85 protein-coding genes, 5 pseudogenes and 1 riboswitch are annotated in these 115343 nt (G+C 58.0%); of the genes and pseudogenes, 44 read left to right on the top strand and 46 right to left on the bottom strand.

All coding sequences use genetic code 11. From position 1 onward, the window contains the following. Positions 1-577 precede the first annotated feature (577 nt). From WN72_RS10755 to WN72_RS10735, 5 genes are all read left to right on the top strand, one after another. Positions 578-943, top strand: a complete 366-nt coding sequence (locus tag WN72_RS10755; RefSeq protein WP_244553996.1) for a hypothetical protein — start codon at positions 578-580, stop codon at positions 941-943. A 385-nt stretch (positions 944-1328) separates the two neighbouring features. Next, entirely contained in the window at positions 1329-2207 is an 879-nt protein-coding gene (locus WN72_RS10750) for a hypothetical protein (protein ID WP_092220226.1), read from the top strand. Positions 2208-2279: 72 nt separating this feature from the next. Further along, positions 2280-2777: a hypothetical protein gene (locus WN72_RS10745; RefSeq protein WP_143130833.1), complete on the top strand. Its 498-nt coding sequence runs from the start codon at positions 2280-2282 to the stop codon at positions 2775-2777. Between the two features lie 49 nt (positions 2778-2826). Beyond that, entirely contained in the window at positions 2827-3216 is a 390-nt protein-coding gene (locus WN72_RS10740) for a hypothetical protein (RefSeq protein ID WP_092220195.1), read from the top strand. A gap of 59 nt (positions 3217-3275) precedes the next feature. Next, the gene (locus WN72_RS10735) at positions 3276-4301 is read left to right on the top strand and encodes a hypothetical protein (RefSeq protein ID WP_092220193.1); all 1026 of its coding nucleotides are present in this window, start codon (positions 3276-3278) and stop codon (positions 4299-4301) included. Positions 4302-4508: 207 nt separating this feature from the next. Here WN72_RS10735 and WN72_RS10730 read toward each other — a convergent pair whose 3' ends face one another. The 3 genes from WN72_RS10730 to WN72_RS10720 all read right to left on the bottom strand — a co-directional run bounded on the left by WN72_RS10730 (position 4509) and on the right by WN72_RS10720 (position 5676). Next, positions 4509-4952: a DUF2513 domain-containing protein gene (locus tag WN72_RS10730; RefSeq protein WP_092220191.1), complete on the bottom strand. Its 444-nt coding sequence runs from the start codon at positions 4950-4952 to the stop codon at positions 4509-4511. Continuing rightward, complete coding sequence (locus tag WN72_RS10725; RefSeq protein WP_143130832.1) at positions 4949-5248, bottom strand: hypothetical protein; 300 nt, start codon at positions 5246-5248, stop codon at positions 4949-4951. The genes WN72_RS10730 and WN72_RS10725 overlap by 4 nt, the downstream gene beginning before the upstream one ends. Positions 5249-5328: 80 nt before the next feature. Beyond that, the gene (locus WN72_RS10720; RefSeq protein WP_092220187.1) at positions 5329-5676 is read right to left on the bottom strand and encodes a trehalose-6-phosphate synthase; all 348 of its coding nucleotides are present in this window, start codon (positions 5674-5676) and stop codon (positions 5329-5331) included. A gap of 1429 nt (positions 5677-7105) precedes the next feature. Here WN72_RS10720 and WN72_RS10715 point away from each other — a divergent pair. Then, positions 7106-8431: a DUF3422 family protein gene (locus tag WN72_RS10715; RefSeq protein WP_092220185.1), complete on the top strand. Its 1326-nt coding sequence runs from the start codon at positions 7106-7108 to the stop codon at positions 8429-8431. 191 nt (positions 8432-8622) lie between these two features. Next, a pseudogene (locus WN72_RS10710) lies at positions 8623-8778 on the top strand (DUF736 family protein); the annotation flags it as partial. Positions 8779-9430: 652 nt separating this feature from the next. Here WN72_RS10710 and WN72_RS46860 read toward each other — a convergent pair. The 6 genes from WN72_RS46860 to WN72_RS10675 form a co-directional block, all read right to left on the bottom strand. After that, complete coding sequence (locus WN72_RS46860) at positions 9431-9703, bottom strand: hypothetical protein (RefSeq protein WP_244553995.1); 273 nt, start codon at positions 9701-9703, stop codon at positions 9431-9433. Positions 9704-10839: 1136 nt separating this feature from the next. After that, on the bottom strand, positions 10840-14604 hold the full coding sequence (locus WN72_RS10695; RefSeq protein ID WP_092220184.1) for an SAV_2336 N-terminal domain-related protein: 3765 nt from the start codon (positions 14602-14604) through the stop codon (positions 10840-10842). Positions 14605-14712: 108 nt separating this feature from the next. After that, a complete protein-coding gene (locus WN72_RS10690; protein ID WP_092220182.1) occupies positions 14713-15603 on the bottom strand; it encodes an AAA family ATPase in 891 nt (296 codons plus the stop codon). Next, positions 15600-17474: a VMAP-C domain-containing protein gene (locus WN72_RS10685; RefSeq protein ID WP_092220180.1), complete on the bottom strand. Its 1875-nt coding sequence runs from the start codon at positions 17472-17474 to the stop codon at positions 15600-15602. Before WN72_RS10685 ends, WN72_RS10690 begins: the two co-directional genes overlap by 4 nt. After that, positions 17474-18643: a lipase family protein gene (locus tag WN72_RS10680; protein ID WP_092220178.1), complete on the bottom strand. Its 1170-nt coding sequence runs from the start codon at positions 18641-18643 to the stop codon at positions 17474-17476. The genes WN72_RS10685 and WN72_RS10680 overlap by 1 nt, the downstream gene beginning before the upstream one ends. Before the next feature lie 318 nt (positions 18644-18961). After that, on the bottom strand, positions 18962-19219 hold the full coding sequence (locus WN72_RS10675; RefSeq protein ID WP_167336577.1) for a hypothetical protein: 258 nt from the start codon (positions 19217-19219) through the stop codon (positions 18962-18964). 369 nt (positions 19220-19588) lie between these two features. Here WN72_RS10675 and WN72_RS10670 point away from each other — a divergent pair, with 369 nt between their 5' ends. Continuing rightward, a complete protein-coding gene (locus tag WN72_RS10670) occupies positions 19589-19792 on the top strand; it encodes a hypothetical protein (RefSeq protein WP_092220176.1) in 204 nt (67 codons plus the stop codon). Between the two features lie 147 nt (positions 19793-19939). Here the strand turns inward: WN72_RS10670 and WN72_RS10665 are convergent, their stop codons facing one another. Next, the gene (locus tag WN72_RS10665; protein ID WP_167381163.1) at positions 19940-20140 is read right to left on the bottom strand and encodes a hypothetical protein; all 201 of its coding nucleotides are present in this window, start codon (positions 20138-20140) and stop codon (positions 19940-19942) included. 1126 nt (positions 20141-21266) lie between these two features. Between WN72_RS10665 and WN72_RS10660 the strand changes: the two genes are divergently transcribed. Continuing rightward, on the top strand, positions 21267-21470 hold the full coding sequence (locus WN72_RS10660) for a hypothetical protein (protein ID WP_092220172.1): 204 nt from the start codon (positions 21267-21269) through the stop codon (positions 21468-21470). A 256-nt stretch (positions 21471-21726) separates the two neighbouring features. Here the strand turns inward: WN72_RS10660 and WN72_RS10655 are convergent, their stop codons facing one another. From WN72_RS10655 to bioB, 8 genes are all read right to left on the bottom strand, one after another. Beyond that, a complete protein-coding gene (locus WN72_RS10655; protein ID WP_080137402.1) occupies positions 21727-22836 on the bottom strand; it encodes an IS630 family transposase in 1110 nt (369 codons plus the stop codon). A gap of 63 nt (positions 22837-22899) precedes the next feature. After that, positions 22900-23739 (bottom strand): pantoate--beta-alanine ligase, encoded by an 840-nt coding sequence (panC, locus tag WN72_RS10650; RefSeq protein ID WP_092220761.1) that lies wholly within the window; start codon positions 23737-23739, stop codon positions 22900-22902. 13 nt (positions 23740-23752) lie between these two features. Continuing rightward, positions 23753-24625 carry a 3-methyl-2-oxobutanoate hydroxymethyltransferase gene (panB, locus tag WN72_RS10645; RefSeq protein ID WP_167381196.1) on the bottom strand — a complete coding sequence of 291 codons (873 nt, stop codon included), beginning with the start codon at positions 24623-24625 and terminating at the stop codon, positions 23753-23755. 1224 nt (positions 24626-25849) lie between these two features. Then, a complete protein-coding gene (locus WN72_RS10640; RefSeq protein ID WP_092220768.1) occupies positions 25850-27115 on the bottom strand; it encodes an adenosylmethionine--8-amino-7-oxononanoate transaminase in 1266 nt (421 codons plus the stop codon). Beyond that, a complete protein-coding gene (bioD, locus tag WN72_RS10635; protein WP_027562310.1) occupies positions 27112-27747 on the bottom strand; it encodes a dethiobiotin synthase in 636 nt (211 codons plus the stop codon). The genes WN72_RS10640 and bioD overlap by 4 nt, the downstream gene beginning before the upstream one ends. After that, entirely contained in the window at positions 27747-28898 is a 1152-nt protein-coding gene (locus WN72_RS10630; protein WP_092220770.1) for an 8-amino-7-oxononanoate synthase, read from the bottom strand. Before WN72_RS10630 ends, bioD begins: the two co-directional genes overlap by 1 nt. A 76-nt stretch (positions 28899-28974) precedes the next feature. Next, positions 28975-29328, bottom strand: a complete 354-nt coding sequence (panD, locus tag WN72_RS10625) for an aspartate 1-decarboxylase (RefSeq protein ID WP_092220772.1) — start codon at positions 29326-29328, stop codon at positions 28975-28977. After that, positions 29319-30374 carry a biotin synthase BioB gene (gene bioB, locus WN72_RS10620; protein WP_092220774.1) on the bottom strand — a complete coding sequence of 352 codons (1056 nt, stop codon included), beginning with the start codon at positions 30372-30374 and terminating at the stop codon, positions 29319-29321. Before bioB ends, panD begins: the two co-directional genes overlap by 10 nt. A 114-nt stretch (positions 30375-30488) precedes the next feature. Between bioB and WN72_RS10615 the strand changes: the two genes are divergently transcribed. The 4 genes from WN72_RS10615 to WN72_RS10600 all read left to right on the top strand — a co-directional run bounded on the left by WN72_RS10615 (position 30489) and on the right by WN72_RS10600 (position 33715). Then, positions 30489-31124, top strand: coding sequence for a GntR family transcriptional regulator (locus WN72_RS10615; protein ID WP_092220776.1), 636 nt, complete (start codon positions 30489-30491; stop codon positions 31122-31124). A gap of 132 nt (positions 31125-31256) precedes the next feature. After that, entirely contained in the window at positions 31257-31574 is a 318-nt protein-coding gene (locus tag WN72_RS10610) for a Dabb family protein (protein ID WP_092220779.1), read from the top strand. A gap of 153 nt (positions 31575-31727) precedes the next feature. Further along, the gene (gene pabB, locus WN72_RS10605) at positions 31728-33122 is read left to right on the top strand and encodes an aminodeoxychorismate synthase component I (protein ID WP_167381197.1); all 1395 of its coding nucleotides are present in this window, start codon (positions 31728-31730) and stop codon (positions 33120-33122) included. After that, entirely contained in the window at positions 33119-33715 is a 597-nt protein-coding gene (locus tag WN72_RS10600; RefSeq protein WP_092220783.1) for an anthranilate synthase component II, read from the top strand. The genes pabB and WN72_RS10600 overlap by 4 nt, the downstream gene beginning before the upstream one ends. 85 nt (positions 33716-33800) lie before the next feature. Here WN72_RS10600 and WN72_RS10595 read toward each other — a convergent pair whose 3' ends face one another. Then, positions 33801-34322, bottom strand: a complete 522-nt coding sequence (locus WN72_RS10595) for a hypothetical protein (RefSeq protein ID WP_092220784.1) — start codon at positions 34320-34322, stop codon at positions 33801-33803. Between the two features lie 1429 nt (positions 34323-35751). Here WN72_RS10595 and WN72_RS10590 point away from each other — a divergent pair. Next, the gene (locus tag WN72_RS10590; RefSeq protein ID WP_143130864.1) at positions 35752-35973 is read left to right on the top strand and encodes a phospholipase C/P1 nuclease family protein; all 222 of its coding nucleotides are present in this window, start codon (positions 35752-35754) and stop codon (positions 35971-35973) included. 873 nt (positions 35974-36846) lie between these two features. Here WN72_RS10590 and WN72_RS10580 read toward each other — a convergent pair. After that, positions 36847-37320: a MarR family winged helix-turn-helix transcriptional regulator gene (locus WN72_RS10580; protein ID WP_092220786.1), complete on the bottom strand. Its 474-nt coding sequence runs from the start codon at positions 37318-37320 to the stop codon at positions 36847-36849. Between the two features lie 97 nt (positions 37321-37417). Between WN72_RS10580 and WN72_RS10575 the strand changes: the two genes are divergently transcribed. The 4 genes from WN72_RS10575 to WN72_RS10560 all read left to right on the top strand — a co-directional run bounded on the left by WN72_RS10575 (position 37418) and on the right by WN72_RS10560 (position 41738). Beyond that, a complete protein-coding gene (locus WN72_RS10575) occupies positions 37418-37786 on the top strand; it encodes an antibiotic biosynthesis monooxygenase family protein (RefSeq protein ID WP_231164280.1) in 369 nt (122 codons plus the stop codon). A 30-nt stretch (positions 37787-37816) separates the two neighbouring features. After that, positions 37817-38263: a hypothetical protein gene (locus tag WN72_RS10570; RefSeq protein ID WP_092220788.1), complete on the top strand. Its 447-nt coding sequence runs from the start codon at positions 37817-37819 to the stop codon at positions 38261-38263. Positions 38264-38382: 119 nt separating this feature from the next. After that, positions 38383-41058, top strand: a complete 2676-nt coding sequence (locus WN72_RS10565; RefSeq protein WP_194483016.1) for a PAS domain S-box protein — start codon at positions 38383-38385, stop codon at positions 41056-41058. Then, positions 41055-41738: a response regulator transcription factor gene (locus WN72_RS10560; protein WP_194483015.1), complete on the top strand. Its 684-nt coding sequence runs from the start codon at positions 41055-41057 to the stop codon at positions 41736-41738. Before WN72_RS10565 ends, WN72_RS10560 begins: the two co-directional genes overlap by 4 nt. 165 nt (positions 41739-41903) lie before the next feature. Here the strand turns inward: WN72_RS10560 and WN72_RS10555 are convergent, their stop codons facing one another. Further along, entirely contained in the window at positions 41904-42152 is a 249-nt protein-coding gene (locus WN72_RS10555; RefSeq protein WP_167381114.1) for a transposase, read from the bottom strand. A 153-nt stretch (positions 42153-42305) separates the two neighbouring features. Here WN72_RS10555 and WN72_RS10550 point away from each other — a divergent pair. Further along, positions 42306-43480: pseudogene (locus WN72_RS10550) on the top strand (IS5 family transposase); the annotation flags it as partial. A 124-nt stretch (positions 43481-43604) separates the two neighbouring features. On the opposite strand, the gene WN72_RS10545 reads toward WN72_RS10550, so the two are convergent. The 11 genes from WN72_RS10545 to noeE all read right to left on the bottom strand — a co-directional run bounded on the left by WN72_RS10545 (position 43605) and on the right by noeE (position 61981). After that, a complete protein-coding gene (locus tag WN72_RS10545) occupies positions 43605-45860 on the bottom strand; it encodes a hypothetical protein (protein WP_092219414.1) in 2256 nt (751 codons plus the stop codon). A gap of 1965 nt (positions 45861-47825) precedes the next feature. Continuing rightward, a complete protein-coding gene (locus tag WN72_RS10535; RefSeq protein ID WP_244553955.1) occupies positions 47826-49115 on the bottom strand; it encodes a glutamine synthetase in 1290 nt (429 codons plus the stop codon). A 47-nt stretch (positions 49116-49162) separates the two neighbouring features. Further along, positions 49163-50449: an ATP-grasp domain-containing protein gene (locus tag WN72_RS10530; protein ID WP_092219410.1), complete on the bottom strand. Its 1287-nt coding sequence runs from the start codon at positions 50447-50449 to the stop codon at positions 49163-49165. Further along, a complete protein-coding gene (locus WN72_RS10525; protein WP_167381113.1) occupies positions 50446-51348 on the bottom strand; it encodes a DMT family transporter in 903 nt (300 codons plus the stop codon). The genes WN72_RS10530 and WN72_RS10525 overlap by 4 nt, the downstream gene beginning before the upstream one ends. 129 nt (positions 51349-51477) lie before the next feature. Then, the gene (locus WN72_RS10520) at positions 51478-52263 is read right to left on the bottom strand and encodes a gamma-glutamyl-gamma-aminobutyrate hydrolase family protein (protein ID WP_244553950.1); all 786 of its coding nucleotides are present in this window, start codon (positions 52261-52263) and stop codon (positions 51478-51480) included. Between the two features lie 29 nt (positions 52264-52292). Beyond that, positions 52293-53351, bottom strand: a complete 1059-nt coding sequence (gene rtxC, locus WN72_RS10515; RefSeq protein WP_092219404.1) for a dhydrorhizobitoxine desaturase — start codon at positions 53349-53351, stop codon at positions 52293-52295. A gap of 31 nt (positions 53352-53382) precedes the next feature. Further along, positions 53383-55860, bottom strand: a complete 2478-nt coding sequence (locus WN72_RS47610; RefSeq protein ID WP_167381112.1) for a 2-aminoethylphosphonate--pyruvate transaminase — start codon at positions 55858-55860, stop codon at positions 53383-53385. Between the two features lie 1047 nt (positions 55861-56907). Beyond that, entirely contained in the window at positions 56908-57180 is a 273-nt protein-coding gene (locus WN72_RS10505; RefSeq protein WP_143130801.1) for a hypothetical protein, read from the bottom strand. Positions 57181-57824: 644 nt separating this feature from the next. Beyond that, positions 57825-59708, bottom strand: coding sequence for a sulfate adenylyltransferase subunit CysN (cysN, locus tag WN72_RS10500; protein WP_092219398.1), 1884 nt, complete (start codon positions 59706-59708; stop codon positions 57825-57827). Next, positions 59708-60607: a sulfate adenylyltransferase subunit CysD gene (gene cysD, locus WN72_RS10495; protein WP_092219396.1), complete on the bottom strand. Its 900-nt coding sequence runs from the start codon at positions 60605-60607 to the stop codon at positions 59708-59710. The genes cysN and cysD overlap by 1 nt, the downstream gene beginning before the upstream one ends. Positions 60608-60880: 273 nt before the next feature. Beyond that, on the bottom strand, positions 60881-61981 hold the full coding sequence (gene noeE, locus WN72_RS10490; RefSeq protein ID WP_092219394.1) for a nodulation protein NoeE: 1101 nt from the start codon (positions 61979-61981) through the stop codon (positions 60881-60883). A 3290-nt stretch (positions 61982-65271) separates the two neighbouring features. Between noeE and WN72_RS10485 the strand changes: the two genes are divergently transcribed. Further along, positions 65272-67719: an NEL-type E3 ubiquitin ligase domain-containing protein gene (locus WN72_RS10485; RefSeq protein ID WP_244553949.1), complete on the top strand. Its 2448-nt coding sequence runs from the start codon at positions 65272-65274 to the stop codon at positions 67717-67719. Between the two features lie 157 nt (positions 67720-67876). After that, complete coding sequence (locus tag WN72_RS10480; protein ID WP_167381108.1) at positions 67877-68089, top strand: hypothetical protein; 213 nt, start codon at positions 67877-67879, stop codon at positions 68087-68089. On the opposite strand, the gene WN72_RS10475 is transcribed toward WN72_RS10480, so the two are convergent. Further along, positions 68086-68376, bottom strand: coding sequence for a hypothetical protein (locus WN72_RS10475; protein WP_244553948.1), 291 nt, complete (start codon positions 68374-68376; stop codon positions 68086-68088). The genes WN72_RS10480 and WN72_RS10475 overlap by 4 nt on opposite strands. Before the next feature lie 356 nt (positions 68377-68732). Between WN72_RS10475 and WN72_RS10470 the strand changes: the two genes are divergently transcribed. Continuing rightward, positions 68733-69029 carry a chorismate mutase gene (locus WN72_RS10470; RefSeq protein ID WP_092219386.1) on the top strand — a complete coding sequence of 99 codons (297 nt, stop codon included), beginning with the start codon at positions 68733-68735 and terminating at the stop codon, positions 69027-69029. Between the two features lie 880 nt (positions 69030-69909). On the opposite strand, the gene WN72_RS10465 is transcribed toward WN72_RS10470, so the two are convergent. Together WN72_RS10465 and WN72_RS10460 are read right to left on the bottom strand one after the other, a co-directional pair. After that, a complete protein-coding gene (locus WN72_RS10465) occupies positions 69910-70095 on the bottom strand; it encodes a hypothetical protein (RefSeq protein ID WP_181411730.1) in 186 nt (61 codons plus the stop codon). A 663-nt stretch (positions 70096-70758) separates the two neighbouring features. Continuing rightward, on the bottom strand, positions 70759-71070 hold the full coding sequence (locus tag WN72_RS10460) for a hypothetical protein (RefSeq protein WP_194483014.1): 312 nt from the start codon (positions 71068-71070) through the stop codon (positions 70759-70761). 63 nt (positions 71071-71133) lie between these two features. Between WN72_RS10460 and WN72_RS47500 the strand changes: the two genes are divergently transcribed. Then, entirely contained in the window at positions 71134-71256 is a 123-nt protein-coding gene (locus WN72_RS47500; protein ID WP_271611083.1) for a hypothetical protein, read from the top strand. A gap of 1171 nt (positions 71257-72427) precedes the next feature. On the opposite strand, the gene WN72_RS10455 is transcribed toward WN72_RS47500, so the two are convergent. Next, entirely contained in the window at positions 72428-72655 is a 228-nt protein-coding gene (locus tag WN72_RS10455) for a hypothetical protein (RefSeq protein WP_092219380.1), read from the bottom strand. A 1302-nt stretch (positions 72656-73957) separates the two neighbouring features. Here WN72_RS10455 and WN72_RS10450 point away from each other — a divergent pair. Then, entirely contained in the window at positions 73958-74278 is a 321-nt protein-coding gene (locus WN72_RS10450) for a hypothetical protein (RefSeq protein WP_143130799.1), read from the top strand. A gap of 22 nt (positions 74279-74300) precedes the next feature. Here WN72_RS10450 and WN72_RS47605 read toward each other — a convergent pair whose 3' ends face one another. Continuing rightward, on the bottom strand, positions 74301-74507 hold the full coding sequence (locus tag WN72_RS47605) for a hypothetical protein (RefSeq protein WP_167381111.1): 207 nt from the start codon (positions 74505-74507) through the stop codon (positions 74301-74303). A gap of 213 nt (positions 74508-74720) precedes the next feature. Between WN72_RS47605 and WN72_RS10440 the strand changes: the two genes are divergently transcribed. The 3 genes from WN72_RS10440 to WN72_RS10430 all read left to right on the top strand — a co-directional run bounded on the left by WN72_RS10440 (position 74721) and on the right by WN72_RS10430 (position 77125). Then, the gene (locus WN72_RS10440) at positions 74721-75026 is read left to right on the top strand and encodes an ATP-binding protein (protein WP_244553947.1); all 306 of its coding nucleotides are present in this window, start codon (positions 74721-74723) and stop codon (positions 75024-75026) included. Then, positions 75023-75628: a response regulator FixJ gene (gene fixJ / locus WN72_RS10435; protein ID WP_092219371.1), complete on the top strand. Its 606-nt coding sequence runs from the start codon at positions 75023-75025 to the stop codon at positions 75626-75628. Before WN72_RS10440 ends, fixJ begins: the two co-directional genes overlap by 4 nt. Before the next feature lie 897 nt (positions 75629-76525). Further along, positions 76526-77125: a hemerythrin domain-containing protein gene (locus tag WN72_RS10430; protein ID WP_092219369.1), complete on the top strand. Its 600-nt coding sequence runs from the start codon at positions 76526-76528 to the stop codon at positions 77123-77125. Positions 77126-78314: 1189 nt separating this feature from the next. Here the strand turns inward: WN72_RS10430 and metE are convergent. Further along, entirely contained in the window at positions 78315-80660 is a 2346-nt protein-coding gene (metE, locus tag WN72_RS10425; RefSeq protein ID WP_092219367.1) for a 5-methyltetrahydropteroyltriglutamate--homocysteine S-methyltransferase, read from the bottom strand. 102 nt (positions 80661-80762) lie between these two features. After that, positions 80763-80964, bottom strand: a riboswitch (cobalamin riboswitch). 930 nt (positions 80965-81894) lie between these two features. On the opposite strand from metE, the gene WN72_RS10420 reads away from it, so the two are divergent. The 3 genes from WN72_RS10420 to WN72_RS10410 all read left to right on the top strand — a co-directional run bounded on the left by WN72_RS10420 (position 81895) and on the right by WN72_RS10410 (position 85930). Continuing rightward, on the top strand, positions 81895-82677 hold the full coding sequence (locus tag WN72_RS10420; protein ID WP_244553946.1) for a nodulate formation efficiency C protein: 783 nt from the start codon (positions 81895-81897) through the stop codon (positions 82675-82677). Positions 82678-84441: 1764 nt separating this feature from the next. Beyond that, positions 84442-85182, top strand: a complete 741-nt coding sequence (locus WN72_RS10415) for a thermonuclease family protein (protein WP_143130802.1) — start codon at positions 84442-84444, stop codon at positions 85180-85182. A gap of 10 nt (positions 85183-85192) precedes the next feature. After that, positions 85193-85930: a carbonic anhydrase gene (locus WN72_RS10410; protein ID WP_092219362.1), complete on the top strand. Its 738-nt coding sequence runs from the start codon at positions 85193-85195 to the stop codon at positions 85928-85930. Between the two features lie 1009 nt (positions 85931-86939). Here WN72_RS10410 and WN72_RS47495 read toward each other — a convergent pair. After that, positions 86940-87065: a hypothetical protein gene (locus tag WN72_RS47495; RefSeq protein WP_283807164.1), complete on the bottom strand. Its 126-nt coding sequence runs from the start codon at positions 87063-87065 to the stop codon at positions 86940-86942. A gap of 199 nt (positions 87066-87264) precedes the next feature. Between WN72_RS47495 and WN72_RS10405 the strand changes: the two genes are divergently transcribed. Next, the gene (locus tag WN72_RS10405) at positions 87265-88431 is read left to right on the top strand and encodes an acyl-CoA dehydrogenase family protein (protein WP_092219359.1); all 1167 of its coding nucleotides are present in this window, start codon (positions 87265-87267) and stop codon (positions 88429-88431) included. A 1767-nt stretch (positions 88432-90198) separates the two neighbouring features. Here the strand turns inward: WN72_RS10405 and WN72_RS10400 are convergent. Next, positions 90199-90339: a hypothetical protein gene (locus tag WN72_RS10400; RefSeq protein WP_167381110.1), complete on the bottom strand. Its 141-nt coding sequence runs from the start codon at positions 90337-90339 to the stop codon at positions 90199-90201. 691 nt (positions 90340-91030) lie between these two features. Between WN72_RS10400 and WN72_RS10395 the strand changes: the two genes are divergently transcribed. Then, positions 91031-91429 carry a hypothetical protein gene (locus WN72_RS10395; protein ID WP_092219357.1) on the top strand — a complete coding sequence of 133 codons (399 nt, stop codon included), beginning with the start codon at positions 91031-91033 and terminating at the stop codon, positions 91427-91429. A gap of 171 nt (positions 91430-91600) precedes the next feature. Next, entirely contained in the window at positions 91601-91942 is a 342-nt protein-coding gene (locus WN72_RS10390; protein ID WP_143130798.1) for a hypothetical protein, read from the top strand. Positions 91943-92120: 178 nt separating this feature from the next. Here WN72_RS10390 and WN72_RS10385 read toward each other — a convergent pair whose 3' ends face one another. Then, complete coding sequence (locus WN72_RS10385; RefSeq protein WP_092219427.1) at positions 92121-92768, bottom strand: FkbM family methyltransferase; 648 nt, start codon at positions 92766-92768, stop codon at positions 92121-92123. Positions 92769-93929: 1161 nt separating this feature from the next. Beyond that, a pseudogene (locus tag WN72_RS46830) lies at positions 93930-94206 on the bottom strand (peptidase C39); the annotation flags it as partial. Between the two features lie 501 nt (positions 94207-94707). On the opposite strand from WN72_RS46830, the gene WN72_RS47810 reads away from it, so the two are divergent. The 3 genes from WN72_RS47810 to groL all read left to right on the top strand — a co-directional run bounded on the left by WN72_RS47810 (position 94708) and on the right by groL (position 96956). Beyond that, entirely contained in the window at positions 94708-94878 is a 171-nt protein-coding gene (locus WN72_RS47810) for a hypothetical protein (protein ID WP_092219353.1), read from the top strand. Between the two features lie 37 nt (positions 94879-94915). Continuing rightward, positions 94916-95230: a co-chaperone GroES gene (locus WN72_RS10375; RefSeq protein ID WP_027562730.1), complete on the top strand. Its 315-nt coding sequence runs from the start codon at positions 94916-94918 to the stop codon at positions 95228-95230. An 85-nt stretch (positions 95231-95315) separates the two neighbouring features. Continuing rightward, positions 95316-96956: a chaperonin GroEL gene (gene groL, locus WN72_RS10370; protein ID WP_092219351.1), complete on the top strand. Its 1641-nt coding sequence runs from the start codon at positions 95316-95318 to the stop codon at positions 96954-96956. Positions 96957-97211: 255 nt separating this feature from the next. On the opposite strand, the gene WN72_RS10365 is transcribed toward groL, so the two are convergent. Continuing rightward, entirely contained in the window at positions 97212-97790 is a 579-nt protein-coding gene (locus WN72_RS10365) for a hypothetical protein (RefSeq protein WP_167381107.1), read from the bottom strand. Positions 97791-98115: 325 nt separating this feature from the next. On the opposite strand from WN72_RS10365, the gene WN72_RS46820 reads away from it, so the two are divergent. The 4 genes and pseudogenes from WN72_RS46820 to WN72_RS46815 all read left to right on the top strand — a co-directional run. Next, positions 98116-98340 (top strand): alpha-L-arabinofuranosidase C-terminal domain-containing protein, encoded by a 225-nt coding sequence (locus WN72_RS46820; RefSeq protein WP_244553944.1) that lies wholly within the window; start codon positions 98116-98118, stop codon positions 98338-98340. Positions 98341-98661: 321 nt separating this feature from the next. Then, positions 98662-99156, top strand: a complete 495-nt coding sequence (locus WN72_RS10355; protein ID WP_092219349.1) for an acyl-CoA dehydrogenase family protein — start codon at positions 98662-98664, stop codon at positions 99154-99156. A 237-nt stretch (positions 99157-99393) separates the two neighbouring features. Next, a complete protein-coding gene (locus WN72_RS10350; protein WP_092219346.1) occupies positions 99394-100182 on the top strand; it encodes an acyl-CoA dehydrogenase family protein in 789 nt (262 codons plus the stop codon). Between the two features lie 151 nt (positions 100183-100333). Then, a pseudogene (locus tag WN72_RS46815) lies at positions 100334-100620 on the top strand (IS66 family transposase); the annotation flags it as partial. Here the strand turns inward: WN72_RS46815 and WN72_RS10345 are convergent. The 3 genes and pseudogenes from WN72_RS10345 to WN72_RS47805 all read right to left on the bottom strand — a co-directional run bounded on the left by WN72_RS10345 (position 100621) and on the right by WN72_RS47805 (position 105864). Beyond that, a pseudogene (locus WN72_RS10345) lies at positions 100621-101772 on the bottom strand (IS110 family RNA-guided transposase). 2373 nt (positions 101773-104145) lie between these two features. Beyond that, positions 104146-104682 carry a YopT-type cysteine protease domain-containing protein gene (locus WN72_RS46810; RefSeq protein ID WP_244553943.1) on the bottom strand — a complete coding sequence of 179 codons (537 nt, stop codon included), beginning with the start codon at positions 104680-104682 and terminating at the stop codon, positions 104146-104148. 963 nt (positions 104683-105645) lie between these two features. After that, the gene (locus tag WN72_RS47805; protein ID WP_430644635.1) at positions 105646-105864 is read right to left on the bottom strand and encodes a DUF7694 domain-containing protein; all 219 of its coding nucleotides are present in this window, start codon (positions 105862-105864) and stop codon (positions 105646-105648) included. 3850 nt (positions 105865-109714) lie between these two features. Here WN72_RS47805 and WN72_RS10335 point away from each other — a divergent pair. From WN72_RS10335 to WN72_RS10320, 4 genes are all read left to right on the top strand, one after another. After that, positions 109715-110008: a hypothetical protein gene (locus WN72_RS10335; protein ID WP_143130796.1), complete on the top strand. Its 294-nt coding sequence runs from the start codon at positions 109715-109717 to the stop codon at positions 110006-110008. Between the two features lie 542 nt (positions 110009-110550). Continuing rightward, the gene (gene trpD / locus WN72_RS10330) at positions 110551-111564 is read left to right on the top strand and encodes an anthranilate phosphoribosyltransferase (protein ID WP_092219339.1); all 1014 of its coding nucleotides are present in this window, start codon (positions 110551-110553) and stop codon (positions 111562-111564) included. 880 nt (positions 111565-112444) lie between these two features. Further along, positions 112445-112963: a flavin reductase family protein gene (locus WN72_RS10325; protein ID WP_244553942.1), complete on the top strand. Its 519-nt coding sequence runs from the start codon at positions 112445-112447 to the stop codon at positions 112961-112963. Between the two features lie 424 nt (positions 112964-113387). Beyond that, the gene (locus WN72_RS10320) at positions 113388-114545 is read left to right on the top strand and encodes a M20 family metallopeptidase (RefSeq protein ID WP_167381109.1); all 1158 of its coding nucleotides are present in this window, start codon (positions 113388-113390) and stop codon (positions 114543-114545) included. Positions 114546-115343: the final 798 nt, after the last annotated feature.

Here is a 115343-nt window from a genome sequence, read left to right as displayed (position 1 = left end):
AATGCCTCCACGGGGCGCTTCGGCGCGCGCCCTCTTTTTTCCGAGGATTTTTCCTCCTACGCGAGCTTTGCTGGCTCTACACTGCCCGCAGAACGGAGAATGGCCCGTGAACCGGCTGGCACTGCCACACTGGCTCATCATAGCGGGCGCATTGCTGGTGCTTGCCGGCCTAGTTGGGCTTGTGATCCGCCGCAAGCAACCCGCGGAAGTCCAGGACGATCCGGCTGGGACGCCTAGACCCGAGCCGCGTTCCCAACTGCCACCGCTGCCGGATAGCTCTGGGCCACGGAGGAACCAGCGTTCGATGTTAATCGATGACGAACCCCCACCAGGTGCCCCACCGACATCCGACCACTGATTTCATCCCTGTTCAGGGGCGCTTCGGCGCGCGCCGTGCACAGGATGCATATTTTTCCCAAGTTACGACCATTTACGCGCGCAACCTATTGATTTCGCGCGCCGGTTGCGTTTGGATTGGCGCGCAAATTTGGCCGGGGGCCTATTCAATGAAGAAGACTTTAGCTGCGTCGCCCTGGGCGGCTGCGGACTTGCCGCGCGGCAAGAGCGCGAGCAGCAAATGGCTGCCGCAACAGCCGCGATGCAGCGGAGCTTCGAAGACTGCAAAGCGCAGTTTCCCGAAGGCACCAAAAACATGATCGAGAAGAACAAGTGCAACGCCACGGCTGCACTGGCGATCAGGCCGTTTACGACCTACCCCGACCTTTTCGATAAATATTGGGCAACGCGAGCTGTCATAGCAGAGCGCGTGCAGGCAGGTAAAATGACCATTGCGGAAGCCAACCAAGAGGCGACGCAAACTCAGTCCGACATCGCAGCGGAAGAACAACGTCGCAATCTTGCAAATCGATCGGTTGGCGCGCAGGAATCGGCGGCGGCCGCAGCGTGGCTCGCCTCTCCATCGGTGGTGGTCGTTCGGCGGTAAAGGATATCGACTGGCAGTCATGGTCGGGGGGCTTCAGTGAAGTAGATTTTAACTGCGACGGCGGCTTGCGCCGCTCTCGCGACGTCGGCCTATGGCTTGGCGCCGGCACCGACCGCGCCCAAGCCTGCCGCCGAGCCTTCGGGCTATTGTCGGTCAGCAGCGCAGATTCTTCTCCAGGGCGATGGTGATGCAGAGATTGCTGCCGTGGCCCGCAGTTGCCGCCGCGGCGACATCATCGCCATCAACACCGGGCGCAGGGCTCGGTTTTCCAAGTAGGGCGCCTGTGCGATTTCACTAAGTCGGTAGTCGTCATGGGCGCGCAGACGCTTTGCGTCTTGCGAGCTGACCGTGGTGGTCGATGAGAGAGGGGAGTCGAGCGAGAAAAATGACTGAGTCGACGGAGAATACAGCCGATCAAACTGAAGCCCCCTTAAAGTTGTCAGAGTTTCTGGAAAGCGTTCCGCCGAATACTCCAACCAAGATACCCGATCTCTTCGCTATCGTTCAGCGCCAAGGCAGCCTCAGTTTTATCTATAATTTTGAGCTGCCAGATATCCTAATTCACTGCCCTAATGAGATCTGCAACGGCCCCAGGATTTTTCGATGCAATGAGGACAGCAAGGTCACCCTCGCGGGTGCACTGCACTACCGCTTTTTCAACTATCTGTGCTCGAATTGTCGCAGCTCGCGAAAGACCTTCGCCGTTCGGCTCTTTGTAATTCAGCATACCAAGGCCGGCTCCCTGACAAAGCTCGGCGAATCTCCGCCTTACGGGCCGACTACGCCCACGCGGTTGCTGAAATTGCTCGGTGATGAGCGCGACACATTTTTGCAGGGAAGGCGGTGCGAGAACCAGGGCCTGGGAATTGGGGCGTTCAGCTATTATCGGAGGGTGGTTGAGAACCAGAAAGCCCGCATCATAGATGAGATCATCAAGGCCTCAGCAATCCTCGGTGCGAAGCAAGAAACGATTGATGCTCTGGAAGCTGCCAAAACCGAAACTCAATTCAGCAAGTCTCTTGCGCTGGTTAAGGATGCCATCCCACAGGCCCTCCTGATTAAGGGCCACAATCCCCTCACGCTCCTGCACTCCGCGCTCAGCGATGGATTGCACGGCCGCTCGGATGAGGAGTGTCTTGAGATCGCGCATGACGTGCGGGTGGTGCTCGCAGAACTATCGGAGCGGCTTAGCCAGGTACTCAAGGACGAGGCGGAGCTCAGCACTGCGGTTTCCAGGCTTCTCAAGCAGAACAATTCAAAATGACCGGGGCAGCTTGCGCTTCCCCACTGGTTGTGACGAAAATAGCATCCTAATCAACCTTTGGAGCTACGTGCCGTGACGTTGGACCAATTCTTTAAAGTCATCGAAGAAAGTGAAGCCTCTGACTGGACCTCCATTGGTCGCCCGGTCTTCGCGCAGGACATGCAGCAGGTATCCGGCGGAGGCCAAACCGTTCCGTGGGTCGAGATCGATGAGCACCATTCGTTGATGAGCTTCAGGAAGGACTTGAGCATTTCAATCGCCACCGGGTTAACCCATCGCGAGGAGTTTTTTGAAGACTGGGCACAAGCGTTTCCAGACAAACACGCATCGTCGGACTGGGTCGACTTTCGCTATAACGGAGTCCCGGTTTTTCGTGCGTTACGAGTACTTGTTGACGGCGGCCGTGCCGGCCTTCCTTGCCCGCCTCCGGGTTCAGTGGAGGTGCCGCAGCGGCAATATCAAATCTATCGGCTGATCGATGAAGTGATCGGCTCAGGGCGGATGTTCGACTATTTCAATCGTGCTGGCCTTCAGACTGTCGCGCTGCATTGGCCAACTTCGCAGGACTGAGTGCGAGCAAGCCGCCACAGACACCCCCATTTTGCTTCGGAGCTTTCAGATGACGCGCATGATCATAGTTGTTCGGGAGGTGGGCAAGCTGAACCCGGAGTACTCTTTGGAATTTGACCTTCCGGAAGTTCCGAGAGTTGGCTCGTACATTTCCATCAACCGGCCCGATAATCCCGAGCCTTACAGCGAGGACATGATCGTTGAAAAGGTTTGGTGGCGCCTCCACCATCCAGAGACGCGGGCAGGTGTTTCAGGCAGCGACCCAGCAAAAATCGGCAAGCTCACCGAAATATTTGTCGAATGCATCCAGGCTACAGGGCCATGGTCCAGCGATCGATGGAGAGACATGCTGGACGCTAGGCGAGAACGAGGCGCCGAAATCCCGCAATTCGACGTGGCCCGAGTCCAGGTTCGACAGGACGCGTTTAAGAGCAAATAGTGGTGCCTCCCGGCCATAGCGTCCCGCTCATCGACCGCGTGCCAGTTGATAACGACGCTATGGCCACGGCAATTACTAAAGTTGCAGCAATGAAGCGCCCGATCGATCATCTTCGCGACTCTGCGATGTCCATGGAGGTGGGACCGCCCGGAGGGCGCATTACGGAAATGGTAAAGATTGGCGAGCGCCTTCACACTGTGAAGACCGATTCGATTTACCGGATCATGCTGGCTGACGAAATTGATCCAGGTCGCACTAATATCAATGTGCCAAACTCGCAGCAGAAGGTTTTAGATTACGGTTCCGACTCGCCGCTGGTAGCCAAAACGCTGCTGACCGCCAAACAGCTTTTTGAGAAGGGTTTCCTCGATCCCGACTTCGAGTCCACGAAGGCAATCGAGCTAAGCTTCGAATGCTTGAAGAATTTGGCCGCGATGTTCGACCTTGCAGCGGAGTTCAGCAGGCAGGATGATGACGTAGAGAGTCGGCTTGCAGAGTTGCAGATCAAGGGCTGTTCTCTAGCGCTCCCATCGGCACCCAACGTAGAACCGCGCTGCAAAGAGTTCATTCAACGAGCAGATCACGCGCTCCAAGCACTCTTTGCAATTGCTTCCATGTTCTACGGAAGCAAGTTTAAGGGATGGTTTGAGGGCCTTGCGGAAGAAATATCGCGGAAACACAAGGGCGATACCCAATACGTTGGGCTGACGGCAGACGTAGCGAATTTCTGCAAATCAATCAGGACCACTCGCAACTGCGTCGAGCACAGGAAGCCAAATGAACACGTCGAGGTTTCTGATTTTTCTCTAACGCCAAATAACGAGGTCGTTCCTCCCACAATTGCCGTGCACCACCCCAAGTTTACTCAACCAAGAATGCCAATTTCAGCATATACGTCTCAGGTCACTGAGCATATTGCCGATACATTCGAGATTCTTATTGCATTCATGTGTTCGAGAAACATTGATGCGTCGGTGAAGATTCCTGTCCAAGTGGTAGAACTGCCGGAAAACCAACGCAGCCATAAGCTTGTTAAGTACTCTTACGGGATGGACGGTGGGAAGCAGATTATCCCCGTGTCGTGACGTGCTTACCGATACCGTGCCCCTCCACTTGGCCCATGAGACGATGATTGGCCCTTACCATAAAGATGGACCTCTGAAAGTTCGTGCCCAGAAGAACACCTGAGAAATAGCTGTCGGACGACTCGATGATGCAGACGATCTACAACTTGCCCCCACAATGGATTCGAGAGTTGACCGATGAGGTCGCCTTTCTTCGCGGCCGATACCCTATAGCCCTATCTGCGATTTGATGATGCCGGCCCCGATGTTCACAAGAGCGGGCAACGTCATAGCGCCAATGGCCTTACCTTTCTTCTTGACCTTCCGCCAAATCGTGTCGTCGCGGACCGTTTCCACAAACTCGTGCCCCTTATACGTGAGCCGTCGCACGCTATAGATTACGTGGACAAGGTCTGGGTTTTCATTATCAGGAACACTACTAATACTGGCTTCAATAAAGCCCGCGTCCTTAAGCTGAACAACATGGTAGCCAATCTGATCCTCTGTCCAGCCATCGATCTTAATGCTGTCTAGATCAGAGATAGGCCGCGTCGCATGCTCCTCGATATGCAGCAGCAATTGCCGCACCAGATCAACTTCCAACTTCATGTCAGCCCACCGAATCCCGCGATGAATGCTGACAGTATGACTCGGTTTAGCTGCAGTCGTCATGCACTAAACGCTCCGCACGCCGCCACCCGCCTTGCCCAATCCATCGGCTTCGGCCTCACCGGCTTGCCAGCCTTGTCCTCCGGCCAGCTGTGCACCGCGCGTTGCGTGACGCCATCGCGCGTGACCGTCGTGAGGGTGGGATACACTCGAAGCTTCGCCATCATCCAGCGGCAGATGCGGTCGGGCTGCGACATTGAAAATGCGATCGAAATCTTGGCCGCTATGTCTTCGATGTTGTTGGAATGGATGAGCAGCGCCGCGTCGAGTTCCTTAGCCCCGCCGATAACTTTCGACAAAGTCAGTACGCCGGCATCGCTGCCATCCTGCGCTGCAACCTATTCTTTCGCTACGAGATTCATACCGTCACGGAATGATGTTACCAACGTGACACGTGCGGCGCGGTAGAGGGCGGCGAGCACAGCCTGAATCTGAGGCTTCGTTCGTGGCGGATCGGCCTCCAGCCGTCCGCGCCATGCCGAGCGTTGATGTCCTCGACAAGAGCCGCGACATCGCTCTGATAGTCATCGTAGCTCTTGATGCCGGATCGTGAGGTGGTCGCGATCTGCAAAAACGAAATGCTGCGCGATTCCTCGTTCAGAAGGTGATCGATTGCCCGAACGCGATGGTCGAGACCCTTGGTGTAGTCAAGCCGGTCGACGTCGACGGCAAGTTTCTCACGATTGAGACCTTGCAATAGCAACAAGGCATCGGCATTCGACAGCATATTGTGCAAATCTATCTGTATCTATGCCGATCGGAAATACTTGCGATCTTGTCACCCGGCTATTGCGGGAAATTACCACACCATTTTCATCAGGCGTGAGCTCGAAATCGGCACGGAATTCTGTCGGTTCTCGTCGCCTGAAAGCCCATTAAATCATAAGCGAGCATCGCCTAGGCCCCACCCAAATTGCCCCACAGTAGCAGGGACCGCCTCAAGTCCGCCTGTTTTTGGTTGATTGACGTCGCCACCGGCAACCCGGTTCGATACGATGACGAGATTCACAAGTTATCCTTCCCGTCTGATCTGCCGTTTTGCCGGCCATCGATCAATTTGCAAAGGTTGGCGACCGAAGATTTCCGGCCGGACCGCCGATCGGGCTCGGTGCTTTCGTGTGCACTCGGCTGGGATTAGATGTAGCGAGCCGCCTCGAGGGCGCCCCACGCACGCCCTGCTCAGTCGCTAGACGAATGCGTCTAGCCCGCGTCCACCGCATCAACGGCTTCGTCTAACGAAGCAACTTACCCGCGGCCACGAAGTATCGATTCTACACAGACAAACGGTTTTAATTCTTCGGTGAGCGGCAGCCTGGTCCGATATCGGGTCGATCGATCGGCTTTGGGAGCCGATGGTTCTGCTGGTGCAAATTGCGCTTGCTTCGAATATCAACCTTCGCCGCGGGAACGACAGTTTACGCAACGCGGAGCTAAAACGGCTACCTACCAAATTTGGTATGGGACATAAAGACGCGTTTGCATCGTGCGACCGAAAGTCTGTCACGCCAGAGAGATATTGGTGGGGACGAAAAACGTCTTGGCAGGTTTCATGCCCGTTCTTGTAAAACCCCGCGCACTAGGTCTGTTGACCAAATGCGAGCGTCGTCCTCCTGGGGCGAACCTCATAAATTCGGTCTTCGCGATGTTCGACCTCGCCAACCCGCGCGCAGATCGTTTGCTGGGCGAGCAGGACCTTTGCTCATGGCCGCGAAGGAGATTCCGCCCGCCCCCCTCTCGACATCGGCATAATCAAGCCACAAGCCGAGGTGTTCATCGGCGGACGCGGCGGCACTTGAGGGACGGCCAGACAACCACGTCCACGTAAATCTAGGCATTCGTCGAACCGTGCCGCGCGCCACCGCCAAGTTCGCGCACGCAACGCTACAGCTATTGAGCCGCAATGCCGACACTTCGCCGTGAACACCGGACCATACGTTGATGCCGTCATTCGAAAGCTGGATGGGGCGGCTCACTCAATCTGTCTGGCCCGCCGCTCCTCCCGCAAGACCTCTTTCCCGAGTTCAAGGCGGCCTCGGTAGTGACCGTCGACATGACTTTCATCAGCAACCTAGCCGCGCAACCGTTTCTCAGCACCGCCATTGCATCCCGCGTCAAGGCTGCCGGTTGCCTGCTCACCTGAAGCGAGGCGTCAATACATGGTCGATGAACTGGATCTGCGAACCTTCACGCCACATCCGCAGCGCGACGCTGTGCTCCGCGAAGTGCACGCGCGCCCCTTCACGCGCCTTGTTTCGCCGTTCAGCGTGATCCACTTCGCTTTTCTTGCACAGGGCGAGGCGGCCACAAGCGACCGCTGCCGTTTTATCGATTTTTGCCTCGAGCGCAATCTTACGCCGCCTGAGCAATCGGCGAAACTTCATCAGATTGTCATCGGTCCCGCTACGTTACGCTGGGAGCAGCATTCGGAATTTACAACCTTTACCTGGATCTGGACTAACGCAAATTGTTCTGCCGCAGACCAATTTGACAAAGTTGATGGGACCGTCCGATCGCTGATCCGCGCGCTGCGTCAGACCGGACAGTTGCTGGTCGCGATCAGGCTAGAAGTGGAGCGGGACAGCTCGCCGACCAGGCGGGCCGAACAGATTTTTGACAAGAATAGCCTGGCCATGGTTGTCACAAAGAGCGGCACAGGCGTTGCCGCTTCAGACTTCCGCGTAGACGAAAAAGGCTTCACGAAAATACTCGTCTGCGACCTCGGGTTGACATCGCACGATCTCGGAGCGCTGGTGCAGCGGCTTTTGGAAATCGAGACCTACCGTCCATTGGCGCTGCTTGGCCTATCGGCGGCCCTTGAGCTTGCACCATCTGTTGATCGCATCGACCGCCGTCTTGTTGAGGCGCTCGAGAAAATGCAAAGCGGTGAGGGGCTGCAGTTCAACAACCATCTGCTTGCCGAGCTGACGGCGCTGGCCGCATCCTTCGAAAGAGGCGCGACCGGCAGCCTGTTTCGCTTCGGCGCCAGCAGGGCCTATTACGAGCTGGTCCAATCGCGACTATCCATCATTGAAGGCAACGATGTCTCGGGCTATCCAACCTGGTCGTCGTTTCTGGCACGCCGCATGGCGCCGGCGATGCGAACCTGCGCCACTGTGGAGGATCGTCAGGCCACTCTGTCGGTCAAGCTCGCGCGGGCCGCCGACCTGTTGCGAACCCGGGTCGACGTCGAAATCGAACGACAGAATCGTGACCTGTTGCAGGCTATCAACGAGCGCGCGAGACAGCAACTTCGGCTGCAGTGCACGGTCGAAGGATTGTCGGTCGGGGCGATAGGATATTATGTGGTCAGCCTGTTTAGTTATCTTGCCAAGGGCGCGCATGATGTCGGACTGCGAGTAGAGCCCTCGTTCCTGACCGCAGCCTTCGTGCCGATCGCGGTCGGCGTGATCTGGCTGGTGAGTTACAATGTCCGAAAGCGACACCTCAAGCACAACGACGAGCCCTCGGTTACTTGCGACTAAAGCTCCTTGAGGGAATCGGTGCCTCCGTCCTGCGAAGCTCGCATGGTCGGGGTGCGACGCTGCCGCAAGATCGCGGCCGGCTCCTGCGCAAGGTAATGCAGCCGGCGAGGCATTGTGGATCGGGTCAGTCGCCGTTGCGACGGCTGAGACGGGGCCAGATCAGGCTGAAGCCCTCACCTTCCTCATCCAGTGTGGAGATCGGGGCCGCCTGGTCGAAGCACTCCAACGAGGGCCGCGATTATCTAGGTCTGAAGCTCGACGATCCGAGCTTCACCGCTCCGATCTTCGCCAACCCCTCGATGGTGATCGACAGGCCGGAGGCGATCGACGGCGAACAAGGGGCCTGACAGCAAAGCAGCAACTTTCTTGGCTAGGGCCAAGAATGATGGCCCAGTCGGCGGGGAAGAAAGTTGTGACGCCGCTGTTGCGCCTTATGCGGTTGAGGCGTCAGCCGTCCTTCGGGCTAGATCAATCTATCGAAGAGGCCGTTGGTGCGCTCGGCCTGCAGAACTGACAAGGAGAACGCGGCAAGTTCGACCGCACCGCGAGGCCGGCAACTGAGTTCGATGGTGACAGGCGCTTTGTCCCTTCAGCAACGGACGGATTTGGGACCGTGATTACACATCGGCCGCGCCGCTCGTTCACATTTATTGTCGCCGTATCCATTGAGATGCGACCGCTTGGTCCATGCCTCTATGATCACCGTGACGAATCCGGGGCGCAAGCTTGTTGATCGGAGCTTCAACGGCCAGCCCGCTCTCGTTCGAATTCCGACGGTGAGGACCGCGAGCATTGCGGATATCTGGTGCGGTCCCGCCCGTCGACGCGACGCCTTCAGTGGCGCAATCATTGCCGGGCAGGTCCAGCTACGGCCATTCCAGTGAAGCGGATCAACGCTGTGATGCTGAGGGCAATGGCGCCCACGACGGCAAATATCGTCCGCCAGATTGGTGAAGGCACCGTCATCAGAGGCGATTCCATATGTGGCGCCATAGCCCGCTACGGTAGCGGCGCGACGTAGAGAAGGATGGTCAGGAGCCGAACCCAAGCCCATGGCGCGAGAGCGAGCGCAAGCCGGGCGACACCAAAGCTCACACCGTCCGCCACAAGGCCCGTTACGATGCCTCCGTTCAAGCCGGCACGGGTATGGAAGCCGAACATGGCAATCATCATGCCAACGAAGACCGGGAGCGCAGAGGCAGCAAGCATGAACACCAGCCAACAGATCAAGCCGATAACAAGGATAATGAGTGGTGGTCCGAGGATGAACATGGCGGGTGGGTTCCGTCAGATAGAGGTCTGACGGCTGCGCCTTCCACCACCACCACGGCGCGCGCGATACTATAGCAGGACACTCAGCGATCCGATCGTCACAAATCCAGTTGCGGGATTTTTGTCATTAGCGCCGAGCTTGCGCTCAAAGGGCTCGTGCAATCGGCATTTGATCCTTTGATCTTAAAGTGGGCGCCTGCCTTTTGAAATCACCTAGCGCAATCAGTTTCAGAAAAGTCCCGTGTTCTTCTCCATTTCGGCTGCCACTCCGTCGTGTGTTGCTTTTGCGCATCCGGGGTCACAATCGCCATCACTCCCAAGCCTTGGCTGTCTTCCGTTTGGCGGCGCTTTGGCACGCAACTATTTCCACGCAAACATAAACGTTGCGCATTGGATCTGCCCTCGCAAATGTCGGGTGTGGAGAGACTGTCGAAAGCTCAGATTGTCAAATTTGACAACGTCGGCAAGTTGACGCGACAAACACTTCCGAAGACCCCGCAAAGCCTACGAGTTCATTCGGCACGCGGCTTGCCTATTCGGGAAATCATCACCAATCGTAGTGCGGTGATCTTGGGGACGGGCCCGGCGCGCCCGCGTGTCTGGTCTGCTCCGACGATTGTCGTGCGGCGATACTTGAGGAGGCGGGTCGTGAACTGGCAAGTTCCGGGGCAAACTTTGATGCGATGTAACATTTTTTTGTGGTGCGACAACAATTGCGCTCCTCGCAAGCAGCGCAGCGAAGCCGGCGGATCTTGAGCAACTTAAACCGCCACAAGCGGTGTGGAACTGGTCTGGAGGCTATATTGGCGGGCATGCCGGCGGGGGGTAGGAGAGCAAATGTCATGCCGCGATAGCAGAACGATGAAGGATAAAAGTTGTGACTGTCTCAGCTGGCTAGCGATTAGAACGATTTGGCTGGGCGTGTAGCCAATCTAACAAACTGGCGAGATATTGGCCGAATACAAACAGGTCCTCGAGCGAGAACCGGTCGAGCAGAGCGGAGCGCCAAGACCCCCAAACCGCTTCAATCCGCGCTTTTAGAAGTTGCAAACTACTCCTGGCGTCACGCTAGGAAAACTCGTTGTGAACGGCGGAAATGTTGGCACAAGCCGCGCCGCCCTGTGGCTGCCCTTGAGCTATTTCTTTTTTTTCGCAATCTTGCGCTTCGGCTTCCGAGCTCTGGTCGCAGATTTAGCAGACTTTGACTCGGAGGGGGCCTTCTTCGCTCGTGGCGATCTTGGGCCGGTCTTCTTAGTCACAGGACCATCTTGAAAAGCGCTCTGCACTCGTCCGGCCAACACCTCGACGCGGTGTTGTAGGCTCGCTGCTTCATTTGTGCGACCAGCGGCGCGGAAATAGTTTGCGGCCCGTCGGAAACACGCCTCTGCGGCTTTGCGATCAGTCACGCTCTCAGTAAGCTCACTTCTGAGCAAGAGAGTGTCACCGAGGTGGCTCTCCACGCGCGCAATTTCAAGCGGGTCCCGCTCGACTTTGGGATAATATTCCAGAAGGCGCCGGTAGTGCTGTATCGCCGCCGAGAGGTTTTTTGCTTGGTTTATCCGGGAGGAGACTTCGACATAGGCAGCGGCGAGCCGTGCTTCTAAATGCATCCATGGGATGTCTCGTTTGCCATCTCTCGACAACAACTTTGCGACGTGTCCAAGTTCGCTCTCCGATTCGGCTGGAGACTGCGGCAAAGCGGCCAGGGCCGCGGTGAGGCGGCGTTCGAGCTGTTGTCGAACATCGAGGGCAACTGACGATCGGCCTTGCTCCTGTTCCGGCGGCTCCAGCAGAGACTGAACAAGTGCGCGCACGAACAACGACGCAAGCTGTCTATTGACCGTTAGATCCTGTCGCGGCGCATCGCTCAACACGCATACTGCTAGAAGATGCGCCTGCGGAAACTCCTCCTGCAGCTCGGCGATTTCGTCCATGCCGGACGAAAAGCCGGCGGCGGACAAAGCCGACCGGCCCCTTTCCATTCGCATATCGGCGAGAGTCCCGAAGGCTACATGCGGCGCCCCAGTGTTTGGAATGGAGATATACCGAGACCAGTCGTCGCCGTAGGACACTCTGTGCGCAGCATTGAGAAGTCTCATTGAAGGAGCCAGCGTTTCGCGCTCCTCCCGGGCGAACTCGGTCGCGACCAATAGTCGACTTCGGTCGGACTCGTTTGCTCGATAAGCGGTCCCGACCACGATGATTGCCTGAGGAGGATCGGCACGCGGCATGCGAAATTTGCTTGGAAACAGTGACAAGCTCATCCCGCCATCAGGTCCTTTGAGTTCAAACGAATCGAGCTCGTCCCGCGAGCTCCCAGTCCGACGAAATTCGCGGGCAAGCAGTTCCTTCACTTCGCCGATACTGGTGACAATCCACGTAGATCGGATTGGGCCTTGGGTCGGAATCATTGCGGCTAAAGGTCCGCAAATCGTGAAATCATTCCCGGATAGGCGAATCGAGACCTCGCTACTCAGACGCTTATGCAACCTTTGGGTCAGGGATCGCGTCGTCACGTAGCCGTTCACGGTCGCCGTACGCAAGGCGTCCAGTATCTCCGCCGTAAAGGACCGTGGTGCAACAGCCCGCCGCCCAAATCCCTGGGCAACAATTGTCAGGATGTTTGGGAGCACGGGATGAGGTATCCGCTGCACGAAAGACAGCGGCATGATGGTCTCGCTCCCCAATAGGGGCGCGCCTTCTCCATCGATTATGCACACGATATCGTCAAACGAGCCGTGATTTGCTGACTGAGATACAATCTCCGAGAGCGCAGTATCTTCCGGTTCTGACGAGCCCATCCTCAGAAAGAGCTGCTGCTGGCCGTCGACAACCGTATGTCCAGCAAAATAGATGAAAACTCGGCGATGGTCGCCAGCGCCTTTGGCGTGCTTGGCTAAGCTTTCGACCGCATCCAGCAGTTGAATTCGGTCGGGCTGTTCCAAATAGAGAACCTGCTCGCGCGCGATGCCTATTTCGCCGAGCCACCTCACAAAACTTTGCGCGTCGGCGTGAGCGTCGGCAATCAGCGGCATCCCCGGCACGCCGGGAGCGCCAATGACCAGGGCGAACTGGCTAACGGTGTTGAGGGGTGCAGTTGGAGCTTGCTCACCTTCATCGTCGGCCAGCGGCTCGCCCGCGATTTCCTCCCACACTCCGACCCTCAGCCGCCATTCGCCGCTCGAGTTCTGCCGTACGAGGCCGGTTTCAAGCAGCGCTTTCCAAGCGTCATCCTCTGTGTTTTCTGGGTCAAGTGGTAGATGGCGCCCGTATCGGAGCTTATCCAGAACGTCAGCAAGCCGGCGCTCGGAAAACCTGTTTCTAAATTGGTGAGCCTTCGTCTTCAAATCAGCGGCCGTTGCTGGATCGCCAAGCAGAGCCCGGCTCACTCGGGCGAATGCTGATGCGAAATCGGGAATTGAATGTTCACCGCGTTCGTCGAGGTATCTCACGGCGTATCTGCCCACGCGATCCTGGATATTTTCCAGATGCATCGAGACGCGCGCCTCCAACTCGGACGCAGCAGCTTCGGCTTCAGACTTGCGCAGAGACCGCATTAAGATTCTTCGAGCGAACGCACGGACCTCAAAATAGGTGCGCTCCGGATCGCTGTTCGCCGCCGCTTCCGCGGTGCCGACGATCCCACTCAGCATAACCTGCGCAAGCACATAGGGAGAGGTATCTCGTCCGAGAACTGCTTCTTGGATCAGCCGCGCGACGGGAAGCGTGAAGGGGGTCGTGCACAATAGACGTGCAAGCCTGAGCGCGTCGGGTGACTGCACCGCGAGAGCTGAGATGATCTGCTCGAAATCGGACTCGGAACGGTTGGCCCGGTTCGGCAGCAATGACGTGATGCGCGAGGAATCCAGGAAGATCACCGGATTGCTTCCGCCGAGCCCCATCTGCATCTTGGCAAATCGGTGTACGCTCGCGGGATCCAGGTCTAGCACCGGCACGAAGGGACTGGTCGTTTCGTCAGAGATCGTCCACCAATAACGGCGTACGTCGAGCTGCGCTACCGGAAGCCCCGGCTTCACAGCCGAACAGAGGCCTTGAGGCTCTCCCAAGGGGGAGCGCTTGCGATCACCCTCTGGCAGTAAATAGATGAGAGCGACCGACGATGTGTCCAGCCAATCGCGCAGAAGCCGATCATAACTGCCATTCGTCCAATTCGGCGAAGAACCGTGCGTGGCGAGAAGGACGAGCCTTGCAACTCCGCTGCCGGCGACGAACTTCGTTGAGACGCGGGCGCCAGCCTGTGACACGAGCACGAAACCAGAACCCTCCGCATCCGTCGCGCGCGACCGCTTCTCAAGGTGCCAGAAACGCACATCGTCGAAAGCGCCGCTTTCATGCAGGATCTTGAAAAATTCGCGAAGTGTTTGTCGCCAGATTGGGATCGCCGGATCGTCCTCGAGCACGAGATCGACGGTAAACCAGCGCTGCTCCGACGGCTTGAGGATCGGAAAGGGAAAACCGATGGTCGCGGATGCGTCGACTGTTTGCTCCTCGTCCATTTCTGACCGCTCGGCAGATTTTCTACGGAGCGTGAACGGCCGCAAAGCGCGCGAGAAGTCTAGGCGGTTTGGTAAGGCACGCGCTGAAGGAACGGAGCCGAGCGAGGCCCTGCGCGTCCCCACCCCGCTCGGCGCGTCGGCCCAGACTTGGGCGGGCGCGGCGCTTCGTGGACCGGCGGCGGCTTCGCTGGTCCGCTCGATGACGGCAGCACCACCGAGCGCCGGCTGCGTTTGGACGGCCGGCGTGCGTTGCTGCACGTCTTCCACGTCGTCGAATAACTTGCCACTGACGTGGTGGGCCAGCCAAAAGCAGTCGAGCATATGCTCAGCGGCTAGATCTACACCGCCCGAGCGCAGCCCCCTCAAAAGGTCGGAAAGCTGCATATCAGCTCGCGGTGAGTGAGCGGAGAAGGTTTTGCTTCAGTTGTTCGAGTTCCTCCTTGTCGAAGGATCTTGTACCATCGGCTAGCGAGACCGTCAGGAACATGGCGTTCAACAGCTGGTCCGTTGCGAGATCCTCATTTTTAGCCAGCCGTTCCGCGAATTCCTGGATGAGGTGACGTCTCTTATTCGTGCGATCCTCATCCTCGTACTTGCCCAGCTGTGATTCGACGATGTCAGCCTGATGCAGCGGCGCAGAAAAGGAGCAGGAAAATCGCGCTCAGCATTCGAAGTGATGACCACAAAGGGAAATTCGCCGCACACGATCCTTCCGTCGGCGATCGTGACCAGATCTCCAAAGTAGTCTCGCACCCGGACTTCATGCGCATTCGTGCCCCGCTTCCGGGATCGGGCTGTCGTCGGCTTCGGCTTCAGGCGCACGAGCTCGGGGATTTCATAGGTACCCTCTTCAATAACGTTCAGCAAATCGTTGGCGAAATCCAGATCGGACTTGTCGATCTCATCGATGAGGAGAGGCCGCGGCCAGGTCTGGCCCATCAGCGCTGTACCCAAGGGGCCAAGGCGGAGGAAGTCCTCCACAGGCGGATCCTTTGTCTTGCTCGCTTGGAGGCGGCCAACCGCATCATACTCGTAGATCCCGCCCTTCACTGTAGGTTTGGAGGAGATCGGCCAACGGATGACAGATCCAAGGCGGAGTTCGTAAGCAACTTTCGAAATGAGGGTCGATTTGCCAGTTCCTGGCCTGCCGGTAAGGAGCAGCGGGCGCCTAAGATAGAGGGCAGCATTGACAGCCATCCTCATCGGTTCAGTGGGAATAAAGGGGTCGGCCCTCTTCTTCTCGGAGGCCAAGTCCAGCCCCGCGGGACGCGATAATTGGCTGTTGCGGCCAGCGAACCGCCATGGCGGCGCCGGCGGAAGATCGTAGAGCCTGTCGGTCTGTTCTGCGTCTTTGCCGGTAAATATCTTCCAGTCTTGTGTCATGTGCTCGTTCGCGAAGGAGATGAGAGTTTCAAAAATGGCTTGAAATCAGGATCGTCCCATAGCAAGGCCCCGTGCACCGCCAACTCGTTGCATTCCTGCCGTCCGTTACGAATCCAGCTTGGAAGGTCTTTGAGCTGACCCACACCGGCTAGGGCGTCTAGAAGATATTTCTTCAGTGCGATCGTCCAGTCTCCGCCGCAGGCCGGCTCCTTCTGAAGCCAATAGGCGTAACCAACTCCGCGCAGCACCACGCGTCTTAGAATATCGCGGCGCCCTGTTTCCGCGTGAGGATCGGGCCCGCAAATGATGCCGGCATAGCAGAAGCCTTGATCACCAGAAAACATCTGCGGCAGCTTGGTTGCTTCGCTCGGAATCTGTACGAGCTTGATCTTGTCCGGAGAGCATTTCGCCATTGCCTGCTTGTAAGCCAGAACGGCTTGTGGCGGCGGATCTTGATAGGCTCGGTACTTGTCGCGCAGCACCACGACGTAGTGCTCACCTAGTTCGCCCTCGTTGGGCCGCGGTATTTTGTGGAATTCGTGATGAAAGAGGAAAGGCCGCACCACGAATTGGATCTCGCTGATCTGGACTCCTTTCTGAACCATGGAGTCGAGCGCGCTGTTCACGGCAGCGCTCAGCTCATCCCAATCCGCTAGCTGCCGTTGGAAAGGCGGAACATTCAGCCACTTCCCCGCCCGCGTGCATGCAAATGCGGAAAGAAGCGAAGGGTCTGCGCGTTCATTGCCGTCAATTTCAACGATAAGCAGCTTCTCGTCTGCTTCGGCGGCTAATCTTTCCCTGACCGAGTTTCGCCGGTACGCGAGCGGTGCTGGCAACTCCTCGAGCCACCGTTTCAGAGGCGCGCCCTCGGGATCGAAACTGAGCCTCGTCACGAATTGCAGGAAGGCGTCCGATATGTCCGTAAGGTCCTCGGCATCGAACATTTCCGCGAGCTCGGCGAGCATCTGGACCAGGTCGGGATCACCTTCCACTGGCAGTCTCAAATCTGCAAGGGTCGCCTCATAGGAGTTGCGGATTGCTCGCGAACTCAGATTTGCGCTGGCAAGCAACGCCTGCACCTCCAATACATGGGGCGGATATGACCGTGCGGAGGCTCCGCCGAACCGTCGGCCTGCGATCGTCGTCGCCTCGTCATCGGCATCAAGCGTGAACGGCTTCAGCTTGGCTTTATCCAGCTCAGGTAGGAGTGTCTTGAGCACAATACCCGTGTCAGGCCAGGTTTTCTGCCGACCAAGCCAATCCAGCGCGACGTCAGAAAATCCGCCTCTGGAGTACCCGCCTTCCCGTGTGGCGAAAGCTGCGACCTGTCTTGCGTGCCGTTGCCCGCTGACCGAAAGCTGGTCCGGATCAATCACGTCGCTGTACCTTGCGCAGACGTCGACCAGAAAGATCTGCTCGGTGAAACAAGTGTACTCCGGATGGGAGCCGAGCCGGCGGAATCTCCGTGTGGCATTGAAAGTGCGGTCATCGCATCTCGCGGCATCGTAGTCGCTGCAGAGAAGGATCCGATCTCCTGCGCCGGCATATCCATGTCCGCACCAGTATAAGAACAGCCGCGAGTCCGGCGGTATCCCAGCTGGAACGGAGGCCAGTTCATTGAGAATAGCCGCCTTCGTCGGTTCCTCCAAGACTGTTACGCCCTCGGCCCGAAGTCTCTCGATGTCCACTTCGCCCCTATACCCGTCCGACGATGAGGTCCGATTGACGAGAAGGTGAATGTTCTTTGCCTTGGCGCCCATCCCCAAGAGGTGACGAGCAGCAGTCATCGCATTAGCAAACGGCGAGGAGATATCGATTCCGCTACGGGAATATTTCTCAATTCCAACGATTACGGCGACAATCTCTCTCATTATTCCCGCCCGGTGATGAAACTTCTGATCCTGGTCCAGACGACTTCGTTGCCAAAGTAGGCGCTGTGAGATTCAGGGAAGGGCTGCCCTGAGGCGACCTCGAAATCGATCGCATTGGGAAAAATTCTCGAGGCGAAGAAACTCAGAAAATCATTTCTGTCGAAGACATTCAGCCATCTCGGAAAGCCTTCGCGCAGCTTCTCTCCAGGTTTCAATGAGGAAAGCGAACCTATTTCGTGCATGAACGACGATTGGGAGCCGAGGGTCACGAGACCATCGACCTGCGGAATGTCGCCTAAAGCCAGCAGATCCACACAGGCCATGCCGCCGAGGCTATGTGCGACGATGGTCACTGGCGCAGGACAGGACTCAATCTTGCTCTTAATGAACGAGCGGATCTTGGCTCCGTTGGTCTGATAAAGCAGGACGTCTCCGAGAGGGAGAGCCGCGACCGCATTGAGCGCGTTGCGACGATCTCTGACGTATCTCGTCCCGGCGCGCGCCACAAATTTGAGAAATCGGTCGCTTATCCCGAACACCTGTTGCTTCCAGTCAATCAAGAGCCGCTGCACCAGCTTCTCGCGGTGAACGGCGGACAGAGCGGGGCGCGAGCGAGAGATGGCTTCCACATGCAGCTGCGCCACCAAAGCTCGGGCGAGCGCGCGGAACGCTTCTTGAGGTTCATGCTCGGACGCCTCAAATGCGCGCTCGGTGACCTTATCGGATAAAATCCGGGTTCGGGCGGGCTCCCAAACATCCTCAAGGCCACCGCGAGCGAGCAATTGCCGGAACTCCAGGCTGGGAGCGTACGCCCTCACCTGTTCGAGATTTTGCTCGGCCGGCGTTGGTCCTTCCGGATTCAGAACGCCTGCATTTGCAGCACTTCCATCGGGAATTCCGAGCAAGGAAAGTTCGACAAGCGGATCATCTAGGATCCAGATCCACTGAGCGAGATCCTCTTCCGCCTTGAGCTCGACTTCCGCGGTCGGAACATCCGGAAGAGAAAGCCCTTCGAATTCAACCCCGAGGGAATCTCCCCAAGCACAGGGGAACAAATTCCGTCCCAAGCTGCACTCGCTGGCCGTTTTCTCGGCGACCTCTAAGCTCTTCTCGTACTTGCCAAGCCGAACACCAGTGCCGTGCACGAGAAGAATAGATCCTTGCGGCATGATAGGACTCCGCTGATCACCACCTGCACGAGCCTACCGCGCCCCCTGCACGTCTTCAATCGGTGGCGTGCTGTTTGAACGCGGACGGAACGCGCACGCTCAACCTACTGAGCCAGGCTATTCCCTTGCCAGCCCACTCGTCCCGACGACAGGGACAAACGGCCGCTCGCTCGCGCGGCCATTTTGCTTCGATGAGTCGCGTGCGCGTCCCAGAAACACTCTAGCTAACATATTGATCTTTAATTCGATTTCGTCGGAAAAACTGGGGCATCCCTGAGTAGAATTAGGGTGCCACCGCGCCCCACGCAGGTCAGCAGATCAGACCGCCGGGGTTCCGGACGCGCACGTCGTTCGCGGCTCCGCGCCTAGCTCGCCGGCTCGTCCGCCCCCTTTCCGAAGGCCAAACGCGAGCGGGAAGGTTTCGGCCGAAAGAGACTCGAGCGCGATCTGCTCTTCGGTGAGGCGTTTTTCGATGAACTGACGCTCCACATCCGACAGGTTCGACTTCAGCAGGCGACGATAGCGGTGGATGTTGTTGCGGTAAGCACGAATGCGGGCGAAGTATTCATCGAGCATCCTGGACGCTCCTGACGTCGTCGCAATGTCTACGAAGAGATATTCAGGCGAGCATGTCGCTGGTTAACGCGCTGCCTGTCGTCGCATCGCGGAAACCGTTCGGCATGGCAGCTCGTAATATCATTCCTAGCATTTCCATTTCGACGATCCGCAGCGTTTTTCGCTCGCCATGCGCCGATTTTCTGCTCCGCTAGTCCCTCAAACAGAGCTGGACGCTTGTAAGACGCAAGGAACGGTTGGCAGGCCGCGGGTGGCGGAGGCTTATCGCCAACAAGCTCGTCCGTCGGTATTCTCTCCCGGCGAGCTGAACATCATCTGCCGATGTGCTATACGGAGCTTCGGTGAGAACAGGTTTGTTTGAGAGTTTCGATGTCTCTTTCGATTGGATTGATTGTGGACGGTTATGTGAAACTAAACAACCGCAGCGCGCTGGAGAACCTTCTGACGCATCGGCGGGAGCTACTGCTGAAGTTGAACCGTGTAACCGGAATTGATCCGACGGAAGCGATCGCTCAGGTCAGTCAAGAAATCACAATGATCGAAAAGGCACTTGCGGCGCTCGCACGGGAGTAAAACCTCTGCGCGGACGGATACACCTCTGCGAGCTAGCCGGGTCGCCATGCCGCAGGCGACGCGACCGCGACCGAACCTAGAGAACAGGCCAGGATCTTCAGCACTGCGACTTGTAAATTCACCTCAATGACAAGCGAGGTCCTAGATCTATCGCCACATCGTTGGCGCTTTGGAAAGAGCTTCCTGACCTATCTGTCTAAGCAGATCGGGCCGCGTCTCACCTCTGGTGGCGGCCTCCAGGATTTTGGAAGCAACGTAGGCGCGGACACCGGCGTCATACGGTGAGACGTTCTCGCAAACCTCCTCCAGGATCGTGCGCAGGAGCGCGGTCGTGACACCGTCCAGCATTGGGAGATCTCCCTCATCCCATCGAGGAAGATAATGGACATTTGCTGGGCCGCAACGCAAGCACATCAGATCGCGTGAGGCTTTGTGACTGCAGGTGAGCCGATTTTCACGGGGGTGCAAATTGCGGCAGCTCGCTTAATCGGCCTGCTTTTGCTTTTCTCGTCGCCCCTCTCTGGCTTAACTGACAAGCTTGGCGAAGCCCAGAGCCCAATGCGACGCCCTGCGATTACGCAAGGCATGCTGGGACTTCTATTGCGCGCCGGACTGGCTGACCGGCTGCGGCTGGCCAATGTGTTCGGACGGCGCCACTTCGGTTGCCGATCTCATCAGGTTCAATTGCGGTCAGAGGATTTGCCGCTTATCGCGCCTGCCGCGTCCAACCAAGCCCGAGCGCTTCGCATCTTGCACTGCAGAGGGACGTCGCGATCAATTGTTGGGATGAAGTATATCTTCGCGTCAAAAACCAGCGTCAGCCCTGTGTTTGGCGCCGAAATCGCGCCAAGATCTGACGCCACGATCAGTGACCCGTGACTTGCCCCCTAGCCGGTCGGCTCGCGATCGTGAAGCGATTTCATGGTTACGGACGTGTGGCGAATAATTCATCGCACGTATTGGCAGCACACGATTTTGAGCGATCCTCCTTTGGCAATGCCCGCTTACAGGCGGATGATCTCAGTAGCGACTTGCGCTTTGGACATATAAGCCTGTCGTAGCCGAAGGCCCAAGCACGGGCACGCGAACGTCGTGTGAAAATTCATCGGGGGCGCTGCCGTAATACAGGATTTGAGCGCGGGAGCGGGGCTCGTCGCATTAATCGATATTGCCATTTTGTTACAGTCTCCGCCCAGAGCGATCACATGCAGCCGGAGCGCGGCATATTCCGCGGCCACATTGTAAGCCATTACTGCAACTGAGCATGAGCCATGAGCCAGATGGCGTCGCCGAACGTGCGGTCGCATCAGCGAGCTGGGCGCGAACCCTTTGGAGGGAGTGAGCTAGCAAACCAGCCCGCCGCGGCCTGCATGTGAAAACTCCAATCTGACGGCGAGGCGCCTCATTCAGCGAAGAGAAGCGACTGGGCTGTTCAGACTTTCTGCTGTGTTTGTCGAATCGGAAAGGGAGCCACATGAATCATCTCGGCAGCAGCCAACGTCGCACAACATCTGTGATGACGGCCGAACAGTACGAGCTGGAGCGCTGCAGGCAGGAAATTGCGCGCCTCAAACAGCTGGTTGTACGACTTTCTGAAATTGCTTTGCGCCACGTCGTAGAAAGCGTGCAAAGCAGTCAGAATGGCCCGGAACGTCTGAGCGAGCCGCCAAAGTCATAATACGAAAAGCGAACCCGCGCTTGGCTGCTCTCTGCAGAGTGGAGCGGCTCCGTCTCGCTCCACTTGAGCGGCAGAGCCGATCAACCGACATCAAGTGCTCGAGTGTGGGGCAGTTATTTAGGACGTAAAGGAGCAGTTTCGGATCGCGTTCGAGAGCTCTTTCAGGATGTTTGAGGATTTCAGCGCCAACTGATCGGATTCGACTGCTTCTGAGCGCAGTCGCTTGCGGATCTGGCTACGGGCTAGTCACGTGAATCTAAAGTTCGCCACATAAAGTCTGCTGGGCTTTGTGGCAGAAGCGTTTGACGGAAGCCAAAATCTGGTCTGCGGACTTGGTCCATTTGAAGGGCTTGGGATTTTTGTTGTGCAGGTCGATGAAGGTACGGATGTCGGCCTCGAGCTGCCTGACGGAGGTGTGAACACCTCGCTGGATCTGCTTTCGGGTGAGCTCAGCGAACCAGCGTTCGACCTGATTGATCCATGACGCGGAAGTCGGCGTGAAGTGGACATGATAATGCGGCCGACGGGCGAGCCACGCTTTGATCTTGGGTGTTTTGTGAGTGGCGTAGTTGTCCATGACGATATGGACATCGATCCCTTCAGGGACTTGAGCGTCGATCTCTTTGAGGAACTTCAAGAACTCGACTGCCCGGTGGCGCTTGTAGCATTTGCCGATGACGAATCCAGAGGCGACATCGAGCGCGGCAAACAGCGAGGTCGTACCATGCCGCACATAGCTGTGCGTGCGCCGTTCCGGTACGCCCGGCATCATCGGCAGGACCGGCTGCTCGCGATCCAGGGCCTGGATCTGGCTTTTCTCATCGACACTGAGGACAAGGGCTCGGTTCGGTGGGGAAAGGTAAAGGCCGACGATATCGCGGACCTTGTCGACGAACAGCGGGTCGCTCGACAGCTTGAATGTCTGGCTGCGGTGCGGCTGCAGGCCGAACGCCGTCCACATTCGGCGGATCGTGGTGTGGGAAAAGCCAGTTTCCGCAGCCATTGAGCGGATCGACCAGTGCGTCGCGTCGGGTGGCGTTGTACGCAATGTCCGCTCAATTACCTCAGCAACCTGATCGTCGTTGATGGTTCGAGGGCGGCCCGGGCGGGCCTCGTCAAGCAGGCCATCACAGCGATCCTTCAAAAATCGGCGGCGCCACTTGCCGACGGTGTGTTCGTGGAGGCCGAGTTCGACAGCCACAGACTTGCTTGGCAAGCCATCCGCACACCGCAGGATCGCGCGGCAGCGCTCAGATAGCGATCGGGCAACGCGATGACGACGAACTTGTCTCTCCAAGTACGCCCGCTCCGGCGGACTAAGCACCAACGGCGCGATCGGCCGGCCTCGCTCACCTGCATTCGCCACAAGCTCTCTCCTCTGTAGAGATTCGAGCTATCAACTAATGTGACGAACTTGCGTTCCAGATGACTAGCTCAGAACTACATTGTCGATCAACCGAGTCGAGCCGACGTACGCTGCGACACAGAGCACCGCCGGATAGCGCAGCGGGCTCTCGGCAATCCTGAGAGTCCCAGCGTCGACAAGCTCAAGGTACTGCAATCGATCGATCAATTCCAAATGCTTTGTTGCAAGCGCAATCAGCGTTGCCGAGTCGCGCTCCCCTGAGGCAAACTCTTGCGCTGCGGCGAACAAGCCACGGCTGATCGCAAGGCTCCGACCGCGTTCTTCCGGGCTGAGATAACGGTTTCGACTGCTCATTGCCAGCCCGTCCGGCTCCCGCACAGTTGGCACGGTGACAATCTCGATCGGAAGGTTCAGATCAACCGTCATGCGGCGTATCACAGCGCATTGCTGAAAATCCTTCTGTCCAAAGTACGCGAGGTCCGGCTGCACCATGTTCAATAGTTTGCAGACGACAGTCGCTACACCACGAAAATGTCCGGGCCTGAAACCTCCGCAGAGCGGTTTTGCGAGTTCGCCCGGCTCGACAAAGGTCTCGAACTGAGCCGGATAGATCTCCTCTGCACCTGGCGCGAAGATGATGGAGGCACCGGCATTACGGCACAAGGCTTCATCGCGCGCGAAGTCGCGAGGGTACCTGCTGAGATCCTCATTTGGGCCGAACTGAGTGGGGTTGACGAAGATGCTAACGACAGTGACGTCGCAGTGTCCACGGCTGGCCGAGATCAGGGACTGGTGACCATCGTGCAGGTATCCCATTGTCGGAACGAACCCAATGCGCTTACCGGCGTCGCGGACGTCTGCAAGGGCCCGACGCAGCTCAGCGAGCTTCGTAATTACTTGCATTTCTTACCTTGCTTCAGATTGAATTGGAGGGCACCCAATTGGCGATGGAATCGCGAAGCTGATCAGGAAGCCGATAGCACTCCTCTGAGCCCGGGAATGCACCTTTGCGAATATCGGCAGCCCAGCGCGACAGCGCTTCCTGGAACAGCTGGAATCCATTTGTATAGGCACGAACGAATTTGGGGCGGTGGCCTTCGGTTAGACCCAAAACATCATGGAACACGAGCACTTGGCCCGAGCAATCGGGTCCTGCTCCGATTCCGATGGTGGGTATCGTGAGAAATTCGGTCGCTCGCGCCGCGAGCTCGGCAGGGATCCCCTCCAGGACCAAAGCGAAACAGCCGGCTTCCTGCAGACGGTGCGCGTCGTCGAGCAGCCGCAAGGCGGTATCCGTTGTCCTTCCCTGCACCCTGAAGCCACCCATGACGTTGACGCTCTGCGGGGTCAGACCGAGATGTCCCATCACAGGAATTTCGCAATCGACCAAGGCGCGTACCATCTCGACGCGTTTGGCACCACCCTCGAGTTTCACAGCATCGGCGCCACGCTGCAGAAAACCTCCTGCGTTGTGAATCGTATCCTCAGAACCGACATGAAAGCTCAGAAACGGCATGTCGGCCACAAGCAGCGCATGAGGCCTCGTGCGCGCAACAGCCTCCAGGTGATGATTCATCATGGCCACGCTGACGGGCAGCGTGTTGTCGAATCCCAGACAGACGTTTCCAACGCTATCGCCGACCAGGATGATATCGACAATGGGATCCGCGATGCGCGCCGCAACCGCATCGTAGGCGGTGGTCATCACGACACGACGTCCTTCATCCTTCCACTGCTGCAGTGCCGGAATCGTGACACGTTCTAGAGGCTGCCCTGAACTGTGGCTCATATCGAATCCGCTCCCCACACACCGTCGGCGCTTCCTAGAGAAGGCGGGAGAAACCTGTCAATGGCATGGAGGATGGAGATCCCGGTTCTCTAAAACTGGAGAACAGCGCAAAAACAGTCCAATGGTCGCGCAACCATGAGCCAAGACCTTCCTCATCACGATTTCACCACCCGATGGCTCGTCTTCCCCTACAGTTTCAGCGACTATGCCGGCCGGAGCCTCTATCGAGGAGCGGCGCTCGCGACGAGCCACCATCTGCTCGACCGGACCCGGCTGGAGATGCGCGCAGTGGGGACTCCGTTTTTGGGAGCCCACCTCCGTGCCTGCCCTAGGGGTACTCGTGAGGCTCCTGCTTCGGCGCCAGCGCGCCGAGCAAAACGAACGGATGGCAGGCCAGGAACGTAAAAAGCTGACAGGCCGCTGTGAACGCAGCGAGAGTCGCAGTCGAGTAGACGTCGTCGCGAAGGCGCTCAGACCGAGCCAACCTGCCGGCCCTGTAGGCCCTGAAGTCGATTATTTTTGCCGATGCTTCTGTCACTTGATTTCCACGCGCTCTATAGGGCCACTCGAAACGCAACAAGTCCGACCAGGGCGGTACCGGCTCAGCGCTCGCAACCATCGAAGCCATTTCTGATCGGCCTCCCGTCGCGCCTTGAAGCGGTTGACGCATTTCTTGGAGCAGAGGGCCGTTCGCCACCAATAATGGCGGATCAGCCCAAACTTTCCGCCGCATATCGCGCAGCATACGGCTGAATAGTCGAGGGAATTACGGGAGCCAACGTGCATTTCTCGCCTCCTGTCGACATTTACTTGGGAAGCCCCGCTGCCCCTCACGGCAGCACCACGCACGCACCAACGGTGCGGCCGCCCGGCGGTCCGTCTTCCTGGTCTTGCAGCCATCAAAGAGCCTTGACTCTGATGTGCGGCTGCCTTGCGAAGCAGTACTTTCCACAGAATGCCTCGCCGAGAATTTCCTCAAAGATAGTGGATTTCTCTATCGTGATTGAGACAATTCGCCCGGCATTTCAGCTAAATGCTGCGCGTTCATAGCCAGTCCGCAGGATTGCTGCGCCAGTTGGGTCAGGAGCGATTAAAGCAAGTGCTCAAAGCACGATTAGCCTGCTAGCCGTGGGCACAGCATCCTCCTTGCAATTCAAACGGCAGCAATACGGACACGCCGTGCAAGATCCTGTCACTGCAGACGATTGCAAACTTTATGGCACCTCACATCAGCAAGTCCGCAGCGTCCCGGATCGCAGCATAGATTTCATCAAGATCGGCCGCCGTAACGCAGTAAGGAGGCATCACGTAGATCGTGTTACCGAGTGGGCGTAACAGCAGATTCCGCGCTTGGAAGAAAGCCAAAAGCTTCGGCCCGATGTCCGCCAGATAGCCGGCATCGCTCGTGTTGAGTTCGAGCGCTGTGACTGTTCCTGTGCGTCGGACGTTTGCGAACCGTGAATCGGCGCAAAATGGCGCGAGTGCCTGTTCTTGCATCCTGGCCAAGGATGCCACCCGCCTGCGATATTCCTGTTGCTGCCACAGGTCCAGATTGGCCTTGGCAGCGGCGCAGGCCACTGGATTGGCCGTATATGAGCTCGAATGGAAAAACGTACGCGTGCGATCTTCAGAATAATGCGCATCGAAAATATCGGCACGACAGAGTGTGACGGCGAGCGGCAGCGCCCCAGCCGTGAGGCCTTTCGAATAGCAGGCAATATCGGGCGTGACATCGGCCTGCTCACACGCAAACAAGGTACCCGTCCGCCCCCAGCCGGTCATGACCTCGTCCGCAATGAACAGGACATCGAAGGCTTCGCAGATTCGCTTCATCTCTCTTAGCACCGAGGGAGAATACATCAGCATTCCACCGGCACCCAATATCAGGGGCTCCACGATAAAGGCTGCCGGATGTGCGTTTCGACACGCGTTTTCAAGCGCATCGAGCGCTATTTGCTCACGATCTCTTGCCGGGAACGGAATCGAGGTCACCTCGAACATCAGCGCCCCGTAAGCCGCATTGAAGACGCCTCGGCTACCCACCGACATCGCCCCGATCGTGTCGCCATGGTACGAGTGCTGCATCACCACAATTTGGGTTCGCTGTCTTCCGGTATTGTGCCAGTAGCCGAGCGCCATTTTCAGCGCGACTTCGACGCCGGTTGATCCGCTATCGGAGAAGAACACATGCTCGAGCGCCGGGGGGGTGACCTTCAATAGTTCCCTCGCAACTTGCTCAGCCGGGTCGTGAGTGTATCCGGCGAAGATGACCTGGTTGAGCTTGCCTGCCTGTTCTCGGATCGCGTTCACGATGCATGGATGGCAATGGCCGTGGGTCACGACCCACCAGGAGGAGATTGCATCGATAAGGCGTCGGCCATCTTCGGTGTAGAGATAGGCCCCCTCTCCCCGCAGCACCTTCGTCATGTCCCGCTGTAGAGCATGCTGCGTGAACGGGTGCCAGACCGGCGACCTCTTGGCTATCGTCATAGGTTCAGGAAATCACTGCCAAGAAAGGAGTCTTTGAAAGCGGCCTGCAGCCTTTCGTCCGTGAGGGGAACAAGCCACGGGAGCCGTCCCAACCAACGCACTCTCCCGATCTCGCAAATCGCGCTTTCAGTTTCGGCGTTTCTTTCGCCAATGAACGCAATTCCAAGGATTCGAATCTGACGCTTCCGCAGAGCCTCTATGGAGAGCAGGGAGTGATTGATTGTGCCCAGTCCCGTCCTGGCGCAAAGCACGACGGGAAGCTGCCAGCGTTCGAAGATGTCAATGTAAAGAGTGCGCGCTGTCAGCGGCACCATGAGTCCGCCGGCACCCTCAATCACGAGCTGCCGCTCGCCGCTGTCCGGCAGTCCAAGCGTCTCTGTGTCTATGCGAACGCCATCGATCTCCGCGGCGTAATGGGGCGAGGCAGGCGTCCGAAGTCGATAGAGCTCCGGGACAATGCGATCGGACGAGAGGCAGCCGAGGCGGCGGACGCACTCGGAGTCGGTCTCTTGTTCGAGCCCGGCCTGGACCGGCTTCCAGTAATTCGCGCCTAGAAGGCCGGCGAGCCCTGCGGAAAATACCGTTTTGCCGACTCCGGTGTCCGTACCAGCCACGACGATCCGCTTATTCATCAAAACGAACCCCTCGTCACCTCAACAAGCGCATCGAGCATTGCGCGCACGTCCGCCTCCCCAACATTGAGTGTCAACGAAATCCGCAAACGGGCGGTGCCTGGTGGGACGGTTGGCGGCCGAATTCCGCGGATGTCGAAGCCGCGCCCCTGCAGAGCAGAGGCTAGTCGCATTACACGAGCATTGTCACCCACTATGTACGGCACGATCTGAGAGGTCGACGGCGTGTGCAAACCAAGGGAGGTGATCTGCCGATGCGCGAATGAAACAAGTTCGGCCAGCCGTTGCTGCCGCTCCGGCTCCTCCCGCAGGATGAGGAGTGCCTCTCGAACGGCAACGGCCAGCAATGGTGATGGGGCCGTGGCAAAGATAAACGGACGGCAGCGATTGACCATGAAATCGCGCAGGATGCCGGAGGCTGTAACAAGTGCACCCGCCGCACCGAGCGCTTTGCCGCAAGTATGAACGACGATGAGATTGTCGCGCCTCTCATAAGGGGCCGTGAGCCCTCGTCCCTGAAGCCCGTAAGCTCCTGTGGCATGAGCCTCATCCACGATCAGAAATGCGTCATGGCGATCGGCGATTGCCACCAACTCTTCGAGTGGAGCGAAGTCGCCATCCATACTGTAGAGACTTTCGGCCACAATCCAGACGCGGCCCGCTCCACCTTTGGTTCGCCAATCGCGAATTGCATCTTCGATTGACTGGGGATCATTGTGCGCGTGAATTCGGCAATCTGCGCGGCCGGCTCGCGCCCCCTCGTGAATACTGGCGTGCACGAGCGAGTCGAGAACGAGCAGATCGCCGCGCTGCGGCAGCGTTGTCAGGACGGCAAAATTTGCGATATAGCCGCCTCCAAAGAAAAGCGCTGCCTCCGCACCAAAGAACTGAGCCGCCTCCGCTTCGAGCCGTTCATGCTCTTCGCAATTGCCGCGCAGAAGCCGCGACCCGCCGGCTCCAACCGGAGCGCCCGCCTCGAGCGCGGCGACCATCGCCTTTTTGATGCGCGGGGCGCACCCGAGCGCCAGATAGTCGTTTGATGCGAAATCGATCCCCACGCGCGGCTTGAGGCAGCGCAGCCGTTTATCTTCGTTCAAGGCATTCAACGCTGCGACGTAGGGACTAAGTCTAGCTGCTTGCATTGACCGCATTCATTGCTCCCAGGATCGCATCAAATCACGCAAAAGATCCGTTGACGGTTGAAGAAGGATGGACGGCCCTTGAGGCTCAACTTGCCAGGATGCGATTGTCTTGGTCCACACGCACAATGCGTGGCTTGAATATCTTTGCTTCGGCCTCGTCGAATGAGGCATATGCAACGATAATGATCTTGTCTCCGGGCATTGCGAGTCGGGCGGCCGCACCGTTCAGGCTTATCGTGCCAGACCTCGGCGGCGCCTCGATCACGTAGGTGGCAAAGCGCGTCCCTGTTTCGACATTGTAAATTTCGACGCGCTCGTTGATCAGCATTCCCGCCGCCTCCAGGAGCGTACGATCTATCGAGATCGAGCCTTCGTAGTGCAAATCAGCTTCGGTTACTGAGGCGCGATGGATTTTGCCCTTCATCAAGGTTATCTGCATTGTTCACCTAGGCCGGATGTAGGGGCAACATATTGCGCGCACTGCTTTCCTCCGGCGAGCCCGGACGTGATGCCGAGCCGGGCCAGCAGATCCGCATCACGATCAACTTTCGGGTTTTTGGTGGTCAAGAGCACGTCGCCGATGAAGATCGAATTTGCTCCGCCCAAGAAGCAAAGCGCCTGCAATTCATCGCTCATGTATTGCCGCCCGGCGGACAAGCGAACCACACTCCTTGGCATCATGATCCGCGCGGTCGCCACCAGGCGGACCAGCGCGATCGGATCGGGAGGCTCCGCGTGGTCTTCCACCGGCACGCCTTCGATCTTGTTCCACAGGTTGATCGGCACGCTTTCGGGATGGTTGGGAAGATTGGCGAGCAGCACGAGCATACCTAGGCGGTCCTCGATGTGCTCGCCCATGCCGATAATCCCGCCGCAGCAGATCTTGATGCCGGCATCGCGCACATGCGCCAGCGTATCGATGCGGTCCTGCAGGCTACGGGTCGTGATGATCTTGGTGTAAAACTGGGGTGATGAGTCAACGTTGTGATTGTAGAAGTCAAGGCCAGCCTCGGCGAGGCGCGCGGCTTGGTTCGCTGTCAGCATGCCGAGCGTGACGCACGTTTCCATGCCGAGTCGCTTGACCGCGTTGACCATGTCGCAGACGGAATCGAGATCGCGATCTTTTGGCGTGCGCCAGGCCGCGGCCATGCAGAAGCGCGTCGCGCCCGCATCCTTCGCGCGCCGCGCGCTCGCAACCACATCGGCGCAATGCATCAGACGGGTGGCCTCCAGGCCGGTCTCGTAATGCGCGCTTTGCGAGCAGTAGCCGCAGTCTTCCGGACAGCCGCCGGTCTTGATGCTGAGCAGGCTCGCGGTTTCGACGTGGTTTGGATCGAAGTTCTTGCGATGAGCGCGCTGCGCCTGAAACACCAGGTCGGCAAAAGGCAGGTCGTAGAGCGCCTTCACCCGTTCGACGTTCCATTGATGACGTACCTGCGCCCCTTTGCTTGCTTCCTTCCGGTGGACTCGCGCAGCAGCATCCATAATCCAATCCCGCTCAATTGTAGATAATCGCATGAATTATCTATAGTCATCACTCTCGAAGAGATGCTAATCGAGCTGCCTCGCAAATGCACCGACTATTGCGGTAGATAATCTATGATCACTGCTGACAACATGACGACGGTCGCGCGCATCGCGGATTCAATCGCTGAGCGCATTATCAGCGGCGCCTTAGAGCCAGGCGCGCCATTGCGTCAGGATCACGTTGCACGAGAATTCAATTCCAGCCACGTCCCGGTGCGCGAGGCCTTTCGGCAGCTGCAGGCACAACATCTTGTTGTCGCTGTGCCACGCCGCGGTGTTCGGGTTGCCCCGCTCGATACCCATTCAGTGAAGGAGATCGCCGAAATGCGCGCTGCGCTGGAAGTGGTGGCATTGCGCCATTCGGGGCCAAGGCTCACAACAGCTCATTTGGCTCGGATCGAGCTCACCGTGATTGAAGGAGACAGCGCAAAGACGATCGAGGAGTTTGAGATGGCCAACCGCGCCTTTCACCAAGCCTTGGTCGCGCCGTGCGGAATGCCGCGTCTGCTCGCGAGCCTCGATGGACTGCAGCTTGCCAATTCTCGATTGGTGTTCGCGATGGCGCGATCGGTGGGCTGGCGACCGCGCTCCAATCAAGATCACCGCCTGATTCTGCAAGCCCTGCAAACGCGCAATATCGATCAAGCCTGTAACCTGCTGACGCGGCACATTCAATCCATTGAGCGCCTTACCCTTCCGGCGTCCTGAACAAATCCGGCAAGCTTCATTGCGGATCGCAGACGATCGCAAGCGACGATCATGCGGTAAGCGACTGGCCTCATTGCAACGGGTTCTATTCCCAGATAGTTATGCCCCCGCTAGCGACATCTCCGGACGGCCATGATTCGTCACATCGTCTTCTTCAGCGCCAAGGACAAGGCGCATATCGACCAGATCATCGAAGGTCTTTCGCGTCTCACCGCGATACCACATGCGCGCCGGCTTGAGGTTGCCCGCAACCGCAAGACCGATCAGCTCGGCAACGATATTGACATCGTGGTCTATGGGGAGTTTGACAGCGAGACGGAGCTCGCAGCGTACAAAGCGCACAATCTCTACCAGGAGTCGATCAAACGGGTCCGACCGCTCCGCGAGCTGCGGTTCGCGGCCGATTACGATGTATCACTAGATACTCCTTTCGCCTCAACGGCAGGATGATCGAGGTGCCGTGGCAGCAAAAGGTCCACCGCCGGGTTAACTTGGCAATGGCCTCAAGTTTCGTGCCATCGGAGACCGGCGTCGCTCTCATCGGGTGGGGCAACAGATGGAATGGCCCTTTCACGACGTCAGCGGCCGGCGGCCGATAATCCGATGTACGTTCGCGAGTTGCAGTGGGTTGAACCTTTCACAGCGATGCGACGTCTTGGGCATCGCTCGCATCTCACGTTTCTCGATAGCGCAGCAAGGCACGAGCTGCTTGGCCGCTACTCATATGTAACGTGCGACCCGTTCAGCACCTATAGGGTCGCGAACGGCCAAGCCAGATGGAACGGACTGACTCTCGAGGCCGATCCATGGAAGGTCCTTCGCACGCTACTCGCGAAGTACCCGCAAGAGTATCGTCCCGATCTCCCGCCATTCCAGGGAGGAGCGGCAGGCTATCTTGCCTACGACATGAACAGGACATTGGAGCGATTGTTTGCGCCGGCAATTGCCGGTCTGGGTTTGCCCCAATCCATCCTGCATTTCTATGACGTGGTCATCAGCTTCGACCACCGGGATAACAAATGCTGGATCGTCTCGACCGGATGGCCGGAGCAGGATCGCGGGCGACGGAGCGACCGAGCTCGTCGTCGGGCCGATGAGTTTGCAGCATTGCTTGACGGTCCAATGGCGCCACAGAATGGTTATCCCAGCAAAGCAGGCGCTTGGAGCTCGAACTTCAGCCGCGAGGGCTACATTGCGGCGGTACAACGCGTGATCGACTTGATCCGGGCGGGTGACGTGTTCCAGACGAATATTGCGCAGCGCTTCAGCACCCGCCTGCCGACCTCGTTTGATCCGCTCGCCTTCTATTGCCAGCTACGATCATTGAATCCGGCGCCTTTTGCGGCCCTGCTGCGATGGGGAAAGTTGACCATCGCCTCAAGTTCGCCGGAACGATTCCTGAAGCTTAACGAGCAACAAGTCGAGACACGACCCATCAAGGGCACGATCGCACGTTCGCCTGATTTCAATGAAGACCACCGCCGTGCGGCTGTTCTCCTCGCTTCTGAAAAGGATCATGCCGAGAACACGATGATTGTGGACCTTTTGCGAAACGATCTGTCCCGCGTTTGCACGGCGCATTCGGTCGAGGTTCCGGCTCTATGCGATCTCGAGTCCTATGCCTCGGTGCACCATCTCGTGTCGATCGTTACGGGGGCACTTGCCGGAGGGGAAGACGCCGTTAGCCTGCTCCGTGCTTGCTTTCCGGGGGGCTCCATTACGGGAGCGCCAAAGGTGCGGTCGATGGAAATTATTACAGAAATCGAGCGCATAGCGCGGGAGGTCTATTGTGGTGCGATCGGCTTCATCGGCTTCAACGGGCACATGGACACGAGTATTGCGATCCGCACTGTCACGATCGACGGCGACATGGCTGTGTTTCATGCGGGCAGCGGTATAACGGCCCTGTCGGAGCCCGAGGCCGAATACGAGGAAACGCTCGCCAAGGCAGAGCGACTCTTTGATGCATTTGGTTCTGAACGAGCTGGCGCATTTTGATTATCATCATCGATAATTACGATTCGTTCGTGTTCAACATTGCCCGCTATTTCCACAAGCTCGGTGAAGCAACGGAAGTGATCCGAAACGACGCTATCAGCATCGGCGAGCTCGTTGGTCTCAAGCCGCGCGCGGTGGTGATATCGCCCGGTCCCTGCACCCCAACTGAGGCAGGAATATCGAGAGCAGTGGTCCGCGAACTTTCAGGACGCGTACCAATTCTCGGCATCTGCCTTGGACATCAGTGTATTGCTAGCGCTTTCGGAGGACGGGTTGCGCGCGCACAACGGCCCATGCACGGTCGGCGCTCATACGTCGCGCATGACGGCCGAGGGTTATTCAAGGGGCTGCCAACCCCGCTTGACGTTGGGCGCTACCATTCTCTTATCGTCGAGTTTGAGCAGTCATGTGCGCAGAACCTCATAGTGACAGCGCGTTCAGAGGAAGGGGAGATCATGGCCCTCACGCACCGCTATCATCTCACCTGTGGCGTCCAGTTCCATCCCGAGTCGATCCTTACCTCACAGGGGGACGTCCTGCTTATGAACTTCTTGCGACTCGCAGAGGATTTGCGAAACCACGCGGACGAATGAGAGGCTCGGCCTGCCGATCAAGATGGTGCACCGTTGGTGTCCGCGTCTCTACGAGCACCGCCATATGGTAGGCATTTTGTGGTAATCAGCGCTGTTCCGTGCTCGGCTCCGCAGTCAGCGGCGCGCCTCCGACAGAAACCGGACCTTGCGGTTTTAAGGGCCGGACGTCCCTCTTGGCCGGCTTGGATGTGGTGCGCACTGGTGGCGAAGAAGCAGCAGGAGCAGGAGACGCAACAAGCGCCGGATTCTGCAGCTGCTCGATTCTTTGGGTCAGGGCTGCGATCTGATCCGAGATCCGCTTTAGCTCGGCTTGCTGCGCATCGACGTTGCGATTGAGCTCGGCAATTTCATCGGCTGTCTTCTGCTGCCCCGATTGGATCCCTAAAAGCACGTCCCTATCATCAGGTGACAAGCCAAGCGTGGCAGGCACGACTTCATGTGCCGAGGGCGCCTCGGCAAACGTTTCGATATTCGCCAAAAAATAGACTCCTCCGGCGCAAAGAACGAGCAATACGGCTAGAAGAGCAAAGATCCACCGAAAGCCTTTCAACGGTCTCTGCAGGACCGGCAGCAACTCCGAAGCTTGGGATTGATCCGTCACAGCCACACCCCGCTCTCATCATCTCGATCTGCTTTGGTTGTTCTGGTTGCCGCGAGAGCAGAAGATGGTCAAGAGCTGCCTCGAGCCGCAACCCCCGCTGCATCCTTTTCAGCAATGTTGTCCCCAAAGCCGGGTCTTGATCGCATCAGGGTTTTTGCGAGCAACGCACTGCGCTGCAGGTGGTGAGGTAAATGATGAGGGCCGGTAGAGTGGATTACCCGTGAAGCACATTCATACTTGTGCTCTTGAGAGGGCCGCCTCACCGAAAGGCAATGCGCGTCGGGGATTTGCTAGGTGAGGCTTCCAGCGGGTCCTGTGCCTGATTGTTCGAGGGTCGGTAGTCGTAGCGTCGAAGTTGACCTGGCGCAAAATGCTGCGCAACCCACGCAACAAACGCGTGATGCGAGCGCAATCATAAGACTAACTATATCGTTCGATGGAGGGGAATTGCGTTGTTAATGGGCAACTGCACGAAGGCCAGGGCCAGGAGATCAGGTCGGCCGTTCAGAAAGACCGGCACTACATGCGAAAACGACACGAATCGAGGAAGCGGATCCCTACGGATGCCTGAGCTGATCATCTGCAAGCGCCGGGCCTCCATACGTGGAAAACATACCAGCGCCCTTGTCCAGCTGCGTACCATCTTGCGTGAGGTCTCGCAGGGATCCTAGCGCGACCACAGGTCGGGCCGCGGGATGAAAGCAAATGCGAGCAGGCTCGAGCAACGCGGCGCAAGCCCAGCCGCGGTCAGCGCCAACAGGCTGCCGGACACAATGTCATGATTGCGCATGAACCGTCCTTCATGGCGCCCCGAAGCAGCACGAGGGGGCGGCTGCCTTCGTGGTGAATAGCCAATCACCGGATTCCCACTCAAATTTGCTGCACTATTCCTGCAGTCTGCAAGGGGAAGAAGCATTTTTTAAGCGCAATCGCCCCACTGTTCGGCGGCTGCCGGCGACAACGAACGAGTATCAAAATTTGTGGGGTGTTTGCTGGCCAATAGGCCGTGGGATGCCCCGTAAGAGCCGCCCCTCCTCCCAGGCCCGCGCTGTGAGTCGTTTCATAATTGCGATATATCGTTTCGAGTAATCCTTGTTGCATGCGCGCTCTCCTAATCCTCCTCACGGCTTTTACGATCATGTTGGCAGCACGTGACCGGCACCAAAATGGCTTCGTGCCACGTCCGACGGCATCCATGCCCCCGGTCGACGTGCCGTAACCCAGGCACCTGCCTCTGTCCGCAAACGACTTGACGCAGTTCATCAATATTGGGCAACCACTCAGACCCATACTTGCGATCTGCACCGCTGGTGTAGGCAGCACATCTTCCCTAGCGTGGGGACAGCCACGTCATTCTATCATTGCGGAACTGGCGTAGCGGCACTTAAGTCCGGCAGCGCAGGCCCAAGCTCAAGGAGCCGATCGGCACATTTCGTTGGCCGCCATCTCAAACTGGGCGTACGACTATAAATTCAACGCCAGAAGGAAAGGGCACCTACCGCTTGTCGACATCGACATCGATCGGGCGACATATGGCGACGCCCTTGATTGCAAGGATGAACACGACCAGGGAACTTGCATCCTCGAAGGTCTTCCGGCGGCGGTTGCGATCCTCAAAGACAATTCGCGCTCTGAGCAAGAAGGTTGCGCGCGCTGAAGCTTGTTGTCCATCTGGCTGGGGACCTGGAGCAGCGTTGTACGCAAGCGAACATAACGGCGATCAAGGCGTCAACAAACTGCATGTCATCTTGCACGCAAAACGATACGACGGCACGTCATATACGCGCGCGCCGACATTCCACAGCATATATGAGGACTCTCTGATCGATCTCCAGGCGTTTTCGTGGGGGAGTTAAACTGATGCGCTGGATGCCGATCTGCTGCCGACAGTCGAAGCCCCGCCCTATGATGAAGCACGAGTTGCTGCTTGCGCGAACGATACGCACGCCCTGGGTATAAGAGCCTATCAGCTCCTGCCCCCCAGGAACGCTGGACCACAACGATTCGGGCCACGCCGTAGAGTTCGGCAACGATTGTGCCGTGGCCATCAAAGCGGACCTGGATCGCGAGCTGGTAAAGGGAGCCGCGCGGCTTGGCTATTCTGGAAGATGCACAGGGCAATTCCTAGACGAACTGCCTACCTTAGGTGGGCCGCAGAACACCTCCCGCTAATTCTCGATAATTATGATTTAACAAGATCAGTGTTGGATGCTTTGTACACTCGAAGTCCGCACGATATCCCGAGGACGATTCTGCGCGATGAGGTCGTGCGGTTGAGGGCAATCGGCGCGCGAACCGCGTACTAAGGTTGAAACTCATTAAATCCACCATACACCAGATCGCAGCATCCAGCAGATACTATTGAGGACGCGTCGGTCGTTTTACCCGAGGGGCTCCACGCGGCTTGTTTGGTAGCATAGACTCGATAGCTGCCCATTCGTAGTCCGTTAGTTCATGGCGCATGATTCGAAGCCCCAGTTTGGGAGCTTGAATCACGGGGCGCCGGGCCAATCACAATGCTTTTGCCATGTCAGGCCGACTTGTCCTCACGACTGCCCTCAAGCTTATCTCGCAAGGCCGTGATCACGCGATGGACAATCCGTATATCCTTGACCGACAGCCCTTCTGAAAGATCGTTGATCCAGGGAGCCTGCAACTCCATTGCGGCTTCGAAGGCGCGCTGTCCATTCTTAGTGAGCACGACGAGCTGCGCCCGTCGGTGATGCGGGTTGACCTCAAAAGATACGAGGCCCTCTCTGTGCAGATCATTGATAATCCGCTGCACGTTTTGACGATTGCCGCCGAGGTCACGTGCGAGCCAAGCGACCGGTTGGGGACGTTCGGCGGACACAATGGCGCCAAGCACCTGCCAGCGTGCGCTTGTTAGGCCGAGCGGGGCGACCAGACGGTCGCCGGCCGTCAGAAATACGCTGTCGAGCCTGAATAGATCGAGAACAAGGTCGGTCAGGGCGTCACCCTCCGGGGTTCGCTTGGCTCTTTTCATTTGTCACCATTGCTTTGTATTGACATCATGATGTCAACGTGGTAAGTGACCATAATACCAATTAGACATCACATATCAAATAGCAATGGAGGCACTCATGTCGCTGCTACGCCCGCTCGACCCTTCCTTCCCGATCGACCGCCAGATCGCTATCGACGCAAATTCGGTCGTCCTGGTGAACCCATTCACTCTCGACAAAGCCGATGAGGCGGCTTTTCTCAAGACCTGGCAGGACGACGCAGCGTTCATGAAGCGACAGCCGGGCTTCATTTCCACTCAGCTGCACAGAGCTCTTGGCGACAGCTCGACCTATCTGAACTACGCCGTCTGGGAATCCACCGCACACTTCCGCGCGGCCTTCACCCATCCTGACTTTCTAGCAAAAATCGCCAGCTATCCGGCCTCCGCGATAGCCTCCCCTCATCTGTTCCAGAAAGTTGCCGTGCCCGGCATCTGCGTCGCCTAGCCCTGTTCTTTTTAGGAAGGGAAGATACTCATGATCAAGTTGATCCATCCTGTCGCTGGCGCCTTGGCTATCGGAACGATCGGCACATTTTGGCTGTCGACGGTACTCAGCGAGCTGTTCGCGTCCCATGCCACAGTTGCAGCGGTTAAGAGCACCATACCGTGGGGTTTCTTGTTGCTGATTCCGGCGCTCGCGGCGACCGGTGGTACAGGTGTCATCTTGGCAACGGCGCGCCGGGCCGGACTTATCGGGACCAAATTCAAGCGCATGCAATTCATTGCAGGAAACGGCATCCTGATTCTTATTCCGTCTGCGCTCTTCCTTGCGTCCAAGGCTCAGGTGGCTGAATTCGATGCCACGTTCTATGCTGTGCAGGTGATCGAGCTCGTGGCGGGCGCAACAAACATTACACTTCTTGGTCTCAACATGCGGGACGGTCTCAAAATGAAGGGATGGTTGCGCCACAAACCCGCTTGATCACCGGAACCAGAACTGCGCGGACAACTGATCTGAGGCCCGGTATTGTCGTGGCTTATCAGTACGCGCCCTAAAATGATATAGCTCTCCCGCCGGAGAACAGGCCGGATGGTATCAGAATGCGTAGCCCGATCAGCAATTTAGAACGTTCGGCCCTTCAGTTTACCTTCGGCAGCATAACCCTGACCGTGGTAACACTGGCCTGCTTGTACCTTCACGCGCATTTCGCCGCGACGGCGTTCGCGTATTTGTTAGTGATCTTGCTGTTTTCGCTGATGGGCAGCTTCATCGCGTCGTCGGCGCTTTGCATCGTAACCATCGCTGGTCTCGCTTACTACTTTGCGCCGCCGGCGTTCAGCCTGCGTATCGATGACCCCCAAGATCTGCCGGTAGTTGTTGCATTCTTTATTGCCTCGATTGTGGGAGCGCACCTGATCGGAAAGCTCCGCCAGGAAAGAGAGGCTGCGCGTGTCGTTGCGGCCAAGCTTCAGCGGAGTGCGGCCGATTTGGAGGATCGCGAAAAGCGGTGGCGCGCCATCTTCGAGCACAATCCCGCCATGTACTTCATGGTCGATGAAGCCGGCATTATCCTCAACGTCAATACGCTCGGCGCGACACAACTCGGCTATGCTCCTGCTGAACTGGTCGGCCGATCAGTGCTGGACGTATTTCTCGAGGAGGATCGCCCTTTCGTTCGCGAATGCGTTCGGACGTGCCTTGAGGATGTCGGACAAACGCGCACGTGGGACGTCCGGAAAGTCAGGAAGGACGGCTCGGTGTTGTGGGTACGTGAAAACGCCAAAGCCATGCTTTGGGGCGATGAGCAGCCCATTGTCCTTATCGCCTGCGAAGATATCACGGAGCGAAGGCGGACCGAACTTGCCCTGCAGCGGAGCGAAGCACATTTAGCCCAGGCGCAGGAATTGAGTCACACAGGCAGCTTCAGCTGGAACCCCACTACGGGCGAGGCCTTCTGGTCAAAGGAAACATTTCGCATTTTCCAATTAGATCCTGACAGAGTGCAGCCGGGGCCGCAGCTCGTCGTTGAGCGCACTCATCCAGATGATAGGGCTTCGGTTAAAGAAATTATCGATCGCGCGATGCGAGACCCGAGCGATTTCGAGCACGAATACCGGCTTCTGCTACCGGACGGCTCGGTAAAGCACATCCATGCGCAGGCACGGGCGACGAGAACAGCCTCTGGTGACATCGAGTTTGTTGGGGCAGCTACGGATATCACGGCGGCGAGGCGAGCAGAACAGCAGCTGCGCCGCAGCGAGGCCTATCTGGCCGAGGCCCAGCATCTCAGTCACACGGGCAGCTGGTCCTGGGACGTCTACGGTCTAGATTTCGTGTATCGCTCCGCCGAGGTCGATCGTCTATTCGGCTTTAGCCCACAAGAGCCGGTGTCGATCGAGACCATTCGATCGCGCATCCATCCGGACGACTTGCCGCGGCTGGAGGAGGTGCAGCGCCAGGCGATTGAACACAAGGAGCGGCGGTTCGAATATGATTTTCGTATCCTTCTACCGGATGGCGAGATAAGACGCATACACTCCGTTGCGCACGTGGTGGTCGGCAGCGATGGCAACGTCAGCGAGCTGATCGGAACACATATGGATGTGACCGAGCAACACGCAGCTAGGGAACGCCTGGAAAACACACTTGTCGCGCTGCGCGAAAGTGAACAGCGCTTTCGCGACTACGCCGAAACAGCTTCCGACTGGCTCTGGGAGACCGGGCCGGATCATCAGGTCACTCACTTATCCGAGCACACCAGTGCTGCGGGAATTTTGGCGACAGGATTGATCGGCCTGCTTCGCTGGGACATTGCGTGCGACCTCGAAGAGGAACCCGAGAAGTGGCGGCAGCATCGGGCGACATTGGAGGCCCATCTTCCGTTTCGGGATCTCGTCTACCGCACCGTGAATCGGACAGGTTCTCCGATCTACGTCCGCACGAGTGGCAAGCCTTTTTTCGATGGAAAGGGCAATTTTCTCGGCTACCGTGGCGTCAGCACTGACATCACCGCCACCATTCGCGCCGATCAAGCCGAACAAGAACTACGAAGGGCACAGTCGGAGCTTGCGCATGTGACGCGTGTAACGACTTTAGGAGAGCTGACAACCTCCATCGCCCACGAAATAAACCAGCCACTCGCCGCTATTATCAGCAACGCCGATGCGTGCCTCGGTTGGATGGGCCGGGAAGCGCCTAATCTTTCCGCCGCCCGCTCTTCGGTGGAGTGGATCATCGAAGACGCAATCCGGGCAAGCGAGGTGATCCGTCGTATTCGCGCGCTCGCGAAGAAGGGCGAGATTGAGATGGCGCCGCTCGATATCAATGAGGTCGTTAAGGACGTCATTGCGCTGGTAACACGAGAGCTGGTGAGCCACCGAGTGACGTTACGAACCGAGTTGACGGCAGGGCTGCCTAGGATCCTCGGCGATCGGATTCAGCTACAACAGGTGATCATCAATCTCGTGATGAACGGAATCGAAGCCATGGATGCAGTTACCGACCGGACGTGCGAACTGCTGATTCAATCATCAAAGAACGATCTGGGGCACGTCCACCTTGCCGTGACCGATTGTGGCGTCGGCATCGCCGAGAACGACGCGGACCGCGTCTTGGATCCTTTCTTCACCACCAAGCCGACTGGCCTTGGAATGGGTCTTTCAATCTGCCGGTCGATCGTGGAAGCTCACGGAGGACGGTTGTCAATGGTCCACAAAAGTGGACCGGGCGCGACCTTCCAAGTTGCCCTACCGCCGCATAAGGAGGCCGTCTCGTGACTGCACGATTTGGCGCGCCAGGTGAAGTCAGCAATGCCGAGTCCTCGACAAGGGCGGTTGTCTTCGTCGTCGAGGATGACATCTCCATGCGTCGCTCGCTTACGAACCTTTTTCAATCGGTAGGGTTAGGCGTCATTGCATTCGGATCGGCGCGCGAAATGCTGCAGAGCCCAATCCCGGACATTATTAGCTGCCTAGTTCTTGATGTCCGGTTGCCAGGCTTGAGCGGCCTTGACTTCCAGACCGAGCTATCGAGGTTGAACATACATATTCCGATCATTTTCATTACCGGCCATGGCGACATTCCAATGACTGTCAGGGCCATGAAGGAAGGAGCGGTCGATTTTCTCAGCAAACCGTTTCGCGATCAGGAACTGCTTGATGCCGTGGTTGCGGCGACCGAACGCGATCGCAAAAGACGGGAGGCTCAGCAGACGGTCGCGAACCTGCAGTCTTTATTTGAGACCTTAAGCCCGCGCGAGCAGGCGGTGATGAAACTGGTCGCTGCCGGCCTGATGAACAAGCAGGTCGCCGCCGAGCTTGGGCTCGCCGAGATTACGGTCAAGATCTACCGGGGACACGTAATGAAAAAGATGCGTGCACGCTCGCTGGCCGACTTGATCAGAATGACTGAGACGCTGGGAGTTCGCACTAATCGTCCTGAACAAACGCAAGTATGATTTTACAAGTTCATCAGTCGAGCCCACTTTTCGCGCAAGGTGGCTAATGCTTGCAGCCGCTATTCCCGCTTCAGGAGGGCTCGTCTTGTCCACGCCTTTGATTTCCGTCGTTGACGACGACGCCTCAGTCCGTGCGGCGACAGAGAATCTTTTGAAATCGCGTGGCTACATCGCCCAAATATTTGCCTCGGCCAAACACAGAGGAGCCCGGAGCAGGCTAAAGCGCTTTGAGAAGCCGTACGGTTGATTGCGATTGCTGCGGTTTGGAATAACCGGCTTGGTTCCGCGCTCATCGAGTTCTTCACGCAATTCGGCGCTATCATAGGCTTTGTCACCGAGCATCCGTTTCGGCCGCTTGACCCTGAGGATCAGGCGTTCTGCGATCAGACAGTCATGCGCTTCGCCTCCAGTCAACAGAATGCGATCAGGGGCCCCTTAGCATCTGCGAGTGCGTGTATCTTCGGTTGCGCCCTTCGCGCGAGCGACCAACAGCCTGCTTCTGCCCCCCTTTTTCGCCCGCTGCCGAGCGATGCGCTTTGACGTGGGTGAAGTCGATCATCTCGGTGTCCGCTTTACAGCGAGAACGGCCGGCCCGGGATCGCGACCCGCTTCATGATCGGGCTCTTGCTGCTCAAGCACATTTACGAGCTGTCCGATGAGGGGTTGTGCGAGCGCCGGGTTCACGACCTAGAGTTCTTCCAGCACGCTTTCACGCACGAGCGCTCGGACCTGAGCCATTGGCGCAAGCGGCTCGGCGACAAGCTGGAGCTGCTGCGAACCGAGCGCCTGCGGGTGGCGCACGAGGCCGGCACATTACGCAGCCAGGACCTCAAGCGCGTCACGGTCGATACCACAGTGCAGCCGAAGGCCATCACCATTCCGACCGATGCCGAGCTGCTGCATGCGGGCATCAAGGGCCTCAATCAATTGGCGAGAAGGCACGGGGTCAGGTCCGGCAATCCTATGCTCGCGTGGCCAAGGCCGCCGCGATGATGGCTTCCCGCTACGCTCGCGCCAAACAGTTCAGGCGGCATCAGCGACAGTTGCGCATTCTGAGTAGCAGGCCCGGCCCAATCATTCGCGACATCCGCCGCAACATCGAGGGCCAGCCGGCACTGGAGGAGGCCTTCGCCCTTTCGCTCGGCTGGGCCGCGCAGATTCGTTCGCAGCAGCAGCGCCAGCGCGGCTGGAAGCTTTATTCCTTCCATGGTCCGGAGGTGGAGTGCATCGGCAAAGCCAAGGCCGCCGTGCCTTACGAGTTCGGCGTGAAGGCCTCCGTCGTCACCAACAATCGCCGCGCTCCCGGCGGAGAGTTCGTGCTGCACGCGAGCGCAATGCCCGACAATCCGTATGATGGGCACCCCCTGCGGGACGTCATCGAGCGTACCGAGACGCTGACCGGCTGTCCGATCGAGCGGGCCTATGTCGACAAGGGGTACCGCGGCCACGATGCGCAGAATCCCCGTCGCGTCTTCATCTCCGGCCAGAAGCGCAGCATCTTCGGTGTCATCAAGCGCGAGCTGCGCCGTCGCTCTGTTATCGAACCCATCATCGGGCACATGAAGGCCGAAGGCCACCCTCGGCCGCTGCTACCTCAAAGGCCCCGGCGGCGACGCCGCCAATGTCGTCCTCTCAGCCGTCGGCCACAACTTCCAGCCGCATCCTCGCCCGGCTCAGAGAACTCTTCGAGTTGCCGATGGCGAACGCTCGCCTCTCCAACAGAGCTCAATCCGGCTCCTTAACTCAGGAGTTGGAGCCTGGAGGCCAAAGTGCGGTTCATTCGGCCACTGGATCCGGATGCGAAGAAGACCGATACCGTACCACAAGCGGCGCTCTATCGAGTCGCTTGACTAGTCTCGTATCGAGTCACCTGCGTGCCCCGCGCTCCGTTCCGGCAAAAGGATACCCTGGATAGCCGCTAAAAGCGGAACCTAACAAGGACTTGCAGAACGCAGGCGTGAGCTTGCCGCGGTGGATCACGACGTCTTCGTGACCCGTTGCAGCTCGAGCGTTCTGCCAGAGGCGATTGTAGCCGCGCTGTTCGTTGGATTTCACGTGGCAAGCGGCGAATTCGGCGTCATCCAATGTCGTTAACTGCCACGCATAGACCGGCCGCTTCGTATGGATGTGCACCCACATCGGATTCACCGTACCATTGCGCAGTGGCGTAGGCTGCAGCTTGAGCTCGAACAGCGTTCCCGGCTCACCCTTCAGCGCGCGCGGTGACTCCAAGGGAGCCAACTCCTCGGCCGCCTGCAACCGTTCGAGGTACTTCTGCGAGGGAAACGCATAGGTCTTCATGCAATCGATCTCGATCGAAGCCTTTTGCGCCTTCGCAGTACGTGCCTGCCCCTTAACCTCCGACAACATGGCCTTGAGGCGGACTATTTTTTTTTGCACTTCGGGCACTTGGATAGGCGTGAGCAGGCCGCGTCGGCGAGGTTCGTCCAGCGCCTTTACACAGGCCTCAATCTCCGCGGATTGGCTCTGCAGCCGCTCAACCACGGTGTCCACGACGTGCTCGGCATCTTCGGGCTTCATGTGGCGCGCTTGCGAAACGGCTCTTTGCTCACTGGGCAGATCGAATTGCAAGAGTTCGTCCAATCGCGCGAGCAGGCGCGTCAGTGTCTCCTTCGATGGCGGGGCCTGCCATATTGCCAAGTGTTCCCTCGCGGACGATGACATCCTCGTATGCGCCTCTTCCGCGCTCGCGAGTTTCTTCGTGCCCAGATCCGAGAGCACAATAACCTTGGTGGTTCGCGCCGCGTCGGCTTCGGGCCTAGCGAGCTGCGGCTCGGGCTGCCCGGCTGCCGAGCTCCCCGCACCTCCGGCCTGCCTCCGCTTGCCCTTCCCTTTCCTTCGCGCTGGACTGCCTTCGGCCGCCGGGTCGTTGCCGGCAGGGTCGGCCGGTAACGCAAGGCCAGCCTCCGTTGGCGGTGCAATGATGGCTGCTGTCTTCGGCTGCACTGCTAGCAGGCGCATGACCTCATGGGCCGTGACCCACGATCCTTCCACGATCTGATCCAACAGATCCAACGGAAGCTCGGGACTTGCTCCCTTATTCCTTAGCTCGGCAACCATGTTGGGCAACGCCGACGCAAATTCCGATAGCCGCTCCATGACCCCTTCCAGAACGGCGCAGTGCTCTGCGTCCAGGGCTTGTCCTTTGCTGTTCAGAACAGCGTCGCCCGTTGAGAGGAATGCCGGAACAACATCGCCCATGAAGGTTCCGAGTAGACGCGCCCGACCGTTCTCACCCAAGAGGATTTGCCTGACGGCCGGGTCGAGCGTGTTCGCGTGCGACTCAATCATGACCCGCGCGAGAAGGACTTGCGATTGCAGATGCACGCACCTCGTATTCAGTGCCCAGCCGGTATGCAGCCGTAGTGTCGCCTGTTCGGCCTGTCGCCTTTCGGCCGTTGCACTTGGCAAGCTGGCAGTGGCTGCGCAGACGGACTGCATCCGCTCAGAGCGCAATGCCTTCTTTTCCCACCACTCCGTGCAGGCCAAATAGTGTTTCGCCACACCGGAAGCCGCTCGGATCAGCTGGTCGGGCGGAGCATTGGATTGGCGCATCCGCTCGAGTATCTTTCCCGCATTCTCCCTACTCTTCTCCAAGGCGTAGATAGTCGGTTCGGCCAGCGCGTTGCATTCGTTCCCCGCATCCAGAGTCCGGTCACGAATTCGGCAAGCCTGCTCTTCGGACAGAATGCTGCGCGCCACATCTGGAGACAGGCTCGCGTAGTAGTCCAGAACTGCTGCGCCTGCTTTGACAACTTGATCGATCAGCTCTTGCGCCTCAGACGAGCTCTGAGCGCCCATGGCAGCACTGTGGCAAGCATCAAGTTCCTCAAGCAGGCCGTCCATATTTTGTTTCGCTGCGTTGATCCCCTCCTCGCTTGAGGAAATGGGGACTGCCACACCCGAAGCTGAGGGCAGGCTCGTGAGCGTCGCCATTCTATCTTCAGACGCTAAGCGCATCCGTTCCACGACGGAGTTGAAAACTCGGTGGCCTTCCGCAGGGACAAAATTTGGCTCCAAATGCGCACTGCTCGATACCGACGTGGTGTCGGCTCCCGCAGCCCCAACGTGCGGTTCGCCAGGTCGGCCAATGCCCGTCATGTTCCATCTCCAATACGGTCAACAATGCGCAGCGTCCCTGGATAGGCCGCCTGGCTGACGGCTGGCTGACGAAGGATGCTCTCCGAATGCACAACCCCGCCGTCCGAGTTCCAATTTCATGGAAGCTGTTGTGGTGCTGAGACAGCAATAGGGCATGCCCATAAGGTGCGGGAGAGTCGATTGTAGCGCCGGTCCGCATTCCGCCGCCTCGCCGTGACCAGTATGGAAATGTGCGCTGCCAGAAATAGCCCTGCCAAAGTCCTTCCCGAATACCGAAAGCCGTCGAGCATGGCGAACCGCAGGGTCGATTGTCAGGCTTTCGGCAGCAGCAAAGCTCTTATTAACCGGGAGGAGATGCTATTGGTCGACCAAAGAGTTTCGGATCCAACTATGCGTAGATCTGGCTCGATGTGGAAGTTCCGTCAACTCGACCTCTTCTTCTCGCGTTCGAGTGAGCAGAACCTACGCTGCGCGAGTCCTTTTCAGAATAGGGCCTCGCCGAGGATGCTGCCCAGTTACGCGCACTTAAAATAAAATAGCGCAGTGAGCGTGCCAAGCACACCGAGCGCCAATCTGATATCGGCGAACTACCGTTAGCCAGTCTCGAAACAGCAGAAAGCGTGAGAATCGGTTTCCCCACCAAGATTGCTCCGACCGATATCGCGAGGATTATGCAGATATTTCGAGATGCATGTATCCCAGTGCATGTCCGAAGACGAGAAGGATACCGCCGAAGGGTATTAGCAGAAACATCGGCAAGAGCGTTGTTAGGTCCCCCCGGCCTTTCCAAACTGCTTTGAGGCAATCAACCCTGCGATTATCGAAAGCGCTACTAAGAAATGGCGTCCACCACTCAATCTTCAATGCTGAGCACATGATCCGAGGCTGGCGGCATGCGCCTGAACACGACCTCGGTCCGGATCAAGGTGACCTCTCAAGGATGTGAAACCGGAGGTGATGCGATGCCTTGTCGTGCCGCTCGCGCTGCGCCTTGATCGGCCGATCTGACGCTTCAGGCGGCGTTTGGCCGGACGAACAGCCATCTCTTGGAGTTCCTGGCCGGCGAAGGACGTCGGGGTATCCCTGATCCCGGAGGAGATTTTTGGCCTTCAGCCCATCGATGCATCGCAAGACGCGGCTCTTCAATATCGTTCAGGAGACCGGCGCGAAGACGATCCATTTATCTCTATGATTTCGGTGACAGCTGAGACCAAGTGATCAAACTCGAAAAATGGTTCGACACCACGACGATAGAGGGACTTCCCTCCTGCTCGAGGACGTCGGCGGTGCGCCCGGCTATGCCGAATACCTCGATGCCAGCGGCGACCCTACTCATCTGGAATATGAAAATATGCGCTTCTGGAGCCCGCACAGTTCGATCCCAACCTCGTCACCCCGAGGATGCTCGAGGCCGGCGCCAGCGCATTGTCAAAAATTTGGAAGCCGCGGCGTCGCGGCACGAGGCTCAAATAGATGTCAAGCGTCAATCATCAAAAGGGCCGCAGAGCTACGCCTACAGTCCGATTACCGGTCTGGCGCGCCAAGTCGGCAATGTAGAGGCGAGGAACTTCAGCTCGTTCACTTCAGCCGGAGTGAGTTTCTGGCTGACGGACCGCAACGTTTGTCTTGCCGCTTTGGGACCAACCCGGGCAAGCGCGCGCACGCTCGACGGCTTGCGAGGGATAGCTGCCAACCGGGCGCATGCTTGAGCTCCACCATCTGCTTGCCGATGTAAAGCTTACGAGAAGGACCGGACGTTAGATATAATCTAACATCCCAACGGAGCAATCGCGGTTGCTGCCACAGAGCAGATAACAGCAGACCTCCGCAACGTTCCCGAGGTCCTCACTTGACGAGTAACGCACATTTGCTCTGTATGAAGTCCAACATCAGCGGAACAGGCAGCCGCAATAGTGTGGCCGGCAAGCCAGAGGAATGAAGTTCAGAACTGTCGAAGAGCTCAAGCTAAATGATCTCGAAGTATCTCCGACGTTCAAAGTCGGTGACCCGATGTTGAACGGCTTCCCACTCCCAACGGCGCGAGCAAGAAAACGCTTCAACGAACCTTTCTCCGAAGACATCACTTGCCGCCGCAGACTCTGCAAACCGAGAAGTTGCCTCTGATAGGCTTTGAGGCAGTCTCGCGGACGGCCGACACATTTCCGCGCTTGCATCACCGATGATCGAATCCGGCAGTGCCGGACCTGTCTCGACACCCAATATTCCCGAACCAATCGCACTTGCGAGCGCGAGATATGGGTTCAGGTCTGCGCCAGGCAGCCTATACTCCAGGCGATGGGCAGATGGCTCTCCCGGAATGGCGCGAATTGCGCAGGAGCGGTTGTCAACTCCCCAGCTTGGACAGATTGGTGCCCAGCAGCCAGGTACCAATCTCTTGTAGCTGTTGAAGTTCGGCGCAGCGAGCACACAGAACTCATTCATGTATTCTAGTTGTCCGGCGATGAATTGCCTCATAAGCTTCGAGACGTTGCCGAACGCATCACTGTCGTAAAACGCATTCTGACCATCCGAGGACATCGAGATGTGAATATGCCCGGACTGGCCGGGCCATTCCTCGGAAACCTTGGCCATAAATGTAGCCATCATGCCTCGCGTTTGCGCCCAGGCCTTTATCATCGACTTGAATATGGTTGCTCGATCGGCAGCTTCCAGCGCATCACAATGACGAAGTGACGCTTCGACCACGCCGGGTCCCGTTTCAAAGTGCAGTCCGCTGAGAGGTATTCTAGCCTTCTCACAAAGCGCCAAGATCTCATCAAACAGCTCATGTTGCGCGACAGAGCGCGCAATCGAGTAGCCGAACGGGCCGCGAGTTAAAGGAGCCCACTCGCCGAACGGCTTTTCTTCAATCGTGTCTGCGTTCTCCTTAAACAGCATGAATTCAAACTCGAACCCGGCAGTGCAGTCGTATCCGTGTTCAGCAGCCCTTCGCAGGACCTTACGCAGAATACCGCGCGGGCAGATGTCCTCATGTGCGCCCGTGAACTCCGCGAGGTAGAGATATTGATCGCCAAGATGAGACACCGAACGGCCGGTGCCTGACAGAATACGAAGGTCAGCATCTCCGAACGCTGATAGCGGCTTTTGCGTGAAACTGGCCGGAATGACCCGGTCCGTACAATCCCACGCCAGCACCGCTTCAGAGAACTTGATAACTTTATCTCCATCCGAGAGATCTTCACCCAAGACGTGTTTGCCTCGCAGAACGCCATCGAAGTCGCTTGCGCCGACCATCGCCACGCGGGATGGATTCCCTCCGGTCAACCTGGGATCAGTTGGCATTAGTCGCGGTCCTGCATCACTAAATCGAACACCTGGTCCATCCGCATTGCTCGCAACTTGCGATAGTCACTCTCAAGCTGAGTCAAGTCGCTATTCACGAGATAAACGATGCCTGGTGTTGACGCCAAGTCGATCGTGGGAACTAGCTCTTGACCAATCGGAACGAATGCAATGGCATCCGCGAAACTTGGGAGCTTGCGGATTGCTTCGAGTCCCGGGTAACCGGCAACGACACCGCCCATATCTGAGATCAGCGAGACGCAAAGTGCGTGAGCCTGCCGCTTGTAGGGCCCGCGCAGCCTCATATATTCACCAAAGCCGTTGGGATCTGCGTAGCGCCAGGCCGTCAGGGTCATATGGTTGTGCCCCAACGCCATTGTTCGTGCTTTTGCCGACATGGTCCCTTGAAGCCTCGCTCCGAAGTCCACCAGGACCGGTCCCCGATGATCGACGATGATCTCAGCATGAGCCGGTCCGTCGACGATCTGTAGTGCCTGCAACGCACGCTCCAGGTAGTCTGACAGTTCCTGAACGATTGGTTCGCTGCCCTCCAACAATCTCTCAAGTGAGCAGACCGATGATGCCCCCTCAATTGGAACCGTGTCATATGTCCAGGCCTCCGTAACGAAGGCTTCCCCGTCCATCGATACGGCATTGACCGTGTATTGCTGGCCATTTATTTTTTCTTGCCCAAGGGCAAAACGATTCAATGCTCCGACACGGTTCGTCTTCCCGACAATTGCGCTAAGAGCCCGCTGAATATCAGCATCTGTCGAGCAAAAGAATACATCCTCGGTACCCGTACTGTTCAGAGGCTTGATCACGATCTGATCGAACTTCGCTTCGCGCTTCCAGCTCGCGATCTCTACAGGACTGTCGGACACGATTTGTCTGATCGATCGCACGCCTGCGGAGGTGAGCGCGCAAGACAATCGCGCTTTGTCACGCCGAGCAGCGGATAGCGCGGTCCCATTTGATGGTAAGCCCAGCCGCTCCGACAAAGAATCGGCGAGTTCAACTCCGGTCTCGCAGCCCGCGATAACGAACTCCAATTCCCGGCCATGGAGAGCCTGAAGATGATATTCAACGATGTCGTCGTACCCCATGCGCTCCCTGGGGCGAATGACTTCACCATACAGATCCGCATTGAAATGCGATTGGAATATGGGCGGAATCTGTGCAGCCGACATCACATGCACCGTTCCAATTCCATAGCGCTTGAACTCTTCCGGTAGGTATCGGCCGGTAGAGTAGGCGTCTACGATTACACAATTCCGTTCTTTCATGCGGATCTCCGATACTGCAAGTAGATGTTGCCGACAGCAACAGCCGTAATGAGAACATTTCCAACGAACGTGTGTGACGAAGGCACGATGCGAGAATCGAAGTACTGGAACAGGAAGGTGATGATAGGGGCGGTGGACAGGACCATGTTGACGGTGAAGGGCTCTACGTGCCGAATGCCCTGCTGGATCAAGAGCAAAGGAATAAGGATCGTCGACAGCCCAATTGCGACGATCGCAAACCAATGCTGCGAGATCTCAGGCAAGATAGATGAATGATCGACTAGTCCCAGCAGCAAGAGAATCGTTCCATAAAATCGATGCGCCAGGACTTGTCGGCCGGAAAACCCACGATCGAAGAGCAGTTTGACAAGTATATTTGTAAGGGCCAGCGATAGGCCGGCCACGATGGCCAAGACGATGCCAAAGGACGATCGAGCCCCCCACTCCACGCCTGCGTTGCCGCTGGCCGAGATCCAAATCATGTAAGTTCCGATCGTTGCGATCGTGACGCTCACGACAATATCGGCTGCTGGAGGGGCACCCTGGCGCCTGATCAGTGCATTCAACCACGCTGTTGCGGTGGGCCCCAGCGCCACCATGAAGGCGACGACGATCGCGGGTTCTGCGTATTTCAATCCGATAAATAAGCCGATCCAGCTGATTGCTGTCACGACATTGAGCGCGACAAAGACTAGGAGCGACCATTTCGTCACCGTTGCCCCGCCTCCCCCGTGGCGAGCCAGGAGATTGAACATCAGACAAACCACAGCGAAGGACAGCAGGAGCGCGACGAACACATCCGCTTGCTGAAAATACGACGCCGCATAAACCTCGCCTGCCGCGCTCAGGACGACGTAAAGCGCCACAAAGAAAACTCCCAGAGCGAAGCGATTCGCCAATCGTCCAGTCTTCCTGTGCCCGCGAGGCGACGCACGGCCCTCGCAGGACCCGACGCGTGCGTTGGCTCCGAGGAAATGTCCTTTCGACGTGCACGGACCACGTTTGGTTCGAAATGTCACAATCCGCCTCTAGTTCTTTTTCGTTCGGTAGTATCCAACACACGCCTCTCCAAATGCCTTGAACAGTTGCTTGCTGAGGAGATCGGTTGAGACGTGCCATTCGGGGTGCCATTGCACACCGATTTGCAGGGTCGGGGCGCCAATCACCGAAGCCGCCTCGACTAAGCCGTCAGCCGCCCACGCCTCCCGCCTCAGCGCCGGCGCAAGCGCCTCGATGCCTTGATTGTGCAGCGAGTTGACTTGCGCTTCGATCGCCCGCGCGATAGGAAAGAGCGCGCCATCGGAACATATGCTGACGCTGTGCGCGGCGTCGTACTGACGGTCTCTTGAACGATCTGGCTTCTCGGCATGCATCGCGCCACTTTCCGGCCTCCACTCCGCAAGCGATGAGCGAAGCGTGCCGCCGAAATAGACGTTGAGTTCCTGAAGCCCACGGCAGATGCCCAGAATTGGCATTCCGAGCGCGATGGCGCTCTCTATAGTTACGGCAGAGAGCCTGTCCCGCGGACGGTCAAGGATCCCAACCTCAACGTCTTGCCGGTCGTCCTCCGCCAAGGACGCAGGCGCTCTCAGGACGGCGGGGTCGATGTTCGATTCATCACCTGTCAACACCAAGCCGTCGAGCCGGCGCATGATCGCCGTGGCGACCTCCTCCCTCGCATCTTCGGCGTCCACCGTCGGCAATATGACGCAAGCCACTCCCGCATGACGATGAAGTGCCTGCAAGTACTTGCGCCGCAACCAGTCGCGATGCACACCATCGACCAGAAGACGGTTCGAAGTGACGCCGACCACGGCTCGGGTGCTCTCCGGCCCTAGCAACGTCACGCAACCTGCCCTCGCGCGCGAATCTCGGCAACGGACTGCTCATACAAGCGTCGATTTCGCTCCTTCAACTGAGCTATGACACTAGGTTGACCCTGAGGCCCCTTGACAAAGAGCCCGCCCCAGGTCGCTGCAACCTTCGCATAGTTCGGATCCTGCATTCGGATTTTTTGAGCTTTGCGCAGCAACCAAAACGGGATACCCGGCGAAAGGTGATGCTCAAGGTGGTACTCATCCAAATTCTGCCCGAGGATGGCCCGCTCGAGGAAATTTCCTTTCCGATTCCGGGTGAGATAGACGTTCTGCGTCTCGGTTTCGCACATAGGTGAGTGCTCAGCGAGCTCGATGAACCATCCGAGGACCTGAAACGTGGTGAGATAGGGCACGATCCAGAACAGGACGACGATATGGAGCGGCCCAACAGCATATGACCCGGCCAGGATGCTGATCCAGAAGAGATAGAAGCCATACTTGTCGACAAGTATGGCTGAGCGGCTCTGATCCTCGACATCTGTGACCGAAAATCGATTCGTCCAAAGGTACTTCAGATATGCCACTGTCGCGCCGCCGAAGATCGGCTTCCAGATCATGTTGAAAGCGTACCGCTCCGGAGGCTGCACCTCGTAAACGCCGCTGGCCAGGAAGAACTTCAGGTCGGGGTCCTTGTCCGGGTCTCCAAGATAGGGGTGATGCAAATAGACGTGCGAAATCCGGTAGGCCCAGTGGCGCTGGAACAAGGGATAGGAAGCGAACAGAATGCCCAGGACGTAGTTCCAGGTCGTGTTCTTCGCGAGCGTGCGGTGAGCCGCATCATGAGCGATGGTTGTCAATCCGCGCTGATAGGCACCAATTAGAAGGACGGCCAGCGGGTAGAGCCACCATGAGACCCACACAGTCGCGAGCGTGCACGCAGTGATGATAGCGTAATCTTTGGCAATATACGCGGCTCCCGTTATGTTGTCGGGCCTCAGCTCAGAGAGCTGCCTATTGATCTCTCGGCTGAATTGAACGGCCTCATAACGTGATGACCTCAATTTCCAAGCGTCTGCCTGATTCATGAGAACCTCCTCCTGATCGCCTTGCAGGTTGTCAGATTGCGGAAAGCGCCTTGTCCAGATCGCGCAGGATGTCGTTGACATCTTCGATGCCGACGCAAAGCCGGATCGAGCCGCCAAATATGCCGGCGGCTTCGCGCTTTTCCCGCGGGACGGTGGTGTGGGTCGTCGAGACAGGATGGGTCACCAGCGTGCGGGCATCGCCTACATTCGAAACGTGATACATCAAGTCGACGTTCTGGATGAACTTGCGCCCGGCTTGCTCGTCCTCCACTTCGAACATGACCATCGCCCCGTGGCCGTATGCAGCACTCAGTGTCTGTTCGACGATTTCCCGATCGGCGCCTTCAAAGAGCCCCGGGTAGAAGACACGGCGTACTTTTGGATGCTTCTTGAGAAGGTCGGCCACGATCCTGGCATTCGCGCAGTGCTGCTTCATGCGAAGTGGCAGCGTTTCAAGCCCTTGTATCAGTTGAAAGCTCGCAAACGGAGCGATGGCCGCGCCGGTATCGCGCAACCATGTCATGCGAGCCTTGAGAAGAAACTCGCTCTTTCCTAGATCGTCGACATCGCGCACCGCGTTATGCCAAACAATTCCGCCATGCGCATCGTCGGGACGGTTGAACAAGGGAAAGCGAGAGGCTCCCCGGTAGCTAAACTCGCCGTTGTCAACGATCAGTCCACCGAGCGTCGTGCCGTGGCCGCATATATATTTCGTTGCGGAGTACGTCGTAATGGCAGCGCCGAGATCCGACGGCCGGCATACCAGTGGCGTCGTCGTATTGTCTACGACCAAAGGCACGCCGTACTTTCGGCCGATCTCGGCCAGCTGTTTGACGGGGAGCGGAATCAGACAAGGATTCGAAATCACCTCTCCGAACAGGCATATCGTGCGATCATCAATGGCACGTTCAAACGTCTCTGGCCTTCGAGGATCGGCCGTCCTCACGCTGATCCCAAGACGCTTTAAGGTGTTGTGAAGCAGGTTCCAGGTATTGCCATATAGATACGGAGAGGCGACGACATTGTCTCCCACTTCGCCACTTGACAGGTTGACGATAGCAAGGAACGTCGCTGCTTGACCTGACGCAACGGCGAGCGCGTCCTTTCCCATATCGACGGCGGCGTAGCGCCTTTCCAGCGCGCGCGTCGTTGGATTGATAATCCTTGTGTAGGTGAACCCATCGGCCTTGACATTGTAGACGTCGGCAATGTGGTTTAGATCGCCATCGAGTTCATAAGCCGTATTCTGGTAAATCGGCACTGCGACGGCTTTCGTTGCTACGTCCCGCCGATAGCCCGCATGCAGAACAGCAGTCTCGGCCGAAAACGGCAGTTGCCGGTCCCCAGCCGCTCGCGCCGGCATCGTTACGCGAGCCCCGCACGACTCTTGGACCGACATCGGCGCCGCTGACCGAGCCTGACCGGACCGGAAATATGTACGAAAAGCGCAGCCTAACTGCTCGATCCAGCTGGATTGGATTTCCCCAATACAACCGACGCGGAAGCTGCGCGTCGCAACATGCAGCTTCGAGTAGATGTAAAGGTTGTGGGCCGCCAAGTGGCGATACAGCCCATCGAATCCTGCTTGGTCCACGATTCCGGATGGCGCACTGAACGCGACGCAGACCGGCGACTGCAACTCCGTGGACAGCAGCGGAGACACCACACCTTCGAGTTCTTTGACGAGATCGCCCCTGACCTTCTCATACCTGCAGCGCCTGGCATCAATGCCCTCCTCGTGTAGAATCTCCAGGGCCCTGGTCGTTGCCTGAACGATGTGTGTGGGAGGGGTCGATCGCCATTCACCCGTGCACTCGAGCGAGAGCCATTGATCTCTCACGTCGAGCACAAACGACCTCGGTTCTTGAACCGCATTCTCCAGCAGCTCGCGAGACGCGATGACAAACGCTACTCCCGGCGGCCCCTCTATGCACTTGTTGCTCGAGGTGACCAGGACGTCAGGTCCACTCTGGCGCAGATCAATATTAAGGGCGCCGAAAGAACTCATCCCATCGATAATGGTCTTTACGCCACGTCGCCTCGCCTCCTCCACGATCGCGTCCAGCGGATTGACGATTCCGGTTGTCGTCTCACAATGCACGAAACACAGGTGCGTAACGCCAGGATTTCGGCTCAGATGCTCGCCAATTTCTTGCGGATCCAAAGGATCGGTCGCTCGCTTGACAAGCCTCAGTGCTTCGACGCCCCACAGCCGCAAAATCTGCAAAATGCGCTCGCCATAGATGCCGTTTATGCAAACGAGCGGCCTGTCCGCTCGGGACACAAATGAAGAGAGAGCGGCTTCCATTGCAAAAGAGCCGCCTCCCTGAATAGGCACCACCGAATAGTCTTCAGCGTCTCCCAGCAAGCTGAGCATCAGCCGCCTCATGCAGGCGGTCACTTCCTTGAACTCGCAATCGCGCGACGCGAGATCAAGCAGCATCCGGCTTTTGACTGCCAGCGATAACGACAATGGACCAGGCGTCAGCAAAGAGCGCTGTCTTGTCAAACCATTCCTCCTCAAGTTGTATTGGTCAATGGATCTGGAGTATGCCCGCCCACCAGGGAGACCCTGTGGCGAGCGTCGACTTCTTCGGTCAAACGCCATAGATCGCGGCCGCGTTTCGGATCGGCCTCCGAAAAGCCTGCCGCATGACAAACCTCCATATCTCATCACAGATGCACGGCGATCTTTGCAAAGCTCTCCTCACCGATAACCATTCAAACCTCCAAGAATTTGGCTCCGCGCCCACGCCCTCGAAACGCAATTGGCGCCGACGCGCGCTCTTATCCAGCCGTCACGCATGCGCAGATTTGAGCGCGGCTGCCTTCTTGCGTCACGAAGCGGCAGGTTGGCCGACCGACTTACGTGTGAACCTGCGCCATTCAGGCAAACTTGACGTTAGAAAACGATGCAGTCGGATCATCGCGCCCGGATGAAGATCAAGGCATGGCACACTTGATCATCGTCGTTCGCAGCGGGAGTCTGATGCATGGGCTCAAGACTTGGTGCATTCGCACTCCGTCGCTCGTTGGAGGGTTTGTGACGCCGGTGGCCGTCGTCGTCCATTTCGAGATCGTACAACTTGACGTTAGGGGCGTTTCAACCCTCTCGCGGGATTTTCTCGCGTGAATTTTTCCTGACGTACTCCCATCTGGCGGCGACAAGCCGACGTAGGCAGCAGAGTGCGGGGATTCACAGCGAGCTACAGTGAGAGTTCGACATCAGGACCGTCGGCATTCCGCCTGCAAGCGCGGTACCTGCAGGTAAGTGATGGCCCAATCTTCCGTTCAGGTACGATCCTGTCATACCCCCAGATGGAGGTACCGAGCTTCTCCCCGTGCAGGCGAGATCCTCCTGGATGCTGGTGCCTGGAAAATGTACGCGCTCCTCGCACATGACTGCCGGTATCACGTCGTTGCGCTTCAATGGAGCGGCCTTCGTCGAGTCCGGCTTGAAGACAATTTGGGGCCTTGGATCGCTGGCCGTTTAGCAGATCAGTTCGAAACCTTTCGGCGAGTCGCCGTGAAGCAGAACATGTCGTCCTGCTTAGGACTACGTCGAGCCGACTCCAGGTGATGGCACGTGTCCCTCTCTGCGGGCAGTCGCTAGGCTGGCAGCATCGAGGCGATCTGGTTGGACGGATCGCACCTCCGAGCCGTCCTGCTCGCGTTGGCTCCTCTGCAGCGCCTGCTCGTTGATGGCGAGCTTGCGTTCGCGGTGTACCGCGCGGTCGAACAGGTTGACGGTGGACCAGAGCGGATCATCAAGACATCGTCCTTGTCGCTTGTCATGGATGAACTTCCTTGCCTTTTCGGCCGCGCCCATCGCCGGCCTCATGGCAGGATGGCTAAGGATCGCGGCTGCTTTGTCTTGCGATGCGAAGGCGCGGCGCGTACGCGGGCCGCATCGGTCGACGAGCGGCGGGCCAAAAGGAAGCAAGCTTCCCGAAAGCTGGCAGGTCGCGACAGGAGAGAGTCGGGGTCGACGGCTAAGTTCGGATTCAATATACTCAAGCAAGCGCCCGCTCGCTGGATGCGGCCAGGCTCAGAAAACCGGGGCCCCACCCTCATACTGCCGCGCGAAAGATCGAAGCCGGCCGAGACGCTGCCTGGCTTGGCCAAATGGGAGCGCGGCGTCGCTGGCCGCACGCATAGGAAGAAACGCTAAGCGAAACTCAACCGACTGGGAGTCGGAATTCCTCTCTGGCCTTTGTCATCGTCGTAGATTCTCATCTGGAGCATGGAAGGCACTTCTTGATCTCCTCCGCTCCCGCCCCATGCTCAATCTCTGCTCGCGTACTCGGTCTCGAATTGCCCGTCACTTCGAGCACGTAACCGGAAGCGGGCACTCGAGGAGTAGATGCGACAATTTTGTTCCTTTGGAGCGAAAAGTCCGATCGCGGGCCAGCCCGAGCCGAATCGTCTTTGGCCGGGCCCGCAGGATGTTCGATGGTGCGATGCGAGGGACATCTAACCATTAAGAATTGAGCGCGCCATCAAGACATCCACCACCGCTTCCGCTGAATGCTCTAGGGTCTGCTCCATGGTCCTCAGATGAATCTCCGGTGTTGTTGGTGCTTCGTAGCACGAATCGATCCCGGTGAAGTTCTTGATCTGGCCGGATTTCACTTTTGAATATAGGCCTTTTGGATCTCGCCGAGCGCATTCCTCGATCGGCGTATCGACGAAGACTTCTATGAACTCATCCTTGCCAACCAGGCCGCGCACCCTGTCCCGTTCGGCCCTAGAGGGCGAGATGAAGGAGCAGATCACGATCAAGCCGCTGTCCGCCATCAACTTGGCAACTTCACCGACGCGCCGAATGTTCTCCACGCGGTCCGTCTCCGAGAAGCCGAGGTCCGCGTTTAAACCGTGCCGGAGGTTGTCGCCATCCAGCAGCATAGTATGCCGCGACATGCCACACAGCTTTTGATCAACCAGGTTGGCAATCGTCGTCTTTCCCGCGCCAGACAGGCCAGTGAACCAGATGACGCAAGGCTTCTGATTCTTGAGCGCGGCGCGCTCCCTCCTGTCCACGGATAGCGCTTGCCTAACTATATTGGTGTCCCGCCGTACCGGAAAGGCGATCATGCCGGCCCCGACCGTACGATTCGTGTAACGATCGATGAAGATAAATGATCCGGTCTTTCGATTGAGCTCGTAAGGATCGAATACTGCGGGCATTGCGGTCGCAACATCGCAGAAGCCGATCTCGTTTAGGGAAAGCATCCCGGCGGCCAGATGCTCACAAGTGTTGACGTCGATCCGATGTCTAATTGCGGTAATGCTGCCGATAATCGTCTGCGATCCAATCCGCAGGACGTAATTGCGTCCGGGAGCGAGCGGCTCGTTGTCCATCCAGATCACATAAGCGGCGAACTGGTCGGCGACCTTCGGTCGGTCGTCCGGCCGCGACAGAATGTCGCCACGGCCGATATCGATTTCTTCTTCCAGTGTAATGGTAACCGCATCGCCGGCTTCGGCGCCGACAAGGTCGCCATCGTGGGTCACGATCCGCTTGATGCGCGTGGTCCGTCCCGACGCGGCGACAACGATCTCGTCTCCTGCCGAGATCCTCCCGGAAGCCACCGTCCCGGCATAGCCCCGAAAATCCGGGTTTGGGCGGTTCACCCATTGGACCGGAAAGCGGAAAGCCTGGCCTGCGGTGCCGGACGGGATATCAATGCTCTCCAAATACTCGAGCAGGCAGGGACCATCGTACCAGTTGGCATGAGCGGAGCGACCCACAACGTTGTCGCCGTAGCGGGCCGAGATCGGGACCGGAACGATCGAGGTGAAGCCGAGATCGGCGGCAAAGGCCAGATAGTCACGGGCGATCCGATCGAAGCACTCTTTGTTGTATGCGACAAGATCGATCTTGTTCACTGCCAGGACGACATGACGAATACCGAGCAGCGAACAGATAAAGGAGTGGCGGCGGGTCTGAACCATCACGCCTTTGCGGGCATCGATCAGGATGATGGCGAGCTGGGCATGGGAGGCGCCGGTAGCCATATTGCGGGTATACTGCTCGTGGCCGGGAGCGTCGGCCACCATAAAGGAGCGCCGCGGCGTCGTGAAGAAGCGGTAGGCGACGTCGATCGTGATGCCCTGCTCCCGTTCGGCCTCGAGCCCGTCCACGAGTAACGCGAAATCGATGTCATTTCCGGCGCTACCGTGCTTGATGCTGTCGCGTTTCAGCACCGTGAGCTGATCGTGGTAGATCATCTTGCTGTCGTGCAGTAACCGGCCGATCAGCGTCGATTTGCCGTCGTCCACCGAGCCACACGTGATGAATCGCAGCTGATCCTTTGTCCTGGCCGGGACCGCTTCCGTTGCCGGCTTTACAAACATCAAAAGTAACCTTCCCTCTTCTTCTTCTCCATTGAAGCGGCTTCATCGACATCAATTAGGCGTCCCTGGCGCTCCGACACAGTCGCAGTCCGCATTTCTGCGACGATGTCTTCAATCGCCATCGCGTTGGATTCAATAGCCCCGCTCAAAGGATAACATCCAAGCGTGCGAAAGCGGATCATCCGCATTTCCGGCGTCTCGCCGCGGTTAAGCGGCAATCGCTTGTCGTCGATCATGATCGTCGCACCATTTCGACGTACTGTGGGCCTTAGTTTGGCGAAGTAGAGCGGAACGACCGGAATCTTCTCGAGCATGATGTATTCCCAGACATCGAGCTCGGTCCAGTTTGACATCGCAAACACGCGCATGGTTTCACCCTGGCGTATCCGTGTGTTGAACAGGCTCCAAAGCTCCGGCCGCTGGTTACGGGGGTCCCATCCGTGTCCGGCCGAACGGAAGGAGAGTATCCGTTCTTTTGCGCGACTCTTTTCCTCATCGCGCCGGGCGCCGCCAAACGCGGCATCAAATCCGTGGAGGTCGAGGGCCTGCTTCAGCGCGTCTGTCTTCATCACCTGGGTATGAAGCGCGGAGCCGGATTCGATCGGATTGATCCCGCGCGCGATGCCCTCCTTGTTGATATGGACAATCAAGTCGAGGCCGAGCCGCTTGGCTGTCGCGTCTCGAAAGCTGATCATCTCACGGAATTTCCAGGTCGTGTCGACGTGAAGCAGGGGGAAAGGCAATTTTGCCGGATAGAACGCCTTGATCGCAATGTGCAGCATCACGCTTGAGTCTTTTCCGATCGAGTAAAGCATGACCGGCCGTTTGAACCCGGCGACCACATCACGCATGATTTCAATCGATTCAGCTTCGAGTCGGCGCAGATGTTTCGGCAGCATATATCTTCTTTTCGATGCAGGATCTCTGTTCTTCGCCGTTCAGCTCCGGCCCAGAGTGGAGAATATGCGCGGAGGAAACGGCCGGCCAAGCGGCCGGCTCGTCCATGAGGTCGAGCTCCATTGGACAGCAGACTTGCAGACGCGGCAGCATCTCGTATTCTTTCGCTGGTGCGGCGGCGCCGGCCTCACACCTGATCGGGAGATCAGCTCGTGCGGGTTAAGGATCTTGGCTAAATCAACCAACGTGTTTTGATCGCAAGCATTCAGATCGCCCTAGGAGTTATTGAGGATCCGCTCAAGCCGCTCGACTTCGCCTCGCAACATCTCGATAGCCGCGTCGCGGTTCTCCGAAACGTTCCAAGCAGTATGGACCGGCTCTCCAGCGTGAGAGGGACCGGATAATGCTCCGGCCTTGGTACTTCGCAAATCCCACCAGGTTCGGAATATGCGACGATAGAGTTCGGTTACCTCACTTCCCCTATCCAGCACTCCGGCTTTCTGTGCACGCACCAGTTCCTGCTCATATCCGAGTTCTAGCAAAAGCTCAGCGCCGACCAAATCAGTCACGGTTTGCATCTCTTCGACGCTCAATTGAGATTGCCATGATTTGACAGAGCTTTCGTCGACGGCCTTTCGTTCCAGGATATTTCGATCCCCAAAGCTGCTGGATCGAAGATAATCTGCTTGTCTCATCCCAGCCGATGCGACGGCCGCTGGGTCACAGCCGAGCCCCTTCAACAGACGCCGGATTTCCTCGTCCGGATGCGCCACGAGCAGTTCGTATTGCACGAACTGTGTCTGCGGGCGAGAGCGGTGCGCGGCGAGCTTGGGAAGGCCCAGAACCAAATCGGCGAGTGAAGTTATGATGACGTCGGGCAGACGGAGCATCAGATCGGTGAGACTGGATACGCTAACCGAATGCGGGCTTTCTGTCCGCAGTGGGACGCCCCACGTCAATTTCAGTGAAGCGGCGATGGCATAGGGATTGCGCATCAGAAGGATGTGTGGCGCTTCTGGATAGACAGATTCAAGAAACTCAAGCACGGTCCAATACCGCGGTGTCTTGTCTATGATGATGCGCTTGCCCGCGTCCACCAGATACTGATCATATGCTGCATCGGCATAAGCGCGGCTGGCGATCGTGCGATCTATCCGCCCCAGAAACTCCGAGGTCGCGGTCTTGATCAGTGAGCTGCCCGCCGGATGGCGCTGGTCCACCTTGCCAAATGCTTCAAGCGCCAGCATCAACCAGGGTTCAGGCGGAGCCACAATGTCTGGATGGTGCTGGAGCAAATGCGCCAGGAGTGTCGTCCCGGATCGTGGAAGACCAAGAAGAAAGCACACCGCAGGCGAACGGCCGAAACGTCCGCTCATCGTTCAGACCCTCGTGCCTGAAAAGCAAACTCTGCCGGCGCTCGCTCGATTGAGCGAAACAAGCCAGCCGGGGGATCACATGGACAGCCGCTCCCGTGCAAAGTATCAAAACAAGACTTTTGTGTAGCACTCATGAGTTTAGTCCGTTCGGTTCGATTGATCGGCGGGATCACCAAAAGATAACTGCAATCGCCCCCTCGATTGCTCGACAGTTAAAACGACGTCAAGCGGCAGCTCAATCAAACGAACATCGATTGCGGATATGGGAAGGTTGGAAAGAACTATACGGACGTTTGCCGAAGACCGCCGCCGCTACAGGAAGGCTATTACGTGTAGTCATAAGTCGCCGTTGCTGGGGCATTGAATCCGTAAATGCGACATGCACCTCGCTGAATATTCGGCATACCGGCGAGCGCGGCAAAGAAGCAGCCACATCGCGGACATCTCACTTGGCGACGCGCAGCTATCTTGTCAGCGTGCATCGATCCTAACGCAACTTTGCCGTGCATACTGCCGTTGGTCCAAGACACTGAGCCATAGCTCCGGCCAGCCTGTTGTTCGCAAGCCCATCCGTCCGAACTATACCAAGTGTTTGATTTACCTGCTCTTGCGGCACTGCCGCCCCCTAATCGGCGCTAAGGACGGTTGTAAAGGACGGAACCCGGCTTAAGATGGCTGATCCAGCAAGCGCGCTTGGCCGCATCTATACTGACGGAAACGAGATTGTCCGGCCGATCACATGGGAGGACCATTGTGTTGGGCATCACTGGGCCACGGTGGTCGATCCTGATGGCGGTGACCTATTTGGGCAGAGAAAAAGGGTTGTACCGGCCAATCTGGTGTCACGATTGATGCACGTCGCCCCTTCCTTCGTGACGACCCACTCAAAGTTGCTAGAGAAAAACGGTTGCTGCGGCATAAGTCCTCCGCAAACGATGACCGGATCCTGCAGATGTCGCTTATGGCCAAAACGCGCAAGCATTTCGCGACTTTGGCGCCACGACAGACAGCGCAGGATGAGCTCACTTTTGATGAAAGCGGCATTGACCGATCAAGCGAGTTCATTGCCAAGGCTGCTACAATGAGACATCGCCTGGAATGGGCCCGCTCTGGCATTCAGAAGACCAAACGCACGATTGTCAGAAATGGACTCGCTAACCATAAGTCTCCCATTCTTCGAATATGTCTTGAAGCAGGGCGGTCGAAGGTGGTTGTGGTCCGTTCACAACGCGGACGGCGCGCAGGTGATGACGGGTTCAGGACGTAACCGCTCCGCCGCCATCTACCAAGGTAACAGAGCGCTTTTTCAATTGCTGCTGAGCGCGCCATATCGCCTCGGAGCTCGAGCTATCCGACAGGCTCGGCGAGGTCGGCTTACGCCCAAAACTTTAGCCGCGCGCCTACGACGCAGCTTTCGATTACCCACATTTCCAGCAGCTTCGATTCTTTAAGCCACGCACTTAGAGCACCAAGTCGTGCAGCCCGCTCCAGGGCAGATTTCCTTAGCTCTGTAGTCAGAACTTTAGGGGCTTTCAAGGATGAGAGCGGCGTCTCCGGGATCAATTTCGTATATCATCTTCAAGGTCGCAGCGAGATCGGTATCACCCCGCCTCGGCGGACGCTCAGGAATGTCAGTGGACGCAATCGGATCAGACTGCGCATCAACCAGCAACAGCGACCAGTAACTGCCGCGCTGATCTCTATCCGTATTGCTGGCATTGCTTACCATCCGCCTTGAGCCACCGCGCGTGAAATTCGTCCATCATCTTCAAGGCAGTCAGGAGGTTTTTATTGTTCGGAAACAGTTCTGCAGCGCGCTTGATGTGTGAACGCTAACATGCAAGGGGCCCCAATGCGCCAGCAGAAGAACGGTTATGATCGCGGCGTCTTTGTCGTAGACGAGAATAGTAAGGTCCGCCCAGACATCGCCGCAAAACGACTTCTCAAAATCGATCGGGCCTGAGGCGGATACGCCGGATGCTATTTGATGAGGGCATCGACTTTCGGCCGCAATGCATCATCGATGCCGCCTGTAAGCGATTGCGGCAACTCCATGTCGCCCATATCCCGCCAGGCGTAAGCGGGACTGGCCAGCCCCATGAGGACGAAAACAATACCCGAGAACGCGCATGGCTTGGCTCCCCTTCCGCACAGCAATGGCTGGAAATAAAACCTCTCAAATCAGTCCGTGCTTCGTGCCGACGGGATCACTGCCTTGACGGAGACCAACTGGCATTGATTCCTCAGAAAGGCACAAAGGTCTCTGACAGGCGATTTGGGACTTCAACGGGAATGACCATCGCCACGTGGGTCTGCTGTTTGCCCGCTCGAGGCAGCGAGCAACGCTTCTACAGCGCTGAAGGCAACAAAGTGGCCGGTGTGATCAATTGTACGGTCTACAAGGGTTTGCGAAAACTCCGACCTTTAAGAGCGACCGCGAAGGTCACATTTTCTTCGAAAACTCCGTGCTAACCATCGTCTGATTGTCCCGGCCGGATGTACGCTGTGGCATGACGGGAGCCCCGGCCTTCATGCCGGGGTTTTTCGTTTCCATCGCGAGAAGTCCGCCGATTCACTTTGCGGAAGAGCGCCTTTCCGTATTTGCGCAAGAACAGGGCAGTGGCGGCCTCACAGCCTTCGTATGCCAACTTCCAATCCCAGCCTCCCCGGCGGTGGCCACCGCATGCGCGTGACAAATTGCAGTTTTGCGCAATGTCTGCTTCCCTGGTGCTGTCGTGAGAGCGACCGGCATAGCCACCTTGCACCTCCCTGACCGTCACCCCGCGAGCATGGGCACGATGAGCGGATAACGTCCTGTTACCTGATCTTCTCCAGCCGTTGGTTGCCAGAGCGCATCAGGTGATTTTCGAGGTGAGACGATGGACTTCGGCCCGCCTCCGATGAACATACTGGCGCAGCAATCGGTCCACCAGTCACCTAAAAGAAGGTGCGCAGCGTGGCGTCAAGTTAAGGTGATATTTGCTGTCCGACCCAGCTGCGCAGTGATCGGATTGCGGGATGCACGGCGGGAGATGCAATTTTCTGACTTGCTCTCGCGGAGTATGAGCACGTCTTCCGTCGAGATCACGCCGGCAAGGCTCAAGTCTGCGTAGCAGACATACGCAAGCTGTCACTGCAATGATCCATCCAGCAATAAGTGTTCCACGAAGGCTTACGGGACAGTTACGATCACTCTGATCCCTCGTCAGCTTCTAGAAAGCTAAGCCTCTTAGCGTGAACGTACTTATCCAGACCGGCGTTAGCTGCTCAGATCTGACTAGGAGAGTGGGATGGATGCGTTTAATAATCTCAACCCATTCGAGACCCGTGTCGATCAGGCGTACTACGATCGGCGGCAACAGCAGCAGGCCGACCAAGCCGGGTTTCAGCAGCACGTGAATGATTTGCGTCTTCACGGTCGCCTGCCTCCCAATCCAATTAGCCTCGGCGAGCCGCCCTGTGTTGCTTCGAACAGAGGTGCGGATCGTTTGGGAATGCCGCACGAGGATGTAGTCCGACAGGGCACCTCGCGGTCGCCGTCGAATTCGTTCGCCTGCTCTGAACGAGACGATCAGCATGTGCTTTTTCCGGTCGCGGATCGCGACGGGCAGTTGTCGGATGGCAACTTCAGTCTGACAGATGATTGGCACGCCATGGATTCAGCTGCCGATTGGCCGCCGTATAGTGTCGATCAGGAGGAGCATTCGTGGGCCGGGGCCGGTGATGTAGCGCCGGAGTCGTCAACATTCGCCGCGAATCGTTCCGAGCAAAATTTGGGGGCATCGATTCTGGGCCGACAGCCCCGGCCGGGCGATGGCAATACCTCTAGACTGACCCCGGCCGCAGCGCAGTGGACCATAGCCTTGCAAACGGGGGCTCCGAGGCGCGCAAGCGGTCAGACGCATGAAGAACCTGTCTTCAGCGAGTCGCGGCTTAACCAGATCCTGGATGGTTGGGCCGAAGAGGAAGGGCAGTCGCAAGACGAGAACCGCAAAGAGGCTGTAAGACGAATAAAAGCCTGGAGTGAGGCAGGCGACGTCTATGCAGGGCTGGAGCTCTTAAATCTATCCCTGACGACACTGCCACCCGCCCTTCCGCCTGGGCTTCAGTCGCTCAACGTGAGCGACAACGAGTTGGTGCACCTGCCTGACGCCCTCCCGTCTGGACTGCGGGCGCTCGGCGCCAGCGGCAACCGGCTGACCCGCCTGCCCGACACACTCCCTAACGGGCTTCAGTCACTTGCCATCGGGGGCAACCGGCTGACCAGTCTGCCTGAAAACCTTCCAGAGGGGCTTTTGACGCTCGCGGTCGGCAGTAGCCGCTTGACCAGCCTGCCAGATACCCTGCCGGATGGGCTGCAGGACCTCGACGTCCGTGGCAACCGGTTGACCAGACTGCCCGACGCCCTCCCCATCGGACTTCAGTCACTTGCCGTCGGCGGCAATCGCTTGACCAGCCTTCCCAATACACTCCCGCCTGAAATCCAAGAGCTCGAAGCCGATGGCAACCGGCTGACCAGCCTTCCCGACACTCTCCCCGTCGAACTGCAGGTGCTCTTTGCGCGCGACAACCAGCTGGACAGTTTGCCCGAGACCCTCCCCCCCGACCTTCAGAGACTTCACGTCGGCGGCAACCGGCTGACCAGCTTACCCGACAATCTCCCCGTCGAACTGCAGGTGCTCGAGGCACGCAATAATCGGCTGAGCAGCTTGCCGCAGGCGCTGCTAACCCGGCTAGGTTTTGGGTGCATGGTTTATTTGGAGAATAATCCGCTGCCCGAGCGGGTGCGTACGAATTTGGCGGAAGCCCTCAATTCCCCGGGCTATGACGGCCCGCGGGTCTTCTTCTCGATGGGCGAGGGACCGGCGGTGGATCAGGAACGGTCGCTCGCCGAGGTGGTAGCGGACTGGATGGACGGGGAGCCGAAGGTGATCGACGCCTGGCAAAACTTCGCCGGCGAAGCGGGGGCGCCGGAATACGCGCTCTTCCTCGATAGGCTACGGAACACCGTAAATTATGATAATCCTTATCTCCGGGAGGCCGTCGCCGAGGATCTGCAGCAGGCTGCGATCAGACCGCACTTGCGCGAGCAGTATTTTCAGTTGGCTTTCGGGGCGAGCGAGAGCTGCCAGGATCGCATCACTCTGACCTGGAACAGCATGCAGACCGCACGCCTGAACGCTGATGTCGAGGACGGGGCCTATGACGATCGGCTCGGCGAGCTCATCCAGAAGGCCCGGGTCTTGTTCCGCCTGGGCGCACTCGAGCCGATTGCCCGTCAGAAGGTCAACTCACTCCAGTTCGTCGATGAGATCGAGGTCTATCTCGCCTATCAGGTCAAGCTACGTGACCGGCTGGACCTGCAGCTCATCGCTCCGGACATGCGGTTCTATGACATCTCGTACGTCACTGAGCACGACCTCACCGCAGCCGAGACGCAGGTGCGGAATGAGGAAGCGGCGGGGTTCGCCGATTTTATGGCAACTCGCTGGCAGCCCTGGGAAACGGTGGTGAGCCGGATTGCCCCCGACGCCCATGCAGAGATGCAGAACCGGCTCGCCGAGGCGATGGACGGGGAGTTTCCGAGCCGGCTCGAGCAGCGACTCGCCGACCATCACCTGACCGGAAACAGCGACGCCGAGTTGCAGTTCGGAGCCCAGATCCGCGACGAGATCGCCCGCGAGATCAAGGGCGCACTGATGCGGCAGGTGCTCGCGGATCATGCGCTTGAGCTGTGAAGCGGCCGTCCACTCGGCGAGGATTCCGGCGCGCCGAACGGGCTGTTCGTTGAACGTTATGCCGGCAGGATTAGGCACGTGGCAGTCACGAGGCGCGCAGAGGAGCTTCGACGACCGCTTGACGAGGAGCCCGCAGAGGAGCTTCAGGAATGGCGAGATGGATCACTTCACCTCGTCGGCTTTCGCGCAAGCCGAATTGCATTCAGAGCAGTTCTCTCAAGGAGAGCTTCGGCGAGTGCTGGATCATCTGGATGATGAAGCCGTGCCGTCGGCGGCCTCCGTCGCTTCAGAGGAGCTTCAGCGTCTGGAAAAACAATCGCATGATGAGCTTCACGGACTAGGAGACAATCATCCTGCTGCGTCGGTTTAGCGCTGTAACCGGCGACGGTCGCCGGTGCGACGTAAAAGATGATGACCAAAGAGTCGGAGCCAAGTCCATGTCACGAGGGCGAGCGCGAGCTGGCCGATGCTGAACGTCGCGGCGCCAGCGACGAGGGCGACAGCGATGCCGCCCAGAGCGCCGGCTCCCGTGTGGAAGGCCCAAAGACCAACCGTTACGCCGGCGAAGACGGGCAACGCGAAGACTGCAAGCGTGAAGAGCAGCCACGCGAAAAAGCCTATGACGAGGAAGACGAGCAGTGGTGCGAAGGTGATCATGGCGGTGGGCTCCGTGAGTCATAGGTCTGACGGTTGCGCCTTTCACCACCACGGCGCGAGCGTGAGTATAACCGCAAATAGAGGCCGTCGGGAATGGCATCCGTCGGATGTTCTGCGACACCCGAAAAGCGGCACCCGATCCGATGACGTGGCATTGGCCTTCCGATGTCAGAACCCGGTTAATCGGCTCGGATCCAGAAATCACGTCCACTCGCTAAGGTGCTTGCATAAAACTCTTGAGCGGGCCCATAAGGCGTCAACGTTAGCTCGCACTCGAGGTCTGACTCAAGAACAGTAGTACAGAGGCTCGTTATGAAGCCCGAAAAACATCGTGCGCATCGAAGGGACCTGAGACGTTGGAAGCTCCACCCGAATTGAATGCTCTTCGGAGCAGCATCGACAATCTGGACACCGCCCTGATTCACATTCTCGCGGAACGTTTTAGGTGCACTCGAGAGGTGGGAAAACTAAAGGCTCGATTGCAAATGCCTGCTGCCGATCCAGGTCGGGAGGAGAGACAGACAACAAGACTGCGTGCGCTCGCACAGGCCGCCAACTTTGACCCAGACTTTGCTGAGAAGTTCCTGGCCTTCATCATAACAGAAGTGATCCGGCATCATGATCTTGCTCGTGAAGAGATCGGTAAAGTGTAGAATTGCCTCGTTCAGCATGCGACGCGCGGTCCGTAAAGCTTGACAAGCAAATCCTGCTTCGAAGGATGCGCTGCTACTACGCGGATGTGGACGACTATCCTTGCGTTGCGGGCGACTCGGTTTTCCTCTCCGCATACTCGGCCAGAGTTGAACCGGCGTCGGATCGACGCTTGGACGTTCTGCGGTAAGGTTCATGTGGGGGATCAAAGCGGTGCGCGGGTTAGTCTCACTAGCTCACCGCAGAAGCATTGCGTCAATGCCTTCCGGCAGCAGTCTCGGCAACGGAGCGCCAGATCGGTGTTCCAAGCCGGCAAGTCTCGCGGGAGGCGCCAAGCCTCATCGTCGGCAGAGGCCTAAAGAAGGTCGAACGTCGGCCCAGTCAATTGATGAAGGCGCCGCAAGGCCGCTCAGTGGCGCGCCGGGTAAAGCGATCAGCCAATGAGTTCGGCCCAGCACCAAGACTGTCTCGCCGAATCTGAAAAAGCTGCTGGCCGAACGGATGTTAGATTCGGACCTAGGAGTTCGTTTAAGACTGGTTAGATTCTCGGAAGCTAACGCGCCTAGAACTGGGCGCTTTGGCCCCATCGCCCGCGTCCGGAGACGAGCGTTTCGGGGTTTCATCTTCGAGACAGGCCTATGGGCTAAGAGTATCTCTTCACTCGCGATCATACATCGCTAGCGGCCGTCGAAAGCGCCTTCCAAAAAACTTGATCAAAGATGAGGACGCGTGGGGGCCCGTTCCGCGACGTTGAAGGCCATCCAGCACGTGCGTGAAAAACTCTCTCAGCGCGGATCGGCAAAGCTAATTTGCGACGAAGTTTCTACGACCAAAGAGGGCGGCCCGCAAGCCGCCCTACCGCCATTAGCCAATTGCTCAAAATTACCGCTGATGTCCGAGTCCAATTCCGAGATTTAAGGCCTTCTGGCGCAGCGCGCCGGCGCTGCGTCTGGTCATTTTTGCTAACTTTATGACCGGGGTCCGAGCCTTCGAATGAACTTTGAGCTCTTTGATATCTGCCTTCGTCCACTCGCGCCGCTTGACGCGTTTCTTTGTTGCTTTTTTCACGATGAATGCTCCTTCTGAGAAGAGCGCTTGTAACATAGTTTTTTCGCAGCGACGACCGTAAAAAAAGAACAGTCATCGGAACTCGCGCCAGGTATTAGCTCGGTCATGCTTTCGGAAGACAACGTCTGGACTAGTGCAGCTGTGGAATTGTAAACTTCGTACAGACGCTGTGTAGAGAGGCTTCGTTACAATTGAATGCTCAATCCACGCCTTTCTATTCGAAACTAAGCACGTAGACTAACATGTTCTGGAATGAGCAAGCCAATCGCGATGAACCTGAACAGCTGCATCTCGGGGAGGTTCGTGATTTGTATTAAGCCTAGAGTGATCAAACATCGAGGCCCTGAGAACATCGGGGCGGTCTCTTGCTATGGTCACCTTAAGACGATTAGCGCGCTTTATCTAAACGCCAGAGCTCCCTTGGGGCGTGCGCGAATACTAGATCGGTCGGGTCTTCGTGTCGGCCCTTCGGGCTCGGCTCAACGCGTTGGAGTGCACGAAGACATCAGCTCCTCCATTCCGTAGGTTGGATGAAGCCAGTGGCCATCGGCAAGGGATTGAGCGGCAAGCCGTCACGCCGATAGCCCTTGCGCGTGCTCAATCGCTTGCCGGGGAGCGCTTTCTGCGCGCGCTGGTTCGTAGCTGCGAAGACACCGGGGGCGGCTACCCATCTTCGCGCTCTTGCGCGATCTCCCGCTTAACCTGACCCTGCATAGCACCCACATCCACCAATTCGAGCATTTCAAGAGTCTTCCTTCCCTCGTCGGTGATAATCCAGCACCCGGCCTCTCGCTCGATCAGCCTTTGGCCAAAAATATCGAGTTGGGGCGCTCGGCTCGCGATACGCTTCATACGCGCCCGCCACTCTGGGCCGCTGCTGTAATAAATGGCCAAATGCTGTTTAACGACTTCGATGCTCGCCCGTCCGTGTGCCTGGCCGGCAAGTATCTTCAGTATGGACAGCTGAAAACTCACGCGCGCACGCCATCGAGTCGGGGAAAAGCTCCATAATACTTATCGGAGGGAAGCCGCAGCGCCGTGCGCGGCTTTTCAAAAGAAACCTTGCGCCATAAGCCTAATGAAGCAGAATACCCGCCTGCCGTCGACGCGGTAAACAAGGTTCTCGACGGGATCGGCGACATCCTTCCAGAAGTGTTTTGAAGAATGGGTCAGCGGAGATAGCCGCGTTGGCTACGCGTCTGACGAGGTCTCGACTGCCGTCTTCGACCGATTCGAGATCAGACTACGTCGGTGGTAACCGCGCTGTTGCACATCTTGGCGAATAACATCGCTCACTGAACGCACCGCCCGCTTCTTTCGCTTCCAACTGCCGGCCAACCCCGTAGGGATCGCAAACCCTCGCGGAACGACCAAAAGATCGCGTCTTCCGTTCACATAAATATCGAACATGTCGTCCCTCGGTTGACACCAGCGTAGATTGCCGGTTCATACGTTTGGTGACATCGAAGCAACAGTTGCGCTTAAAGAACTACGCGAGTTGTCTCCTGATTTCGCCCGCACTTGAGAGTGCACGGCGCAATCTCGCTTCTCCTCCACGTGCTCCCGGTTGCCGAGAATGCAGGAGCCTTCGCGCGCGCCTTATTGTCGCTAACAGATTCCCCTTATGTGGGCGTCGTTGCAATTAGCGTTGCAGGCGACCTCGGATCGATAACGAGCCGGTGAACTGAATTGTCCTTTGGACAGAGGCCTGATCTGTGATGCGAGGGACTTTTGCCGCTCGGACGAATTCGATTGAGCATTTGTCTGCCGTGGCAATTCTCTTTCGTTCTGAGTTTATCCCTGATCGCGCGATCGAATCGTACTCGGATGCTGATGTTACAATGTACGTGAGGACTGTCGTGGGTCCGATGGTGCCGACGGACGCGAACGTGTTCACGTCCCAACTTACCGCCCGTTCATAGCGGTGATTGAGGATGACGGCTGCGCTGGCAGGCTGGCGGCGAAAGTGAGCAATACGCAGAAGGTAAACGCCGGATCGTATTCCCATCGCCGCCAGAAACAGCGAGTACAGACACAAGAGCTGTCGTGGATTTCGAGGCGGCAATGAGGCTTGTCCTGTGTCGACTCAGGGGCATTGATGTGTGCAGATTGGCTAACCACGCAGACCCTTTGAGACAGCCATGGCTGCCAGAGGCAGACTTGTTCTTGTCACGAATCAAACAAGACCGATTTGTGGGAGCGGATCCTTTGATCCGGATGGCCCTGCCGGTATGACGCTTTCGCTGTGGTCGACGCGACCCTGTCCGGGACAACGCTTAGATTGCAGATGGACCCACAATCCAATTCGCAGACTCCCTCCGCCAAAGTCAAGCTAACCAGCCCATGCCGGCGGCAATGCAGTCGGGGTTCGGAGCTCTATCACATCGGCGAAGACGGTCCAATCGCGAACACTCTTTTGCTTGCAGAAATCACTCTCCGCCTGCTGTGCAGCAGCGCACAGCGAGGTGGCATTAACCTTGAACGTCGCCTGACAGGCACGATGTTCGTGCCCGGTATCGTCAGAAACGATCTTGATGAACCGAACATCAAATGAAATCATGGCATCCTCTTCTTGTGGGTTTGCTTATCCACCATTCTGCCATTCGCTCCACAAGTGTATTTGATCTGCCTCAAGCGGCATCCCCAACCGGTTGTCCGGTCCTCCATCGAGATAGTTCGAAGCTTTGGTAGCGCGTCTCGCGCGCTCCTGTTGTCGCGCAGACCACGCGGCCACTACTTTTCCAGCTTGGCGGATCGCACTCTGTTTTGCGAAGAGGGATAACGCCTTCTGGTCTGCTCATGCCCTCGACTTGACAAAATTGAACGACCGATGACTCGAGGAACGTCTGAAGAGACGCGCCGTCATGCCCGAGATGCCGGCTATTGATCTCTATCGATCCATACCCAACCCCTGGCAATATTGAGAGGCCGCTAACTTTACACGCGATACTTGGTGGTCCCACGAGACATTGCCGCAAACACCAGGTCGTCGCGCCAATCGCCGAGCAGAGCCATTTCCGAGGCGCGCCGGCGGCCGAGACAATCGATGGCGAGACCTATGCGCACGTGATCGTGGGCCAAGATAAGGCAAACTGCCCCTGCGGCCGCGACAGCACAGCCGATGATCACGCTTGTCGCAGCCAACGTTTCGATGAGCCCAGGGCTCAGACTTCAGCGCCAAAGCCTTTGGCTGGGATCTGCCCGGCAAGGCCACCGATATTGCGAGGCGAGCGATCAATTGAACATCCGCTTGCCGGCTATCGCAACATTGAGGACAAATGCCGTCGGGGCCCATTCGCGAGTGGTGCGCCTCAAATCAACCCCGCTACACGCTGGCGTGTCCCCTCGCGGATCGCCCGACTTGGGACATGTCGCCAGCCAACGCGGGCCTGTGGGCCCGCAGCAGCCGCTGGAGCTCGGCCATTCTGGATGCGCATCAGCTCTTTTTGACCTGTATCAAATACTGCAGCGACTGCCTACTGATAGAAGTGAGCTTCCCGTCCAAGGTCACACACATGGCAGAAAGAAAGACTTGGCGCCCCATCATCTTTTCATGTCCAGATACCGGCGACCGAGTTCAAGGACTGCTGCCGGACGTGCCCGAGCCGCGTGCCGATGACCTACACACAATAACCTGCGCCGCGTGCGGAAGGCGTCCACTTCATCGACCCGCGGACGGGCGCGATGATCGGCGCCGAGCGCAGCTAGGCTCATCCGAATGGGTGTCAAGCGAGCTCCGGCGTCTTCCGGTTCTCGGGGATGCCGCCCCGCTCACAAGGGCGCGGCTGACGTCCTCACAACCCAACGCCCCACGTTGACGCCGTGGGACAAAGAGATTTTCCACCAACGAAGGATGTTCGACATGACAGACCACGGGGACATTCGTCCCGCCGCCGGCGAGATCGCGGGAGCGGCAGTCCAGTTCTACTTCTGCAGAACAGCGGTTAATACCAAGCGCCAAGGACCTGAGCTGATCCATATCGATTCCACCAAGGCCCGGGAGTTGTTTCGCGGGGCCAATCCTAATATTTCGGGTGGCGAGCCGATCAAGTCCCGGTACGATAGGTTCAACGGCGCCGCGGTCGATAAAACCCCGGCCGCGGCTGGCGCAATGGGGACCACGCCGCCTTGGCAATATTGGGCTGAGCCAGCTCTCGCGGCGGCCAAGCCATCTCGTGCGTAGTTCAGAAGGTTGCCTGAATTTGTCAGCCGGCAGCGATGAACACCGTCCAAGATCTACTGGCGACCTGACCTGGGAGCGGGTCGAAACGGCGCCGCCCTTTGATCAGGATCTGGAGATTGCCGTGATCGAGGGGAATGCCATTCACCGGGTGGTCTTTCCTTGCCGCCGGGCCTTCGGCGGCTGGATCAAGGCCAAGACCGGAGAACACGTAGCCGTGCAGCCAACGCACTGGCGCATATGGCCAGATGGCGACGGCCGTCCTGCACAATAGATTGGTGTGAGCTGAGGCGCGTTCTGCTCCGGTGGCCCTCGTGGGAAACAATGTAGAGTCGATCGAATGAGAGGGTCTACCAGGAAGCATGTCGGACCACATCTGGTAAGGCTATGGCATTGCCGCGGCAGCCGCCGCGCTGTCTCTCGTGCTGTCGTCGACAAGATCGAGATGCAGAAGGTCGCGGTGGACTTGATACGCAATGCAATCGACGCCATGGCTTCCTGCCCGCGCGCTGAAGTTGCTGTCGACAGGTTTACAGTTGCTCATAAGGACCCCGGCATCAGCGCTGATATCACCGACCGACTGTTCCAGCCCTTTGTCACGATTGAAAGGCATGGCATGGGTGTGGAGCTATCAATCTGCCGGACGATCATCGAGTCACATGGCGGCCATATCGTCGCGCAAGCAAATCCGGGTGGCAGCGCGATCCCTCACACCGCGCCATTTGTCGAGCTTAGCGAAGAGACAGCATGATTGGACGGCGCATTCTTGTGATCGACGATGACGCCGCAATGCGGGACTCGCTCGCCTTTCTTCTTGATGTTAACGGTTTCTACGTAGCAACCTATGAGACGGCGACCGCGTTTCTTAATGACGTCGCGAGCGGTCCAGTTGATTGTATTGTGTCGGACATCCGCATGCCGGGTATGAGCGGTCTCGAGCTAGTCGGTAAAGTGAAGGCCAATCGCGTCGACTGCCCCGTCGTCTTAATAACTGGTCATAGCGACGTATCGCTCGCAGTCGAAGCGATGAAAGCGGGTGCGGCCGACTTCCTTGAGAAGCCGTTCGTGGAGGAGGTGCTATTGCGTGCGATCAATAGTGCTCTGGAAGCGCGGCCAACAAAACAAGCCGGTGACGCAGCAAAACTTCAGGCGGAAGCCCGCCTCGCGTGCCTCTCGTCGCGCGAGCGTGACGTCCTGCAGGGGCTATTAGCCGGCAAGATTAACAAGGTGATCGCCCACGATCTCGGCATCAGTCCCAGGACAGTCGAGGTTTACCGTGCAAACCTCATGGCCAAGACCAATGTCCGCAGCATGTCCCAGTTGATGCGGATCGCCATTGCCGCGGGACTCTAGCACAAGCGCAAATGGCGCGAATGGCTCATTCATGCGTTGAAGCTGCGCACTCCAGATGAATGGACGGTTTTCAGGCGCACCGCACCGAGTGGGTCATGTTGTCGATGACGGCTACCGATGCAATACAGGCTGCTGGTTTCTTGCATCACGACGGCACATGAAGCAGATCAATTACGTCGGCCCACATTTGTGCTCCGATGGACAGCGGGTCTGTCGCCCCGGAGAACGGGGGCTACGGCAGCGTATCGCATGATCATCGAGCGCGTCGACCACGTCGGTCAGCGTACATCGATCGGGATGCCGTCAATATCTGCCTGGTCACCTCCGCGGCCGACCGATGCTGACGGGGATCAGAGCCAAGACGCCCGAACAAGACTTCCTGCGGCAAGCCGAAAGTGGTTGTGGACGACAACTTTTCGGCCGGCTGGAGCTCTTCACGGGTGCGGCCGTGCGTTTCCGGGTGTTTCCATGGACGCGGCCGAGGAAGCCAGCATGCAGCTTTCTAATCCGGTTTGGCCATGTCTGAGCAAACAAGGGACCGCGCCGCCCCGATTCAAAACGCCCTGCTCATGGCACTTACGGGCAAATACTTAGGGACTTCTACCTAGGGAAAACATCCAAATTTTCGAGTTCGTCAGGAGCAGCCAATCTGCGTCCCATCGATGTCCGCAAGAAAGGGTCCGCCATGCACGCCCAGGCCGCCAAATTTACCGAAACCAGCCGTTATCCGACCGGCGTCTTGCGGGGGCAACCTCAACACTTCGGCGGCTAAGTTGATTTACGCCGGCCTCGAACGGCGCAGAAAACTGCGGCGTAGAAGGACACCGAATCGGCTTGGGCGATCTTGTAAGTGGCAGAAACGCTTCCGGCCTACATTGTGCCTCCAGGAGCACCGGAATGACCATCGACCTTTTGCTTCGAGAGCATCGCAACATTGATCTGCTTCTGGCCGCTCTTCAACGCGAATTGGAGATTTTTGAGGGAGGGATCGGTCCCGATTATGAGGTCATTCGCGCGATTATCAGCTATTTCGAGGTTTACCCCGAGCTGTACCATCATCCACAGGAAGACTTGATTTTTTCGAAGCTCAAGGCTCGCGATCCCGATGCAGCTGCAATCGTTGGCGATCTCGCGCTTGAACACCAGGAAGTGGCCGACCGCTTGCACCACTTCGCGCGAGCTATTGACGCCATCCTCGCGGATCGTGAACTCTTTCGGCGAGACGTCGGCGATATCATACGCGACTTTATAGTATGCGAGCGGCGCCACATGATGTGGGAAGAACAAGATTTCTTTCCGGCCGCACTGAAGGCTCTCTCGGCACAGGAATGGACCGAAATCGCTTCCGCCGTCACCGATGATGGGGATCCCCTGTTCAGCGAGACAGCGGCAGCCACTTCCGATGCGCTAAGAGCGCATATTCTGCAATTGGAGCAAGAAGCTGAGGCCGAACGGAGCTCGGTCGCATTTTCGTCCGCCAAGGCCGGCAACCCGTGACACGGCGCCGAGACGTAGGGGCCATATTGATCGGCGCCGTGTTACAGCAGGAATTAGACCTCATGCTCATCCTGTCGAATGAAAATGGGGGTGTTCGCGGGCACGTAGGCTGCCGCACCGCCAAGATGGCTTTCTCCGCACGATGATCGCTTCCGGTGCCAACGGCATGGCCGAGCCTTCCTGAGCTCTGGTTCCGGCACGTTCCACAATGTGATGTCGCAGGTCTGGCAGTTGCGCAGTGACATCGCGCGAAACGGATGCCTCTCATGCCCGCCGCCGCACAATGACGGACGATTACCGCCGCGCGGGTGGGGCGAAGCACTCCCAATCTTTCCCAGCCTGGCAGGCTCTGAATGATCCGACCGCGACCGGTTTGACCCACAGCACGTCAATTGCCAGGTACTGCTCGCCCGGGTACGTTTAGCACGAACGGCAAGGCGCTGGACGACGTCGGGTCTAACTCTGCGCCGAGCCGTGCCGGATCGGAGATCGCCATCATTCAACTGGCCCTGTGCTGAGGGCAGGACCAGGCTCACGGCTGAGGAGCACCCTGTCGGCACCAGTGCCATCTTCAAGCTCGTGACATCCTCCGCGTGGTCCGCTCATAGACTCTCAAACAGAGACCCAAGACGAAACCCGACCACCGGCTGGAACCGGTCGACCAAGGACTGCCTTAAGCAGGGATCAAATCAATAGCAACCGCTCAGGCATTGTCTACGCTTGCAAGATCCTTGGAGCCGGGTTTTTCGTATCGTCGCGCTGATCGAGCATAAGGTTTTCAGACAGGAAGCGCACTGAGTTTGCGGCTCGTGCCCTGCTGTGACCGCCCGGCATCACCGTCCTCGTCGCCGTCGTAATCGTTGCCGACGTGCTCTTGATCGACAAACTTTGGTGTAACTTTATAAACCTCAGGCTAACGGTCGCATACCACGGCATAATTGAGCTACGCTGAGCTTGTGCTTCAACTGAGCTCAGATTTTCGGCGAATGTCCTTGCCGTGATCGAACCGGCGGTTGTCCTCTCTCCGCCGATGGAAGTCCGCGCGATGCGTCAGCGTCGCTCCTCCCGGACTTTCGCCCGGCCCGCTCAGCGAGGCCGGGCCTTTTTTATTCCCAAGGCTCCATCGATCATCGACAGCGCAAATGACCGCAAGAGGATCCGCTTTGTCGAGAAGAGACCCAAGCCCGGATCAATGGCCTCGCGGATCGGATGCAGCGCGTAGTTGGCGGGCGGCAGCGACCATGTTCGCTAGCGCCGGACGCACTTCCTCCCATTTGCGCGTCTTCAGGCCGCAGTCCGGATTGACCCAGAGCTGCGAATCCTGCAGCCGGGTCCGAGCCAACACCATCAGTTCCTTCATTTCGCCCGCCTCGGGAACGCGTGGGGAGTGGATGTCGTACACGCCCGGTCCGATCTGATTTGGATATTCGTAGTTCCTGAACGCGTCGAGTAGTTCCATTTTCGAGCGCGACGTCTCGATCGAGATGACATCTGCGTCCATTGCAGCGATCGCAGCGATGATGTCGTTGAACTCCGAGTAGCACATATGTGTATGAATTTGCGTTTCATCGGCGACGCCCGATGAGCAGATGCTGAAGCAATCCACGGCCCAGTCGAGATAGGCCGTCCACTCCGATCGACGCAACGGCATTCCTTCGCGCAGTGCGGCTTCGTCGATCTGGATCATTGTCGCACCAGCATTCTCGAGATCGCGGACTTCGTCTCGGATCGCGAGCGCAATCTGGCGACAGACCTCGCTATTGGGAATATCATCGCGGACAAAGGACCAGTTCAAAATCGTCACCGGTCCGGTCAACATAGCCTTCATCGGCTTCCTCGTTAGTGATTGCGCGTAGCGCCACCAGTCCACGGTGATAGGCTTCGGCCGCACCACATCGCCAAACAGGATCGGCGGCCTGACGCAGCGCGAGCCGTACGACTGCACCCATCCGCTCCTGGTAAATGCGAAGCCGGCGAGGTGCTCGCCGAAGTACTGCACCATGTCATTGCGCTCGAACTCGCCGTGCACGAGGACGTCGAGACCGATGTCCTCCTGCCAACGTACGGCGCGCGCAGTCTCCTCCTTGAGGAACCTGTCGTATTGCTCGTCACTTATCGCGCCTCGCGCATGCGCCGCACGGGCATTCCGGACCTCTGTGGTCTGCGGAAACGATCCGATGGTCGTGGTAGGAAAAGCCGGTAGTCCGAAACGATTGCTTTGGATCTCGGCACGACGGGCAAATGGGCTCCCGCGTCGACGCATGGTCTGATCGATCGCTTTCATCCGGACAGCGACATTGGCATCACGGATTTTCGGCGAAGTCCGGCGAACAGTCGCGGCACATTCCGACTCGGCAAGAGCTGGCGCAACATTCTGGTCGCCTGCGAGTGCCCGCGCCAGGATCGCAAGCTCCCGCATCTTCTGGACCGCGAAAGCAAGCCAGCTCTTGACGTCGGAAGCGAGCCCGGTTTCAAGTTCAACATCGACCGGTACATGAAGCAGCGAGCAGGATGGGGCAATCTGTACACGGTCCTTGCCGAGCTTCGCAATCGCGGGTTCGAGCCGCTGGCGCAGCGATGACAAATTCGACCGCCATACATTCCGGCCGTCGACGACACCGAGCGACATGACGAGATCACCTCGGCCGCCAGCGATGATCTGGTCCAACAACTGTGGCGCTCGAACTAGGTCGAGGTGTAGTCCGGCAACTGGCAGGCTCAACGCGGTGTTCAGATTGTCCCCGAGGTCGCCGAAATAGCTGGCAACTAAGATCTTGATGGCCGGCACCTCCTTGGCGAGCCGATCATAGGCATGTCGCAAAGATTGCCGCGCCCTCTCATCCAGATCAAGAACCAGGCAGGGCTCGTCGAACTGAACCCAATTTGCCCCACGTTTGGCCAATTCCTGCAGAACCTCGATATAGATCGGTATCAGTTCATCCAGCAGTGAGAGTGGCTGGAACGCAGGATCGAGACTCTTGCCGAGCTTTAGGAATGTGACCGGCCCGATCAGGACAGGACGGGTCTGAAAGCCAAGGGCCTTGGCTTCCTCATACTCCTCGATCGGCTTGCGAGAGCATAGCCTGAAAGTCTGCCCTCTGCGAAACTCGGGGACCATGTAGTGGTAGTTGGTATCGAACCACTTGGTCATCTCCTGAGCGGGTGCGCCAAATCCGCGCGGTCCGCGACCGCAACTCGCATCCTGATCGCCGCATTGTGATCCCCGGGCCATGGCGAAGTACGTCTTCAGCGAAACGGATTCGGCGTTCGAAGCGTAGATCTCTGGGATGGCGCCAACCATGACACTTGTGTCGAGCACCTGATCATACAGCGAGAAATCGTTCGATGGAATGACGGTGACGCCGATAGATTTCTGACGAGCCCAGTTTGCGGCACGCAGGCCAGCTGCGTCCTCGAGCAACTGCAGTTCGCTGCGTTTTCCCGCCCAATAGCTTTCAAGAGCGAGTTTGAGCTCGCGCCTTGGACCGATGCGTGGCGTTCCAAGCGTGGCAACCGGAAGGGAGAGAAGAGACATAGCGTTAACCCCATATTGGGGGCAAAGGCCGTGGCGGACGCAGGCAGGGGAAGTCGCGCGGTGCGACGGCTGCTTGGCGCACCACCGGGACACCCCGCCCGTGGACGAATAATTGTCGGGGCAGGTCTCCTGGCTCGCAGGTCATCGCTTCTGTCCGGCCTTCCCGAAGCCGCGCAGGCTTCAGTGACATCGTTGGACAGCGGCTTGCCGCTCACAGTTGCGGGGGCAGCGCCGGCATTGTCACCGGCTTCCCTCTTAGCTCCGGATCAAGTGGGACCGGAGAACCTCGACGACTTGGATTATCGGCAAGACAAGTCTTCCGTCAACCTCTCAGATTATGTCGCAAGCTGGTGCTGCGACATCCGCTACGCGAATGACCGCGCATCCTTATCGCTGAGTCGATGTAGATGCGCTCTGCAGTCAGCGATATTGTGATGACCATCGCAGCTGCCCTCTGGCCGCACGCCAGTTCGGTGGAAGGGATAAAGCGGCTTCCGCGGTCGGGACTGCTGCCTAGAGCAGAACGCATTTGATGCGTGTCCCAGGCTTCCCAGCAGGTTCTTCGAGCGCGTCCGCCATCCAGCTGCCCTCTCGACCAGCTGGATCCGTGCTGCATAGGCCTAAGACACGTGGCAAAGTCAGCAACATACCTGACCGGCACGTTGATTTGCAGTGCCAGCCAGACTCCAAATGCTCGGCGCGAGTGCCGGTTGTCGCGAAAGAAGCGTCAAACGCGCTCTGGCCTCTCGGCCGCGAGTACCCAGAGGCATGCCAGAGGTCGAAAGCTGACACTCCGGTAACGATAGCGAGCCAAACAGTTCTGTGGCGGCAAACGTGCTCCCAATTCTCATCAGGAACTTGGTCGAGGCGTTCAGCTGCGCCCACCGAACATTCGGCGCGTGGCATAAGCCGCGCTGAACGGAAACATCGAGACGCCCGCACGTCGGAAAGCCGACAAAGAGGACATAGAAGCGGTGCGAATTGCCGTCTATTAACCTGGCACGAGGAATGCAAGTCTTCGGCATGCCCAGTCTCCTCCTGCTGGGCATGTCTAGCACAGCAACTTGAGGCTGTCGCCGGCAACGAAGTTAGCGGCGCGTGATAGAGCGCCTGCTCGCACGGGACACCATCGGTCCCCCGTCGCGTCGCCGCTAACTTCTTGCGCTCGCGCATAACAGGCTGAAGTTGCCCGCTCTGCAATGACGTGTGGATGAAACCAGATAGGCCAACAGTCATGAGAAAAGTGTCTGGAAGACGCGCGTTATTGTTTTGTCTCGGTCGATCCCTGATCTGTCTGGCCGGGCTGGCTGCGACTGGCGACCGTGCTCGCGCTATCGAGAGCCCCCATATCGAAAGATTCAAGTCAACGTGGCGAGCGCAAGACGGTGAGACAATAGAACAAATTATCTCCAACGTCTCGAAAGTTGCACGGTTCGTCCCTCGAATGTGGGGCGTCGCCGAACTTGACGGAAACGACTATGTTTTCGTTTCGTGGACCAGGCACGCGGATGATGTATTAGACGAACAGTACGTTATCACCTGGAGGATCGCGCTCGACGGCACGTTTCAACTTGCGTCGACCTATGCAAAGCCGATCGAATTGGGCTGGCACGCCCTGGCGCTCGGGTTGATCGCCAGTGAAGTCAAGGATGGCGAAAGGGACGCAAATCTTCGCTTTCTGCATGATCCGAGCAACTTCAACTTCGTGACGACCACGCAGGGCCGGCTCGGCGATCTCCTGCGGCAGGGCCGCTGCACTATCGTTGAGCCTGTTGGAGTGGACTACTTGCCGAAGCAGAAGGACAAGCCGACCGAAAAAGGTGATCTGTGGCGCGTTTTGCTTTTAGTGAACTGTAATATCCCAGGGCCCCGTTTTTACACCCATAACGGGGTCATCACTTTCGAGAAGAGCGAAGGGCAAGATTGGGAGCCGCAATCCTCCTTTGCCAAGCGTATCGCGGCCTTTCCTCCTGGCTCCTGGTTCGCTCGGATGGAGCCCAAGGAACGGGAAGAGTAAGAAGGAGCGAAAGCCCTCGGTTTAATGGTCGCGCGGAGCAAGATCGCGCCGCAGCTCCTTTACCGCCGACCGCCTCAGAGTAACTGCAAGACATATCAGCGCTAAAGTGTCGGTGCTTACGCCTTAGCAACCGTCGCGAGCCTTTCCCCGCAGCCTTTAGTTCATCAGGCAAAAATCGGGCAGCACGATTACTCGAGCCTCTCCGCGACAGTCGAGCTCAGCGGCGCGTATCAGTTGGCGAGATTTTGCTCCCAGCGCACCCGACGCAGTGAGAGAACACCGATCTGCGAGGAACCAGCACTCCATGCCACTCTTCAAGCGACCGGGCCTGGAGATGCCTCGGGCCCAAGTCCGATCCGGCGTGCACGCCGCGCATCGCGCCACCAACTGGTGAGCATGCCAACGCCGAGCCGGCACGGTCGAGTGCTGCGACGAAACCCATTAAGAGGGTAATGGGGCAGTGTCGGCATACCCTCGAACACCGGCCCTTTTCCGAGTGCCACCGGCGACGAGTCCCGGAGCCGCGCGCGAGGCATCGAGGAACGACTGACTCGGCGCTAAATTTCCTCGCGCGCATTCGTCTGCGCGTCATAGATCCGGATTTGAAGCATGGGAAAACGCTTCTTTAGTTCTGCTCCGCCTGCCCTGGCGCCGTCTTTGGTTGCGAATTCAGCTCTGAGTCGGCCATCCACTTCAAGTGCGTAAGAAGAGACCGGCAATTCCCGTGGAGCTGCAGCCATTTGATTCCCATTGTGTAGTGAGGTCGTTGAGAACGATTGTAGCTTGAGTCGGCTAAACCGCACCAGAGCGGCCTGCCCGAGTGCCGCGATGGGGCAGCCATGATGCGGATTGACGCCTCGTGCCGAATGGCAACAGGATCGTGCTCGCGATCGTCCGAACACGCGGGCGGCATACCCCTCGTGCGGTGCGTATACGACGAAGCCACGCAGTTTGCCGTTCCACATCTTCTGGCGCAAACGCACGCCCTCGTGCCGGGCTTGCTGGGTCAATCTTCACCTGTGATCGCGGTGAAGCGCACTACAACAGAGCGGCCGCCAGTCGCGCCGCCCATGACATCGGGTTCTTCTACGAACGGGCGGCGGCACCACGAAGATTATGGCGCACCGCAGAGGTGCGAAAGGCCACAATGCGATTGGCATCCACGCGTGGCTCTCCAAAAGATGGCTTGGGGATTGGCGGTTTGAGCAAACGATATCGATTCATTTACGCTGCGAGCTGAACTCCGCGGCGCCCTTGTCCAGATCTCAGAGGAAGCGAGATCAGATTTCTTTCGAACATCAATCTTGTCCTGACAAGACCTTACAGCGAAATGTCATCGCCCCTCCCTGAAACCGTCGGCAGCCTTCTGTCTGCCGATGCGGGTTGCCACAAAGCAAAGCCAGGTTGCTCCTCCCCGGCTGACTTCCACTCGACGTCAAGAATTCACACGCGACTTCATCTTCAAGTGCGTGAGACAACAGCGTTCGAAGCTTGGCTTTCTCCCGGATACCAAGTTTGCCGCCGAGCGATGGAGATCTCCTCCTCAGGTCGAGAGGGTGCAGGACCCGCCCCGTGAGAGAGACCGACGAGGCTAAGGATACCGCGACATGCACACCGGAAGAAATCGCTTGAACCTCACGCAGCGTCAGGTCGTAGCTTGGAAACGAAGGCCACGCTTTCATAGATCAAGCGTCGAAAGATGCGGCCGAATAATGGACAAGCATTTAAGCAGCCGAATGCGGCGGCGCCGGATCGTGCGTGAACATGACTCAAGAGCGAGAGGTTTTTGTCGGGATGAAACACCGCGTAATGATGGTCGCATTGTTCGCTATCATCACAACTCCGGTCTGCGCGGCGAAGCTCCGCGGTCCTCCGCGCATCCTCGACGGCAATACGATCGAGATCGAGCGATTCAAGCTTCGGCTCTCAGGCATCGAAGCTCCCGAAACTGACCAGATTTGCCTCGACGCCCATGGTCGGAAATGGGCTTGCGGCCTAGCTGCTCGCGACGAGCTGATCAAGCATTCGAACGGACGAACGTGGGATTGTCATACCACAGGACGTGATGAATACGGCAGGTCACGCGGCAGTTGCTTTATAGAAGGCGAGGACGTGAACGCCTGGATGGTACGCTCCGGTTGGGCACTCTCGTCGGGGCCGTACGTCATCTATGAAGTTGTGGCGAGCAAAACCTGCGCGGGGCTGTGGTCGGGGGCGTTCATCGCCCCCTGGGACTGGCGTCGCCGCAATAAGGGGACGATCATCATCGGCGCGAGCTCGGTTCCCGTCGACGCTCAGGCGCTCCTGCTCGGATCCGCGCTGCTATCGGACCCGCCCTCCTCAGAGTGTGTGATAAAAGGCACTATGGGCCGCAATGGCGAGCGCATTTATCACCTGCCCGGGCAACTCAGTTACGAACAAATCGACATGACGAAGCCCGGTGAACGTTGGCTCTGCAACGAAGCGGAAGCCGAAGGCACCGGGTGGCGTAAAGCCGCGCGATGAGGTGAGATGCATGAAAGCAGGCTGTTCTCTGACCTATCTGACCAAGATCGCGCCGTCGCGCCGCTCGCTGTTGCTGTTCGCTTTTTCGGCGGTTTGCCTACGGATCGGCAACAACATTGTCGATGCAAAGGAAGCAAAAGCGCCGCCCAAGCCGAATAACCTGATCTCGCCGGAGGCTGCCCTGAAGCGGCTAATGGAAGGGAACGATCGCTATGTCCAGGGCGTATCACGACGCGACGATTTCAAGCGCGAGCGTGAGGTTTTGGTGGATGGGCAAAATCCATATGCCGCGGTTCTGAGCTGCGCCGATTCTCGCGTAGCGCCTGAACTTGTCTTCGGCAGCGGACTTGGTGATCTGTTTGTCTGCCGCCTCGCCGGTAACTTCGTCAACGATGACACGCTCGCCAGTATGGAATATGCGGTGGCCGTGCTGAACATGCCGCTGATCCTGGTACTTGGCCACGATCATTGCGGTGCGATAGACGCCACGATCAAGTCGCTCCACGACGATAAGCCGCCGCCGGGGCACATTTCATCCCTCGTTGCTGCGCTTGCGCCTGCGGTAAAAGGATCTCGCCAGCAAACCCGTGACACGTTCGCCGAAGTAACCCGACAAAATGTAATCGATAACGTCAACAAACTAAAATCGACGGAGCCGATTCTGAACGCGGCAGTTGAGCAGAACAGACTAAAGGTCGTCGGGGGCCTGTATCGGCTCGACACCGGCAGGGTCGAGTTGCTGAACTGACGCTGGCACCCTCGGCGGCCCGCTATCGTTTGCCGCCTGTTGCAGAGCTTCGGTCGAATTCCGGTAATTCACTCGTGCATCAGCTTCCTCAAATGCACCGAATACAACCGCTCCACAATTGTCACAGCTTCGGGAAGATCCTTGGTATGCGCGGCCTCGTAATTCTCCTTGCATTCTACGTGCTCATATTGGCAACGCCGAGGCCAGCACCAGGAAGCACTCATACCGCGGGCGACAGTATTCATGCCTGCACGTTAATGCGCTAGACCAACAGAGGCGGTGCAAGCGGCAGATCGCGGTGCGAGGCATGCGGGTCTGGGCTCTCGGCCTAACGGAACACGTGACGATTCCGGCAGGCTCTCACCCGCGACCCGGCAAGCCACTTATGGTCCTGCTATGATCACCAGGCTCAGCCAGGTCCGAAGATCAAAAAGAGCGGAATTGCGACCGCGACGGCTGCCCAGCCGACCGATGTAAAGAAAACTGCTATTCGCGTCGGCATCGGACAGTCTCTCCTGCAGGCGCTCATCCGAAACTCCCGAACGCTGCCGCCACGTTTGTTGAATACTGCCGTGTGATGTCCACATCCAGCCAAAAGCTCACCCACAGTCGCGCCCACGGTAAATTGCGCTGTTGGTAATGTCTGGAAATCAGAGCGGGCCTGAAACTCCAGCAGGCAAGCCGAGCCCGACTGGTTCGCGCTCGAGGTCCACTTCAGTCGCTCTCCTTCCGCCGTGTCCGGTTGATGACGCGTTGTGCCTGGAATCAGACACGGAGGCGCGAACATTCTCCCGGCGCGGCTGCACGAGCCAAGTGATCTCGCTCGATTCAGACACGGCCGGCAGACCATGATTGATGGCACGTCGATTGCTGGGGACATGCAAAAGAGCCGCAGGGCCTCGCCGACCTCGCGGCTGCCAGGTCAGGAATTCACAACGTGGTTCGACCCGGCCGGGCGCAAGTGTGACAAATCTCCGTTGGAGGACACATGGCAAAACCAGCGCTGTCTTCAGCCGTCGGAGACATAATGCAGCAGAGGTGGATCGATCTCGACGCCGCATATCAGTTGCTTTGCCGGCTCAGCCTCAACGACACCAACGACAGCCATATCTATGTCAGTCTTGCCGGCCTTCAACACCTTTTCTTTGAGTCAATGCGTTCGGGGGGCAGTTTGGACTGGCAACCGTCAGTAATCGCATCACGGTCAATATCAACTACGACAGTTTCGACCATCCCTGCCGACTGAGTATCAATCCGACCGGCTTCGCCGTGCGCGCGCAACCAAAATCAATGAAGTGCGGCAGCGATCGGCTCAAAACACCGAGGACAGCTTTATGAACGCTCCACCAGAGACGATCACTCCAGTAACCGACGCTACGGCTGCGACCTGGGATAATCTGTCGCCGCTACTGGCTGATATCCGCGCGCGTCGAAACGAATTCGCCCGAACGCAGAAGATTCCAGACGAGATCATCGACGGCTTCAAGCGCGTTGGCGTCTATCGAGCTTTGGTCGCCAGGCGATTCGGCGGCGAGGAGCGAACGCCGGCCGATTTTTGTCACCTGATCGAGCGCATTTCCGAAGCCGACGGCTCCGCCGGTTGGGTCGCCAGCTTCGGCGATGGGGCTCGCTACCTCGCTGCTCTTCCGGAGGACACGCTTCAAACGGTATACGCGAATGGGCCTGACGTAGTGTTGGCAGGCGCGCTTTTCCCGCTCCAGCCCGCCAGGCGAAGCACCGACGGGTTTGTCGTGAACGGCGTGTGGCCATTCGCCAGCGGCTCACCGGGCGCGGATCTGATAGGGGTCGGCATCACTCTGGAAGACGATCCGACCGGTGGCCTTGCGCGTGTAGCCGTGATGCCGGCCGAGAAGGTGACAATCCGGCCCAATTGGGACGTCATCGGTCTGCAAGGCACCGGCAGCCACGACGTCGTTGTCAACGATGTCATTGTGCCGGAGGAATGGACCTTGATCCGCGGCGGTCCGCCGACACTCGACGCGCCGATCTATCGTTATCCGTCCGTGACTTTTGCTGCCCAGGCGCATGCGATCGTCGGCATCGGTATTGCGCGCTCCGCGCTAGACGAGGTGGTCGCGATGGCCGGAAGCCGCGCCTCAATCACAGGAGCGCCCGCGATGGCAGAGCGCGGCTATGTCCAACTGGAGATGGCCAGAGCCGAATCCATGCTGCGTTCCGCCCGTGCCTTCTTCTATGAGGCCACCGAGGAGCTGTGGAAGGAAGCGCTAGAGGATGCGGTAAACCAGAGCACCGCGACCCTGATGCGACTCGCCGCCACAAATGCCGCGCGGCAAAGCGCTGAGGTCTGCAACATTGCGAGCGTTCTCGCTGGAAGCGCGTCGCTCTACACAACCAGCAATCTGGCGCGAGCGATGTGCGACAGCTTCGTGGTTGCCCAGCACGCAGCTTTAAACGAGGGAACCCTCCAGAGCGCCGGCCGACTCCTGCTCGGAAGTGCAGCACAGCCGGGATTTCCGTGAAATGTTCATCCACGTTCCGCACCCTCCCAGCAACTGATTGCCGCACCTGCGATATCATGCTGTCTGCAGCTACAGAACCTCGCGGCTTGGCGGCCTTCTTCAAAGGAAGAGGAGAGAGCCTTGCAGTCAGGCTCTTCTCAAAAGCACCACTTCATACTCGTGGAGCAAGTCCCCCTTCGCAGCGCAAACATAACGAGCGCCTCCTCATGGGTCTCTACACACCCGCCTCTATCACTGTCGTGTCGAGCACGATCCACATGCAACAGCGCAACCGCTCGCGGTTCAACTCACAAAGCTTCCGAGTCCGACTTTTTTGATGTCGCTCTCCATGCCCAGCCGTTCGCTCTCCTGGCATAGGAGGCCGATGCCCGAATTCTTGTCCGCCGACATTGGCCCCTACGTGGTGGAGCGCCACCACGCCCCTGGACATGGCTCCTGGAGCTTATCCAGCGTCGCAGCACCGAGTCGCGCAGACCGAGTTCGTTGACGACGGTTCCGATCGGTCGACCACTAGATATTGCTGGCGTTTCCTTTGTGCGCATTGGCGGTATCGAATACTCCATCTGGGTAGGCACCCGCTGAGCGAATTAAGAAACGCATTGTTCTTATTCGCGATGAGTTGTGCGCCGAGTTGAACTTCGCGCTTAATTCCTTGGGCTTCCTTGAGAGTCCAAATCTGAGCCGAATGGAATGACGTAGCGCAACGGCAACGTTCGATCTGACCTCCGACCACTCGACGTCACCATGGATTGAAGGACCATAGGGGTCAGTGAACGATGTCCGGCCGTAGCCCCCGCCAAGTAGCCCCCAACGTATCCGCCGGTGCAGCTCTATATTGCTGCGGGCACCTTTACTGTGGCTCCACAATCGGCCGAATGAGCGGCGGCGCTTTCAACGATTGCGGCTGTTCCGGCTACACAGCGAGGACGTTTGAATCGCATATCGCCTCAGGTCGCGCGCCATCTTGCAGCGGCGAATGATCCGGTTCGCTGGCGAGACGCGGCGGGGTGCAGGAGTTATGCTAGCGGCCGCAATGCGCGTTCCTCTGCGCTTGTGCGATCGCACCGTGGTATTCGCGATAACAGGTGATTTGGCGAAGGTCTGGTGTTTTGATTAGGAGAGAATTCGCAGGACGAACGTCGGCGACCGCAGATCACTCGGCTGGGCCAGGAGAACGGACGACTGCGCATGGCGCGCGACCTTTCAACACCGGTGATGCCAGTCGGAAGCCGACAAGCTCGAAATGATGACTTGACGATACATGATCGCCGACGCACGCGATCTTTTGGGCAAGACGAACACACGACATGCCCATATGACGTGCAATGTGTCTGGAGCGGTCACGCGCATATGCCCATCCAAAACGGTATGCGGGACGCATGTCGACCCGTCGCGGATCACTTACTATCGGCGAGAGGTCGGCGGCCTGAGTTTTATGCGGGTCAGCTCAAAAGACCTTGAATCGCACGTAGCGTCACGTTGTAGCATTTTGAAGTAGCTGACGGGGATGGCTGGCAAGCCAACCGGGCCGCTGTTTGCCGCCGACGTCGGTGAGACGATGATACTAGTGCGTTCGATGTGTATACGGCAGAGGGGGACTCTGGTGCGCCAATCACTGCCTGCGAATTGCTCTAACGCGCTCCGAGTGCTCGCATGCGAATAACAAGGTACTTCTGCCCAGACACCGGGGATGGTGGGTCGCTAGGCTCTTCGGCCGGCACGTTGATGGCATACGAACAGCCGCGGATCAACTCTGTTCAGCGCCACTCACTTAATCAGCATGACTTTGACGATCCTCAGGACAGCGGACAATACCTCCTTCCAGCTGTGCGCGCCAGTGTTGAGCCGCATTCCGCCAATAGTCGGCGGTTTTTGAAAAAAGGAATGAAGCCAGGTTTCTGCGACCATTGATCACTCCGTAATTAGAATTTGCGGCGAACGTTTTGCCGCAAATCATCGTCGGCAGCGCTCCCTCTGTCGACGCCTAACTTCCGCCCGGCCATCGACATGAGGCCGGGCGCTTTTTTTGCGTCGATGAATGACCGTTTGGAGGGTTCTGGTCCGCGGTGCTTGATGATTGCGAAGGGTTTAGGGAGAGAGACAAACCTAAGCGATCGATTGGGAGGATAGTTCGTCACATAATGAAATCGATTGATCCGATCCTAGCGCCCGCGTTGCTCTGGCCTCTCGCATCCATGGTCCATGGCCGACCTCGTGGCCGTCAACGCCAACCACCCGGCCACCCGCATCGCCGCTGTGGCTCTGCGCGGAGCGACTGATTTAGCTGCCGCGCATGAGTTATGGAGAGGACCGTCCGCGTCAGCTTAACGCTCCAATCGCGCGTCGATCTCGTCGATCCCTGCGCGTGATGATGGACGACACCGTGCGCCCGGACGCAGCGCGCGGTGCTGCCCGGAATCGACCGCTCGGTCGGCCGTCCCATCTGTCCGGGTAAGCTCTCGCGTGCGGATTTTTCGCGCTACGGATTCGACGTCGTGAGGTGGGTGACAACAGGGATACGCGTGCTTTCTGATCGGGAAGGGCGTGATCAGAGAGCACTTCTCTTCGTGATCACGTGAAACTCTGCACCCAAATTTAAATGGCCTTCGCGCAACCGAGCGACTATTGTCGATCCATGTCTCGCCTTTTGCGTCTAACTGCTACTATCATCCTGCCGATGCTGCCGGTCGTCGCGAACGCTGCACCAATTAATGAAAAGGGGCCCAAGCCGGTCTGGCAAGGCTACGGCTTCCTGCCCGGCTATCGCCAACCGCCGAGCAACAGCATTCCGCTCTACAAGCAGAAGGACTTGATACGCCGGTTCTCGCGCGCCGACCGACGCCACTGGTATATTGACTCGGTTCCTCAGTATTACGGTTGGGACGGCGAGTGGCACTATTTCGGCCAACCCGGCTTCCGCGGCGGCCGCTACAATGGAGGCAGTTTCGGACCGTGCTGGACGCGGACGCCGATCGGGCCGATCTGGAATTGTGGATGATCGCGCGCGCCGCTAGGAGAAACTTCACGCCATTGCGCCGGAATTACGTCGCGGCGTTTACTGACGTCCTGCCCCGATCTTCGCCATCGCGCTGCAGCCCCAGAGGCAGAGCGTGCTCGCAGATTCGATGATCAGGTCCGCCTGCGGCAAATGAGCAGGCAAGTAACCGCGATGACGATCCTGATCCGATCCGGCGCGAAATCGGCCGCTGTTGATCGCCGCCTTTCTGCGCTGCGGCCCAGGAGCCTTTGCCGGACACAAACGGCCGCTGCAGTGATGCTGAACTCTCGCGGCAAGTTATTCTGGAATGAACACATCCTTCAGCTCGCATTCCCATTGACACAACAACAGGGACGCCAGGCGCGTGCTGAAATCCGCTCAGCTCAAGGAATTATGAGAACCGATGCAATCGTTTGGCATTTGTTCGAAGCAGTGCACCAGCTCCTCGAGGACAAGGCCATGCGGCAGCCGCTCAGACCATTCAATGCTTCGAGCGCCGGTTGGCAGTGCTAGAAATTTACCACCCGCCCGATGTTGACGTCGTGCGCCGGGTCTGTAATGGCCACCCGGAAATGGAGTGCCCGTCCGGCCATCGATATCCGCTCGAATGATCACCCGTTGTGCAGCTTTGGGCGCCTAAGCGCGATTGTCAGGTCCTTCAGCGATGAATGAGGCGCTCCAAGAGTCGTCACTAGAAGCGCGTATTTTTGAGCAATACATCACCCTCCACCGCGCGGGGATAGTGGGACGCCACCTCGAATGATGGCAATAGGTCAAGAATAGCTTGCAGCGACAACTGCCCTTCGTAGAGCTCCCGGTCGCTATATTCCGTGTACACGAAGCGCGTGTTGCTCAAGGTCTGCATGCCGCCGGCGATAACATCGGCTTCGGCTCCCTGGACATCCATCCAGATGAAATCGATCATATTCAGCTTGGCTTCGCTGCACCAATCGTCCAGCCGCCGCGTTTCAACCGAGACAGGGCGATCGAACCGAACCCAATCATACTCAGTAAGATGATTCTTCGGGCGGCGTATTGAGCCGGAGAGGTCCCATTCCTTCGCATCACCATCTGCATTGCTTGGATGGAAGTCGATCATCCCGTTTCGATCACTGATCGCGATTTCAAGCAGCTTCAACCTATTGAGGGATGGCCCCAGCTTCTTCTTGAAGCGCGCGATCGCTCTGGGGTCCGGCTCAAAGCAGTAGAGCTGAGCTTGCGGGCAGAGGTTGAGAAACTGTTGCGTATCGGTCCCATCATTACAGCCGATATCCAGGATGACGGGATTCGGCTTCTGAAGAAGTGAAACAATGTGCTGGTGTACTTCGATAGACGACACGGGTGCTTTTTCCATTGGGCGCGGAGATCGGTTGAATTTTGTCTTTGACGCCGCAATCACACGCCAGACGCGCCGGCACAACGCATATCAATGTATATGATTCATAAACCTGTCGGTTCCCTTGAATTATGACAGCCATTTGGAGGCCATCAACATCAAAAGGGAATCCTGTCGAACCGGGGCCTGCAGCGACTGCCCTGCAATGCAAATTGACCCTCTATCTCGGGAGACGAGGCAACTGCGAGCTAGATCGTCGTCTCCGGTCCGCCTTTCGGAGCGGTCGAAAGATCGGCTTCGTACTAATGTAAGTCGTCGGCTATTCTCCTCAAAGCGTGCCCGCCAGACTGATCTCTCGTGCGCAGGAATAGCCAATCAGCTCGATCCCGGTTGCGACAGGCAAGATGTGCCTAGTCGACCGACCGCTGCCATCTCGGATTCGCTGACGCAACGTGTGAACCACCCAGTGGAATCACCTAATCCCCGGAATACCGTACGAGGTCAAGGGACCGACGCATGGGTTGCTGCGCGCAAGCAAAACACTGCACGGCGGTCGTCGCGGATCTCTTCGATTTCTGGCAGGAGACCTTGCTGCGGATCTCCGGCAAATCAAAGCTGGCCGTGGCAATCCGCTATGCCGTCTCTCGGCGCGCCCTCTTCGAACACCTCCCACCGGCGGCCGCATTGAGCTCGAATCCACCACCGTCGAACGCGCCATTAGCTCCAACAATTCGAAAAGCTTTTCGCGGGCAGCGGCGGCGGGACAAACCTTGGCAGCCATTCGCAACCTGCCGCAAACGACGTAAATGACAATGTCGATCCATTCGCGTAATTTCAGATGACGTATTGCCAACGGCTTACCTTGAAACGAAATCGAAGCGCTTATGCCATAGGACCACGCCCTCTGACGACCTCAGCTTGCCGCTGGCGTAGTTCAAATCGAGATTTCACATGCCTTATGGTTGAGTTCGCGCACGCTCTCCTGATGCTTGCCACGTCGGTCCTCAGGCGTGGATCGCTGTTGAGCTGCCGATCTCGCTCCATCACCGACCGTGGTATACAATTTCGAACCTCGATCAGCGGGTCAGTTTAAGAGGACGAGCTCTGCATGATTCCGCCGAATTTTGCGATAGGCCGTCATATGCAACTTTAGGACTCGCCGGTTTACGTCTGCCACAAGCGCGCATAAGGCTTTCAGCCAGCAGATCAGGATGTCTGCCCTCCGCGACGATCCGGCCCCTGTCTAAGACGACGATCTTGTCGGCACCACAGATGGTGCTGACTCGGTGAGAGATGACCACGACAGTCTTGCCGTGCGACGCAAATCCTCAAGGAGCCGGTGCACAGTGGCTTCGGCAACCGAGTCGAGGGAGGAGGTCGGCTCGTCCAAGATTAGGATTTCCGGATCCCGGTATAGAACTCGTGCTAACGAAAGGCGCCTCAGACAAGTTGGCCTACAGCATCAGTCTCGTCTCAACCGCCGGAGAAAATGCCTGTCGCGTCCTCTCAACTCTGTTCACAATCCTGCTAATGTGGTGTGGCACGACGCTTGTTCTGGACCGGACCGTCGCTCGAGGTGAGTTGCTCTCCTGCTATGCACTGCTCGGCGATATCAACCGACCGGTCGCCGACCTGCTCCAAACTAACAAAATTGTGCTGCAGGCCGGCCAGCGCCGTCGAAATACGCGACACTTCGATCGGTGTTAGGGACGTGAGAAACCCTGGGCTCAACCGGTGTTTCGGCGAAAGCAATGTCATTTCCGCAACAGCTTGTCGGCCGTGTATCTAAGCGCGTCTGCTTCCGGACAAAGACACGCGCAGGCCCGCCAACGGATCAGCAGACCTGCAGGCACGGATCGTTCAGCTCATTTTTGGCCTGACTCTTGCTGTAATTTGGTTTGTCACAATGTGACTATCACCAACTTGAGCTCAGGAGACCTGTATGAATTTTCGTCCGCTTCCCGACCGCGTCGTGGTCAAGCGCACCGACGCCGATAAGAATACCGCTTGCGCCGTTATCATTCCCGACACAGCCAAGGAAAAGCTGCAGGCATGGGTCGTTCAGCTCATTATTGGCCTGACCCTTGCTATAATTGGACTTGTCACAATGTGACTATCTGCAACTTGTTCAAAACGCTCAGGAGTCTTGTATGAAATTCCGTCCGCTTCACGACCGCGTCGTAGTCAAGCGCATCGACGCTGATGAGAAGACCGCTGGTGGCATTATCATTCCCGACACAGCCAAGGAGAAACCCTCGCAGGGCGAAGTCATTGCAATTGGCCCGGGCGGCCGCGATGAGACCGGCAAGCTGATTCCGATCGACATCGAGGTCGGAGACCGCGTGCTGTTCGGCAAATGGTCGGGTACCGAAGTCAAGATCAATAGCGAGGAGCTGTTGATCATGAAGGAGAGCGACATCATGGGCGTTCTCACAGATGTGTTTTCCAACAAGAAAGCCGCCTAACCCAGCGCTCGCACAGCTCACTCCCTGAAGAGCGCCCACTTAGGCGCGCTGAAGGGTGAGAAAATAAGAACTGAGGGAATTCTTAATGTCAGCCAAAGAAGTCAAATTCGGAGTAGACGCGCGCGACCGCATGCTGCGTGGCGTCGACATCCTCGCTAATGCCGTGCAGGTCACGCTTGGTCCGAAGGGCCGCAACGTCGTGCTCGACAAGTCGTTCGGCGCGCCTCGCATCACCAAGGACGGCGTTGCCGTCGCCAAGGACATCGAACTCGACGACAAGTTCGAGAACATGGGCGCCCAGATGGTGCGCGAGGTCGCTTCGAAGGCGGCGGATGCTGCCGGCGACGGCACCACCACTGCGACCGTCCTGGCCGCCGCGATAGTCCGCGAAGGCGCCAAGTCAGTTGCCGCCGGTATGAACCCGATGGACCTGAAACGCGGTATCGACCTCGCGGTCGAAGCCGTCGTTGCGGACCTCCAGAAGAACTCCAAGAAGGTCACCTCGAACGAGGAGATCGCCCAGGTCGGCACCATTTCGGCCAACGGCGACCAGGAGATCGGCAAGTTCCTCGCCGACGCCGTGAAGAAGGTCGGCAACGAAGGCGTGATCACGGTCGAAGAGGCCAAGTCGCTCGAGACCGAACTCGACGTCGTCGAGGGCATGCAGTTCGACCGCGGCTACATCTCGCCCTACTTCGTGACCAACGCCGACAAGATGCGCGTCGAGATGGATGACGCCTACATCCTCATCAACGAGAAGAAGCTCTCCTCGCTGAACGAACTGCTGCCGCTGCTCGAGGCCGTGGTGCAGAGTGGTAAGCCGCTGGTCATCGTCGCGGAGGACGTCGAGGGCGAAGCGCTCGCGACCCTAGTCGTGAATCGCCTGCGTGGTGGCCTGAAGGTCGCGGCCGTCAAGGCTCCGGGCTTCGGCGATCGCCGCAAGGCCATGCTGCAGGACATCGCGATCCTGACCGGCGGCCAGGCGATCTCGGAAGACCTCGGCATCAAGCTCGAGAACGTCACGCTCAACATGCTCGGTCACGCCAAGAAGGTGATGATCGACAAGGAGAACACCACGATCGTCAACGGCGCCGGCAAGAAGGCCGACATCGAGGCGCGCGTGGCCCAGATCAAGGCGCAGATCGCGGAGACAACCTCGGACTACGACCGTGAGAAGCTCCAGGAGCGACTTGCCAAGCTCGCGGGCGGCGTCGCGGTGATCCGCGTCGGAGGCGCGACCGAGGTCGAGGTGAAGGAGCGCAAGGATCGCGTTGATGACGCAATGCATGCGACCCGTGCGGCTGTCGAGGAAGGCATCCTGCCGGGCGGCGGCGTCGCCCTGCTCCGCGCTTCCGAGCAGCTCAAGGGCCTGCGCACCAAGAACGACGATCAGAAGACCGGCGTCGAGATCGTGCGCAAGGCACTGTCCTGGCCGGCCCGCCAGATTGCAATCAACGCCGGTGAAGACGGTTCGATCGTGGTCGGCAAAGTCCTGGACAACGAGCAGTACTCTTATGGCTTCGATGCGCAGACAGGCGAGTATAGCAACCTTGTCTCCAAGGGCATCATTGACCCGACCAAGGTCGTGCGCATCGCGGTCCAGAACGCCTCCTCGGTGGCCGCTCTCCTGATCACGACGGAAGCGATGGTTGCCGAGCTGCCGAAGAAGGCCGCGGCTGGTCCAGCAATGCCTCCAGGCGCCGGTATGGGCGGTATGGACTTCTGATCTACTCTGCCAAATTATCAATGACCATGCAAAACCCTGGCGGGAATGCCAGGGTTTTGCGTCGGCGGGCTTGCAACATAGCCCTAGCAAGCCGCTGTGTGTCAGAAGGTTGCGTAATCGATGCTGTTGCGCATACGGTCGGGCAGATCACGGGGAATGACTTTCTTGAGGATGCTAACGACTCTGAACGTGCTAGCGGGCTGGCTGGGCCACGTGGTTTTGCCGTAAAATTGGCGATTTGTTGCCGATTGCTCTCTAGGGGCTTTTTTGTTGTAGTGTTTGCGCCAAATCTCCGCGCTTTTCTGTGAGTCTGCAAGGCGGAGGCACCGATCGTCGCTGAGATTCCGCCCGGAAGCGGCCGTTGAAAGCCTGGATGAACGCATCATCGTTTGGCTTGCCGGGCAGCCAAACCAAGCATAACGCCGCGCTGTCGCCCTCAGTCAAGATTGCGCGAGACAACTCGCTGCCCTGCTCGATGCGGATCGTCGATATCTCACTTCTTTGTAGGCCCTTTCCGGTATCTCCACGACGCCGCTGCCGAAGGCTCGTACTGCGCAAATGCCACAATAGATGCGGATCGTCTTCATGGAGTTCTCTCCCGTGTCGGCACGCATTTTCATTCGCTCCTTTCGCAGAGCAGCAGGCCACGTCGTAACCGTCATCAGCCGCAGGCCAGCCGAGAAGAACATCAGGAAAGCCACAGTTCTGATCGATCGCGATTTCACCATTGGTCACACGACTCGTCTGTTTGGTGCTTTCGTCGAACATCGGGGCCGATGCATCTATGGTGGCATCTACGAGCCCGGCCATCGGAGCGCAGACGGTGCGGTTCATCGTTGCGCAACATACCTAGTTTTGGCCAATGGGAAGAAACGGTCCTCGAACACAGCTTGATTACGTCGACTAAATTTCAATCCATACTTAACTCGGGAATTACAGTCAGGACATCGCCTCGTTTCTCGCGAGCACCGACGTGAGGACTGCTTTACTGATGAGGTCGTCGTCCTAGCTGATGCGGATGCGGCCACGCGGCGCTCCAAAAAAGGCGTCTTATGCTCAGCTTCGACGAATGGAACGTCTGGTATCGAACGCGCAACGAGGCTACCCCGGCGGTAGACCGCTGGCTAGTGGCCCCCCCATCCTTGAGGAAATCTATACAATGGAGGACGCGCTCGCCTTCGGCGGCGCCTGCATTTCCCTTCTGAATCACGCCGATCGGGTAGGAGTTGCCTGCCTGGCGCAACTCGTGAACGGCATCGCGCCGATCATGACCAAGACAGGGAGGTGCGTGGCGCAAGACCATCTTCTTTCCTTTTGCGCATATGAGCCGCTTTGGTCGCGAAAGACTTTTGCACGCGCAAGAGCCACGGAGGACATGTTTTGAATGCCATATTTCACGTTCGCCTCGCTATGCCGCCCAATGTTGCATGACAGACCTCTCCTCGGTCGGCTCGCTTTGGGACGAGACACCAATCGACAACGCAGAGCGAGTCTTGAGAAGAATGGGAGGTTACTGAAACGAGCGTGTGCCTCCGATAGGTCCGACAAGACTTATCTTAATGAGAGCCCACGCAGCGGTTGCAATAGGTCGAAGTCCCGCAGAACGTGCTTATACTGCACTTACATCCACACTATACCAATGTGTAACCGAGATAGCCGCGGGGATGAATTGGCATGAAGCGCGCCCGGATTCATTGTGAACCTTATGGCCATGTATACTCAGGTTTATGCCCAATTCCCGGCGCAGGAACGCACGGCCGAACGCCGTGCAGCTGCACTATACTCCAATTTGATCGCTGACCTCAGTCAGCTACATTTCGCCGACGCGGATGACCGCCGAGCATTCCCTCCAACCCTACACAGCATATTGGCAAGGCATGGACTGTTCGGGCTCACCACACCAGGAGAGCACGGCGGATTAGCTCTTCCCTTAGAGGAGGCCATCAACCTCATCTCTGCCACTGCATCCTTCGATGTCTCCGCTGCCTCTACCCTCGTCATCCATAACTTCCTGGCCTTGCCCTGCATCCAAGCGGCACCGCACATCCCGGAACAAAAGCATATCATTTGGGGTGCAACACGCGGCGATCTCTGCGCTTTCGCTTTGACGGAGCCCGGAGCTGGCTCGGCCCCGAGGCACATAGAGGCTTCGGCCCTCATGCGCGAAGATAAAGTTCGTATTTCTGGCCGCAAGATCTAGATCGGCCTCGCTGACTGGGCTCGCTGGATTGTTTGATTTGCACGCGCGTCTGGACCCAATGCGAAAGGTCGGCTCGTTGGTGTACTCGTTGACAGGCAGGCTCCAGGCCTCAAGGTCACGCACGAGCATCGCACACTGGGTCTACGTGGCATCATTCAGAATACCCTGGATGTTGAGGTGCCGCGTTCTTACGTGCTCTCTCGCGATCAAGACGGCTGGGGCGCGGCTTCATCTAGCATGAACCGCGGCCGTATTGGTGTGGCTGCTATGGGTCTTGGAGCCCTTGAGCGCGCTATCCAGGTCGCAGCCTTTTATGCAAGCCATCGCCGGCTCGGTAAACTGCGCATGATCGAGAACAGCTACATCGAGCAGTTATTTGGACAGATGGTGCTGCGGCGGGAAGTCGTGAAGGCGATGCTGGCCGCATCATGCCAACTTGTTTCAGCGCAAGGCGCGCCAAACGTCCACCTTGCGTCGGCAACGAAGGTTTTGTCCTCGGAGTGGTGCGGCCTTGTCGCTGATCAATGCGTCCAGCTGTTAGGTGGCCGTGGTTACGACGAAGGAGCGCCTTTAGCCAAAATCTATCGAGACGCTCGCAGCCTTCGCATCTTCGAAGGTCCGACGGAGGCGCTCCTATCACATCTCGGCCGCTGCCTCCTCTCTAAAGCCACGCGTGACGAAATAGCCGATCTCTTTCGGTCAGTTGGAGCGGCATCAGGCCATGCTGCTGCAATTGAGGAGCTCTCTGGGCTCAATGAGACAGATGGGGCCGTGCTGATCTATGCGGGTTGGCTCACCACATTGGGGCTGTCAAAAGCTGTCATGTCTGCTGGCTGCTTCTCTGCCTCAGATTGCGCCGCAGCGGCGGCTCACCTGGTCAGTTCCGAGCTTGCAACTCTCCGTACTCGCGCGCCGGCCCGGCAATCTGTCGAAGTGCGCAATCTGGCTAGTCGGACTCTGACCACCTTCCTTGAAAGATGCGGCTTGTTCGATTCGCTCACCTGTCCTCACGGACGATTACCTTAGATTGGTGCAGTATGTCTGACAGCTGGCCGAGGCCGGACGTCTTTCCACCTGCTGGTTCCGTGCGCGGACGATGCAACCGCGGAAAGGCGAAGCATCCCTGATGCACTGCCACGTCGAATTCCGACAGGCTGCTATGAGGGCCTAACCTAATCTCGCTCCGGTCAGACACCTCGATGTCGAGATCGAGCGCACCATCAACGGCCGGGACGCCGACGAGCGTCCCGCTGTGCGCAACGAAAAGAGCAAGCCGCTTCTTGAGTACATGCACGACTTGTTGTTGCGCGGCGCGAAACGCTCTCGCCCTCCTCCGAGGTCCTGAAGCTTATGAATTACATGCTCCGCTAGATGACTTCGGCCGTCGATGGCAGGATCTGCTTAACCACGGATGGTGTTGAGAAGTCCTTACCTTCAGTTCGTGGCAGCTTTTTTTGGTTTTTCCTACCAGGCAGCCACCATGCGTTCGTAGGCCTGCTCGACGCGTGCGACGTAACCAGCTTCCCGTTCGCGGATTTCCTTGATCCAATAGCCCGGCCCGGGCCAGCCTTGCCGTAGGCACGGGGAGCCCCAGCCTTCAGAGCCACCTTCCGGAGTTTCATCGCCGTGAACGCTGGCCGCGCGTAAGCGTAGTCCTTCCCGGTCGTCAGGACGTGCCAGATCATGACTGCGAGCTTGCGCGCCGTCGCGACGGCTGCGACCCCGGCCCCGTGCTTTTTCTGCGTTCGGTTGAAGAATGCTCGCAACGGACCCGGCGCCGTCTTGGCTGACCATGCCGCCTCAACCAGCATCTTGCGGGCGTCACGGTTGCCCTGCTTCGAGATCCGGCCATGCCGTGCCGGGTGCTCGCCTGCCGAACCCGCGGAGTCAACCCGAAATAGCTGCTGAGCTTATCCGGCGACGGGAAGCGTGCGATGTCGCCGATGGAGGCCAGTACACTCGATGCGACAACCGAACTCACGCCGGGGATCGTCATCAGCTTGAGAGCCGTGGATCGTCCAGAGCCTGCTGGGCCACGACTTTGTCGATCTCCGACAGTTGCTTCGTCACGCGTTCGAGTTCCACGATCAGACGCCAGAGCATTGCACGCTCCTCCGATGGGAGAGGCAGACTGTCCAGCCAATGCTGTCCGCGCTTGCCGAAGAGATAGCCTTTGTAGGGCGGGATGAGGTCGGCATGCAGGATAGCCTTCGTGCGCCCTTTAATCCGGATGATCTGCGCCAAGACGCCAGCGCGCTCGGCCATCTGGCGCCGGCGGCTGGAGGTGTCCTCGTCAGCAACCCAGACCTCCGGCAAGAAGCCGGCAGCATGCAACTTTGCCAGGGTCCCAGCATCGACCTTGTCCGTTTTGACTCGCGCATAGGCAATCGCCCGAACGAGCCTCGGATTGGCGACCGCGACGCGCTTAACGTGCGGGCGCAGAATACGTTCGACAGCCGCGCTGTTGCCCGTCACCTCGATGACCACCTCATCTTCGAGGCTGAGTGTCTTGGCAAAGGCGACAAGCCGATCGTGGACGAGATCTACGCGGAGCTGTCGGATTATTGTTCCGTCCTCCAGGATCGCCACCCGGGCGAACGATCGGTGGATGTCCATGCCGACGATTTGCATGCTTGGTTCTCCTTGTCTCAGGAGCCAGTGGCTTGCAGGACATCTACGGATCCGCGCTCGCAGCGCAGCCGGGCAAGTCGTAGGGGGCGGCCAAGTAACAAAGCGAGCTTACAGCTCATGGTCATGGCGGCCTGCCACCGTTTCGTGCTCCAGCGCCCCTATCCCGGCTTCGACAGACTAATCCGGACGACCAGTCCTCTCCACCGGGTTTGAGCGCTGAAAAGATCATGCCCTTTAACAATTGCGCTGAGCGCGCATTGAGAGGCATCGCCTTGGGAGCGCAACTGGACCTTCGCCGGTAGCTAGCGGGGGCCGACCGTGCCGCCATCATGCTGACGATAGTCAGGACCCGTCGCCTGCCAAGTGCTGCTCAAAGCCCTCTTGCCCGGCATGCCACCCTGGGGCTCTTCCGAGACCGCATGCCTACCTGGGGCCAAGCTGTTACATTGGATGGATCGAAATTGTACGATTGCACGCTAGCCTCACGTCCAAACAATCAATTGAGCTGATCCTATCATGGATAGGCTTTCCAGAAGCTGACGAGGCCGTCGCTCGTGAAGCAATGCATCGCCACATCGGCAAAAAGGAAACTGCCCCGCGGCTCTCAATCGTCGCGGGGCTTCCGCTCGGAGGGCACGCTTCGCGAGCGGCTTGCTCGGACTCGCGGCAGCTGATTCAGGAGAGACTACCGTGCGATTCCGGCCACAATATCGACAAACGATGAGTCGGGAACAGTAAGCGTAGATCGGATCCCGTTTTGATTGGCGCTTCACAGTTATCTTGGCCCGCGTGATGCGCTGACGCGCCTACGAGCGTCCGGACAATGCGAAGACACCGGCATCACTGTCCGCCAATGAAGCGGCGATGAAATCTATGGGCCGCACGGGCCGCATATGTACGTGCTCGGGAAAAGACGGGGCACCTGTGACATCGAGCTATTCGACATGGTCCGACACACCGCCGACAACTTCCGGAGGACGCGACCGAGGGCATCGGGTACCAGTGAAAGGCCGCCCGTTGGACTGGTTTCCGATCACTTTCGAGCTTGATCGGACGTGCCCGGCTGTCGTCGAAGTCGTGGAGGTAAAGGATCGTCTTTCGTGAATGATGTCGCAGAGCCGCGCCTTGCAAATATCGATGGGCTTCTGCTGACACCTTCCCGCGGCACATGGCATATGCGAGTTTCACAACCTCTTTGAAGAGATCGGCTTATGTCTATGCTTGACCATACCCTTGGGTCGGACGTCCGCTGGACAGATGGGTGGTTTCCAGCCAGGATGGCATCGCCCCACACCGGCCGCTTTCGTTTTGTGAAAGGCGTCGGGTTCGTCAGCTTTCGGAAAGCTAGTCCCTCTACAGTGACATGGAAGTTAGCGGCGCGTGGTAGGGACAGCGCTCGCCCCGTGTATGCGTGGGGCTTTCGGGCGCCGAGTCACGTTTCTGCTAACTTCAACCAGTGCGGGCGTGGCAGCGACAGCGTCTGAATCACCGTCCTGACCAGCGCCGAGTCGCGCCCGCGCTGCTTCCGGTGCAACACTGGGATCATATGTAAGTCATCGGATCTTCCAGATCAAACCAACAGCCAGCTCAGCAGAGAGGGGGTCCAGGCCGTAAATTCGAAAATTGTTGAATGAGCTTGTAGTCGGCTCGCCCCAAAAGTTTGCCGTTAGGCTTGGAACGAACATAGTGCATAGTTTTCACTTTCGGTTCTGATGTTGAGATCTTCAAGCAGATCCGGACCACAGCAAAAGCGGAATGACGAGGACAAGCACGGATTGTTGCCGAGCTCATGGCGAGCGTCGACTCGGTCGTGCGCTGGTGCGACGGCACGCATTGTCGTTGACAGCAGCTGCTTGCCTGGGGAGGTCAGTGGAGAAGCGGCCGGCGACGATTCCAAAGCAGACGAAAATACAACTTGTGCCGATTGTGTTGGATGCGTGATGCCCGCCCTTAGCCCTGAGCGCAAGGGCTAAAGGCGTCGAAACCCACACGAGGAGCTTAGCCAACTTAAAGGAAAGTCTAACGGGCCACCGTTCCTGCTTGAGTGCAAGCGCAGCCCATCCAGGCTTTGACGCGCCAGGGCACGAGCTCATCAATCTGAGTGACCGGCCAGCCTCTCTCTCTGTGGGCATTTTCTCCTCGCTGCATTACTTCCAGAGAGCTTCCGCCGAGCATGGCGCTCCAATGTCGGAAGGGGGCGCCCTGAGCTCTGCTTCACGTCGGGCGCGCGTTGAGGGCGCCACAATCCGTGTTCCCTGCCGTGCTTGCAATGCCGGACGCGTTGCGGATGTCCGGCATCGATCGCGAAAGGATCCATTCGCGGGCCTCGGCCAAGTATCTTTACAACGTCCCGAACACTCACGTCATCCTTAGTGTGACGACAGTCGATAAATCATGTTGGTTCGGGTTCCTGTAGCGGTCTGCGAGACTTTTGAACAACTCACCCATCTGATCTGAGCGAACAGTAAATTCCCCATAATTGGGATCAAAGAGGGTCGTCATTCCATTCGATGTCGACGTTACGATTGTGTGGGCACCACCAGCGGCGAAACGCAAGCTGACGAAGTAGATCGACCCATCGTCGGCGACCTCATTCACGATCTGCTCAATGCGCGAAGATGTACCAAACCTATATCGCGTCTCTTGGGCGAACGGCTCTAGGCCGGCTTCGCGTAACATCGTAGTTTTTGCTTCGAGGTCGTGGGAACCTTCCGCCCTATTCCTTCGCAACAGACGCTTGAGGTCTTCATACCGCTGCTGCCGCATTGCCGCCGAGCTGTGATTTTGAGTCCCCGGGCGCAGCGCCGTCATCCGGGATGATGGGCTACTCGGGAGATTGAGGAGCCACTCCGCTCCCAATCCAACGCAGATTCCGCTGACATTGGCACCGGACAATTCCGCAGTCCTGTATTCGAACAGAGGACGAATAGGCTTCGCTGGAGACGATGGATTTGAGCTGGAGGACAGAGAGGATGTGCTGGGCTCCGAGGTGCTTGGACTGTAAATGATTACATTTGAGGTCTGTGGCTTGCTGCAGCAGAGGCCCATTTTGTCGGACAATTCCCCGCATGGCGGGCTCTCCCGTTGAGCGAGATCCGTCAATGCTTGAGCAAATTCGTAGCCGTCCGCCGACCCACTCGGTTCGTCAGCTTGATTAGGGCGTGTGGACCGGTCACTAACTCGATTATACATGCCGGTTCGCCTGCTTCTTCAGTGTACGTTTCCTCAGAGCGAGCGCGGGCTGCTTACGCTCTGCTTGCGAATGATCTTGCGGCAAGCTGACGACGAGCTGACAACCAGATAAATTAGCGAAGCTACCGCCCCACGCCTAATTAGTGTCTCGACCGCCGCTGCTCACGAGCCCCGCTCCAGATGTGGGATTGTGGCCGGCGAGCTGATGACTGTCGCACGGCGACGGCACGCGCGACCTTCTGCAATTCCGGATGCAGTCAGGGTGATGGGGCGAGAGCGCCTTCGTCACTAAATGCGACCGTCGCCTTGGCCTCGATCTCACAACCATCGCGTTACGCCGCCGGTCGGCACACACTTCTCGCTCCAAAGAGTGCGCAATTCGCGTCGTCGGATCGCCCAGCGATGCCTTGTGAGGATGATCGTCGGCCCGGCGAGATGCTGTTGTTGCCGCCGAGCGCGTTCAGCACGGTTCCGCGATCTTTACCCGGATCAGTGCACTGTTTGCTTCTCCCGGTCGATAGTAGCTAATTCGACTGCCCCCGCGCACGGCTACGGTCAATTGATCCTAACATATACACGCTCTTGGCGCCTCGGTTCGGCGGCGCCGAATCGGTCTTCTGCAGCCGCTCGGCGTCACCTTGCGCTTGGATATTCCTAATCAGCTCATCATGGTGCCGCGCTCATCCGCGCGAACAACATTGCGGCCTCTGAGGGCCCTAGTCCAACGATGCCTATAAAGCTCGGCGGTGGCATCGGGATGTCGCGATGAATGGGCCTCCACAGGTGAAGGCAATATCGGCTGTTATTCACATACTGCGAATATGGCGGATGCAGTTGCATGACGCATTCCTCTTCATCCCAGAACAGGTCTTTTACAAAGCACATCTCTTCCCAATTCGGACAGCGCCGCGGCGTCGAGACCGCAACATGCTCCCAGCCAGGACGAACAAATCCACTTATCTTTAGTTCACACCCGCAAGGCCCCTGCACAAGGAACACGCCGCAAGGGCCTGATCCCGGAACCGTAGCGAACCGGCCGTGTTGCACGCGGCCGGCCTCCAGCTTCTCTATCAACTGCGCTCGCACGCCCGCTCCTTTGCCTTTCGAAGGGCCTTGAAACCGACGCGGCTTACGTTGTCTCGCAAATCGTTACTGTACCGCTCTTCAGAGCACCATCTGAGAAAGCCGCAGATGTCCATCATCACTCGTTCTCCTGCTATAGTCTTCTAACGATCGCATCGTGGGCGGAACGCTCTCAGGAGCCACCGATTACGTGAGTACGGGCGGTAGCACGATCTGGGCGATGGCGAATCGCTCCGCCGACCGCACCTTCCCGGTTCATAGTACAACTCCGTCATCGAGCCCCTTTCATGCGAAGCATCTTACTCATGGATGCCGGCCAGTATTGGTCGCACATCGCCGAATACAGCGCGCATCAGCAACACTTATGTCTGCCATCGCTCTCCCGCGCTTCAAGCAAGCGTTAGTACGCATTCATGTCATGGCGCTTGAGCGCAAGAGACTGGCGGCCCCCTCTCTTCAATGAATTGGTCGTCATCATGGCATTCTCTCTATAGTGGGCCTTGACATCTAGATTCCATGATGTCTCGCAAAGCCAGTGATGGCTCCAGCTGAACCGACGATATTACTGCTTGGCGAGATCGTACCTGATCATTCATGGCTTTCTCGTCGAGTCTGAACAGTGGCAATGCGCCCGACACGATAGAAAGAGGCTGCGCGAATCGGCCTGCACCCAGAGCCGCGGACGCCTGGTATGAACTGACGTCGAACCGACGACAATCGAGCGGATCGCCTGCCATCTCGGCCTCTCCTCGTAAGCTAACGGTCAGGAACAATGATTAATCGATCTCAATCATCGTCGGCCGATCTTCACGCGGCACTACGATGCGAGTTCGAACTCATTGCTCAGGGTATGGCGCTCGCGACGCTCAGCCTTTTGCAGCTAATGAGGGTGTTGTCTTTCAGACATGGACGTCGCGAATCCGACCTCTGGCAGCGGCTCTGTGTCGCCAACGCCCGACATACGCGCTTTTGGTGGCATCAAAGCGGTGCGGATACTTCTGCGTCGTGGCATGTAGATTGCTGCGGTGACGGAAAGCGACGCTAACTGTACCGATGATACGCGAGCATACCATCGGACGGAGGCTCGCCGCGCAACAGACAAACATTCCGATACTCTCCTTGCAAGAGGACTGCGAGATTATGAGTGGTACGAGGCATGCAAAGTCCGGCATTTCTCAGCGGACCAGCGCGACGTCTGATGAAATGACGCATTGGCGCGCACCAAAGCACCCACCGATCAGGCATTACGGCGCCGATTGTCGCTCCCGGTCGGCGCAAAGGAGGTGGAACCCTTGGCCGCTGGCCGCACTCCTCATAAATGTGCTGCTTTGGGCCGGGCTCTACTGGATCATCGCAGCGTTCTTCTGAATAAGCTGGCGGATGCCAGAGCAGCTAGGGGCTTTGCCACGCCTTGCGCATGCCGCGGCCGCTCCGTATACCCACGCACCATCAATGACGCAGATAGCTCGAATTGGCGAAACTCATATGCCATTGCAGCCGCAACGAAGTTCCACACACTGACCTGTAACAGCTGAACGGTCTGGCGCGGATTGGCTCCGGGCTTCCGCGTTACTGCGACGCATAGACTGCAAATTGAGGTCTAGGCTGCGCTTTTTCTTATGAGTATTTGCTTTCGAGAAGCTGACTAAGGAAGTAGGACTGAAGGAGCGTTGGGCAGGCGGATCGCTCCGCCTTATATTTCGCTATCTGGAGCGCGGGACAGGACCGTCAGGATGCCCCGCCCTACGGTGCCCCTCAACGTCACTTCCACGCACTGACTTGCTTGCTGTGCGACATCTGCGTGGCCATTGGGTCGGATAGCGATCAACACTTTACAGCTCTTCCTCGCGTCACGTATCGTCCTCGTCTTTGTGCATCTGCCACATGTGGGCGCGCCGAGCTAGCTTGTCGTATTCCACGGCAATTTTGAGCAGCCTGTCTTTGGCTCTCCCGTCAGCGAGCGCTTCCGCTTTCTTTCGCGTTGCTTCCGCACGGCCTCGCCAGTGCTCGGGTTGGTAGAGTTTACTTTTCGCATTCATGCCGAGAGCATGCAATTCGCAGATCAAAGAAATGCGACACCGGCGCTCCGTATAATCACGTAACAGCGACGCTCGAAGCCTCGGGTGCTGAAGGGGCAGTCGCCACGCACAGCCGCTATTCTGAAGCGCCACAGTGCGCGTTGCAGCCGAGGCGCGCACGAAGAATGCACAGCCTCGACATCCTCAGACGATTAGACGCACGAAGGGACTTGAATCGCACGTAGCGTTAGATTGTACGATCCTAGACAAGTGGGAACCACCTCCGACAATCCAGGCCGTTCCAGACACGCCAAGCGAATCACGAATGTTTCAGATATCCAAACTCACCTGGCGCGACTCGATCAGGACGCTAAGATGCTCAAGGTGCATCCTTGTCCGGGCTGCGTCGGAGCTGCTCCTATCGCGACTGGACGAAATCGCGCGTTTCGAGCTCTACACGGCGGGCGCTCCCATCACCCCAACCTCAGCACAACGCCAGACGGAGACTCCGTCCCAGATACCTCACCCGACGTCTTCACATAACGCGGAACACAGGCGCGACTACAGCAAACATAGTCTCGGCGCGCGTCATCATGGTTCGCTCTGAACGATCGAATGCATCATGAACAGTGGCTTGGGCGCACCTGCGGTTTTTGCCTGCTCTCCCTGCCTCGCGATAGGGCCATGCTTTCATCCCGTCGTCGCGCCGGCTACGGAGTCATTGGTCAGTTGGTGGTAGGCTGAGCCAGAGTACCTAAGCACATGTCAGGCCCAAACGGTGCATCGCCACATCCAGGCATGCACCGAACCACTGGATGCTCCCGAATGATTACTTGCTGGGCCAGCTCAGCCGCCAGTACTTCGACTCTTCGTGGTGCTCCGCCACTACAGCAGGTGTGGTTTCTGTCGTGCCGGACGGATGACCAGCACCGCACGAACGCAAAAGCGGAAGAACGAGCATGCCGGCACCTTCCTTAAGCAGTTCCGGCCTGTTTCCTGGCTCATAGGTCACGTTGCGCTTCGCGCAGGAAGATCAATAACGCAACCAACCGGACTTGAATGGATATCATGACTCAAAATCAACGAAGTCAGTTGGCTTCGCGCCTCACCATCTCCCGCTGCGCCATTGCTCTTGTCGCCGCAATGACCGCTGTAATCCCAGGGCCGGTCAACGCGCGCGATGAAACGCCGACCGCAGAAGAGAAAGAGGCTTGCATGGAGGACGTGTTCCGCCTTTGTAGCAGCCACATACCAGATCGCACCGCTATCACCGCCTGCCTCAGATCCAAGCAAGCGAGCCTCAGTCAGCGATGTCGCTACGTTATCTCGGTGCGAGACACTAGCAAGAAAAGCAGCGACTCGAAGTGAATGTGGCGGCCTGTTCATTCGCCTATCCGGAGAAGTGATCCCAGGGTGACCCGCAGGATGGTCACCCGCGGTCAGGTGACGAGCATGGCCGCCTACAATTGACCAACGCTATGGTCAGTCGCGCGTGTCGAGATAGGCGAATGCGGAAGTTACCCTTCGATATGTTCTGATTGGGTGTGGCGCACGTTATCAAAACGCTGCACAAGCTTGAAATTGGCTCTGCAATCCTACCATGAGGTTGATGCGGGGCCCCTTTTCAAGCGCGAATGTTCGGTGCAGCCCGTTTGCAGAAGTTCATCCAGGACCTGCACTTTCGCAGTCCGACATTGTTTCAACTGGGCATGCAATCGAGCTCAGGCCGTGCGCGGCGGCTCCGATACGCGTATACATCCCGACCAAGCAAAGTACTTCGTCTCGATCCGCATGGCGTATGGATCGACAGCGGCATCATGCAAGGCAGGCACATCACGCCATTCGATGTTCTCCAAAATCATCTTGCCACCGCAGAGGCTGCTCCGAAAACCGATCGCCTCGACGCGCCACAGCAGGGCGTATTCTGATGCAAGGCAGAAACGAACATGACCGGCCCTCACGCAAGCGGATCAACGGGACGGGTCCATCGCACTATGAACGGCCACCTTCATTTGCAACCGGGTGGGGTTATTGGGTAGAGCCAGCTGAGATCGGGGCTCGACCGCCCCATTACGGATAGCCTGGAATCAGTAGATGGAGCCGCTTCAACGGTTCGCCACCGCGGCGACGGCAGGCTATAAGAAGGATGAGGTGATCCGGCCGGAACACCGCGGCAAAAGGCCATTGCCGCCAAAAAACAGCGTCATCAGTCCTGCGACAAGCAACTCCAGTGTTCTAGCTGACCGACGATCTCCTCTCGACGGCACCACCGAAATGGAGAGCTTGACCCTCACGTAGCGTCAGGTTGTAGCCTCACCAAGCATGCCCACACTCAACCGCCTGCCGCCTCAAGCGTAAATGAGGCCATGTCACGTGGGACGGGCCACTGCATCAAGGCAATCGGTGCCGGGTCTCTTCAACGATGTCTTGCGGAAGAGCTCGAGGTTTGGACAGGAACGTGTAAAGTTCGATGGAAGTGCTTAGATCGATCATGGGCAAAGTTGCCACAGGCGCCACTCTGACGCGTGAGGAAACTGCGTCAGCCTTCGACAGCATGATGTCGGGTTACGCGACTCCCTCGCAGATCGGCGCCTTGTTGATGGGGATGCGGGTCCGGGGCGAAACGGTCGAAGAAGTCACTGGCGCCGCCTTGGCGATGCGGAATAGAACGCCGCGGGTCGAGGCGACATGCGACCCCGTCGGCCTCGCTGGCACGAGCAAGACCCCTACGCATTCGGTCAAGGTGTCGACGTGTGCTTCCTTCATCGTCGCCGGGGCCGGCATTCCTGTGGTCAAGCATGCCAACCGCGCTGCGTCTTCGGGTTCAAGCGCCCCAGTCGTGTTGGCGCGCCTCGGTGTGAAGGTTGATCTCAAGCCTGACGCGATCGCACGTTGCGTGCAGGAAGCCAACATCGGCTTCGTGTTTGCGTCAGCCCATTATCCGGCGATGCAGCGCATCGGGCAGATCCGGGCCGCAGTTGGAACCCATACGATCTTTGATCTGATCGAGGCTCTGTGCAATCCGGCCGGGGTCAAGCGACAGATCGTTGGGGTATTGTCTGCCCAATGGGTGCAGCCTCTGGCGTATGTCTTGAAGAACCTTGGTGCCGAGTCGGTATGGGTTGTTCATGGCTCGGACGGGCTCGACGAAATAACCCTCTCCGGCCCAACGTTTGTTGCTGCGCTTGAGGCGGGTATAGTCCGCACCTTCGAAGTGACGCCGGAACAAGCCGGGCTCCCCCGCCGCCGCAACGACGCGCTGGAAAGCAGCGATGCGGAGACTAATGCCGTTGCGCTGCAAAATGTGCTTGATGGCGTACCAGGTCCATTTCGCGACGCCGCACTTTTGAACGCGGCGGCGGCGTTGGTCGTGGCTGGGCGGGCCTCAACCCTGCAGGAAGGCGTAGCACTTGGACAAGAATCACTTGATCGCGGCGCCGCAGCCGCTCGACTGAAGCGCCTGATCGCGGTTTCGAACGCCTGACAGCCGAGCTGGCCGATGTTCCAGTATTGCGACCACGTCTGCTGTTCACGAGCGCGACAATATTGGAGCCACGAATGCACGGCATTTCTGCGGGATTTCAAGGAGCCTGCGCCGCCTGCGCTCGCCCTGACGAAAGCAATTCGCGCCGAGCCCGGGCGCGAGAGCTAGCCTCCTTAACGATGAGAGCCTGTTGCAGCCCACATTGCCGAGGTGAGGACCCGCGATGAAACGCGCTGCGCGCCTAAGGAGATGATGATGTCCCGGCAGAGGATTGAAACACTCGGATCTATTGCTGCGATAGAACACATCATACGGAAGTTTCGGGAATTGATCGATACGGATAGCTCAATCCCACCGGAGTTGCGGGGTGCGCTGCACGCGACGCTCGATGAGCATCTTCTCGCGGCAAAAAAACGTGTTCTCCTAAAAGTACATTAGGCGCGCACCGATGCCGTCTACATGCGGAGAAACTCTGGCAGGGGCGCTGTTACCGCAATCGGCATCATTCCCTCCCCACGGGGCCGAGCCAGATTCCAGCCCAGCTGTTTGGATCCGACCACGATTCCCTGTGCACTGGCGCGTCGCCGGGCTGCTCAGCGCGGTTTGCTGTTTAATGGAAACCCTGTCGAAACAGAGGCGACCCAATTCTTAGTTCTGCCGCTGCGATCGCCATCCGGCGTAACCCGTCGAGATATTGCACGTCCGTCCGGCTGTGACTGTCAGCTAATCCAGAGGGATATCGAAGTCATACCCGGTCTCCATCTGAGCCTACTCGTCACGCAATTTCGACACCGGCTCCCCCATTACAAGCCCCATGGGGATCAAAGTCGTCTCTGGGTGTGGAGACACTAGAAGTGGGGTTCAACTGCAGAGGCTAATCATGAGCCACCAGTTCCCTCCTGCGATCCGGGATATGCCATCTATCCAACCGGCAGAGTTCCGCCATGCCATGCAAAGCCTGGCGAGCGGTGTCGCTATCGTGACGACCGGGACGGCAGCCGGACGACGTGGACTGACGGTGAGCTCTGTGACGTCCATGGAGCCGCCGTGCCTGGTCGTTGGCATCAATGCCCGCTCCGAGGCACATGATGAGATCCTTGCCAACGGCAGCTTTGGGGTCAGTGTTCTCCGCAGTGACCAGGAGGACCTTGCGCTGCGTTTTGGCGGTGGGGAGGGGGCGAAAGGCGTTCACCGCTTCGACACCGAGGCCTGGGACCAGGGTGCCCTCGATGTACCGCTATTGCCCAACGCATTTTGCGCGCTCGAATGCGTTTTGTATGACCACAAGTTGCTTGGCACACACACCGTCTTTATCGGAAGAATTATCGCCACCCGACAAAGCGATGGAAATCCATTGATCAACTTCCGGGGCGCACTTCGTACTTTACTGCTAGACTGAGTGCGGTTTTGCGCAGACCCCGTCGGGACAGCAGAATGGTCGATGGCCTCACTCCCTAGTCGCTTCCACGAGCGCGATCCAACAATTGCCTGGGCTGCGACTGGTTCCACAGATTAGGCTCGTACTGAAAGGTCTCATCAGCCCCCGGCGATTTCGGGCGCTTCGCCTGTCGATCTATGCTTGTGCCGGTCTGCGACCTGCCGCGCCACGACGCGTGCGGGTACCGGGTCAGGACAACTGCGTCATCCTCTCGAAAACTACCAGCTTTGGTAGATCAGTTGTGAGCGACAGGCGAGTAAGCATCGTTGCCGCAGCAGGATCGGGTTCATAGGCACGCCCCGGGTCAAAATGGTTGGCGCTTCTCTAGATCTTTCGGCTCGATTCTGACGTGAGGACACAGGGACATTATGATCTTGCAGAAGCGATGACAAATCGACTTCAAAGGCGTCAGACAATTCTGTCCAGCAACGGGTTCGAAATCGCCCAGATTCTCGAGGGCATTCGCCGCTGGGTCCTGATTGAATCTCCGACGGAGCGGCCGGATCAGATCAACAAACTCGCTGATGTCGTCGCAGCAGGTTATCGCGACCTGCCGGCCAGTGTCGAGCGCGTTGCGGGGCGTGACGGCTGCGGCGATCATTTGGTCAGCCGCTCTTCTTGGGGGCAGGGCGTACCGGGCATTCTGGTGTTAAGCCATCTCGACACAGTTCATCCGATGGGGTCCATCGAACGGCTACCATTCAAGATCGAGGGCGACCGCGCGTTCGGCCCTGGCATCTACGACATGAAAGGCGGTGCCTACCTCGCCTATCACGCCTTCCGGCAAATCTGCGCCGATGATGCACGCCCGCCGCTCGGCATCACGCACCTCTACGTTTCGGACGAAGAAATCGGCAGCCCAACCTCGCGCGCGCTGATCGAGGCCGAGGGCCGCAAGGCCAAATACGTACTGGTAACCGAGCCCGCTCGCGACGGGGGCAAGGTCATCACGGGACGCAAGGGCGTTGCGCGCTTTGACGTATTCATCAAGGGCGCTCCGGCGCATGCAGGTACGCGGCCCGAGGGCGGCCGCAGCGCGATCCGGGAACTCGCCCATGTGATCCAGACGCTGGAGGGGATGAACGATCTCACGCGCGGTATCACCGTCAATGTCGGCGTCGTCCGCGGCGGCACCAGGCCCAACGTCGTCGCGGAACTGGCCTATGCGCAAGTCGACGTGCGCGTCCCCACCATGGCACATGCCGACGAGCTGGTGCCCAAGATTCTCGGCATCACCTCGCGCTCCGACGGCGTCAGCGTGAAGGTATCAGGCGAATTGAACCGTCCGCCATATGAGAAGACCAGCGCCGGCGCCGCACTTTACGCACACGCCAAAACGCTTGCCGCCGAACTTGGCTTCGAGCTGCTCGACGCGTTCAGCGGCGGCGGCTCCGACAGCAATTTCACCGCGCCGCATACCGCGACTCTTGATGGCCTTGGCGTTGACGGCACGGGCGCGCATACGCATCATGAGCAACTCTACATCTCGTCGATTGAACCTCGCGCGCGTTTGCTGTACCGCCTGTATCAGACGCTGCGATAATCCTGACGCCAAGCGAAATCAGTGACCGCGACGTGCGTTTGATGACGGCCGCCGGCACATTCGCAGGACCGTTCCTCGCCCACCCTCACGGCACTCATCGAAAACTATCGGTCAGATGCCGGATTTGGCATTGCAAAATCATAGAAGTGACTGAGCTATCCAATGACGGCAGCGGAGGTCAGGCGGGCAATCGGCTGCAAAGGGCGCGAGCCCTTGGTCGCGAAAGGGCGAACGTTTCCGAGAATTGGCTTATCGGCAGCGGCCCTCATCTCAAAGGCAAACGAACTTTCTTGACGCAAATCGCAGCGCTGAATGCGTGCGACACCAGACCGGCCGGCGAGCCGATTTAAGAGCTTGGCCACGTTCAGAGCGTGCATAAAAGGGCTTGAATCGGACGTAACGTTAAGTCGTACGGTCTTGAGGTGGGCACCTGTCTCGGTCTGCTGCCGAGATCGTGAAGGATTGCGAATGTCTCAGCTGGTCAGACCCTCGTCCCCATGGTCAATCATGATCCTCATCCCCCGTGGCGGGGCGGTCGGAAGGGTTCTGCAGCCAGTCCTAATTGCGGCGCTATGGCTCGAACGTAGCTTTGAAAGGCCCGCCATTCCGAAACCGAGACCACGTGGCTGTTCTGGCCCGGGGCACCAGAGAACCGACGAGGTTAGAGTTGAGCGACGTAGACCTCCATCCGCCCCCCTAAGTCGGGGACGCTGCCGGCCGAAGCTGAACAAAGCCCCTCCTCTGGCGCGACACCGCGCCAATATCAGTTCGCCGAACTGGCTTTCCGCTCTGTCACTG

It is taken from the genome of Bradyrhizobium arachidis, assembly GCF_015291705.1.
In the GTDB taxonomy this organism is placed as follows: domain Bacteria; phylum Pseudomonadota; class Alphaproteobacteria; order Rhizobiales; family Xanthobacteraceae; genus Bradyrhizobium; species Bradyrhizobium arachidis.
The sequence above is the reverse complement of the archived record's forward strand: the minus strand, read 5'-3'. Positions and strand labels throughout refer to the sequence as shown.

Bases quoted from the DNA above. Each gene is read 5' to 3' on its own strand.
- WN72_RS10755 (WP_244553996.1), top strand. From the start codon at position 578: ATGGCTGCCGCAACAGCCGCGATGCAGCGGAGCTTCGAAGACTGCAAA.
- WN72_RS10750 (WP_092220226.1), top strand. From the start codon at position 1,329: ATGACTGAGTCGACGGAGAATACAGCCGATCAAACTGAAGCCCCCTTA.
- WN72_RS10740 (WP_092220195.1), top strand. From the start codon at position 2,827: ATGACGCGCATGATCATAGTTGTTCGGGAGGTGGGCAAGCTGAACCCG.
- WN72_RS10735 (WP_092220193.1), top strand. From the start codon at position 3,276: ATGGCCACGGCAATTACTAAAGTTGCAGCAATGAAGCGCCCGATCGAT.
- WN72_RS10730 (WP_092220191.1), bottom strand. From the start codon at position 4,952: ATGACGACTGCAGCTAAACCGAGTCATACTGTCAGCATTCATCGCGGG.
- WN72_RS10720 (WP_092220187.1), bottom strand. From the start codon at position 5,676: ATGCTGTCGAATGCCGATGCCTTGTTGCTATTGCAAGGTCTCAATCGT.
- WN72_RS10715 (WP_092220185.1), top strand. From the start codon at position 7,106: ATGGTCGATGAACTGGATCTGCGAACCTTCACGCCACATCCGCAGCGC.
- WN72_RS46860 (WP_244553995.1), bottom strand. From the start codon at position 9,703: ATGTTCATCCTCGGACCACCACTCATTATCCTTGTTATCGGCTTGATC.
- WN72_RS10695 (WP_092220184.1), bottom strand. From the start codon at position 14,604: ATGCAGCTTTCCGACCTTTTGAGGGGGCTGCGCTCGGGCGGTGTAGAT.
- WN72_RS10690 (WP_092220182.1), bottom strand. From the start codon at position 15,603: ATGACACAAGACTGGAAGATATTTACCGGCAAAGACGCAGAACAGACC.
- WN72_RS10685 (WP_092220180.1), bottom strand. From the start codon at position 17,474: ATGAGAGAGATTGTCGCCGTAATCGTTGGAATTGAGAAATATTCCCGT.
- WN72_RS10680 (WP_092220178.1), bottom strand. From the start codon at position 18,643: ATGCCGCAAGGATCTATTCTTCTCGTGCACGGCACTGGTGTTCGGCTT.
- WN72_RS10675 (WP_167336577.1), bottom strand. From the start codon at position 19,219: ATGCTCGATGAATACTTCGCCCGCATTCGTGCTTACCGCAACAACATC.
- WN72_RS10670 (WP_092220176.1), top strand. From the start codon at position 19,589: ATGTCTCTTTCGATTGGATTGATTGTGGACGGTTATGTGAAACTAAAC.
- WN72_RS10665 (WP_167381163.1), bottom strand. From the start codon at position 20,140: ATGCTGGACGGTGTCACGACCGCGCTCCTGCGCACGATCCTGGAGGAG.
- WN72_RS10660 (WP_092220172.1), top strand. From the start codon at position 21,267: ATGAATCATCTCGGCAGCAGCCAACGTCGCACAACATCTGTGATGACG.
- panC (WP_092220761.1), bottom strand. From the start codon at position 23,739: ATGCAAGTAATTACGAAGCTCGCTGAGCTGCGTCGGGCCCTTGCAGAC.
- panB (WP_167381196.1), bottom strand. From the start codon at position 24,625: ATGAGCCACAGTTCAGGGCAGCCTCTAGAACGTGTCACGATTCCGGCA.
- WN72_RS10640 (WP_092220768.1), bottom strand. From the start codon at position 27,115: ATGACGATAGCCAAGAGGTCGCCGGTCTGGCACCCGTTCACGCAGCAT.
- bioD (WP_027562310.1), bottom strand. From the start codon at position 27,747: ATGAATAAGCGGATCGTCGTGGCTGGTACGGACACCGGAGTCGGCAAA.
- WN72_RS10630 (WP_092220770.1), bottom strand. From the start codon at position 28,898: ATGCGGTCAATGCAAGCAGCTAGACTTAGTCCCTACGTCGCAGCGTTG.
- panD (WP_092220772.1), bottom strand. From the start codon at position 29,328: ATGCAGATAACCTTGATGAAGGGCAAAATCCATCGCGCCTCAGTAACC.
- bioB (WP_092220774.1), bottom strand. From the start codon at position 30,374: ATGGATGCTGCTGCGCGAGTCCACCGGAAGGAAGCAAGCAAAGGGGCG.
- WN72_RS10615 (WP_092220776.1), top strand. From the start codon at position 30,489: ATGATCACTGCTGACAACATGACGACGGTCGCGCGCATCGCGGATTCA.
- WN72_RS10610 (WP_092220779.1), top strand. From the start codon at position 31,257: ATGATTCGTCACATCGTCTTCTTCAGCGCCAAGGACAAGGCGCATATC.
- pabB (WP_167381197.1), top strand. From the start codon at position 31,728: ATGTACGTTCGCGAGTTGCAGTGGGTTGAACCTTTCACAGCGATGCGA.
- WN72_RS10580 (WP_092220786.1), bottom strand. From the start codon at position 37,320: ATGAAAAGAGCCAAGCGAACCCCGGAGGGTGACGCCCTGACCGACCTT.
- WN72_RS10575 (WP_231164280.1), top strand. From the start codon at position 37,418: ATGTCGCTGCTACGCCCGCTCGACCCTTCCTTCCCGATCGACCGCCAG.
- WN72_RS10570 (WP_092220788.1), top strand. From the start codon at position 37,817: ATGATCAAGTTGATCCATCCTGTCGCTGGCGCCTTGGCTATCGGAACG.
- WN72_RS10565 (WP_194483016.1), top strand. From the start codon at position 38,383: ATGCGTAGCCCGATCAGCAATTTAGAACGTTCGGCCCTTCAGTTTACC.
- WN72_RS10545 (WP_092219414.1), bottom strand. From the start codon at position 45,860: ATGACGGGCATTGGCCGACCTGGCGAACCGCACGTTGGGGCTGCGGGA.
- WN72_RS10535 (WP_244553955.1), bottom strand. From the start codon at position 49,115: ATGGTCGGCGCAAGCGACTTCGATGGCGTTCTGCGAGGCAAACACGTC.
- WN72_RS10530 (WP_092219410.1), bottom strand. From the start codon at position 50,449: ATGAAAGAACGGAATTGTGTAATCGTAGACGCCTACTCTACCGGCCGA.
- rtxC (WP_092219404.1), bottom strand. From the start codon at position 53,351: ATGAATCAGGCAGACGCTTGGAAATTGAGGTCATCACGTTATGAGGCC.
- WN72_RS10505 (WP_143130801.1), bottom strand. From the start codon at position 57,180: ATGGGCGCGGCCGAAAAGGCAAGGAAGTTCATCCATGACAAGCGACAA.
- cysN (WP_092219398.1), bottom strand. From the start codon at position 59,708: ATGTTTGTAAAGCCGGCAACGGAAGCGGTCCCGGCCAGGACAAAGGAT.
- cysD (WP_092219396.1), bottom strand. From the start codon at position 60,607: ATGCTGCCGAAACATCTGCGCCGACTCGAAGCTGAATCGATTGAAATC.
- noeE (WP_092219394.1), bottom strand. From the start codon at position 61,981: ATGAGCGGACGTTTCGGCCGTTCGCCTGCGGTGTGCTTTCTTCTTGGT.
- WN72_RS10485 (WP_244553949.1), top strand. From the start codon at position 65,272: ATGGATGCGTTTAATAATCTCAACCCATTCGAGACCCGTGTCGATCAG.
- WN72_RS10480 (WP_167381108.1), top strand. From the start codon at position 67,877: ATGGATCACTTCACCTCGTCGGCTTTCGCGCAAGCCGAATTGCATTCA.
- WN72_RS10475 (WP_244553948.1), bottom strand. From the start codon at position 68,376: ATGATCACCTTCGCACCACTGCTCGTCTTCCTCGTCATAGGCTTTTTC.
- WN72_RS10455 (WP_092219380.1), bottom strand. From the start codon at position 72,655: ATGATTTCATTTGATGTTCGGTTCATCAAGATCGTTTCTGACGATACC.
- WN72_RS10450 (WP_143130799.1), top strand. From the start codon at position 73,958: ATGACAGACCACGGGGACATTCGTCCCGCCGCCGGCGAGATCGCGGGA.
- WN72_RS10440 (WP_244553947.1), top strand. From the start codon at position 74,721: ATGCAGAAGGTCGCGGTGGACTTGATACGCAATGCAATCGACGCCATG.
- fixJ (WP_092219371.1), top strand. From the start codon at position 75,023: ATGATTGGACGGCGCATTCTTGTGATCGACGATGACGCCGCAATGCGG.
- WN72_RS10430 (WP_092219369.1), top strand. From the start codon at position 76,526: ATGACCATCGACCTTTTGCTTCGAGAGCATCGCAACATTGATCTGCTT.
- metE (WP_092219367.1), bottom strand. From the start codon at position 80,660: ATGTCTCTTCTCTCCCTTCCGGTTGCCACGCTTGGAACGCCACGCATC.
- WN72_RS10420 (WP_244553946.1), top strand. From the start codon at position 81,895: ATGAGAAAAGTGTCTGGAAGACGCGCGTTATTGTTTTGTCTCGGTCGA.
- WN72_RS10415 (WP_143130802.1), top strand. From the start codon at position 84,442: ATGACTCAAGAGCGAGAGGTTTTTGTCGGGATGAAACACCGCGTAATG.
- WN72_RS10410 (WP_092219362.1), top strand. From the start codon at position 85,193: ATGAAAGCAGGCTGTTCTCTGACCTATCTGACCAAGATCGCGCCGTCG.
- WN72_RS10405 (WP_092219359.1), top strand. From the start codon at position 87,265: ATGAACGCTCCACCAGAGACGATCACTCCAGTAACCGACGCTACGGCT.
- WN72_RS10400 (WP_167381110.1), bottom strand. From the start codon at position 90,339: ATGGTCGCAGAAACCTGGCTTCATTCCTTTTTTCAAAAACCGCCGACT.
- WN72_RS10395 (WP_092219357.1), top strand. From the start codon at position 91,031: ATGGCCTTCGCGCAACCGAGCGACTATTGTCGATCCATGTCTCGCCTT.
- WN72_RS10390 (WP_143130798.1), top strand. From the start codon at position 91,601: ATGACGATCCTGATCCGATCCGGCGCGAAATCGGCCGCTGTTGATCGC.
- WN72_RS47810 (WP_092219353.1), top strand. From the start codon at position 94,708: ATGAATTTTCGTCCGCTTCCCGACCGCGTCGTGGTCAAGCGCACCGAC.
- WN72_RS10375 (WP_027562730.1), top strand. From the start codon at position 94,916: ATGAAATTCCGTCCGCTTCACGACCGCGTCGTAGTCAAGCGCATCGAC.
- groL (WP_092219351.1), top strand. From the start codon at position 95,316: ATGTCAGCCAAAGAAGTCAAATTCGGAGTAGACGCGCGCGACCGCATG.
- WN72_RS10365 (WP_167381107.1), bottom strand. From the start codon at position 97,790: ATGAACCGCACCGTCTGCGCTCCGATGGCCGGGCTCGTAGATGCCACC.
- WN72_RS46820 (WP_244553944.1), top strand. From the start codon at position 98,116: ATGGAGGACGCGCTCGCCTTCGGCGGCGCCTGCATTTCCCTTCTGAAT.
- WN72_RS10355 (WP_092219349.1), top strand. From the start codon at position 98,662: ATGGCCATGTATACTCAGGTTTATGCCCAATTCCCGGCGCAGGAACGC.
- WN72_RS10350 (WP_092219346.1), top strand. From the start codon at position 99,394: ATGAACCGCGGCCGTATTGGTGTGGCTGCTATGGGTCTTGGAGCCCTT.
- WN72_RS47805 (WP_430644635.1), bottom strand. From the start codon at position 105,864: ATGTGCTTTGTAAAAGACCTGTTCTGGGATGAAGAGGAATGCGTCATG.
- WN72_RS10335 (WP_143130796.1), top strand. From the start codon at position 109,715: ATGTTCGGTGCAGCCCGTTTGCAGAAGTTCATCCAGGACCTGCACTTT.
- trpD (WP_092219339.1), top strand. From the start codon at position 110,551: ATGGAAGTGCTTAGATCGATCATGGGCAAAGTTGCCACAGGCGCCACT.
- WN72_RS10325 (WP_244553942.1), top strand. From the start codon at position 112,445: ATGAGCCACCAGTTCCCTCCTGCGATCCGGGATATGCCATCTATCCAA.
- WN72_RS10320 (WP_167381109.1), top strand. From the start codon at position 113,388: ATGACAAATCGACTTCAAAGGCGTCAGACAATTCTGTCCAGCAACGGG.